Annotated in this window: 113 protein-coding genes and 1 pseudogene (1 of these 114 cut by a window edge); 66 read left to right on the top strand and 48 right to left on the bottom strand. The window is 67.9% G+C overall.

All coding sequences use genetic code 11. The features are described 5' to 3' along the window. Both BST38_RS16405 and BST38_RS16400 read right to left on the bottom strand, forming a co-directional pair. Positions 1-516 carry the 5' portion of an FUSC family protein gene (locus tag BST38_RS16405; RefSeq protein ID WP_083144398.1) on the bottom strand. It extends 1,635 nt beyond the left edge of the window, so 516 of the gene's 2,151 nt are visible here — the first part of the coding sequence; it begins with the start codon at positions 514-516; the stop codon falls past the left edge of the window. Positions 517-666: 150 nt separating this feature from the next. Further along, entirely contained in the window at positions 667-1,233 is a 567-nt protein-coding gene (locus BST38_RS16400) for a TetR/AcrR family transcriptional regulator (protein WP_083144397.1), read from the bottom strand. 154 nt (positions 1,234-1,387) lie between these two features. On the opposite strand from BST38_RS16400, the gene BST38_RS16395 reads away from it, so the two are divergent. The 7 genes from BST38_RS16395 (at position 1,388) to BST38_RS16365 (ending at position 7,913) form a co-directional block, all read left to right on the top strand. Next, positions 1,388-2,023 (top strand): TetR/AcrR family transcriptional regulator, encoded by a 636-nt coding sequence (locus BST38_RS16395; protein ID WP_181791979.1) that lies wholly within the window; start codon positions 1,388-1,390, stop codon positions 2,021-2,023. A 140-nt stretch (positions 2,024-2,163) separates the two neighbouring features. Further along, a complete protein-coding gene (locus BST38_RS16390) occupies positions 2,164-3,099 on the top strand; it encodes an SAM-dependent methyltransferase (RefSeq protein ID WP_083144395.1) in 936 nt (311 codons plus the stop codon). A gap of 74 nt (positions 3,100-3,173) precedes the next feature. Further along, positions 3,174-4,580: an aldehyde dehydrogenase family protein gene (locus tag BST38_RS16385; RefSeq protein ID WP_083144394.1), complete on the top strand. Its 1,407-nt coding sequence runs from the start codon at positions 3,174-3,176 to the stop codon at positions 4,578-4,580. Positions 4,581-4,612: 32 nt separating this feature from the next. After that, complete coding sequence (locus tag BST38_RS16380; protein ID WP_083144393.1) at positions 4,613-5,476, top strand: SDR family oxidoreductase; 864 nt, start codon at positions 4,613-4,615, stop codon at positions 5,474-5,476. Positions 5,477-5,482: 6 nt separating this feature from the next. Then, a complete protein-coding gene (locus BST38_RS16375) occupies positions 5,483-6,451 on the top strand; it encodes an NADPH:quinone oxidoreductase family protein (protein ID WP_083144392.1) in 969 nt (322 codons plus the stop codon). Positions 6,452-6,704: 253 nt separating this feature from the next. Continuing rightward, positions 6,705-7,403 carry a haloacid dehalogenase type II gene (locus BST38_RS16370; RefSeq protein WP_083144421.1) on the top strand — a complete coding sequence of 233 codons (699 nt, stop codon included), beginning with the start codon at positions 6,705-6,707 and terminating at the stop codon, positions 7,401-7,403. 27 nt (positions 7,404-7,430) lie between these two features. Next, positions 7,431-7,913, top strand: a complete 483-nt coding sequence (locus BST38_RS16365; protein ID WP_083144391.1) for a DUF456 domain-containing protein — start codon at positions 7,431-7,433, stop codon at positions 7,911-7,913. Between the two features lie 35 nt (positions 7,914-7,948). Here the strand turns inward: BST38_RS16365 and BST38_RS16360 are convergent, their stop codons facing one another. From BST38_RS16360 to BST38_RS16345, 4 genes are all read right to left on the bottom strand, one after another. Then, entirely contained in the window at positions 7,949-8,848 is a 900-nt protein-coding gene (locus tag BST38_RS16360) for an alpha/beta fold hydrolase (protein WP_083144390.1), read from the bottom strand. Between the two features lie 6 nt (positions 8,849-8,854). Then, on the bottom strand, positions 8,855-9,655 hold the full coding sequence (locus BST38_RS16355) for a tyrosine-protein phosphatase (RefSeq protein ID WP_083144389.1): 801 nt from the start codon (positions 9,653-9,655) through the stop codon (positions 8,855-8,857). After that, positions 9,655-10,935, bottom strand: coding sequence for an acyl-CoA dehydrogenase family protein (locus BST38_RS16350; protein ID WP_181791980.1), 1,281 nt, complete (start codon positions 10,933-10,935; stop codon positions 9,655-9,657). The genes BST38_RS16355 and BST38_RS16350 overlap by 1 nt, the downstream gene beginning before the upstream one ends. A gap of 62 nt (positions 10,936-10,997) precedes the next feature. Continuing rightward, complete coding sequence (locus BST38_RS16345; RefSeq protein ID WP_083144387.1) at positions 10,998-11,663, bottom strand: phosphodiesterase; 666 nt, start codon at positions 11,661-11,663, stop codon at positions 10,998-11,000. Between the two features lie 70 nt (positions 11,664-11,733). Between BST38_RS16345 and BST38_RS16340 the strand changes: the two genes are divergently transcribed. Then, entirely contained in the window at positions 11,734-13,257 is a 1,524-nt protein-coding gene (locus BST38_RS16340) for an FAD-dependent oxidoreductase (protein ID WP_083144386.1), read from the top strand. Position 13,258: 1 nt separating this feature from the next. Here BST38_RS16340 and BST38_RS16335 read toward each other — a convergent pair whose 3' ends face one another. Next, positions 13,259-14,236: a helix-turn-helix domain-containing protein gene (locus tag BST38_RS16335; protein ID WP_083144385.1), complete on the bottom strand. Its 978-nt coding sequence runs from the start codon at positions 14,234-14,236 to the stop codon at positions 13,259-13,261. Between the two features lie 267 nt (positions 14,237-14,503). Between BST38_RS16335 and BST38_RS16330 the strand changes: the two genes are divergently transcribed. After that, complete coding sequence (locus BST38_RS16330) at positions 14,504-15,148, top strand: response regulator transcription factor (protein ID WP_083144384.1); 645 nt, start codon at positions 14,504-14,506, stop codon at positions 15,146-15,148. 1 nt (position 15,149) lies between these two features. After that, entirely contained in the window at positions 15,150-16,346 is a 1,197-nt protein-coding gene (locus BST38_RS16325) for a sensor histidine kinase (RefSeq protein ID WP_083144383.1), read from the top strand. 13 nt (positions 16,347-16,359) lie between these two features. Here BST38_RS16325 and pntB read toward each other — a convergent pair whose 3' ends face one another. Then, a complete protein-coding gene (gene pntB, locus BST38_RS16320) occupies positions 16,360-17,802 on the bottom strand; it encodes a Re/Si-specific NAD(P)(+) transhydrogenase subunit beta (RefSeq protein WP_083144382.1) in 1,443 nt (480 codons plus the stop codon). A 12-nt stretch (positions 17,803-17,814) separates the two neighbouring features. After that, positions 17,815-19,371: a Re/Si-specific NAD(P)(+) transhydrogenase subunit alpha gene (locus BST38_RS16315; protein WP_083144381.1), complete on the bottom strand. Its 1,557-nt coding sequence runs from the start codon at positions 19,369-19,371 to the stop codon at positions 17,815-17,817. Positions 19,372-19,547: 176 nt separating this feature from the next. Between BST38_RS16315 and BST38_RS16310 the strand changes: the two genes are divergently transcribed. The 5 genes from BST38_RS16310 to BST38_RS16290 all read left to right on the top strand — a co-directional run bounded on the left by BST38_RS16310 (position 19,548) and on the right by BST38_RS16290 (position 23,947). Further along, complete coding sequence (locus tag BST38_RS16310) at positions 19,548-20,639, top strand: NAD(P)-dependent alcohol dehydrogenase (protein ID WP_083144380.1); 1,092 nt, start codon at positions 19,548-19,550, stop codon at positions 20,637-20,639. A gap of 64 nt (positions 20,640-20,703) precedes the next feature. Then, positions 20,704-21,570, top strand: a complete 867-nt coding sequence (locus tag BST38_RS16305) for an ABC transporter permease (protein ID WP_083144379.1) — start codon at positions 20,704-20,706, stop codon at positions 21,568-21,570. Further along, positions 21,567-22,595 (top strand): taurine ABC transporter substrate-binding protein, encoded by a 1,029-nt coding sequence (locus tag BST38_RS16300; RefSeq protein WP_083144378.1) that lies wholly within the window; start codon positions 21,567-21,569, stop codon positions 22,593-22,595. Before BST38_RS16305 ends, BST38_RS16300 begins: the two co-directional genes overlap by 4 nt. After that, on the top strand, positions 22,579-23,391 hold the full coding sequence (locus BST38_RS16295) for an ABC transporter ATP-binding protein (protein WP_083144377.1): 813 nt from the start codon (positions 22,579-22,581) through the stop codon (positions 23,389-23,391). The genes BST38_RS16300 and BST38_RS16295 overlap by 17 nt, the downstream gene beginning before the upstream one ends. A 139-nt stretch (positions 23,392-23,530) precedes the next feature. Beyond that, positions 23,531-23,947: a hypothetical protein gene (locus BST38_RS16290; protein WP_083144376.1), complete on the top strand. Its 417-nt coding sequence runs from the start codon at positions 23,531-23,533 to the stop codon at positions 23,945-23,947. On the opposite strand, the pseudogene BST38_RS29550 reads toward BST38_RS16290, so the two are convergent. Beyond that, a pseudogene (locus BST38_RS29550) lies at positions 23,917-24,027 on the bottom strand (CAP domain-containing protein); the annotation flags it as partial. The gene BST38_RS16290 and the pseudogene BST38_RS29550 sit on opposite strands and share 31 nt — an antisense overlap. Before the next feature lie 151 nt (positions 24,028-24,178). Here BST38_RS29550 and BST38_RS16285 point away from each other — a divergent pair. Genes BST38_RS16285 through BST38_RS16270 form a run of 4 tightly spaced genes read left to right on the top strand, consistent with a single transcriptional unit; the run spans position 24,179 to position 26,989 of the window. Beyond that, positions 24,179-24,880, top strand: a complete 702-nt coding sequence (locus BST38_RS16285; protein WP_083144375.1) for a TetR/AcrR family transcriptional regulator — start codon at positions 24,179-24,181, stop codon at positions 24,878-24,880. Between the two features lie 43 nt (positions 24,881-24,923). Further along, positions 24,924-25,652: a DUF72 domain-containing protein gene (locus BST38_RS16280; RefSeq protein WP_083144374.1), complete on the top strand. Its 729-nt coding sequence runs from the start codon at positions 24,924-24,926 to the stop codon at positions 25,650-25,652. 44 nt (positions 25,653-25,696) lie between these two features. Further along, entirely contained in the window at positions 25,697-26,521 is an 825-nt protein-coding gene (locus tag BST38_RS16275; RefSeq protein ID WP_083144373.1) for a mechanosensitive ion channel family protein, read from the top strand. 30 nt (positions 26,522-26,551) lie between these two features. Next, on the top strand, positions 26,552-26,989 hold the full coding sequence (locus BST38_RS16270) for an SRPBCC family protein (RefSeq protein ID WP_083144372.1): 438 nt from the start codon (positions 26,552-26,554) through the stop codon (positions 26,987-26,989). 28 nt (positions 26,990-27,017) lie between these two features. On the opposite strand, the gene BST38_RS16265 is transcribed toward BST38_RS16270, so the two are convergent. Then, positions 27,018-27,707, bottom strand: coding sequence for a GntR family transcriptional regulator (locus BST38_RS16265; RefSeq protein ID WP_083144371.1), 690 nt, complete (start codon positions 27,705-27,707; stop codon positions 27,018-27,020). A gap of 139 nt (positions 27,708-27,846) precedes the next feature. On the opposite strand from BST38_RS16265, the gene fadD5 reads away from it, so the two are divergent. The 14 genes from fadD5 (at position 27,847) to BST38_RS16195 (ending at position 43,371) form a co-directional block, all read left to right on the top strand. Continuing rightward, positions 27,847-29,529, top strand: coding sequence for a fatty-acid--CoA ligase FadD5 (gene fadD5 / locus BST38_RS16260; protein WP_083144370.1), 1,683 nt, complete (start codon positions 27,847-27,849; stop codon positions 29,527-29,529). Positions 29,530-29,742: 213 nt separating this feature from the next. Further along, a complete protein-coding gene (locus BST38_RS16255) occupies positions 29,743-30,540 on the top strand; it encodes an MlaE family ABC transporter permease (RefSeq protein WP_083144369.1) in 798 nt (265 codons plus the stop codon). A gap of 1 nt (position 30,541) precedes the next feature. Then, positions 30,542-31,414, top strand: coding sequence for an MlaE family ABC transporter permease (locus tag BST38_RS16250; protein WP_083144368.1), 873 nt, complete (start codon positions 30,542-30,544; stop codon positions 31,412-31,414). A 4-nt stretch (positions 31,415-31,418) separates the two neighbouring features. After that, positions 31,419-32,636 carry an MCE family protein gene (locus BST38_RS16245; protein WP_083144367.1) on the top strand — a complete coding sequence of 406 codons (1,218 nt, stop codon included), beginning with the start codon at positions 31,419-31,421 and terminating at the stop codon, positions 32,634-32,636. Next, on the top strand, positions 32,633-33,664 hold the full coding sequence (locus BST38_RS16240; RefSeq protein WP_083144366.1) for a virulence factor Mce family protein: 1,032 nt from the start codon (positions 32,633-32,635) through the stop codon (positions 33,662-33,664). Before BST38_RS16245 ends, BST38_RS16240 begins: the two co-directional genes overlap by 4 nt. Further along, positions 33,661-35,232, top strand: a complete 1,572-nt coding sequence (locus BST38_RS16235; protein WP_083144365.1) for a virulence factor Mce family protein — start codon at positions 33,661-33,663, stop codon at positions 35,230-35,232. Before BST38_RS16240 ends, BST38_RS16235 begins: the two co-directional genes overlap by 4 nt. A gap of 16 nt (positions 35,233-35,248) precedes the next feature. Continuing rightward, positions 35,249-36,880 carry a virulence factor Mce family protein gene (locus BST38_RS16230; RefSeq protein ID WP_083144364.1) on the top strand — a complete coding sequence of 544 codons (1,632 nt, stop codon included), beginning with the start codon at positions 35,249-35,251 and terminating at the stop codon, positions 36,878-36,880. Beyond that, the gene (locus BST38_RS16225) at positions 36,877-38,022 is read left to right on the top strand and encodes a virulence factor Mce family protein (protein WP_083144363.1); all 1,146 of its coding nucleotides are present in this window, start codon (positions 36,877-36,879) and stop codon (positions 38,020-38,022) included. The genes BST38_RS16230 and BST38_RS16225 overlap by 4 nt, the downstream gene beginning before the upstream one ends. Before the next feature lie 3 nt (positions 38,023-38,025). Continuing rightward, positions 38,026-39,588 (top strand): MCE family protein, encoded by a 1,563-nt coding sequence (locus tag BST38_RS16220; protein WP_083144362.1) that lies wholly within the window; start codon positions 38,026-38,028, stop codon positions 39,586-39,588. Further along, positions 39,558-40,133, top strand: coding sequence for an Rv1363c family protein (locus BST38_RS16215; protein ID WP_083144361.1), 576 nt, complete (start codon positions 39,558-39,560; stop codon positions 40,131-40,133). The genes BST38_RS16220 and BST38_RS16215 overlap by 31 nt, the downstream gene beginning before the upstream one ends. Continuing rightward, a complete protein-coding gene (locus BST38_RS16210) occupies positions 40,130-41,113 on the top strand; it encodes an RDD family protein (protein ID WP_083144360.1) in 984 nt (327 codons plus the stop codon). Before BST38_RS16215 ends, BST38_RS16210 begins: the two co-directional genes overlap by 4 nt. Further along, a complete protein-coding gene (locus BST38_RS16205; protein ID WP_083144359.1) occupies positions 41,110-41,661 on the top strand; it encodes an Rv1363c family protein in 552 nt (183 codons plus the stop codon). The genes BST38_RS16210 and BST38_RS16205 overlap by 4 nt, the downstream gene beginning before the upstream one ends. Further along, positions 41,628-42,671: a mammalian cell entry protein gene (locus tag BST38_RS16200; RefSeq protein WP_083144358.1), complete on the top strand. Its 1,044-nt coding sequence runs from the start codon at positions 41,628-41,630 to the stop codon at positions 42,669-42,671. The genes BST38_RS16205 and BST38_RS16200 overlap by 34 nt, the downstream gene beginning before the upstream one ends. A gap of 10 nt (positions 42,672-42,681) precedes the next feature. Further along, positions 42,682-43,371 carry a YoaK family protein gene (locus BST38_RS16195; RefSeq protein WP_083144357.1) on the top strand — a complete coding sequence of 230 codons (690 nt, stop codon included), beginning with the start codon at positions 42,682-42,684 and terminating at the stop codon, positions 43,369-43,371. Positions 43,372-43,735: 364 nt separating this feature from the next. On the opposite strand, the gene BST38_RS16190 is transcribed toward BST38_RS16195, so the two are convergent. The 3 genes from BST38_RS16190 to BST38_RS16180 all read right to left on the bottom strand — a co-directional run bounded on the left by BST38_RS16190 (position 43,736) and on the right by BST38_RS16180 (position 46,695). Continuing rightward, positions 43,736-44,059, bottom strand: coding sequence for a hypothetical protein (locus BST38_RS16190; protein ID WP_110781772.1), 324 nt, complete (start codon positions 44,057-44,059; stop codon positions 43,736-43,738). A gap of 69 nt (positions 44,060-44,128) precedes the next feature. Beyond that, entirely contained in the window at positions 44,129-44,821 is a 693-nt protein-coding gene (locus tag BST38_RS16185) for a DUF4352 domain-containing protein (RefSeq protein WP_083144355.1), read from the bottom strand. Between the two features lie 782 nt (positions 44,822-45,603). Further along, on the bottom strand, positions 45,604-46,695 hold the full coding sequence (locus tag BST38_RS16180) for a phosphodiester glycosidase family protein (protein ID WP_083144354.1): 1,092 nt from the start codon (positions 46,693-46,695) through the stop codon (positions 45,604-45,606). Positions 46,696-46,872: 177 nt separating this feature from the next. On the opposite strand from BST38_RS16180, the gene BST38_RS16175 reads away from it, so the two are divergent. Beyond that, on the top strand, positions 46,873-47,328 hold the full coding sequence (locus tag BST38_RS16175) for an SRPBCC family protein (RefSeq protein ID WP_083144353.1): 456 nt from the start codon (positions 46,873-46,875) through the stop codon (positions 47,326-47,328). A 74-nt stretch (positions 47,329-47,402) separates the two neighbouring features. Here BST38_RS16175 and BST38_RS16170 read toward each other — a convergent pair whose 3' ends face one another. Both BST38_RS16170 and BST38_RS16165 read right to left on the bottom strand, forming a co-directional pair. Beyond that, positions 47,403-48,722: a PQQ-dependent sugar dehydrogenase gene (locus BST38_RS16170; protein WP_083144352.1), complete on the bottom strand. Its 1,320-nt coding sequence runs from the start codon at positions 48,720-48,722 to the stop codon at positions 47,403-47,405. Then, positions 48,700-49,467, bottom strand: a complete 768-nt coding sequence (locus tag BST38_RS16165) for a pirin family protein (protein WP_083144351.1) — start codon at positions 49,465-49,467, stop codon at positions 48,700-48,702. Before BST38_RS16165 ends, BST38_RS16170 begins: the two co-directional genes overlap by 23 nt. Positions 49,468-49,563: 96 nt before the next feature. On the opposite strand from BST38_RS16165, the gene BST38_RS16160 reads away from it, so the two are divergent. Next, positions 49,564-50,019 (top strand): MarR family winged helix-turn-helix transcriptional regulator, encoded by a 456-nt coding sequence (locus tag BST38_RS16160; RefSeq protein WP_083144350.1) that lies wholly within the window; start codon positions 49,564-49,566, stop codon positions 50,017-50,019. 4 nt (positions 50,020-50,023) lie between these two features. Here BST38_RS16160 and BST38_RS16155 read toward each other — a convergent pair whose 3' ends face one another. Continuing rightward, positions 50,024-51,052, bottom strand: coding sequence for a sigma-70 family RNA polymerase sigma factor (locus BST38_RS16155; protein ID WP_420872516.1), 1,029 nt, complete (start codon positions 51,050-51,052; stop codon positions 50,024-50,026). 59 nt (positions 51,053-51,111) lie between these two features. Between BST38_RS16155 and BST38_RS16150 the strand changes: the two genes are divergently transcribed. The 6 genes from BST38_RS16150 (at position 51,112) to BST38_RS16125 (ending at position 55,223) form a co-directional block, all read left to right on the top strand. Then, positions 51,112-51,951, top strand: a complete 840-nt coding sequence (locus BST38_RS16150; RefSeq protein WP_083144349.1) for an alpha/beta hydrolase — start codon at positions 51,112-51,114, stop codon at positions 51,949-51,951. Beyond that, positions 51,930-52,943: an alpha/beta hydrolase gene (locus BST38_RS16145; RefSeq protein ID WP_181791981.1), complete on the top strand. Its 1,014-nt coding sequence runs from the start codon at positions 51,930-51,932 to the stop codon at positions 52,941-52,943. Before BST38_RS16150 ends, BST38_RS16145 begins: the two co-directional genes overlap by 22 nt. Before the next feature lie 82 nt (positions 52,944-53,025). Beyond that, positions 53,026-53,778 (top strand): DUF2786 domain-containing protein, encoded by a 753-nt coding sequence (locus BST38_RS16140; RefSeq protein ID WP_083144347.1) that lies wholly within the window; start codon positions 53,026-53,028, stop codon positions 53,776-53,778. Continuing rightward, positions 53,775-54,266, top strand: coding sequence for a TIGR04338 family metallohydrolase (locus BST38_RS16135; RefSeq protein WP_083144346.1), 492 nt, complete (start codon positions 53,775-53,777; stop codon positions 54,264-54,266). The genes BST38_RS16140 and BST38_RS16135 overlap by 4 nt, the downstream gene beginning before the upstream one ends. Further along, positions 54,266-54,508, top strand: coding sequence for a hypothetical protein (locus BST38_RS16130; protein ID WP_083144345.1), 243 nt, complete (start codon positions 54,266-54,268; stop codon positions 54,506-54,508). Before BST38_RS16135 ends, BST38_RS16130 begins: the two co-directional genes overlap by 1 nt. Positions 54,509-54,518: 10 nt before the next feature. Next, a complete protein-coding gene (locus tag BST38_RS16125; protein WP_083144344.1) occupies positions 54,519-55,223 on the top strand; it encodes an O-methyltransferase in 705 nt (234 codons plus the stop codon). Between the two features lie 25 nt (positions 55,224-55,248). Here the strand turns inward: BST38_RS16125 and BST38_RS16120 are convergent, their stop codons facing one another. Both BST38_RS16120 and BST38_RS16115 read right to left on the bottom strand, forming a co-directional pair. Further along, entirely contained in the window at positions 55,249-56,829 is a 1,581-nt protein-coding gene (locus BST38_RS16120) for an aspartate-alanine antiporter-like transporter (RefSeq protein WP_083144343.1), read from the bottom strand. Positions 56,830-56,907: 78 nt separating this feature from the next. After that, the gene (locus tag BST38_RS16115; protein ID WP_083144342.1) at positions 56,908-57,483 is read right to left on the bottom strand and encodes a TetR-like C-terminal domain-containing protein; all 576 of its coding nucleotides are present in this window, start codon (positions 57,481-57,483) and stop codon (positions 56,908-56,910) included. Between the two features lie 65 nt (positions 57,484-57,548). Between BST38_RS16115 and BST38_RS16110 the strand changes: the two genes are divergently transcribed. Both BST38_RS16110 and BST38_RS16105 read left to right on the top strand, forming a co-directional pair. Continuing rightward, positions 57,549-58,007: a nuclear transport factor 2 family protein gene (locus BST38_RS16110; protein WP_083144341.1), complete on the top strand. Its 459-nt coding sequence runs from the start codon at positions 57,549-57,551 to the stop codon at positions 58,005-58,007. Continuing rightward, the gene (locus BST38_RS16105; protein WP_083144340.1) at positions 58,000-58,866 is read left to right on the top strand and encodes an NAD(P)H-binding protein; all 867 of its coding nucleotides are present in this window, start codon (positions 58,000-58,002) and stop codon (positions 58,864-58,866) included. Before BST38_RS16110 ends, BST38_RS16105 begins: the two co-directional genes overlap by 8 nt. A gap of 12 nt (positions 58,867-58,878) precedes the next feature. Here BST38_RS16105 and BST38_RS16100 read toward each other — a convergent pair whose 3' ends face one another. Both BST38_RS16100 and BST38_RS16095 read right to left on the bottom strand, forming a co-directional pair. After that, on the bottom strand, positions 58,879-60,051 hold the full coding sequence (locus tag BST38_RS16100) for a Fic family protein (protein WP_083144339.1): 1,173 nt from the start codon (positions 60,049-60,051) through the stop codon (positions 58,879-58,881). A 56-nt stretch (positions 60,052-60,107) separates the two neighbouring features. Next, a complete protein-coding gene (locus BST38_RS16095) occupies positions 60,108-60,830 on the bottom strand; it encodes an IclR family transcriptional regulator (RefSeq protein ID WP_083144338.1) in 723 nt (240 codons plus the stop codon). A gap of 67 nt (positions 60,831-60,897) precedes the next feature. Here BST38_RS16095 and BST38_RS16090 point away from each other — a divergent pair, with 67 nt between their 5' ends. Genes BST38_RS16090 through BST38_RS16075 form a run of 4 tightly spaced genes read left to right on the top strand, consistent with a single transcriptional unit; the run spans position 60,898 to position 63,874 of the window. Next, positions 60,898-62,232 carry an FAD-binding oxidoreductase gene (locus BST38_RS16090; RefSeq protein WP_083144419.1) on the top strand — a complete coding sequence of 445 codons (1,335 nt, stop codon included), beginning with the start codon at positions 60,898-60,900 and terminating at the stop codon, positions 62,230-62,232. Then, the gene (locus BST38_RS16085) at positions 62,232-63,011 is read left to right on the top strand and encodes a DAPG hydrolase family protein (RefSeq protein WP_083144337.1); all 780 of its coding nucleotides are present in this window, start codon (positions 62,232-62,234) and stop codon (positions 63,009-63,011) included. The genes BST38_RS16090 and BST38_RS16085 overlap by 1 nt, the downstream gene beginning before the upstream one ends. 26 nt (positions 63,012-63,037) lie before the next feature. After that, positions 63,038-63,418 (top strand): SRPBCC family protein, encoded by a 381-nt coding sequence (locus BST38_RS16080; RefSeq protein WP_083144336.1) that lies wholly within the window; start codon positions 63,038-63,040, stop codon positions 63,416-63,418. Between the two features lie 18 nt (positions 63,419-63,436). Further along, the gene (locus BST38_RS16075; protein WP_083144335.1) at positions 63,437-63,874 is read left to right on the top strand and encodes an SRPBCC family protein; all 438 of its coding nucleotides are present in this window, start codon (positions 63,437-63,439) and stop codon (positions 63,872-63,874) included. Here BST38_RS16075 and BST38_RS16070 read toward each other — a convergent pair. Next, entirely contained in the window at positions 63,864-64,757 is an 894-nt protein-coding gene (locus BST38_RS16070; RefSeq protein ID WP_083144334.1) for an Lrp/AsnC family transcriptional regulator, read from the bottom strand. The genes BST38_RS16075 and BST38_RS16070 overlap by 11 nt on opposite strands. A gap of 217 nt (positions 64,758-64,974) precedes the next feature. Between BST38_RS16070 and BST38_RS16065 the strand changes: the two genes are divergently transcribed. The 4 genes from BST38_RS16065 to BST38_RS16050 are packed head-to-tail and all read left to right on the top strand — an operon-like array spanning position 64,975 to position 70,589. Beyond that, entirely contained in the window at positions 64,975-66,528 is a 1,554-nt protein-coding gene (locus BST38_RS16065; protein ID WP_083144333.1) for a purine-cytosine permease family protein, read from the top strand. Further along, a complete protein-coding gene (speB, locus tag BST38_RS16060; RefSeq protein ID WP_083144332.1) occupies positions 66,525-67,493 on the top strand; it encodes an agmatinase in 969 nt (322 codons plus the stop codon). The genes BST38_RS16065 and speB overlap by 4 nt, the downstream gene beginning before the upstream one ends. Then, on the top strand, positions 67,490-69,088 hold the full coding sequence (locus BST38_RS16055) for a thiamine pyrophosphate-binding protein (protein ID WP_083144331.1): 1,599 nt from the start codon (positions 67,490-67,492) through the stop codon (positions 69,086-69,088). The genes speB and BST38_RS16055 overlap by 4 nt, the downstream gene beginning before the upstream one ends. A 16-nt stretch (positions 69,089-69,104) precedes the next feature. Then, the gene (locus BST38_RS16050) at positions 69,105-70,589 is read left to right on the top strand and encodes a sodium:solute symporter family protein (protein ID WP_083144330.1); all 1,485 of its coding nucleotides are present in this window, start codon (positions 69,105-69,107) and stop codon (positions 70,587-70,589) included. A gap of 28 nt (positions 70,590-70,617) precedes the next feature. On the opposite strand, the gene BST38_RS16045 is transcribed toward BST38_RS16050, so the two are convergent. Together BST38_RS16045 and BST38_RS16040 are read right to left on the bottom strand one after the other, a co-directional pair. Then, positions 70,618-71,439, bottom strand: coding sequence for an endo alpha-1,4 polygalactosaminidase (locus BST38_RS16045; protein WP_237160818.1), 822 nt, complete (start codon positions 71,437-71,439; stop codon positions 70,618-70,620). Positions 71,440-71,473: 34 nt separating this feature from the next. Continuing rightward, positions 71,474-72,220: an SDR family NAD(P)-dependent oxidoreductase gene (locus BST38_RS16040; RefSeq protein ID WP_083144329.1), complete on the bottom strand. Its 747-nt coding sequence runs from the start codon at positions 72,218-72,220 to the stop codon at positions 71,474-71,476. A 114-nt stretch (positions 72,221-72,334) separates the two neighbouring features. On the opposite strand from BST38_RS16040, the gene BST38_RS16035 reads away from it, so the two are divergent. Continuing rightward, on the top strand, positions 72,335-72,889 hold the full coding sequence (locus BST38_RS16035; RefSeq protein WP_083144328.1) for a TetR/AcrR family transcriptional regulator: 555 nt from the start codon (positions 72,335-72,337) through the stop codon (positions 72,887-72,889). A 25-nt stretch (positions 72,890-72,914) separates the two neighbouring features. Here BST38_RS16035 and BST38_RS16030 read toward each other — a convergent pair whose 3' ends face one another. The 4 genes from BST38_RS16030 to BST38_RS16015 form a co-directional block, all read right to left on the bottom strand. Then, the gene (locus BST38_RS16030) at positions 72,915-74,078 is read right to left on the bottom strand and encodes an NDMA-dependent alcohol dehydrogenase (RefSeq protein WP_083144327.1); all 1,164 of its coding nucleotides are present in this window, start codon (positions 74,076-74,078) and stop codon (positions 72,915-72,917) included. Then, positions 74,079-75,533, bottom strand: a complete 1,455-nt coding sequence (locus BST38_RS16025; protein WP_083144417.1) for an aldehyde dehydrogenase family protein — start codon at positions 75,531-75,533, stop codon at positions 74,079-74,081. A 28-nt stretch (positions 75,534-75,561) separates the two neighbouring features. Further along, positions 75,562-76,350 carry an SDR family oxidoreductase gene (locus BST38_RS16020; protein WP_083144326.1) on the bottom strand — a complete coding sequence of 263 codons (789 nt, stop codon included), beginning with the start codon at positions 76,348-76,350 and terminating at the stop codon, positions 75,562-75,564. 118 nt (positions 76,351-76,468) lie between these two features. Then, positions 76,469-77,101, bottom strand: a complete 633-nt coding sequence (locus BST38_RS16015) for a TetR/AcrR family transcriptional regulator (RefSeq protein ID WP_083144325.1) — start codon at positions 77,099-77,101, stop codon at positions 76,469-76,471. Positions 77,102-77,141: 40 nt separating this feature from the next. Between BST38_RS16015 and BST38_RS16010 the strand changes: the two genes are divergently transcribed. Beyond that, a complete protein-coding gene (locus tag BST38_RS16010; RefSeq protein ID WP_083144324.1) occupies positions 77,142-78,281 on the top strand; it encodes an ABC transporter substrate-binding protein in 1,140 nt (379 codons plus the stop codon). On the opposite strand, the gene BST38_RS16005 is transcribed toward BST38_RS16010, so the two are convergent. Continuing rightward, complete coding sequence (locus BST38_RS16005) at positions 78,258-79,331, bottom strand: NAD(P)H-dependent amine dehydrogenase family protein (RefSeq protein ID WP_083144416.1); 1,074 nt, start codon at positions 79,329-79,331, stop codon at positions 78,258-78,260. The two genes, BST38_RS16010 and BST38_RS16005, sit on opposite strands and share 24 nt — an antisense overlap. A 140-nt stretch (positions 79,332-79,471) precedes the next feature. Here BST38_RS16005 and BST38_RS16000 point away from each other — a divergent pair, with 140 nt between their 5' ends. From BST38_RS16000 to BST38_RS15990, 3 genes are all read left to right on the top strand, one after another. Beyond that, entirely contained in the window at positions 79,472-80,710 is a 1,239-nt protein-coding gene (locus BST38_RS16000; protein WP_083144323.1) for a cytochrome P450, read from the top strand. An 11-nt stretch (positions 80,711-80,721) separates the two neighbouring features. Next, a complete protein-coding gene (locus BST38_RS15995) occupies positions 80,722-81,774 on the top strand; it encodes an NAD(P)H-dependent amine dehydrogenase family protein (RefSeq protein ID WP_083144415.1) in 1,053 nt (350 codons plus the stop codon). Positions 81,775-81,881: 107 nt separating this feature from the next. After that, positions 81,882-82,724, top strand: a complete 843-nt coding sequence (locus BST38_RS15990) for an SDR family oxidoreductase (protein ID WP_083144322.1) — start codon at positions 81,882-81,884, stop codon at positions 82,722-82,724. A 52-nt stretch (positions 82,725-82,776) separates the two neighbouring features. Here BST38_RS15990 and BST38_RS15985 read toward each other — a convergent pair whose 3' ends face one another. From BST38_RS15985 to BST38_RS15975, 3 genes are read right to left on the bottom strand one after another with little or no spacing between them, the layout of a single operon-like run. Continuing rightward, positions 82,777-83,535 (bottom strand): SDR family oxidoreductase, encoded by a 759-nt coding sequence (locus tag BST38_RS15985; protein WP_083144321.1) that lies wholly within the window; start codon positions 83,533-83,535, stop codon positions 82,777-82,779. Beyond that, positions 83,532-83,726 (bottom strand): (2Fe-2S)-binding protein, encoded by a 195-nt coding sequence (locus tag BST38_RS15980; RefSeq protein WP_083144320.1) that lies wholly within the window; start codon positions 83,724-83,726, stop codon positions 83,532-83,534. The genes BST38_RS15985 and BST38_RS15980 overlap by 4 nt, the downstream gene beginning before the upstream one ends. After that, positions 83,726-84,367, bottom strand: coding sequence for a hypothetical protein (locus tag BST38_RS15975; protein WP_083144319.1), 642 nt, complete (start codon positions 84,365-84,367; stop codon positions 83,726-83,728). The genes BST38_RS15980 and BST38_RS15975 overlap by 1 nt, the downstream gene beginning before the upstream one ends. A gap of 118 nt (positions 84,368-84,485) precedes the next feature. Between BST38_RS15975 and BST38_RS15970 the strand changes: the two genes are divergently transcribed. After that, a complete protein-coding gene (locus tag BST38_RS15970; protein ID WP_083144318.1) occupies positions 84,486-85,715 on the top strand; it encodes a cytochrome P450 in 1,230 nt (409 codons plus the stop codon). A gap of 45 nt (positions 85,716-85,760) precedes the next feature. Here BST38_RS15970 and BST38_RS15965 read toward each other — a convergent pair whose 3' ends face one another. Then, entirely contained in the window at positions 85,761-87,365 is a 1,605-nt protein-coding gene (locus tag BST38_RS15965) for a class I adenylate-forming enzyme family protein (RefSeq protein WP_083144414.1), read from the bottom strand. A 222-nt stretch (positions 87,366-87,587) separates the two neighbouring features. On the opposite strand from BST38_RS15965, the gene BST38_RS15960 reads away from it, so the two are divergent. Both BST38_RS15960 and BST38_RS15955 read left to right on the top strand, forming a co-directional pair. Continuing rightward, positions 87,588-88,808 carry a CaiB/BaiF CoA transferase family protein gene (locus BST38_RS15960; RefSeq protein ID WP_083144317.1) on the top strand — a complete coding sequence of 407 codons (1,221 nt, stop codon included), beginning with the start codon at positions 87,588-87,590 and terminating at the stop codon, positions 88,806-88,808. Then, positions 88,805-90,034 carry a cytochrome P450 gene (locus BST38_RS15955; protein WP_083144316.1) on the top strand — a complete coding sequence of 410 codons (1,230 nt, stop codon included), beginning with the start codon at positions 88,805-88,807 and terminating at the stop codon, positions 90,032-90,034. Before BST38_RS15960 ends, BST38_RS15955 begins: the two co-directional genes overlap by 4 nt. Here BST38_RS15955 and BST38_RS15950 read toward each other — a convergent pair. The 8 genes from BST38_RS15950 to BST38_RS15915 are packed head-to-tail and all read right to left on the bottom strand — an operon-like array spanning position 90,031 to position 96,735. Beyond that, positions 90,031-90,630: a TetR/AcrR family transcriptional regulator gene (locus BST38_RS15950; protein WP_083144315.1), complete on the bottom strand. Its 600-nt coding sequence runs from the start codon at positions 90,628-90,630 to the stop codon at positions 90,031-90,033. The genes BST38_RS15955 and BST38_RS15950 overlap by 4 nt on opposite strands. A 29-nt stretch (positions 90,631-90,659) precedes the next feature. Next, entirely contained in the window at positions 90,660-91,826 is a 1,167-nt protein-coding gene (locus tag BST38_RS15945) for a lipid-transfer protein (RefSeq protein WP_083144314.1), read from the bottom strand. Next, positions 91,823-92,275, bottom strand: a complete 453-nt coding sequence (locus tag BST38_RS15940) for a MaoC family dehydratase (RefSeq protein ID WP_083144313.1) — start codon at positions 92,273-92,275, stop codon at positions 91,823-91,825. Before BST38_RS15940 ends, BST38_RS15945 begins: the two co-directional genes overlap by 4 nt. Next, positions 92,272-93,381, bottom strand: coding sequence for an acyl-CoA dehydrogenase family protein (locus BST38_RS15935; protein ID WP_083144312.1), 1,110 nt, complete (start codon positions 93,379-93,381; stop codon positions 92,272-92,274). The genes BST38_RS15940 and BST38_RS15935 overlap by 4 nt, the downstream gene beginning before the upstream one ends. Positions 93,382-93,397: 16 nt before the next feature. Continuing rightward, positions 93,398-93,811: a Zn-ribbon domain-containing OB-fold protein gene (locus tag BST38_RS15930; RefSeq protein WP_083144311.1), complete on the bottom strand. Its 414-nt coding sequence runs from the start codon at positions 93,809-93,811 to the stop codon at positions 93,398-93,400. Continuing rightward, a complete protein-coding gene (locus BST38_RS15925) occupies positions 93,811-94,365 on the bottom strand; it encodes an FAS1-like dehydratase domain-containing protein (RefSeq protein WP_083144310.1) in 555 nt (184 codons plus the stop codon). Before BST38_RS15925 ends, BST38_RS15930 begins: the two co-directional genes overlap by 1 nt. A 16-nt stretch (positions 94,366-94,381) precedes the next feature. Then, positions 94,382-95,563, bottom strand: coding sequence for an acyl-CoA dehydrogenase family protein (locus BST38_RS15920; protein WP_083144309.1), 1,182 nt, complete (start codon positions 95,561-95,563; stop codon positions 94,382-94,384). Further along, positions 95,563-96,735: a cytochrome P450 gene (locus BST38_RS15915; RefSeq protein ID WP_083144413.1), complete on the bottom strand. Its 1,173-nt coding sequence runs from the start codon at positions 96,733-96,735 to the stop codon at positions 95,563-95,565. Before BST38_RS15915 ends, BST38_RS15920 begins: the two co-directional genes overlap by 1 nt. A gap of 287 nt (positions 96,736-97,022) precedes the next feature. On the opposite strand from BST38_RS15915, the gene BST38_RS15910 reads away from it, so the two are divergent. Both BST38_RS15910 and BST38_RS15905 read left to right on the top strand, forming a co-directional pair. Then, positions 97,023-98,483 carry an aldehyde dehydrogenase family protein gene (locus BST38_RS15910; RefSeq protein ID WP_110781773.1) on the top strand — a complete coding sequence of 487 codons (1,461 nt, stop codon included), beginning with the start codon at positions 97,023-97,025 and terminating at the stop codon, positions 98,481-98,483. Positions 98,484-98,488: 5 nt separating this feature from the next. Then, positions 98,489-100,888 (top strand): CaiB/BaiF CoA transferase family protein, encoded by a 2,400-nt coding sequence (locus BST38_RS15905; RefSeq protein ID WP_083144412.1) that lies wholly within the window; start codon positions 98,489-98,491, stop codon positions 100,886-100,888. An 8-nt stretch (positions 100,889-100,896) separates the two neighbouring features. Here the strand turns inward: BST38_RS15905 and BST38_RS15900 are convergent, their stop codons facing one another. From BST38_RS15900 to BST38_RS15890, 3 genes are all read right to left on the bottom strand, one after another. Next, positions 100,897-101,370: a MaoC family dehydratase gene (locus tag BST38_RS15900; RefSeq protein WP_083144307.1), complete on the bottom strand. Its 474-nt coding sequence runs from the start codon at positions 101,368-101,370 to the stop codon at positions 100,897-100,899. Then, entirely contained in the window at positions 101,367-102,560 is a 1,194-nt protein-coding gene (locus BST38_RS15895) for an amidohydrolase family protein (protein ID WP_110781771.1), read from the bottom strand. Before BST38_RS15895 ends, BST38_RS15900 begins: the two co-directional genes overlap by 4 nt. A gap of 88 nt (positions 102,561-102,648) precedes the next feature. Beyond that, positions 102,649-103,284, bottom strand: a complete 636-nt coding sequence (locus tag BST38_RS15890; protein WP_083144306.1) for a cysteine hydrolase family protein — start codon at positions 103,282-103,284, stop codon at positions 102,649-102,651. Between the two features lie 53 nt (positions 103,285-103,337). Here BST38_RS15890 and BST38_RS15885 point away from each other — a divergent pair, with 53 nt between their 5' ends. Further along, positions 103,338-103,775, top strand: coding sequence for a nuclear transport factor 2 family protein (locus BST38_RS15885; RefSeq protein WP_083144410.1), 438 nt, complete (start codon positions 103,338-103,340; stop codon positions 103,773-103,775). Here BST38_RS15885 and BST38_RS15880 read toward each other — a convergent pair. Both BST38_RS15880 and BST38_RS15875 read right to left on the bottom strand, forming a co-directional pair. Continuing rightward, positions 103,765-104,664, bottom strand: coding sequence for a TIGR03619 family F420-dependent LLM class oxidoreductase (locus BST38_RS15880; protein WP_083144305.1), 900 nt, complete (start codon positions 104,662-104,664; stop codon positions 103,765-103,767). The genes BST38_RS15885 and BST38_RS15880 overlap by 11 nt on opposite strands. A gap of 14 nt (positions 104,665-104,678) precedes the next feature. Further along, a complete protein-coding gene (locus BST38_RS15875) occupies positions 104,679-105,788 on the bottom strand; it encodes an acyl-CoA dehydrogenase family protein (RefSeq protein ID WP_083144304.1) in 1,110 nt (369 codons plus the stop codon). A 110-nt stretch (positions 105,789-105,898) separates the two neighbouring features. On the opposite strand from BST38_RS15875, the gene BST38_RS15870 reads away from it, so the two are divergent. The 4 genes from BST38_RS15870 to BST38_RS15855 are packed head-to-tail and all read left to right on the top strand — an operon-like array spanning position 105,899 to position 110,826. Beyond that, a complete protein-coding gene (locus tag BST38_RS15870) occupies positions 105,899-107,095 on the top strand; it encodes an amidohydrolase family protein (protein WP_083144303.1) in 1,197 nt (398 codons plus the stop codon). Positions 107,096-107,102: 7 nt separating this feature from the next. Then, the gene (locus tag BST38_RS15865) at positions 107,103-108,062 is read left to right on the top strand and encodes an acyl-CoA dehydrogenase family protein (protein ID WP_083144302.1); all 960 of its coding nucleotides are present in this window, start codon (positions 107,103-107,105) and stop codon (positions 108,060-108,062) included. Continuing rightward, positions 108,059-109,261, top strand: coding sequence for an acyl-CoA dehydrogenase family protein (locus BST38_RS15860; RefSeq protein WP_083144301.1), 1,203 nt, complete (start codon positions 108,059-108,061; stop codon positions 109,259-109,261). Before BST38_RS15865 ends, BST38_RS15860 begins: the two co-directional genes overlap by 4 nt. An 8-nt stretch (positions 109,262-109,269) precedes the next feature. Beyond that, positions 109,270-110,826 (top strand): class I adenylate-forming enzyme family protein, encoded by a 1,557-nt coding sequence (locus BST38_RS15855; RefSeq protein ID WP_083144409.1) that lies wholly within the window; start codon positions 109,270-109,272, stop codon positions 110,824-110,826. Here the strand turns inward: BST38_RS15855 and BST38_RS15850 are convergent. Both BST38_RS15850 and BST38_RS15845 read right to left on the bottom strand, forming a co-directional pair. Next, positions 110,823-112,007: an amidohydrolase family protein gene (locus BST38_RS15850; protein WP_083144300.1), complete on the bottom strand. Its 1,185-nt coding sequence runs from the start codon at positions 112,005-112,007 to the stop codon at positions 110,823-110,825. The genes BST38_RS15855 and BST38_RS15850 overlap by 4 nt on opposite strands. Positions 112,008-112,125: 118 nt before the next feature. Further along, on the bottom strand, positions 112,126-113,382 hold the full coding sequence (locus BST38_RS15845) for an acyl-CoA dehydrogenase family protein (protein WP_110781770.1): 1,257 nt from the start codon (positions 113,380-113,382) through the stop codon (positions 112,126-112,128). Positions 113,383-113,530 lie beyond the last annotated feature (148 nt).

The following is a 113,530-nucleotide window of genomic DNA, read 5'->3' as shown; positions in this document are numbered from 1 at the left end:
CGGCGGCAGCAGGAACAGCGCGGCGGGCACACAGACCGCCAGGGCGATCGCCCAGCCGAGCAGGCGTTCACTCACCGGACCCGGCGGCGTGCAGGCGGGTAGTACGAAGGTCAGCAGGGTGGCGCGCTGGCCGGCGGCCAGCGTTTCGCTGAGCACCCCGGAGAAGGTCACCGCGACACCGAGCACGAACATCGCGGCCACCGCGGGCCACGGATGCGGCGCGACCAACGTGCCGAGGGTGATGAGAACACAGCCGTTGAAGCCGAGTCCCAGATAGGCCACCGCCCGGTTCTGCCGGTTCCCCGGGAAATCGGAGAACACCAGCAGCGCCACCGATCCGAAAATGGTGAACATCAGTGTTTGTGAACTGCCGCCGGCGAGCGCGAAGCTCAGCCCGCCGGCCGCCGGCACCACCATGGCGGCGCGCAGTGCCCGGCGCAGGGCGTCCCGGTCGGGATCGCGCCGCGCAATCCGGTCCGCGATACGGGTGCGCGCCCCGTCCCCGGCCGTGCGCATCAGTCCCCGAGCCCGGCAGCGACGCCCCAACGCGTCGAAAATGGCGATAGTAAGCGAACCGTAACAATTTGCTGCGGCGTAGAAACGCGGACGCGGTGGACTGCTCCGGCGGCGATCAGGGCGGGCCGTGGCGCGACGGTGCGGACGCGCTTACTCACCGGGCGGCACCGACTCGAATCGGCCCGCGTCGAGAGCGTCGAGGAGCTGGTCGACCAGCCACCGCAATCCCCCGATGTCCCGGGGCAGCAGGGCCTGCTCATAGCCCACCAGCAGGTAGACCGCCCAGGCCGCGAACAGCTCCGCCTGGCGGGTGTTCTCGACGATCTGCAGCGCAGAGTCGTACAGCACCTGAAACCGCTGACGGTCCACGTCGGCCTGGACGGAACGCACCTCGGGATCGATGAAGCTCCACACCCTGATCGCGGACTCCGCACCGTGCGGAAGGGTCAGACCGAATTCGATGAGCCGGCCGATGCGTTCGCGCGGGTCGGGTTCGGACTGCACGGCCTCGACCACCCGCACCGTCAGGCCGTCGTGCCAGTACTTCACCAGCTGCCCCGTGTACGCGCCCCAGTTGGTGAAGTAGTGGTAGAACGAGCCGGTCGTGACCCCGAGACGCTGGCACACCTCGGCGAGCTTCAGCCCGCCGTAGCCCTGATCGGACAGGACTTCCAGGCCTGCGTCGAAGAACGCCTCCCGCGATGACACCGCCCCCATGTCAGAAACCCTAGTTCGATATCGCAGGTTGCCCAGTCAGCCTCGTGGATCGGCGCTCGGGCCGGCCGCGACGGGGTTTGCTGACCGGTCTCCGAGCGGTAACGACGGGAAGTTGCGTCACCGCCCGCCACGTGGCGTGTGGCACAATTTGACCGTGCCGTATACGGCTAGTCGAGGCCCAGGACGTCCTCCCGCAGCGAAGGCAGCTGAAACACGGGAGCGCATTTTGCGCGCCGCTCGCGAAGTGTTCAGCGAACTCGGGTACGACGCAGCGACGTTCCAGGCGATCGCCATACGCGCCGATCTCACCAGACCCGCAATCAATCACTACTTCGCGAGCAAACGCGTGTTGTGGTCCGAGGTGGTCGAGCAGGTGAACGCGACCGTCCTCACCGAGGGTGTCGCCAGGGCCCGCGAGCAGTCGACGCTCGTGGACCGGTTGACCGCCTTTTTGTCGGTTGCCACTCAGGCCGACTCCGAAGACCGCTCCGCGGCGGCGTTCCTGGTCACGTCGGTGCTGGAGTCCCAGCGCCATCCCGAGCTCGGCAATGACGAGCACGACTCGATGAAGAATTCGCGCGCGTTCGTGTCGTGGGCCGTCAACGACGCCATCGCTCGCGGCGAGCTGAGCAGTGACACCGACGTCGACCACCTCGTCGAGATGCTGGTCGCGGTGGTCTGGGGGATGGGCTTCTATGCCGGCTTCGTCGGTGACCGCTCCGACCTGAGCGCCGTCGTGCACAAACTCGAGCTGCTGCTCGCCAACAAGCTCTGGAACGTCGCCGACTAGTACCGGGTTGCGTAGGCGTGCTCACCTATTTGCCTGCTGATTTGCCGCTGTAATTTCGCCCACAGCAGAGTCTGACACCCCTATTTATTAGATAGACTTGCGAAGTATTCGTGTCTCTTTCGACCCCCCGGAGTTGAGTTATGAGTTCACTTCGCACCGACAACGACACCTGGGACATCGCGTCCAGCGTCGGGGCCACCGCAGTGATGGTCGCCGCGGCCCGAGCCGCCGAGACCGAACGCCCGAACCCCCTGATCAACGATCCGTACGCGAAGCTGCTGATCGCCGGTGCCGGCACCAGCGGAGCCTGGCAGTTCATCGCCGACCAGTCCGCGGTCGCGCGCATCGCCGAGACCGACCCCGAGATCGGCGCGATGTTCGAGCACATGAGCAGCTACCAGGCCGTGCGCACCCACTTCTTCGACGCGTTCTTCGCCGACGCGGCCGCTGCCGGCATCCGTCAGATCGTCATCCTGGCCTCCGGCCTGGACTCGCGGGCCTACCGGCTGACCTGGCCCGCCGGTACGACCGTGTTCGAGATCGACCAGCCGCTGGTGCTGGAGTACAAGACGTCACGGCTGGCCGAGCACGGTGTGCAGCCCACCGCGGACCGCCGCGAGGTGCCCATCGACCTGCGCCAGGACTGGCCGGCCGCGCTCAAGGCCGCCGGCTTCGACCCGGCCCAGCCGACGGCGTGGCTGGCCGAAGGCCTGCTGATGTACCTGCCCGCCGATGCCCAGGACCGGCTGTTCGAGCAGATCACCGCACTCAGCGCGGCCGGCAGCCGGGTCGCCGCCGAGTCGATCGGGAATCAGGCGCCGGACCGGCGCGAGAAGATGCGGGAGCGTTTCGCGTCCATCACCGCGCAGCTCGGCGTCGACGAGCCGATGGACATCGCCGAACTGACCTACGAAGACGCCAACCGCGCCAACGTCGCCGACTGGCTGAACACCCACGGCTGGCGGGCCGAGCCCACCGCGGCCCAGGACGAGATGCGCCGCCTCGGCCGCTTCGTCGAGATTCCCGACGCCGACGAGGAGTCCTTCTCGACGTTCACCACCGGGGTCAAGTCCTGAGGTCTTGACACCTGTTCACCAACCAGATGGTTGGTTAGGATTCGGGTTACTCCGAGGTCAGGAAGGGCCCCATCATGACCACCGAATCCGTAGCCCCAGTTCAGGCCGCCGAAGGCGCCGACATTCCCGCCATCGTGCAGCGGCTCCGCCGTACCTTCGCGACCGGTCGCACCCGCAGCGTGCAGTGGCGCAAGGAGCAGTTGCACGCGCTGGAACGGCTGATGAGCGAGAACGAAGGCGCGATCACCGAGGCGCTGGAGAAGGATCTGGGCCGCGCTCCGTTCGAGGCGTGGCTCGCCGACATCGCCAGCACCACCGGTGAGGCCGCCTACGCCGCCAAGAACGTCGGCAAGTGGATGAAGCGCCGCTACCGCCTGCTGGAGGCCTCCCAGCTGCCCGGCCGCGGCTGGATCGAGTACGAGCCCTACGGCACCGTGCTGATCATCGGTGCATGGAACTTCCCGTTCGCGCTGACGCTCGGACCCGCCGTCGGCGCGATCGCCGCCGGGAACACCGTCGTGCTCAAGCCCTCCGAGGTCGCCCCGGCGTCGTCGGCGCTGATGGCCGACCTGGTGCCGCGCTACCTGGACAACGACGCGGTCGCGGTCGTCGAGGGTGACGGCGCGGTCAGCCAGGAACTCATCGCGCAGGGCTTCGACCACCTGATCTTCACCGGCGGCACCGAGATCGGCCGCAAGGTCTACGAGAGTGCCGCCTCGCATCTGACCCCGGTCACGCTGGAACTGGGTGGCAAGAGCCCGGTGATCGTCGCCAAGGACGCCGACGTCGAGGTCGCCGCGAAGCGCATCGCGTGGACCAAGCTGATCAACTCCGGCCAGATCTGCATCGCCCCGGACTACGTGCTGGTCGAGGCGCCGGTCCGGGACAAGCTCGTCGACGAACTCCGCAAGACCATCGACGCGTTCGAAGCCGGTAACACCGCCGGCAAGCGGATCGTCAACGAACGGCACTTCAACCGGCTGTCCACCGCGCTGGCCGCGACGAAGGGCAAGGTGGCCATCGGCGGCAGCACCGACGCCGCCAACATCACGATCGCGCCCACCGTCGTCGTCGACCCGGACCCGGCCGAGCCGCTGATGACCGACGAGATCTTCGGGCCCATCCTGCCGGTCGTCACCGTGCAGAACCTCGACGAGGCGATCACGTTCGTCAACTCCCGGCCCAAGCCGCTGGCGGCCTACCTGTTCACCAAGGCCAAGGCGGTGCGCGAGCGCGTCATCAAGGAGGTCCCGGCGGGCGGCATGCTGGTCAACCACCTGCTGTTCCACTTCGCGACGCACAAGCTGCCGTTCGGCGGTGTCGGCCCGTCCGGTCTGGGCGCCTACCACGGCAAGTTCGGCTTCGAGGAGTTCAGCCACCGCAAGTCCGTGCTGACCAAGCCGACCCGACCCGACCTCACCGCGATGATCTACCCGCCGTATACAGAGAAGGCGTTCAAGCTGGCGCGCAAGCTGTTCTAGATTCGTTTCGACCCTTTGAGAGAGGAACATCAGTGCCTGGAGTGCAGGATCGTGTCATCGTCGTCACGGGTGCCGGAGGTGGACTGGGCCGCGAATACGCCCTGACGCTCGCCCGCGAGGGCGCCAGCGTCGTCGTCAACGACCTCGGTGGCGCGCGCGACGGCACCGGCGCCGGATCGGCGATGGCCGACGAGGTGGTCAAGGAGATCAAGGACGCCGGCGGCCGCGCCGTGGCGAACTACGACTCCGTCGCCGAGCCCGAGGGTGCCGAGAACATCATCAAGACCGCCGTCGACGAGTTCGGCAAGGTCGACGGCGTGGTGTCCAACGCGGGCATCCTGCGCGACGGCACCTTCCACAAGATGACGTTCGAGAACTGGGACGCCGTGTTGAAGGTGCACCTGTACGGCGGCTACAACGTGATCCGCGCGGCCTGGCCGCACTTCCGGGAGAACGGCTTCGGCCGCGTCGTCGTCGCGACCTCGACCAGTGGTCTGTTCGGCAACTTCGGTCAGGCCAACTACGGTGCCGCCAAGCTCGGCCTGGTCGGCCTGATCAACACGCTGGCCCAGGAAGGCGCCAAGTACAACATCAAGGCCAACGCCGTCGCACCGATCGCCGCGACCCGCATGACGCAGGACATCCTGCCGCCCGAGGTGTTCGAGAAGCTGACCCCCGAGTACGTCGCGCCGATCGTGTCGTACCTGTGCACCGAAGAGGTGCCCGACACCGCGTCGGTGTTCATCGTCGGCGGCGGCAAGGTGCAGCGGACCGCGCTGTTCCAGAACGAGGGCGTGACGTTCACCGAGGTGCCCTCTGTCGACGACGTCGCCGCCAAGTGGGGCGAGATCACCGATCTGTCGGCAGCCGAGCGGGCTACCTTCAGCCTCGGCTGATACTTGATGAAAGCACTTGTCGCACAAGAACTGACAGGTCCGGCAGGGCTGGCCTACACCGACGTCGATGAACCCGGCGGCACTGACGCCGTGGTCATCGACGTCGGTGCCGCCGGCGTCTGCTTCCCGGACCTGCTGATGCTGCGGGGCGAATACCAGATGAAGGTGCCCGCGCCGTTCGTTCCCGGTCTGGAGGTCGCGGGTACCGTGCGGTCTGCCCCAGAAGGCTCGGGTTTCGTTGCCGGACAACGGGTTTCAGGTTTCAGTCTGCTCGGCGCGTGGGCCGAACGGGTCGCGCTGCCGGTGGGCAGTGTGGTCCCGACCAACCCGGCGCTCGACGACGGGGCGGCGGTCTGCCTGCTGGGCAACTACTACACGATGTACTTCGCTCTGCACCGCCGCGGCGGGCTGCGGCCGGGCGAGACGGTGCTGGTACTCGGCTCCGGCGGCGGCATCGGTACGGCGTCGATCCAGATCGCGAAAGCCCTGGGTGCCAAGGTGATCGCGATGGTGCACCGTGAGTCGGCCACCGACTTCGTCAGGTCACTGGGTGCTGACGTGGTGCTGCCGCTGACCGACGGCTGGCTCGACGCGGTCAAGGCCGAGACCGGTGGCCGCGGCGTCGACCTGGTGGTCGACCCGATCGGCGGGGACACGTTCGACGATGCGGTCCGCGCACTGGCGACCGAGGGCCGGCTGCTGGTGATCGGTTTCGCCGCCGGCGGGATCCCGACGGTCAAGGTGAACCGATTGCTGCTGCGCAACGTGAGCGTCGTCGGCGTCGGGTGGGGCGAGTTCGTCAACCGCACACCGGGCGCGCAGGCCGAGGTCGGCGCGGCGCTGGCCGAACTCGTCGACGACGGCCTCAAACCGCCTGACCCGGTGCGGTATCCGCTGTCCGAAGGGGTCGCGGCGCTGCAGGCGTTCGCCGACGGTGCGGTGAACGGCAAGCTCGTCCTGGAGCCGGGCCGATGAGCGCTTGCGCGAAGAGCAGGTAGCCGTGATGAGCGCTTGCGCGAAGAGCAGGTAGCCGTGATGAGCGCTTGCGCGAAGAGCAGGTAGCCGTGATGAGCGCTTGCGCGAAGAGCAGGTAGCCGTGATGAGCGCTTGCGCGAAGAGCAGGTAGCCGTGATGAGCGCTTGCGCGAAGAGCAGGTAGCCGATGAGCGCTTGCGCGAAGAGCAGACAGCCGTGATGAGCGCTTGCGCGAAGAGCAGGTAGCCGAGCCGGTGATCAGAGCGCTCGCCTTCGACGTGTTCGGCACCGTCGTGGACTGGCGCTCCAGCATCATCGCCGAGCTCACCGCGTTCGGCCGCGAACACGGGGCCGACGCGGACTGGGCGCGGTTCGCCGACGACTGGCGCGCCGGGTACGCCCCGGCGATGGACCGGGTGCGCCGCGGTGAGCTGCCGTGGACGCCGATCGACGATCTGCACCGCGGCAGGCTCACCGAGCTGCTCGACGGGGCCGGGATCGCGGTCAACGACACCGCGATCGACCACCTGAACCGGGCATGGCACCGGCTGCAGCCGTGGCCGGACGCCATCGCAGGGCTGGAACGGCTGAAGCGGCGCTACACGATCGCGACGCTGTCGAACGGCAACGTGTCGCTGCTGACGAACATGGCCGCCCGTGCTGGCCTGCCGTGGGACAGCGTGCTGTCGGCGGAGATGTTCGGGCACTACAAGCCGGACCGCGAGGTGTACCTGGGTGCGGCGCGTGCCCTCGACGTCGCGCCTGCCGAACTGATGCTCGTCGCCGCCCACCCGTCCGATCTGCGGGCGGCCCGCGACGCCGGTCTGCACACGGCCTATGTGCACCGTCCGCTCGAGTACGGTGCCGGTCGCGACAGACCCCGTCCGGCGGCGGGGGAATTCGACGTCACGGCAGAGGATTTCGGTGACCTCGCCGATCAACTGGGCGCCTGAGCGGCCGGGCGACGTAGGCTCGCCGGCATGAGCATCGGCGGCCTCGTCCTCGTCGCGCTGGTGATCGCGATCGGCCTGGTCGGCATCGTGGTGCCGATCCTGCCGGGCGGGATCCTGGTGATCGGCGCCATCGCGGTGTGGGCGTTCGTCGTCAACACCACGGTGTCCTGGGTGGTGTTCGCGATCGCGGCCGCGCTGTACGTCGCGTCGCAGATCATCAAGTACACCTGGCCGGTGCAGCGGATGCGCGCGGCCGACGTGCGTACCTCGGTCCTGGTGGTCGGTGGCATCGCCGGCGTCGTCGGGTTCTTCGTCATCCCCGTCATCGGGCTGCTGATCGGCTTCGTGCTCGGGGTGTTCGTCGCCGAGCTCAGTATCCGGCGCGACGCGACCCGCGCGTGGGTGTCGACGTGGCACGCGCTCAAAGGAGTCGCACTGTCCGTCGGTGTCGAACTGGCCGGTGCGCTGCTGGCGACTGTGGCGTGGGTGGTCGGTGTCGTGCTGACGTGACCCTGTAGGGCAGATTTCGGCAGTGAGAACGTCGGTCAGGTGATCGACCAGAGCTCCAGCAGCGTGCGCAGGGTCGCCACCAGCGGCAGCGGCTGGTCCAGCATCGGATGGTGGCCGGCCTCGGCCAGTTCGATGAAGGGTCCGCGCAGCTGCAGGATGTCTTTGACGACATCGGCCATCTCGGGTGGAACCAGACCGTTCTCGCACCGCAGGTAGCCGATGCGACACGGCATCTGGTTCATCATCGCTTCCATGACCTCCTGCTCGGCAGGAGTCTGCTCGACGAGATGCCCGCCGAAGATCCCCGGGTCGAATTTCCAGACCCATCCCTTGAGCGTGCGCCGCACCGACTCGCTCGCGATGTGCGCCGAGACGTACGGCAGCACCCCGTCCTGTGCCGGGACCGGCCGGAACCGGCCGACGATCTCGTCCTTGGAGCGGTACGCCTTCGGGGACCTGCTGCTACGGCTGAGGTCCCGTTCTTCCGGTGCGCGGTCACGCAGCGGCGAGTCGACCACGACGATGCTGTTGATCCGGTCGCCGAACAGTGAGGCCGCCGTCGCGGTGACCCAGCCGCCGAGGCTGTGACCCACGATTGTCGGGTGCCCGTCGGACTCCGCAGCCGCGGCGGCCATGACCTCGCGCGCCCAGAGCCGAAGATCGTAGGAATCCCTGGTGCCGCTGTCGCCGTGTCCCGACAGGTCGGGGGCGACGACGCGGTGGGTGGCCGACAGCAGCGGCGCGATGTGGTCCCACCAGCCGGAGTGCGCGGCACCGCCGTGCACCAGCACCAGCGGCGGGTTCTCCCGCTCGCCCCACACCCGAACATGGATCTCGGCGCCTTCGACGTCGACGCGCGAGTGCTCCGGCTTGTCGGCCAGCGCGGTGGTGAACCACGCGGGTGTCTCGGCGACCGGCCGGGAGCGCGAGAACACGACGGGCTAACCGTGCAGCGCGGCGCGCAGCCGGGTGAGGTCTTCGTCGGTGACCCCGGCCGACTCCAGGTAGCCTCGCAGGGAACCGAATTCGGTGTCGATGGTGCGCCGGGCGATGTCGAGGTACTCCTCGCGGACCCCGAGTACCGCCTCGGTGAGATTGGCCTCGGCGAGCTCGATGATCTCGGGGGCCTCGGCCGCGCGTACCCGCACCGACTCCAGGATGCTCTCCCGAAGCTCCGGCACCGCCGCGTTGCTGCGAAGGTAGTCGGTCATGATCGCGTCGCGGTCGGCGCCGGCGGCTTCCAGCACGACGGCGATCGTGAACCCGGTGCGGTCCTTGCCGGCGAAGCAGTGCGCGAGCACCGCGCGGCCCGATCCCAGCAGCGTGATCACCCGGTGCACGGCGCGCTGGGCGAGCGGGGCCTGCGCGATCCGGCCGTACTCCTCGGACATGTAGCGCGCGGCCGCCGCGCCGGCGGGTTCGCCGTCGGGCTTGTCGCTCATCATCCGCTGGAACGCGTGCTCGTGCGGGGACTCCCCGTCGGCGGCGACCGTCTCGATGAAGGGCAGGTGGTGGATCTGCACCTGGGCGGGCACCAGGCCGGGGCCGTGCCGCTCCAGTTCACGGGCGGTGCGCAGGTCGGCGACGTCGGTGACGCCGTATCCGCCGAGCGCGATGCGGCCGGCGTCGTCGAGCCGGGACAGCTCACTGGCCCGGAACAGCCGGCCCGCGGCCACGCCGGTCTCCTCGGAGACGTCGCGGAAGTTCCACGCCCCCGAGAGTTCGTGCCCGGTCGAGGGCACTAGCGCGTCACCGCCGTACCGGACTGGCCGCCCGCGGCCGTGCTGGATTGGCCGCACGCGGCCGCTACCAGCGCGGACTTCTCTTTCCCCAGCTCCGCCCGCGCGATCGTGCGCATGTGCACCTCGTCGGGGCCGTCGAACAGCCGCATCGCGCGGTGCCAGCCGTACATCCGTGCCAGCGGGAGGTCGTCGCAGACTCCGGCCCCGCCGTGCACCTGGATCGCCCGGTCGATGACGTCGCACGCCATCTGCGGGGCGACGGCCTTGATCTGCGCGACGAGCAGTTGGGCGTCCTTGCTCTTGTTGCCGTGCTGGTCGATGGTCCAGGCGGCCTTGTGGCACAGCATCCGGGTCTGTTCGATCTCGTTGCGCGACTTGGCGATCGACTCGCGCACCACGCCCTGCTCGGCCAGCGGCTTGCCGAATGCGATGCGGTTCTGCACCCGGTCGACCATCAGCGCCAGCGCCCGCTCGGCCGCGCCGATCGCGCGCATGCAGTGGTGGATACGGCCCGGTCCGAGCCGGGCCTGGGCGATCGCGAAGCCGGAGCCCTCCTCGTCGAGCAGGTTCGACGCCGGCACCCGCACGTTGTCGAACACGATCTCGCAGTGCCCGTGCTGGTCCTGCCAGCCGAACACCGGAAGGGACCGCTCGATGGACACTCCGGGCGTATCGGTGGGCACCAGGATCATCGACTGCTGCCGGTGGCTGGGGCCGTCGGGGTTGGTGCGGCCCATCACGATCATGATCTTGCAGCGTGGATCGGCGGCGCCGGTGATCCACCATTTGCGGCCGTTGATGACGTAGTCGTCGCCGTCGCGCTCAATAGTCGTTTCGATGTTGCGGGCGTCGCTGGAGGCCACCGCGGGTTCGGTCATCGCGAACGCGCTACGGATCTCGCCGGCCAGCAGCGGCTTGAGCCACTGCTCGCTCTGCTGCTCGTTGGCGAACAGGTGCAGCGTCTCCATGTTCCCGGTGTCGGGGGCGGCGCAGTTGGTCGCCTCGGGGGCGATCTCGGGGCTCCAGCCGGTCAGCTCGGCCAGCGGCGCGTACTCCAGGTTCGACAGCCCGGAGATCGACGGGAGGAACAGGTTCCACAAGCCGCGCTCCTTGGCCTGCTTCTTGAGTTCCTCGACCACCGGCGGGACGGTGTGGTCCTTGGGCCCGGCTTCCTCGCGATACCGGTGGTACGACTCCTCGGCCGGGAAGACGAACTCGACCATGAAGTCGGTCAACCGCTTGTGATACTCGGCCGCCTTGGCTGACATCGCGAAGTCCATGAGGCCACGATATGACACGTGTAAACGTGCACTTCGCGCAGGTCGGCGGACCGAAAACCGGCCTACTCCGCGCCGCGGCCCTCCCGGCTGTTGCGGTACGCGGCGTGGCGCAGCGAGGTCAGCCATCCTGGCAGCAGCGTCACCGCGGTGCCGCTGCGCACGGTCGGGTCGAACGGCTGGTCGCAGCCCGGGTCGTCATCGCACAGCTCCCGGTCGAAGGTCAGTGTCGCGAGCGGAAGAAACGGTCCCACCCCGAACGCCTGCTCGACCTCGAACTCGATGGTGCCGCCGGTGAGCTGCTCGCGGACCGCGTCGAGCGAGAGCCCGCCGTCAAGCGGGGTGGTCATCGTCGCGCGCAGCCAGAAGATTCCGCCGGGGTAGCCGAGCGGCATCAATGTGGAGTACTGGGCCGCGTTCCAGGACGCGACGGGACGCAGCGCGACCCGCGCCGACGACGACACCGTCAGCACGTCCCAGGGCTCGGATCCGTCGGCGTCGCGTTCCATCCGCCACGCCAGGCCGGCGAAGTCGGGCAGCGAGCCCGGCGTTCCGACGCCCTTGGAGACCCGTCCGATGACATCGCCGGACACCAGCGGCAGGCCTTCCTTGGCGGGGGCGGTCCGGGTGACGGTGCCGCCGCACAGCACGCCGGTCGGATGGAAGAACCGCTTGTCGCGCAGCGCCGCTCCGGCCCGGACGGGAAGGGTGGTCAGTTCGGAGATGCTCATCTGCCCTGACTGCCCGGTTCTGAGCCGGTGAAACCGTTTGGGCCGGTGCCGACCGGGTAAACCGCGCGCCATGTCATCTCTGTGGACCGACGGCCGCGCCGAATCCGCGTCACGCCCAGATGAGGTGGACGGTGTCCGGACCGCCGATGTCGTCGTGGTCGGCGCCGGGATCACGGGTCTGACGACCGCACTGCTGCTGTCCCGCGCGGGCAAGAAGGTCGTGGTCGTCGAGGCCCGCCACATCGGTGCGTGCGCGACCGGCAACACCACCGGCAAGGTCAGCGTCCTGCAGGGAAGCAAGCTCGCCCACATCGCGTGCAAGCACGGTACCGAGACACTGCGTGCCTACGTCGACGGCAACACCGAGGGTCGCGACTGGTTGCTGCGCTACTGCGACGAGCACGGCATCAGCGTGCAACGCGAGGACGACCACGCGTACGCCCAGAACGGCAGGGGAATCAGCACCGCCAGAAGCATTCTCGACGCATGCCGGGAGGCGCAGCTGGACGCGCAGTGGGTCGACGAGGCCGACGTCCCGTTCCCGTTCGCCGGTGGGGTGCGGCTGCGCGACCAGGCGCAGCTCGATCCGATGCCGTATCTGAGCAGCGTGGTCACCGAACTGGAACGCCACGGCGGCACCGTGCTGCAGGGCGTGCGCGCGACATCGGTGTCCGGGGTGCGGTCGGTGATGGTGAAGCTGCGGATGACCACTCCGCGAGAGAGCACGGAACCCGACGACACCCGCGATCAGTACTTCGCCATCACGGCCGGAAAGGTGGTGCTGGCCACCGGGATTCCCGTGCTGGACCGCGGCTTCTTCTTCGCCAGGGCCGAACCGATGCGGTCCTACTGCATGGCTTTCGACGTCCCGGGCGACCTGACCCGGCCGATGTTCATCTCTGTCGACTCCCCGACCAGGTCGGTGCGGTACGCACCCACTCCGACGGGCGAGAAGCTGATCGTCGGTGGCGCAGGGCATCCCGTCGGACGGTCCGACGATCCGAAGAGCGCGGTCGACGAGCTGACCCGCTGGGCGACGCTGCACTACCCCGGCGCGGTCAAGACGCACTTCTGGTCGGCGCAGGACTACCATCCCGCCGACGAACTGCCCTACGTCGGCCCACTGCTCCCGAAGCTCGACAACATCCTGGTGGCAACGGGTTTCGACAAGTGGGGGATGACGAACGGCATCGCCGCGGCGCTCGCGTTGTCCTCGCGGATCCTGGGCGGCCGGATGGACTGGGCGCAGGCGTTCGCGAGCTGGAGCCCGCACGAGCTCAGCGGGATCCCGACCGCACTGCAGATGAACTTCGAGGTCGGGTTGCACCTGGCCAAGGGATGGGTGACGCCGATGGGCACCCCGGCGAAGCGGCCCGCCGAGGGGGAGGGCATCGTCTCGGGCCCGCCGTGGAACATGCGCGCGACCAGCGTCGTCGACGGGGTACAGCGCACGGTGTCGCCGGTGTGTCCGCATCTGGGCGGCATCGTCGAGTGGAACAACGTCGATTTCGCCTGGGAGTGCCCGCTGCACGGGTCGCGGTTCGCCCCCGACGGCTCGCTGCTGGAGGGCCCGGCGACCTGCGGCCTGAGTTAGGTCAGCTGCGCAGGGTCTCGGAGGGGTTGCGGCCGTAGGCATCCCGATACATCGATGCGAATCGGCCGGTGTGTCCGAAACCCCAACGCGCCGCGACCATCTGGATCGTGGTGGTGGCCGGGTCGGCCTTCAGCAGATCGTGGTGCGCGTGGTCGAGCCGGACCCGGCGCAGATACTCCATCGGTGTCATGTCCAGGTTGCGGCGGAACATGTACTGCAGCGCCCGGGGTGTGACGTGGATGCTCGCGGCGATGTCGCCGAGCGCAATGTCGTTGTCTGCGTTGCTCTCGATGTACGCGATGGCGCGCCGCAGCAGCGGTGGGTTCGCGTCGACCCGGTCGGCGGAGGTGGGGTCGAAGCTCGCGTTGGACGGCAAGGTCTGCAGCACCACCGCGGCCAGCATCGACGCGGTCGTCGACGCGACCAGCGGTGTCGGCTCGACACCGTCGGTCTGTAGCACCGTGCGCACGTAGTCGATCGCGTCGTCGAGTTGGCGCTGCGCCTGCGGGGACACCGCACGGTGTCCGAGCAGTCGCACCCGGGTGTCCCGACCGCCCACCGGAGCCGCGACACGGTCGAGCAGCGCGGTGTCGAACATGGTGAGGTCGAAGGTTGCCTCGCACACCCGCCCTGAGTACGGCAGATCCGGCGGCGACAACAGCGCCACATCCCCGGGGGCGAACACGTCGTCGTCCTCGCCGATGAAGTTCTCCTCGATGTGCCCGTCGTGTACCCGGCACAGGCAGATCCGGCCGAGCGCCGCGGCGTCATAGGACATGTGGAAGTCGAGGGCGATCTCGTCGAAGGTGAGCGATCCGAGCCAATGGCGGTCGATCCGCGCCGCGGCGCGCTCACCCTCACCCGCGCCGATCTTCATCTTCGTGTACGCGCGCACCAGAAAATCCTCGGTCGCGCCGAGGTCGTCGCTTTCGAAATGCAGGGCATCGCCGTTGGGCATGGGCGACGGTGGTGTGTGCATGGTGCTACTCCGCAATCCGCGGTGGAGCGGCGGGGCATAGGCTTTACCCCCGTTCTCGGCCCACTTTACAGGCAACGATCAAATGTCCGTCAAGCGAACTGAGACGAACCGTCGAAACCGGCGTTTGGCTGCGCAGAGTCCGTCGAGGTGCCGAATATGTACCGCGCCGGAGCAAACCGGCACCGCGAGGGTGAAAGACCCAGCGCGACATACGGGTTCCGGTCCGATTTGACGCTTGCGTCGGCATTGCTGTGGGAAGCTGACCGGATGACCGGATCCGAAAAGGTGCGCGTGGTGGTCGGGGACGATCACCCGATGTTCCGCGAGGGTGTGGTGCGCGCGTTGCAGTCGAGCGGGACGATCGACGTCGTCGCCGAAGCCGACGACGGCACCGCGGCGCTGGCCGCGATCCGCGAACAGCGGCCACAGGTGGCGCTGTTGGATTACCGGATGCCCGGGATGGACGGCGCCGAGGTGGCCGCGGCCGTGCACCGCGACGAGCTGCCGACCCGGGTGCTGCTGATCTCGGCGCACGACGAGTCGGCGATCGTCTACCGCGCGCTTCAGGACGGGGCGGCCGGCTTCCTGCCGAAGGAGTCGACGCGCGGCGAGTTGATCAGTGCGGTGCTCGACTGTGCCAACGGACACGACGTCGTCGCCCCGAGGCTCGCGGCCGGCTTGGCCGGGGAGATCCGCCGCCGCGCCGAGCCGGAAGGCCCGGTGCTGAGCCCGCGCGAGCGCGAGGTGCTGACGATGATCGCTGCGGGCAGCACCATTCCGGCGATGGCCAAGGAGCTGTATCTCGCCCCCTCGACCGTCAAGACCCACGTCCAGCGTCTGTACGAGAAGCTCGGCGTCAGCGACCGTGCCGCGGCAGTCGCCGAGGCGATGCGGCGCAAGCTCCTGGATTAGCGTGACCGAGACATTCCGGTACCTGCGGTGGTGGCGCGACTTCCTGGCCAGTGAGCCGGTGCGCGTCTCCGCCGTGCTGCGGTTGCCCCTGATCGCGTTGATCGGTGTGCTGGTGTGGATCTGGGAGGTCAACCACTGGCTGCCCGAGCTGTACGCGGTGATCCTCGTCTGCTACGCCGTGGCCGCCGTCGCGTGGCTGTGGGCGGTGCTGCGTGGGCCGGTGCCCGGGTGGGCCGACTACGCCTCGAGCGCGGTGGACCTGCTCGTGATCGTGTCGCTGTGCATGGTGTCGGGCGGTGCGACGGCGGCACTGCTGCCGGTGTTCTTCCTGTTGCCGATCTCTGTCGCGTTCCAGGACCGGCCCCGGCTCACCGCGATCATCGGAACCATCACGGCGGTCGCGTATCTGGCGGTGTGGATCTTCTATTCCAAGCGCGACGACACCGTCGGTCTGCCCAACATGGTGTTCACCGAGTTCGGTTTCCTGGTCTGGATGGCGGTCGCGACGACGGCGCTGAGTTTCGTGCTGGCCCGCCGGGCCGCGCGGCTGCGGACACTGCAGCAGGTGCGGGTCCAACTCGTCTCGGAGGCAATGCAATCCGAAGAGCGGCACAGCCGCGAGGTGGCCGAACACCTGCACGACGGGCCGCTGCAGACGCTGCTGGCGGCGCGGCTGGAGCTCGACGAGGCGCGCGAACGCAATCCGGATCCGGCACTGGACGCGGTGTACGCGGCGCTGCAGGAGACCGCGGCGGGCCTGCGCTCGACGGTCACCGAACTGCACCCTCAGGTGCTCGCCCAGTTGGGGTTGACCGCCGGGGTGCGGGAGCTGTTGCGGCAGTTCCAGTCCCGGTATCTGCTCGAGGTCGAGGCAGAGCTCGAGGAGGTCGGCGCGCCCCACTCGCAGCCGCTGCTGTACCGGGCGGCCCGTGAACTGCTGACCAACGTCGCCAAGCACGCCGACGCGACCACGGTGCGCGTCAGCCTGTCCCGGCGCGGGGACCGGGTCGTGCTGACGGTCGCCGACGACGGGACCGGGTTCGATCCCGGCATCGTCGGAACCTCGTTGCAGCAGGGCCACATCGGGCTGGGGTCGCTGCTGGCGCGGTTCGACGCGATGGGCGGATCGATGCGGATCACCTCGGCCCGCGGGCACGGCACCGAGGTCGTCGCGACGTCCCCGCCCGAACCGGACTAGAGCGCCGTGACTGTCAGACCCGTTCGCCGACCGCCAGCGCCGCGTTGATCGCGTCGACCCGGTCCTTGGCGTCGCCGAACAGCATCTGGGTGTTCTCCCGGAAGAACAGCGGGTTCTGCACACCGGCGTAGCCCGAGGCCATCGACCGCTTGAACACGATCACGTTCTCGGCGTTCCACACCGTCAGCACCGGCATGCCCGCGATCGGGCTGCCCGGATCCTCCGAGGCGGCCGGGTTGACGGTGTCGTTGGCGCCGATCACGAGCACGACATCGGTGCCGTCGAAGTCGTCGTTGATCTCGTCCATCTCCAGCACGATGTCGTAGGGCACCTTCGCCTCGGCCAGCAGCACGTTCATGTGGCCGGGCAGCCGGCCCGCGACCGGGTGGATGCCGAAGCGCACCTCGACGCCGCGCTCCCGCAGCTTGCGGGTCAACTCGGCGACGCCGTACTGGGCCTGCGCGACGGCCATCCCGTAGCCGGGGGTGATGATCACCGACCGCGCGTTGGCCAGCAGTTCGGCCGTGCCGTCGGCGGTGATCTCGCGGTGCTCGCCGTAGTCGACATCGGACCCGCCGCCGGAACTCTCCATGCCGAAGCCGCCCGCGATCACCGAGATGAACGAGCGGTTCATCGCCTTGCACATGATGTAGGACAGGTACGCACCGGAGGAGCCGACCAGCGCACCGGTGACGATCAGCAGGTCGTTGCCGAGCAGGAAGCCGGCCGCGGCGGCGGCCCACCCCGAGTAGCTGTTGAGCATCGACACCACGACCGGCATGTCGCCGCCGCCGATCGAGGCCACCAGATGCCACCCGAGCAGCAGGGCCAGCACGGTGACCACGACCAGCAGCCACAGCTGCGGATCGATCACGAACCACACGGTCAGCGCCGCGAAAACCACCAGCGCGCCGACGTTGAGGAAGTTCTTTCCGGGCAGCATCATCGGCGCGCTCTTCATCTTCGCCGACAGTTTCAGGTTCGCCACGATCGAACCGGTGAACGTCACCGCGCCGATGAACACGCCGATCACGACCTCGCCGGAATGAATGCCGAGCATTCCCTCGGTGGCGAGCTTGGCGGCTTCAGCGCCGCCCGGGTCACCTTCGACGTGCAGGTAGCCGTTCCAGCCGACCAGCACCGCGGCCAGACCGACGAAGCTGTGCAGCAGCGCGATCAGCTCGGGCATGCCCGTCATCTCGACGATCTTGGCGCGCCACAACCCGATTCCGGCACCGATGGCCATCGCGGCGATCAGCAGCGCGAGGCCCAGTGGCTCGATGTGGCGGGCGAGTGCCAGCGCGATCGTCGCGACCAGCGCGACCGCCATCCCGGCAATGCCGAAAGTATTTCCGGCCCTTGAGGTTTCGTGCTTGGACAGCCCGGCCAGCGCCAGGATGAACAGCAGGGCTGCGACGACGTACGCCGCGGTCGCGGCGGTTTCCAGAGTGAACATGTCAGCGCCGTCCTAGCTTCTCGAGAACATTGCGAGCATGCGGCGCGTGACCGCGAAGCCGCCGAAGATGTTGATACTGGCCAGCAGGATCGCGATGAACGCGAGCGCCGTCACCACCGTGCCGTTGGCATAGTCCCCATGCCCGATCTGCAGCAACGCGCCGACCACGATGATCCCGGAGATCGCGTTGGTCACCGACATCAGGGGCGTGTGCAGTGCGTGGTGCACGTTGCCGATCACGTAGTAGCCGATCACGATCGCCAGCGCGAACACCGTCAGGTGCACCTGCAGCGCCGCAGGCGACAGCGCGATCAGCGCGAACAGCGCCGCCGCGGCGGTGAACGTGATCCCGAGCCTGCGGCCCATCGTCATCGGCGCCTTGGGCTCGGCCTTCGCGACCGGCGCGGCGGCCGGGGTGCTCGCCGGGGCCGCGGACACCTGAACCGGCGGCGGTGGCCACGTGATCTCCCCGTCGCGGACCACGGTCACCGAGCGCTGCACCACGTCGTCCCAGTCGAGGGTGAGCTGCCCGTCCTTCTCCGGGGTGAGCAGCTTGAGCAGGTTCACCAGGTTGGTGCCGTACAGCTGGGAGGCCTGAGCGGGCAGCCGCCCGGCCAGATCGGTGTAGCCGATGATGGTCACGCCGTTGGCGGTGACGACCGCCTCGTCCTTGACGGTGCCCTCGACGTTGCCACCGTTGGCCGCGGCCATGTCGACGATCACGCTGCCGGGCTTCATCGAGGCCACCATCTCGGCGGTGATGATGCGCGGCGCGGGCCGGCCGGGGATCAGCGCCGTGGTGATGATGATGTCGACGTCCTTGGCCTGCTCGGCGTACAGCGCAGCCTCGCGGGCCTTGTAGTCGTCGCCCATCTCTTTGGCGTAGCCCGTTGTGGAGACTTCAGCGACACCTTCCGCCGGGTCCGTGACCGCCAGGTACTCCCCGCCCAGCGAGGCGACCTGATCGGCCACCTCCGGGCGCGGGTCGGTGGCGCGCACGATGGCGCCCAGGCTGCCGGCCGCGCCGATCGCCGCGAGCCCGGCGACACCGGCGCCGACCACCAGCACCTTGGCCGGCGGGACCTTGCCCGCTGCGGTGACCTGGCCGGTGAAGAACCGGCCGAAACGGTGGGCGGCCTCGACGACCGCGCGGTAGCCGGCGATGTTGGCCATCGACGACAGCACGTCCAGCGACTGCGCCCGCGAGATCCGCGGCACCGCGTCCATGGCCAGCACGGTCACCGGCCGGGTCGACAGGGCCTCGAGCAGCTCGGGCTTGAGCGCCGGGGAGATCAGGCTGATCAGCGTCGCGCCGTCACGCAGTCCGGCGATCTCGGCGTCGGTGGGGGCGTTGACCTTGAGCACCACGTCCGAGGACAGCACCTGGTAGGTGGACCCGATTTCGGCGCCGGCCTGGGCATACGCGTCGTCGGAGAAGCTCGAGGCCGCCCCGGCGCCGCTTTCGACGACCACCTGATAGCCGAGCTTGATGAGTTGCCCCACCGTCTGTGGGGTCGCGGCCACCCGCGTCTCTCCGGGGAGGGACTCTCTGGGTATCCCGATGATCATCGATACAGATCCGATCTAGGTCACGGCGCCCCGACGTGTCGCCGTCGGGGACGTTGGAAACTGACAGTGTAAGAGGTCCGTGCGGCCCGGCCCGCACTCCCTAGAGCCGCTAACCATCGCTGCGCGAACCCGTGTTTGCCGTTGACGGGTGTCAAGCAGGCGATACCGTGACCCGCATGCCCCAGGCCACGCCCGCGCTGCTGTCGTACGCGCCCTCGGACCCGTTCGCCGTCGCCGAGGTGCAGGTCGACGATCCGCGTGCGGATGAGATCCTGGTGCGGATCGAGGCGGCCGGGATCTGCCACACCGATCTGGTCAATCGCGTTGCGGGAAAGTCCGATCGGCCGGTGCTGCTCGGGCACGAAGGTGCCGGGGTCGTCGAAGAGGTCGGCAGCGCAGTGACTTCGGTGAAGCCCGGCGACCGCGTGGTGCTGTCGTTCCGGTCCTGCGGTCGCTGCGCTACCTGCGCCGCGCAGCGACCGGCCTACTGCCGCAACGCAGTTGCCCTCAACCAGTTCGGTCGACGCGCCGACGGGACCGCCCGGGTCACCGTCGACGGCCGGCCGGTGCGGGACGGATTCTTCGGTCAGTCCAGCTTTGCCGGGTACGCGCTGACCACCGAGGACAACACCGTGGTCGTCGGACCCGACGTCGATCCGGTGCTGGCCGCACCACTGGGTTGCGGATTCCAGACCGGCGCCGGTGCCGTGCTGAACCTGATGCGCCCGCGTCGGGGCAGTACGCTGGCCGTATTCGGCGCCGGCGCAGTGGGTTTGGCGGCAGTACTGGCCGCGCTGGCGGCCGGTGTCGAAGCCGTTTTGGTGGTCGAACCCTCGCCGCAGCGCCGCACGCTCGCCGAAAAATTGGGTGTGGCACAGGCTTTGGCGCCCGGAGATGATCCGGTGCCGGTGATCAGGGAGATGACCGGCGGGGGAGTGGACTACGCGTTCGACACCACCGGACGGCCGGAGGTGCTCGCCGACGCGGTCGCCGCGCTCGCGGTCGGTGGATCGGCCGTCGCGGTCGGGCTCGGCTCCGGCGTCCCGCAGATCGACGTGCGCGATCTGGTGCTGCGCGGCAAGAGCGTGCACGGTTGCCTCGAGGGCGATTCGGTTCCGTCGGTGTTCATCCCGCAGCTGCTGGAGTTGCATGCGGCCGGCCGCTTCCCGATCGAGACGCTGGTGACGCCGTTCGCGTACGGTGACATCGACGACGCGCTCGCCGCCCAGCACGCCGGCGACGTCGTCAAACCCGTCCTGACTTGGTGACCGGGTTTCGCTCGCGCTGATCCTAGCTATTCCGACACGGTGACGTTTCCGTCAATGTCTGCCGGTGTCCGTTTTCGTCGATATCGCACCGGACGCCGGGTCGCCGGCGGTCGGCGGTGACGCGCGCTCGGGCGGGGGCCGGTGGCGTGGCCGGCTGACCCGTGCGGTGCTGCCGCTGCTGTCGGTGCTGGTATTCGGCGTGGTGTGGCAGATCGCGGCGGCCAGCGGCGTCTGGAACCAGACGTTCGTCCCGTACCCCGCGACGGTGTGGAACGCGTTCATCGACGTCTCGACCACCCACGACGGGGTTCGCGGCTACGCCGGCTACCTGCTGTGGGAGCACCTCTACATGACGCTGCGCCGGGTGTTCGCCGGCGTGCTGATCGGGGTCGCACTCGGGGTCCTGCTCGGGCTGGTGATGGGTTCGGTGCCCTGGCTGCGCAGCGTGCTGGAACCCTGGCTGACCTTCCTGCGGGCGCTGCCGCCGCTGGCGTACTTCTTCCTGCTGGTCATCTGGCTGGGCATCGACGAGGCGCCGAAGATCACGCTGCTCGCCCTTGCCGCACTACCCGCGGCGGCGGTCGCGACCACCGCGGCCGTGGTCGCCGCACCGGTCGGGTTGACCGAGGCCGCGCGCGCCCTCGGAGCCTCCCGCAGCCAGGTGATCCGCGACGTCGTCATCCCTTCGGCACTGCCCGAGACGTTCACCGGGATCCGGCTGGCCGTCGGGATGGCGTACTCCGCGGTGGTCGCCGCCGAGCTGTTCAACGGCATCCCCGGCGTCGGCGGCCTGGTCAAAGACGCGAGCAACTACAACAACACCCCCGTCGTGCTGGTCGGCATCTTCGCCATCGGATTCTCCGGCCTGGTCATCGACGGTCTACTGCGCGCCGTAGAGAAGCGCAGCGTCCCCTGGAGAGGAAAGATATGAAACTGAAGGCCCTTCTCGTCGCGCTGGTCGCGGGCATGCTGGCGCTGACCGGGTGCTCGGTCGACACCGCCGGCAATGACCCCGAGAAGCCCACGATTCGTATCGGCTACCAGACGTTCCCGAGCGGCGATCTGATCGTCAAGAACAACAAGTGGCTCGAAGAGGCGCTGCCCGACTACAACATCAAGTGGGTCAAGTTCGATTCGGGCGCCGACGTGAACACCGCGTTCGTCGCCCGGGAACTCGACTTCGGCGCGCTGGGCTCCAGCCCGGTGGCGCGCGGATTGTCCGAGCCGCTGAACATCCCGTATCAGGTCGCGTTCATCCTGGACGTCGCCGGTGACAACGAGGCGCTGGTGGCGCGCAACGACTCCGGCGTCACCACCATCGCCGACCTGAAGGGCAAGCGTGTCGCGACCCCGTTCGCGTCGACCGCGCACTACAGCCTGCTGGCCGCGCTGAACCAGAACGGGCTGTCGCCCGCCGATGTTCAGCTGATCGATCTGCAGCCGCAGGCCATCCTGGCCGCGTGGGAGCGCGGGGACATCGACGCCGCCTACAGCTGGTTGCCGACGCTGAACGATCTGCGCAAGAGCGGCAAGGACCTGATCACCAGCCGTCAGCTCGCCGCCGAGGGCAAGCCCACGCTGGACCTGGCCGTCGTGTCCACCGAGTTCGCCGAGGCCAACCCGGATGTCGTCGACACGTGGCGCAAGCAGCAGGCTCGCGCGCTCGACGTGCTGAAGAACGACCCGTCCGCGGCCGCCAAGGCGATCGCCGCCGAGGTGGGCCTGACCCCGGAGGACATCGAGGGCCAGCTGACGCAGACGGTGTTCCTGACCCCGCAGGAAGTCGCGTCGGCCGAATGGCTCGGCACCGACGGCGCCCCCGGCAACCTGGCCGCGAACCTGCAGAGCGCCTCGGAGTTCCTGGCCGAGCAGAACCAGATCCCTTCCGCCGCAACGCTCAAGGCATTCCAGGATGGGCTCTACACCAAGGGACTGCCGGGTGTCCTCACCGAGTGAGACCGAAGCTGTCGCTTCACCCCGCCGTAGCGGTGCGATCCAGATCAAGTCGGTATCGCACCGCTACGGGCGGGGCCGCGACGAGGTCACCGCATTGGGTCCGGTCGACCTGACCGTCGATCCCGGGTCGTTCCTGGTTCTCGTCGGCGCCTCCGGCTGCGGGAAGAGCACTCTGCTGCGGCTGCTGGCCGGATTCGAGTCGCCCACACAGGGTTCGGTGCACATCGAGGGCCGGCCCCCGACACCGGGCGTGACCGCCGGTGTGGTCTTCCAGCAGCCGCGGCTGTTCCCGTGGCGCACTGTCGGCGGCAATGTCGACCTGGCGCTCAAGTACGCAAAAGTCCCGCGCGACAAGCGTGTTGAGCGCCGCGAGGAGCTGCTGGGCCGGGTCGGGCTGGCCGGAACCGCCGGCCGCAGGATCTGGGAGATCAGCGGCGGGCAGCAGCAGCGGGTCGCGATCGCACGGGCGCTGGCCGCCGAGACACCGCTGTTCCTGCTCGACGAACCGTTCGCCGCGCTGGACGCGCTGACCCGGGAACGGCTGCAGGAGGACGTCCGCCAGGTCAGCGCCGAGTCGGGTCGCACCACGGTGTTCGTCACCCACAGCGCCGACGAGGCGGCGTTCCTCGGTTCCCGGATCATCGTGCTGACCCGCAGGCCGGGGCAGGTGGCGCTGGACATCCCGGTCGAGTTGCCGCGCACCGGTGTCGACCCCGACGAGTTGCGCCGGTCGCCGGAGTACGGGGAGTTGCGGGCCGAGGTGGGTCGCGCGGTGAAGCGCGCCGCCGCGGCGTAGCCGCGAATCAGGCCGCCGCGGCGTAGCCGCGAATCAGGTCGGGGCGGCGTAGCGAGCCAGGTCTCGAAACGGCACCGATCAGGGCACGAGATGAAATTCCCCGTGCGTCGGACGTGACGCGCCCCGCACGATTATCGGCGTGAGCAAGGTTGTCGAACGCGGAGTTGCCCGATGCCCGCGCTGTGTCGCGGTTGCCGATTACGTCTTCGTGGAGATGTCAGACCACGGTCCGCGGGGACTGCGTTACGAGGTGCGCTGCCGCAAGTGCGGTGAGCGGTACAGCGAGGACAGCAGGGCGGTCGCGAATCTGCCTGCGGTCGTGGAGATGACGCTGCACTGGCCGCCGGACTGCGAGCCGGTGCCTGCCCGCGATTGGTCCAAAGAGGTCCGCGAGAAATGGTCGGTCGCGGCCGAACGGGGCAAGAGCGAAATCGATGCGCTGGGCAAGCAGGCACATGCGGCCATCGAACTCACCCGGGAACTCACCCGGGCGTGGCTCGACGAACGCCGAGCGGCGCGGCTGGATCAGACCGGCGGATACGCCGGCGGCGGATAGACGCCGCGCAGGATCCAGGCGAACCAGTTGATGCCGTACTCGAGCTCGTCGCTCGCGTCGTAATCCGGATTCGGATCCACCGCGCCACCTCTCCGTCACCTGTCGCCACCACGGCGGTCTGGCACGAGTCTAGACCTGCGTGCCCGGCGGCGACACCGCATCGGCCTAGACTGAACCAACCAGTTAGTAGACCGTCCTCGCACGGTCCGCCGATGCCTATAGTGAGTCGCCATGTCTGAACGTCCTGTGACATCCCCCGCGCCCTCCGGGTCGACCAACGGGATGTCCCGCCGCGAGGAATTGTTGGCTGTCGCGACCAAGCTGTTCGCCGCCCGCGGTTACCACGGCACCCGGATGGACGACGTCGCCGACGCCGTCGGCCTGAACAAGGCCACGGTCTACCACTATTACGCGAGCAAGTCGCTGATCCTCTACGACATCTACAAAGGTGCCGCCGACTTCACCGTCGACGCGCTGCACGACGATCCGAGCGCGTCGGCCCGCGAGACGATCTACCACTTCACCCGCCGCCTGCTGGTCGGCATCGCCAACGACATCGAACGCGCGGCGGTGTACTTCCAGGAGGGCCCGTACATCTCGGAGTGGTTCACCGAGGAGCAGGTCGAGTACATCCGGGCGAGGGAGACCCAGGTCTACGAACACGTTCGCGACGTGATCGACCGGGGCATCGCCAGCGGCGAGTTCTACGAGTGCGACTCGCATGTGCTGGCGCTCGGCTACATCGGTATGACGCTGGGGTCCTACCGCTGGCTGCGGCCGCACGGCCGGCGCAGCGCGCAGGAGATCGCGGTCGAGTTCAGCACCGCCCTGCTGCGCGGTCTGATCCGGGACGAGACGGTGCGGGTGGAGTCACCGCTGGGCGTCGGGATCGACGGCGCCTCCGAGCCGCGGGTCCTACAAGAAGAGGGTTAGTACCCCCGAGAGCAGGCGCCTCGAACCCGGGTACCTAACCCCGGTGAGCGTCAGAATCGGCACGTCGGGGTGGGCGTACAACCATTGGCGCAACGTGCTCTACGAGCCGGGGCTGCCGACCACACGGTGGCTGCAGCGCTATGCCAGCGAGTTCGACACGGTGGAACTCAACGGCAGCTTCTACCGGTGGCCGTCGGACGCGCAGTTCGAGAAGTGGCGAGACCAACTGCCGCCGGGTTTCGTGATGGCGGTCAAGGCCGCGCGCGGACTCACTCACGCCCGGCGGCTGCGCTCACCGGAGGTGTGGGCCGAACGCCTCGACCGGGGCTGGCGGGCGTTGGGGGAGCGCCGGGGCCCGCTGCTGGTCCAGCTGCATCCCGCCCTCGCACGTGACGACGAGCGCCTCTACCACTTCCTCGACGTGATGGCCGACGACATCCCCGTCGCCGTCGAATTCCGGCACCCGTCCTGGGACGACCCGGCCGTCTACGAGGTCCTCGAGAGCCACGATGCCGCCTACGTCGTGATGAGCGGTGCGAACCTGCCGTGCATCCTGAAGGCGACCGCGTCGTTCGTGTACGTCCGGCTCCACGGACCCGACCCGCAGGAGATGTACGGCGGCTCCTACAGCGCCGACGACCTGCGGTGGTGGGCCGACCGGATCTCCGAGTGGGTGGCTCAGGGCAGGGACGTCGCGGTGTACTTCAACAACGACCTCGGCGGCCACGCGGTGCGCAACGCCCGCGATCTGAAGGTCGCGCTCGGGCGGTAGCGGCCCGTTTGGACGGACTGGCCCAGGGGAAGTAGACGTCAGACATGGACGGCATCTGGCAATGGCTCGCGACCACGGGCCTGCGCATCACGCTCGTCGTGCTGTTCGCGGTGCTGGCCACGCGCTTGATCCGCTGGGTCGCCGACACGGTGAGCCGGCGGATCGCCCGAAGCGATGAGCAGAACTCCACCGTGCGCTCGGAGAGCGTCAAGCACCGCCAGGCTGTCGCGTCGGTGATCTCGTCGGTGTCGATCGCGATCCTCTACACCGCGGTCGGCCTCGACATCGCGAACGAACTCGGACTGCCCGTCGGCTCGCTGGTCGCTCCCGCCGCGGTGCTCGGCGCCGCGCTGGGGTTCGGTGCCCAGCGCATCGTGCAGGACCTGCTCAGCGGGTTCTTCGTGATCACCGAGCGCCAGTACGGATTCGGTGATCTGGTCGAGCTGACCGTCAGCGCAGGCGGCACGGCCACCGGCACCGTCGAGGCCGTGACCCTGCGCGTGACCAAGCTGCGCACCAGTGAAGGCGAGGTGTACACCGTCCCGAACGGCACCATCGTCAAGGCGCTGAACCTGTCCAAGGACTGGGCCGGCGCCGTCGTCGACGTGCCGGTGTCCAGCGCCGTCGACATCAACAGGGTCAACGACGTGCTGCGCGGGGTCGCGGCGGCCGCGATGGATGACGACGAAATGCCCGGCCTGCTGCTCGACGAGCCCCAGCTGATGGGGGTCGAGAGCATCGAGGTCGGCACCGTCAACGTGCGGATGGTGGCCAGAACCCTGCCCGGCAAGCAGTTCGAGGTCGGACGCCGACTGCGGGCTCTGGTGGTCTCGGCGCTGCGCCGCGAGGGCATCGCGACGGCGGCGTGAGGCCGCGCGGCGAGTCGTTATGCTCTGCCAATGCCTCTGGTGAGTAAGACCGTCGAGGTCTCCGCGCCCGCCGAGACGATCATGGCGATCGTCGCCGACTTCGAGAAGTACCCGGAGTGGAACGAGGAGATCAAAGGGTGCTGGATCCTGGCCCGCTACGACGACGGGCGGCCCAGCCAGCTGCGCCTCGACGTCGTCGTGCAGGGGCAGTCCGGCACGTTCATCACCGCGGTCTACTACCCGGGCGAGAACCAGATCTTCACGATGCTGCAGCAGGGCGACCACTTCACCAAGCAGGAGCAGCGGTTCGCGGTGGTTGCGATGGGCCCGACGTCGCTGCTGACCGTCGACCTCGACGTGGAGGTCAGCATGCCGGTGCCCGCGGCGATGGTGAAGAAGGTCATCGGGGACACCCTCGACTACCTCGCCGGCAACCTGAAGGCCCGCGCCGAACAGCTCGCGACTTAGCCTCTTCGCCGCCCTGTCGGCCGCCGCGTCAGCGCCAGAGCCCGACCTGCTCCAGCCACGCGGTGAGCCGGGCCAGCGCATCGGTGAACTGGCCTCTGGTCAGCTCCACGACCCGGTCGGTGTCGCGGGCCCGCAACGCGTCGATCAGTTCGGTGTGACTGGCCACCGCGAGCGCGCCCCAGTCGTCGTCGGCGGCGAACAGCTGCGGCGGCAGGTACCGCGCGGCGTGCAGCAGAAACCACGCCAGCTTGATCCGCCCGCCGGCCCGGTTGAACGTGCGGTGGAAATCGAACTCCGACTGGGTGATCCGCTCCAGGTCGCGCGCGTCGACGGCGGCGGCCAGCTGCGCGTTCAGCCGCGCCAGCTCCTCGATCTGGTCGTCGGTGATCCGCCGCGTGGTGGTCGCGGCGAGTTCCTGGGCGATCGTGGACTGCAGCCAGAAGATGTCCTCGATGTCGCTGCGCGACAACGGGATCACCCGGTGGCCGCGGTGCGGTTCCAGTTCGACCATGCCCTCGCCGCGCAGGGTGCGCAGCGCCTCGCGGACCGGGGTGATGCTCACCCCGAGGCGCGCCGCGGTCTCGTCGAGGCGGATGAACGTCTCGGGGCGCAGCGCCCCGGTCATGATCTCGGCCCGCAGCCGCGCCGCGACCTCGTCGGAAAGCTGCTCCCTGCGCACGACTGTCCCCGAGGTGCGGGTTCCGGTGGGGGCGTTCATCGGTGCCGCCTTTCCGGGAGGCCGGGGGTCTGCTTTCGGAGGACGCGAAAAGGCTTGTTCCGACGTGCACGGGATCATAGTGTGACCGGAACAACATCATGTTTGATCAAATGTCATACTTCCGCAAATCCCTTTCGGAATGGAGCGCAAGCCGTTGACCGACCCCACAGGCCTTTTCGGCTCACCGACCGAGCAGCCGAATCTCGCGCGCCGACGGAACTGGACCAATCAGCTCAGCCGCCACGCGTTGATGCAGCCCGGCGCCCCGGCGCTGAGGTTCCTCGGCCGGACCACCACGTGGGGTGAACTGGACCGGCGTGTGACGGCTCTGGCCGGCGCGCTGCACGAACGCGGAGTCGGCTTCGGCGACCGCGTGCTGATCCTGATGCTCAACCGCACCGAGTTCATGGAGGCGGTGCTCGCCACCAACAAGCTCGGGGCGATCGCGGTGCCGGTGAACTTCCGGATGACGCCACCCGAGATCGCGTTCCTGGTCTCCGACTGCGCGGCCACCGTCGTCATCACCGAGTCGGTGCTGGAGAACGTCGCGACCGCGGTCCGCGACATCGATCCGATGCTCGCGACGGTCATCGTGGCGGGCGGTGCGACCGGCGACGGCGTGCTCGACTACGACGAGGTGCTGGCGGCCTCGACGCAGGAACCGCCGCTGGTCGACATCCCCGACGATTCGCCCGCGCTGATCATGTACACCTCCGGCACCACCGGGCGGCCCAAAGGTGCGGTGCTGACCCATAGCAACCTGACCGGGCAGGCGATGACGCTGCTGTTCACCAACGGCGCGGACATCAACCACGACATCGGCTTCATCGGAGTGCCGTTCTTCCACATCGCCGGCGTCGGCAGCATCGTCTCCGGGCTGCTGCTGGGCCGGCCGACGGTGATCTACCCGCTGGGGGCGTTCGACCCGAACGAACTGCTCGACGTCCTGGAGGCGGAGAAGGTGACGGGGATCTTCCTCGTGCCCGCGCAGTGGCAGGCGGTGTGCGCGGCCCAGCAGGCCAAGCCGCGAGACCTGAAGCTGCGCTTCCTGTCCTGGGGTGCGGCGCCCGCGTCCGACACGCTGCTGCGGCAGATGTCGGAGACCTTCCCCGGTGCGCAGATCCTGGCCGCCTTCGGCCAGACCGAGATGTCGCCGGTCACCTGCATGCTGTTGGGCGACGACGCGCTGCGCAAACTCGGTTCGGTCGGCAAGGTCATCCCGACGGTGGAGGCGCGCATCGTCGACGAGGACATGAACGACGTGCCGATCGGTCAGGTCGGTGAAATCGTCTACCGCGCATCCACGCTGATGGCGGGCTACTGGAACAACCCGAAGGCCACCGCCGACGCGTTCGCCGGCGGCTGGTTCCACTCCGGTGACCTGGTACGGCAGGACGAGGAGGGCTACATCTGGGTCGTCGACCGCAAGAAGGACATGATCATCTCCGGCGGCGAGAACATCTACTGCGCCGAGGTCGAGAACGCGCTCGCGGCCCACCCCGAGATCGTCGAGGTCGCCGTGATCGGGCGTGCCCACGAGAAATGGGGGGAGGTCCCCGTTGCTGTGGCCGTGCTGCGGAGTTCGCCAGGATCGCCCCTCGGGTCGCAGCTGGTTCTGGACGATCTTGAACAGTTCCTCGCGGACCGCCTCGCGCGCTACAAGCACCCGAAGGTCCTCGAAATCGTCGACGCGCTACCGCGCAACCCGGCGGGCAAGGTCCTCAAGACCGAACTGCGGTCCCGGTTCGGCGCCACGGCCGGCGTTGACGCCGGCGAAAGCTCCACTGCAGCAACAGCTTCTGCCGGTAAACAGGGAAGCTGACGGATGCCCGCGAGGTCGGCTAACGGTTCGGGCTTCAATCACGTCGTTGCGGTACATAGGGGCTGTGCCATCGGGTACAGTCCTGTGGTCTGTATTACTACTGACCGGTAGGAAGACCGGGCTAACACGGATGGGGATCAGGCTGGAAGGGAGCGTGCGACACGTGCTGCCAGTGCGCTGCGCCAGTGGTGGGGTCGTCGCGGGAGCCCGCCGTTGACGACGACTTCGGGCCTGCCGGGGTACATCCGCGAGCAGGTCAAGCCCGGTTTGGTCGCTGTCGGCGGCTTCGTGCGCATGTGCGTGCTCACCGGCAAGGCATCGCTGCGTAGGCCGTTCCAGTGGCGCGAATTCATCCTGCAGAGCTGGTTTTTGCTGCGAGTCGCCTTCCTGCCCACGGTCGCGGTGTCGATCCCGCTGACCGTGCTGCTGATCTTCACGCTGAACATCCTGCTCACCGAGTTCGGCGCGGCCGACATCTCCGGCGCGGGTGCCGCGCTCGGCGCCGTCACGCAGCTCGGCCCGCTAGTAACCGTGCTCGTGGTGGCCGGTGCCGGTTCGACGGCCATCTGCGCCGACCTCGGCGCCCGGACCATCCGTGAGGAGATCGACGCGCTCGAGGTGCTGGGCATCGATCCGATCCACCGCCTCGTCGTCCCCCGCGTGATCGCCTCGACGTTCGTCGCGATGCTGCTCAACGGCGCCGTCATCACCATCGGTCTGGTCGGCGGCTTCATCTTCGGCGTGTACCTGCAGAACGTGTCCGCGGGCGCCTACGTGTCCACGCTGACGTTGGTGACAGGCCTTCCGGAAGTCCTGATCTCGCTGGTCAAGGCGCTCACCTTCGGTCTGATCGCAGGTCTGGTCGGCTGCTACCGCGGCCTGACCGTGGCGGGCGGGGCCAAGGGTGTCGGCACCGCGGTGAACGAGACGCTGGTGCTGTGCGTGATCGCGCTGTTCGCGGTCAACGTGGTGCTTACGACCATCGGTGTTCGATTCGGGACGGGGAGCTGACGTGTCCGATACCGCAGCAGTCATCCGGTCCAGGTTCCCCAGGGGCGTCGCCCGTGCCGAGCGGATCGTCGGCGCGCCGTCGCGCGGGCTCGACAGCATCGGCCACGTCGCGTGGTTCGTCGTCACCGCGGTCGGCTCGATCGGCCACGCAATTCGGTACTACCGCAAGGAAACTCTGCGCCTGATCGCCGAAATCGGTATGGGCACAGGCGCGATGGCCGTGGTCGGCGGCACCGTCGCGATCGTCGGCTTCGTCACGCTGTCGGGTTCGTCGCTGGTCGCGATCCAGGGCTTCGCGTCGCTGGGCAACATCGGTGTGGAGGCGTTCACCGGATTCTTCGCCGCGTTGATCAACGTGCGGATCGCCGCGCCCGTGGTCGCGGGTCAGGCATTGGCGGCCACGGTGGGCGCGGGCGCGACCGCCGAACTCGGCGCGATGCGGATCAGCGAGGAGATCGACGCGCTCGAAGTCATGGGCATCAAGTCGATCTCGTATCTGGTCTCGACGCGCATCATGGCCGGCTTCGTCGTGATCATCCCGCTCTACGCGATGGCGATCATCATGTCGTTCCTGTCGGCGCAGGCCACCACCACGATCTTCTACGGCCAGTCGTCCGGCACCTACGAGCACTACTTCCGCACGTTCCTGCGGCCCGACGACGTGTTCTGGTCGTTCGTGCAGGCGATCATCATCTCGGTCATCGTGATGCTGAACCACTGCTACTACGGCTTCTACGCCAGTGGCGGTCCGGTCGGTGTCGGCGAGGCCGTCGGCCGGTCCATGCGCGCGTCGCTGGTCGCGATCGTGTGTGTGGTGCTGTTCGCCTCGTTGGCGCTCTACGGCGTCGACCCGAACTTCAACCTGACGGTGTAGCGCCATGACCGCACCGATGAACTCGAGACGCGAACCGCCGTACAAGATCGCCGGCGTGGTGCTGGCGCTGGTCACCATCGCCGTGCTGGTGCTGGTGTACCTGCAGTTCCGTGGCGACTTCCTGCCGCGCACCCAGCTCACCATGATCTCGGCCCGGTCGGGTCTGGCCCTGGATTCGGGTTCGAAGGTCACCTACAACGGCGTCGAGATCGGCAAGGTCGGGCAGGTCGAGGAGACCAGTGTCGACGGCGAGCCGCGGGCGAAGATCATCCTCGAGGTCAACCCGAAGTACCTCGACCTGATCCCGCGCAACGTCAACGCCGACATCACCGCGACGACGGTCTTCGGCACCAAGTACGTCTCGTTCTCGACGCCGGACAACCCGGTGGCCCAGCGCATCACGCCGTCCGACGTGATCGACGTGACGTCGGTGACCACCGAGTTCAACACGCTGTTCGAGACGGTCGTCGACATCGCCGCGCAGGTCGACCCGATCAAGCTGAACCAGACGCTGACCGCGACCGCGCAGGCGTTGGACGGTCTCGGCGACCGCTTCGGCCAGTCGATCATCAACGGCAACGAGATCCTCGCCGAGATCAACCCGCAGATGCCGCAGATCCGCCGCGACAACCAGCTGCTGGCCGACCTCGGCGAGGTCTACGCCGACGCCGCCCCGGATCTGTTCGACGGCCTGCAGAACGCGGTCACCACCGCCCGCACGCTCAACGCGCAACGCGGCGACGTCGACCAGGCGCTGATGGCCGCGGTCGGGTTCGGCAACACCGGCGGTGACGTCTTCGAGCGCAGCGCACCGTATCTGGTGCGCGGCGCCAAGGACCTGATCCCGACCACGGCGCTGCTCGACAAGTACAGCCCGTCGATCTTCTGCATGATGCGCAACTACCACGACGTGGAGCCGAAGATCGCCGACGCCCTCGGTGGCAACGGCTACTCCCTGAAGACGCACTCGCAGGTGCTCGGCCTCGGCGCGGGCAACGCCTACGTCTACCCGGACAACCTCCCCCGCGTGAACGCCAAGGGCGGACCGGGCGGACGCCCGGGCTGCTGGCAGCCCATCACCCGCGACCTGTGGCCGGCGCCGTTCCTGGTGCTCGACACCGGTGCGTCCATCGCGCCGTACAACCACATGGAACTCGGCCAGCCGCTGTTCACCGAGTACGTCTGGGGACGCCAAGTCGGGGAGCACACGATCAACCCATGAAAATCACCGGTACCGCGATCAAGCTCGGCGCCTTCGCGCTGGTGCTGCTCATGTTCACCGCGCTCATCATCGTGGTGTTCGGTCAGGTGCGCTTCGACCGCACCACCGGTTACACGGCGATCTTCAGCAATGCCAGCGGTCTGAGGTCCGGTCAGTTCGTCCGCGCCTCCGGCGTGGAGGTCGGCAAGGTCGAAGGCGTCACGCTGATCGAGGGCGGGTCGAAGGTCAAAGTCGACTTCGCCGTGGACCGTTCGCTGGAACTGTTCGACGAGACCACCGCCTCGGTCCGGTACCTGAACCTGATCGGCGACCGCTACCTGGAACTGTCCCGCGGCGACAGCAACACGAGAATGCCTGCGGGCGGCACCATCCCGGTCGAGCGGACCCAGCCCGCACTGGACCTCGACGCGCTCATCGGTGGCTTCCGGCCGGTGTTCCAGTCGCTGGAGCCGGAGAAGGTCAACACCATCGCGCAGTCGATCATCACGGTCTTCCAGGGGCAGGGCGGCACCATCAACGACATTCTCGACCAGACCGCGTCGCTGACCGCGGCACTGGCCGACCGCGACCAGGCCATCGGCGAGGTGATCAACAACCTGAACACCGTGCTGGACACCACTGTTCGTCATCAGCAGCAGTTCGACGACACGGTCAAGAATTTCGAGGTGCTGATCACCGGGCTGAAGAACCGGGCCGATCCGCTCGCCACCTCGGTCGCCGAGATCAGCGATGCCGCGGGCACGATCGGTGATCTGCTCGCCGACAACCGGCCGCTGCTGCAGAGCACGGTCAGCAAGCTGGAGTTGTTCCAGCAGCCGCTGGTCGATCAGCGTGATGAGCTCAACCAGCTGCTGGAGAAGCTGCCCGACGCGCTGGCGATCATCGGTCGCTCCGGCGGTGTGTACGGCGACTTCTTCAACTTCTACGCCTGCGATGTGACCCTGAAGCTCAACGGTTTACAGCCGGGAGGACCCGTCCGCACGGTGAAGGTCTGGAGCCAGCCCTCGGGTAGGTGCACGCCGCAATGAGAGTCCTCGAAGGTTCCAACCGCCTCCGCAGCGGGTTGATGGGCATCATCATCCTGATCCTCGTGATCGGGGTGGGGCAGAGCTTCGCGAGCGTGCCGATCCTGTTCGCCAAGCCCACCTACTACGCGGAGTTCAGCGACACCGGCGGCGTCAACGCCGGCGACAAGGTCCGTATCGCCGGTGTGGACGTCGGAGATGTTCGGTCGCTGGAGATCGACGGCGACCGGGTCCTGATCGGCTACTCGCTGGGTGGCACCGAGATCGGCACCGACAGCCGGGTCGCGATCCGCACCGACACCATCCTGGGGCGGCGCAACCTGGAGATCGAGCCGCGCGGAACAGAGCCGTTGCGCGCCAACGGGGTCCTGCCGCTCGGGCAGACGACCACGCCGTACCAGCTCTACGACGCGGTCTTCGACGTCAGCAACAACGCCGCCGGCTGGGACACCGCGACGGTGCGCGACTCGCTGAACGTGCTCTCGGAGACCATCGACCAGACCTATCCGCACCTGAGCGCGGCACTCGACGGGGTCGCCAGGTTCTCCGACACCATCGGCAAGCGCGACGAGCAGATCAAGCAGCTGCTCGCCAACGCCAACAAGGTCGCCGGGGTGCTCGGCAACCGCAGCGAGCAGATCAACCAGCTGTTCGTCAACGCGCAGACGCTGCTGGCCGCGGTCAACGAACGCAACTACGCGGTGAGCCAGCTGCTCGAGCGCGTCAACCGGTTCTCGTCGCAGGTCCGCGGTTTCATCGACGACAACCCGAACCTCAACCGCGTCCTCGAGCAGCTGCGGGTGATCAGCGACATCCTCAACGAGCGCAAGCTCGACCTCACCGACACGCTGTCGTCGCTGTCGAAGTTCATGGTGTCCCTCGGTGAGGCGCTGGCTTCGGGCCCGTACTTCAAGGTCATGCTGGCCAACCTGGCCCCGTACTGGATCCTGCAGCCGTTCGTCGACGCCGCGTTCAAGAAGCGCGGGATCGACCCGGAGGAGTTCTGGCGCAACGCCGGCCTGCCCGCGGCCCAGTTCCCGGATCCCAACGGGGTGGGCTTCGAGAACGGCGCCCCGCCACCGGCCCCGGTCGCGATCGAGGGCACCCCCGAGAATCCGTTCCCGGCGGTGCCGCCAGGCTCGCCGTGCTCGTACACCCCGCCCGCAGACGGGCTGCCCCGTCCGGGCAACCCGCTGCCGTGCGCGGGCCTCACCCAGGGTCCGTACGGTGACGTGCCCGGTGGGTACCCGCCGCCGAACGTCGTCACCTCGGCGCCGAATCCGCATGGCCCGCAACCGTCTCCGGGCGTCCCCGCGGCGGCCATCCCGGGTCAGATGTCCCCGAACGTGCCCGGCGCGCGTCCGCCGCTGCCGGAGGCGCCGCCGGGTGCCCGCACCGTGCCGCTGGCCCCGCAGCCGTCGGCGCCGGACTTCACGCCGGGTATCGCACCGCTGCCGCCGGCGCTGACCGGTCCGCCACCGCCCGCGGGCCCCGGCCCGTCGCCCGGCCCCGCGGGGCAGCCGCTGCTTCCGGGCAATCCGCCGTTCCTCCCACCGGGATCGCAAGGGTAGGAGGGTCCGAGAAACGATGTCGACTGTTTTCAACGTCCGAAACCTCAAGGGAGCCGGCCTCGGTCGCGCTCTGGTCATCGCCGGCGTGGTCATCCTGCTGGTGATCGCCGCGGTGTTCATCGGGCAGAAGTTGTACAAGGCCGCGACCACGAAGACCGCGGTCGCCTACTTCACCCAGACGCTGGCGATCTATCCCGGCGACAAGGTCCAGATCATGGGTGTCCAGGTCGGTGCGATCGACAAGATCGAACCGGCCGGCGACAAGATGCGGGTGACCTTCCACTACGAGAGCAAGTACAAGGTCCCGGAGAACGCGACGGCGTCGATCCTGAACCCCAGCCTGGTCGCGTCGCGCACCATCCAGCTGTCCCCGCCCTACACCGGCGGGCCGGTGCTGGAGGACGGCGCCGTGCTCGACCTCGACCGCACCCAGGTGCCCGTCGAATACGACGATCTGCGCGATTCGGTCAGCAGGCTGCTGCGCGATCTCGGCCCGACCCCCGAACAGCCCAAGGGCCCGTTCGGCGACATCATCGAGTCGGCCGCCGACGGTTTCGCCGGTAAGGGCAAGCAGTTCAACGAAACCCTGAACAACCTGTCGGAGGCGCTGTTCGCGCTCAACGAGGGCCGCGGCGACTTCTTCAGCGTGATCAAGAGCCTCGCGCTGTTCGTCAACGCACTGCACGAGAGCGATCAGCAGTTCGTGTCGCTGAACAACAACCTCGCGCAGTTCACCAACTCGTTCACCAACACCGACCGCGAGGTCGCCAACGCGGTGCAGGACCTCAACGAGTTGCTCACCACGACACGGGGATTCATCGAGGAGAACGGTGAGGTGCTCGCACACGACGTGCAGAACCTGGCCGACGTCACCAACGCGCTGCTGCAGCCCGAACCGCTCGACGGTCTGGAGACGGCGCTGCACGCGTACCCGAACGTCGCGGCGAACCTGATGAACATCTCGTCGCCGAACGCCGGTGGCATCGTGTCGATGCCGGTGATCTCGAACTTCGCCAACCCGATGCAGTTCCTGTGCAGCGCGATCCAGGCGGGTAGCCGGCTCGGCTACCAGGAGTCCGCGGAGCTGTGCGCGCAGTACCTCGGGCCGATCCTCGACTCGATCAAGTTCAACTACCTGCCGTTCGGCGCCAACCAGCTGCAGACGGCGATGACGCTGCCCAAGCAGATCGCCTACTCCGAGGAGCGGCTGCGGCCGCCTCCGGGCTACAAGGACACCACCGTGCCCGGCATCTTCTCCCGCGACACGCTGTGGTCGCACGGCAACCACGAGCCCGGCTGGATCGTCGCGCCCGGTATGCAGGGTGTCGAGGTGCAGCCGTTCACCCGGAACATGCTCACCCCGGAGTCGCTGGCCGAACTGATGGGTGGACCCGACATCGTCCCGCCGCCCGCGCCGCCGGCGTTCGGCACCACGCGCAACGGCAACCTGCCCGGCCCGCCGAACGCGTTCGATCAGAACAACCCGCTGCCCCCGCCGTGGTACCCGCAGCCGGGACCGCCACCGGCGCCCGCCCCGGGCGTCATCCCCGGCAACCCGGCACCGGTCAGCGCACCGGCCGCGCAGGCTCCCGCTCCGGCGGCGCCGTCCGGCCCGCTGCTGCCCGCCGAGGCTGGAGGAACCCGATGAGCAGGCTCGGCACGCTCCTCAAACGCGCCGTCGCGCTCGGTGCCGCGGCGCTGGTGCTGACGTCGTGCGGCGGGTGGAAGGGCATCGCGAACGTGCCGCTGCCCGGCGGACCCGGCAGCGGTTCGGGGACCACCACGATCTACGTCCAGATGCCGGACACTCTCGCGCTGAACGTGAACAGCCGGGTCCGGGTCGCCGACGTCTACGTCGGCCGGGTGCGCGCCATCGAACTGCGCAACTGGGTCGCGACGCTGACCATCGACCTGGAGCCGAGTGTCCAGCTTCCGGTCAACACGCTGGCCAAGATCGGCCAGACCAGCCTTCTCGGCTCGCAGCACGTGCAGCTCGACCTGCCGCCGGACCCGTCGCCGGACAAGCTCAAGGACGGCGACCTGATCCCGCTGCAGAACGCGTCGGCGTTCCCGACCACCGAACGCGTGCTGGCGAGCATCGCCGGGATCCTGACCGGCGGCGGGGTGTCGAACCTCGAGACGATCCAGACCGAGATCTTCAACGTGCTCAACGGGCGCGCGGACCAGATCAGGGACTTCCTGGGCCAGCTCAACACGTTCACCGCGGAGCTGAACCAGCAGCGCGAGGACATCACCCGGGCAATCGACTCGACCAACCGGCTGCTGTCGGTCGTCGCGCAGCGCAACGAGACGCTGGACGCGGTGCTGACCGAGTTCCCGCCGCTGATCGAGCACTTCGCCGAGACGCGCGACCTGTTCGGCGACGCGATCGAGTCGCTGGGCCGGATCAGCGCCGCCGCGGAGGACGCCCTCGAACCGTCGTCCGACGACATCCGGACCAACCTGGCCAACCTGCAGCGTCCGCTGCGGGAGTTGGGCAAGTCGGGTCCGTACCTGCTCGGCGCGCTGAAGATCTTCCTGACCGCGCCGTACAGCATCGAGAACGTGCCGAAGGCGATCCGCGGCGACTACATCAACGCGTCGCTGACGGTGGACCTGACGCTGTCGGCCATCGACAACGGGTTCTTCTCCGGGACCGGTATCTCGGGCATGCTGCGCGCGCTCGAACAGGCGTGGGGCCGCGACCCGAACACGATGATCCCGGACGTGCGGTTCACGCCGAACCCGAACTCGGCGCCCAACGGTCCTCTCATCGAGAGGAGTGAGTGAGCGATGCTGACCCGCTTCGTCAAAGTCCAGCTGATCATCTTCACGATCCTGACCGTCGTCGCGCTGGGCGTGCTCGGCCTGTACTACCTGCGGCTGCCCACGCTCGCCGGGGTCGGGGAGTACAAGCTGTACGCCGAGCTGGAGCGCTCCGGCGGGCTGTATGCGACCGGCAACGTCACCTACCGAGGCATCCAGATCGGCAAGGTCACCGAGGTGGAGCCGACCGAGTCCGGTGCCCGGGTGACGATGAGCATCGGCAACGAGTACAAGATCCCGGTCGACGTGTCCGCGAACGTGCACTCGGTGTCGGCGATCGGTGAGCAGTATCTGGACCTGGTGTCCGACACCGGCACCGACCAGTACCTGAGCGCAGGCCAGACGATCACGAAGAGCACGGTGCCCGCCGAGGTCGGGCCGGTGATCGACGCGGCGAACGACGGGCTGGCGGTGCTGCCGAAGGAGAAGATCGACGCGCTGCTGACCGAGACGGCCACCGCGGTCGGCGGGCTCGGCCCGTCGCTTCAGCGGCTGGTCGACTCGACGACGAACTTGGCCGAGGGCTTCCGCGACAACCTGCCGCAGGTCAACGACATCATCGCCAACTCGGCGCCGATCCTGGAGAGCCAGGTGACGTCCGGAGACGCGATCGAGCAGTGGTCGCGCAACCTGAACGTCATCGCGTCGCAGACCGCTGAGCAGGATGCCGCGCTGCGCAGCGGCATCTCGCAGGCCGCGCCGACGCTGGACCAGGTCAACAACGTCTTCAGCGATGTGCAGGAGGCGCTGCCGCAGACGCTGGCGAACCTGGCCGTCGTCAACGACATGCTCAAGCGCTACAACAAGGGCATCGAGCAGACGCTGGTGATCTACCCGCAGGGTGCGTCGCTGCTGCAGATGGGCTCGATCTTCGAAGACGGCGGCCTGCTGCACTTCGGTCTGTCGATCAACCAGCCACCGCCGTGCATGACCGGCTTCCTGCCGGCCTCGGAATGGCGTTCGCCGGCCGACACCAGCACCGCGCCGCTGCCGTCGGGCATGTACTGCAAGATCCCGAAGGACTACCAGGGCAACTCCGTGCGCGGTGCGCGTAACTACCCGTGCGCGGACGTGCCCGGTAAGCGTGCGGCGTCGCCGAAGGAGTGCCGCAGCGACGAGCCCTACGTCCCGTTGGGCACCAACCCCTGGTACGGCGACCCGAACCAGATCGTGGCCTGCCCCGCTCCGGGTGCGCGCTGCGATCAGCGGGTGGCCCCGGGGCAGGTGGTCCCGGCGCCGTCGGTGAACAACGGCCGCAACCCGCTGCCCGCCGACGAGCTGCCGCCGCCGGCCTCGCTGGCGCCGGTCAGCGACCCGTTGAGCCCTCCGGGCTCGGGTACCGTCAGGTGCAGTGGGCAGCAGCCCAACCCGTGCACCTACACTCCGGCGCAAGGACCGCCCGGCACCACCGCGGGGTACAGCCCCTCCAGCGGTGAGGTGGTGGGACCTGACGGCGTCAGGTACAACGTGACCAACTCGACCAACCCAGGAGACGACGGATGGAAGGAGATGCTGGCACCGGCCAGCTGATCCCCGACCCCGAAACTGGCACGGTCACACCGGACACCCGCAGGCCGTCCCGGCTGGGCACCGGCTGGGTCGCGACGATCTGCGCCGTACTGCTGCTTCTCTCCGGTGGGGCCATCGCCGCCGGTGTGCTGTCGCTGCGCGCCAACGAGCGTGCCGCCGACATCGCCCGCTCCGACGAGGCGGCGCTGCAGGCCGCCAAGGAATGCGTCGCGGCCACCCAGGCGCCGGACACCGCGGCGATGACCGCCGCGCAGACCAAGATCCTGGAATGTTCCACGGGTGAGTTCGGGGTGCAGGCGGGGCTGTACAGCAGCGTGATCGCCGAGGCGTACCAGGTGGCGAACGCCTCGGTCGCGGTGGACGACCTGCGCGCGGCCGTCGAGCGGCACAACGAGGACGGCACGGTGAACGTGCTCGTCGCGGTGCGGGTCAGGATCACCAACGCCGAGGCCGCCGATCAGCAGGTCGGGTACCGGCTGCGCGCGACGATGGCCTTCGACGAAGGTCAGTACCGCATCTCCCGACTCGACCAGGTCAACTCGTGACGGCGGTGTTGAACACGTCTGAGGTATTGCCCGATCAGTCCGCGGAGGTGCCGTTGGCCTCGTGGCCGGCGCGGGCCGGTGCGCTGGCCGTCGACATATTGCCGGGGCTCGGAGTGCTGTCCGTCAATGTGCTGTTGGCGCTGACTGCCCCGTTCGGCAGCGCGGCTCGGTGGGTGTTCACCGCGGTGGCCGCGGTGGTGTTCGTGTTGATGGTGGCGAACCGTGTGGTGATGCCGGCGTCGACGGTGCGGGGATGGACGCTGGGCCGGGCGCTGTTCGGGATCGAGGTCCGGTGCGCCGACGGCAGCCGGCCCGGGCTCGGGCGGCTGGCGCTGCGCGAGCTCGCGCACCTGCTGGACACTTTCGGGCTGTTCATCGGGTGGTTGTGGCCGCTGTGGGACCGGCGCCGGCGCACGTTCGCCGACATGCTGGCGAGTACGCAGGTGTATCGGGTATCGCGCCCGTCGCCCGAGATGCGCAGGATCGTCGGGGCGGCGCTGGCGGGGACGGCCGCTGCGGCGGTGCTCGTCGTGGCGGTGGGCTACGCGTGGGTGTACTGGCCGGCCCAGGCGTTGGACAGCGCGCGCCAGCAGGTCGCCGCGCAGGGACCGCGCATGGTCGAGCAGATGCTGAGCTTCCGCGCCGACAGCATGGACGAGGACTTCGCGAGGGCCCGGGAGCTGACCACCGAGGGATATCGGGACCAGCTGGTGAAGCAGCAGGAGTCGGTGCGTGAGGCGGGCCCGACCAACAACGAGTACTGGGCCGTCAACAGCGCGGTGCTCACAGATCCGCCCGTGACGGAGAACCGGGTGTCGATGCTGTTGGCGATGCAGGGCCAGCGCGGCACCAACGCCGAGGACATGAAGTTCATCACCGCGACCGTGCAGGTGGAGTTCGAGAAATCCGAAGACGGGCAGTGGCGTGTGGGCAATCTGACCGTGCTGAAGAAGCCGATGATGAACACGGCGGGCCAATGAGCCCGGTACGCAAGTTCTCCGAGTCTGGGGCCGGCTACTTCGAGGCGCCCCCGAAAAAGGCTGTCCGCTGGGGACTTCCGCTGGTGTCGGCGCTGACGGCGCTGGTGATCGTCGCCGCGATCACCGCGGCGACGTTCATGTTGGTGCGCCAGCTCGACGACCGTCGGCAGGCGGTCAACGAAGCCGCGGCGCTGGGGTACACGCGCGAGTTCATGGTGATGTACACCAGTTTGGATCCGTATAACGCCAACGCCTATACCGATCGCGTCAAAGCGGAAGCCACAGGGGAGTTCGAGAAGAACTTCGGCGAGCGGCTCAACGAGATCCTGGTCCAGGTCGCGCGGGCGGAGCCGAGCACCGGTGAGGTGCTGGCCGCGGGCGTGCAGCGCTGGAACGACGACGGCAGCGCCGAGGTATTGATCGCGACGAAGGTGACGTCCAAGACCCCGGACGGGAAGGCGACGATCGAGAGCGGAAGCCGTTGGGTCGCAACGACGATCAAGGAAGGACAGCAGTGGAAGATCAGCAACCTGGTTCAGGTGATCTGACCTCCGACGCTCCTGCCGCGCGAGCTCGCCGAGGGTTGTTCCGGAGACGTCCGAAGGGCGAAGTCTCGACGCCCGCGGTGTCCGAGGACGCGGCGCCTTCCGAGCCGGCGGAGTCGACGATGACTTCGGAGGCGCCTTCCGAGGCGCCGAAGGCGCCGATGGGTAAGGCGGCGCGCAAGGTGCGGTCTGCGGGGGCTTCGGAGTCTTCGGAGGACGTCGTCGCTGAGACGGATGCGCCTGCGCCCGCGGATGAACCGCCCGCCGAACCGGAGAATCACGCCGAGAGTGGCGAGGAAGCCGACCCGGCAATCGAGACGCAGTCCGCTCCCGTCGCCGAAGCGGACGAAACCGCCGAGTCCGAGCCGGACCCGGAGACCACGCCCGTCGCCGAAACTGAGGACGCATCCGTCGCCGAGACGGACAGCGCAGCCGAGCCCGCGGTGGGGACGGAGGCGGAGCCTGTTGTGCTGGTGCCGCACCGCCCGGCGGGCCGCCGTGCACTGGTCGCGACGGCCGTCGCATCAGTCGTGTTCGTCGGCGCCGCGGGTTTCGCCGCGGCGATGGCTCAGCCGTATCTGTCCGATCGCGCCCTCGTACAAACGAAACTGAACATCGCGCGGACCGCGACCGACGCGATCACCACGCTGTGGACGTACACGCCCGACGACATGGTGACGCTGGCCGACCGCGCGTCGGTGTTCCTCTACGGCGACTTCGCGGACGAGTACCGTCGCTACATCGACGCGATCGTCGAACCGAACAAGCAGGCGCAGGTCACCAACACCACGCAGGTGATGGGGGCGGCGGTGGAATCGGTGTCGCCGCCGGGGATTCCGAACGAGGCCACCGCGATCGTCTACACCAACTCGGTGGCGACCAGCCCGGTGACCAAGAACATCCCGTCGCTGCGATACCTGTCGTACCGGCTGACGATGAAACGCGATGGGAGCGACTGGCGCATCACGCGGATGTCGACCATCACGTCGTTCGACCTGACTCCGCAGTTGTAGGGCTTCGGCCGTGGCGTTCCCCTCGCCGGTCTCGCGCCGACAGACGGTCACCGCCCTGCTGTTGCTGACGTTCACGACGGGGTTGATCGACGCCGTCAGTGTGTTGGTCCTCGGCCACGTGTTCGTCGCGAACATGACGGGAAACGTTGTGTTCCTGGGCTTCTGGTTCGTGCCGCATTCCGGGGTGGATCTGACGGCGGCGGTCGTCGCGTTCGCGGGGTTCGTGATCGGGACGATCGTCGGCGGGCGGCTGGCGAGGCACCTCGATCACAACGTGAGGTTGTGGCTGACGACGGCGCTCGGTCTTGAAGTCGTTGCGCTCCTGGCGCTCGCCGTGCTGGCGGGTTTGGGTGTGGTGCACTACCACGACGATTCGAAATTGGTGTTGATCGCCGGTCTCGCAGTCACTTTCGGCAGCCAGAACGCGACGGCGCGCCAGTTCGGAATCCAGGAGCTGTCGACGACGGTGCTGACGTCGACGATCGTCGGGCTGGGTTTCGACAGCAGATTGGCCGGCGGAACCGGGGAAGGGGAGAAGCTGCGCTACGGCGTGGTGGCGACAATGCTGGCCGGTGCCGCAGTGGGCGCGACGCTGACTTTGTTCACGGTCGCGCCGATCATCGCGCTGGCGGCGGCGATCGTCGCGGTCAGCACCGCGATCTTCGCGTTCGGTCCGAGCGTGGGGGAGACGGCGGGGTAGGCCCGCCGAGCGCGCGGGTCTGCACGGCGACACTCCGTGTCGGGGCGTGCGAGACCGCACGCTCGCGGCGCTAGAACGAAGCCGGTCATTAGAGAGCAGTTCCCGATATTCGGAGTCGATCCATCGTGCTCCAAAGCTTCTTAGAGACGGGATGCCGCTGACTAGCTAGAAGCTAAGGCGTGTCCACTGATTGGGGTTAGTCCTAGACCTGGGGGGTCGGGCATGAATGCACCTCGCACTCACTTTGCCTGCGATGCAGGAGAATTCAAATGGGACTGTGGCAGCGTGTGCCGTTGCCAGGTCCACGACTACCTCACTGCGTACGTCGCCAGTCGCGAGGAACGGAGTCGCGGTAAGCACGTGGTCAAGGACAGGATTCGACGTCCTTCTTGACAACGCCAAACTCGATCTTGGTCTGCGTCGAGAACGAAGAACCAGGCGGCGGACTCGACGTACACACTACCCATGCACGGTCGAGGATCTGGGCGCGGTCTTGCCCCGTCAGGTCGGTCGAGCCGCTATACCAAACTGCTCCGCCAGATACGGATTGGACCGCGTCCTGAGCCCCCTGGAGATCCACCCCGATCAAGTTCGGCATTGTCCAGGCTTGTGCGATCGCCGGCGCCGCAAACGCAACGCTCGTAAACAAGAGGCTCGAAACGCCGATTAATAGGGGTTTTTTCTTCATCGAGAGACTCCTCTGGGATGCGTCTTAGGAGACGGGTGGTAACAGAATCGCGGCATCGCCGCTGGGGCATCAGAGCCCGAGTAACGCTCCTCCGGAGAACATCGAATCGTGGCACTCGATGGCTGAAGGCACTGCGCCAGGTGGGATATCGAATGTGGCCGACGCATTGATCGAAAGACCCGGATTGATGTCCTCCATCCAACCGTCATCCATAATGCTGGTCGCCTCGTACTCGTTTCCGTCGATGATCAGCTTCTGATTGGTGGCCGAGAAACTGCGAGCATCATCGCCGATGTTTGTCACCCTGAGTTTCACGGTGAAGAACTCACCCTTCGCGATCTCAGGGCCGAACACATCATCAATCGATGTTGCCCCTCGCTCGACGCCCAGCACTTGAAACTCGAACTTTCCGTCGCGGACCGACGACCCTACTGGTGCAGGCACGTCACGGTCGGCGGCTGGCTCAATTACGGAGATAGAGGGTTCGGACGCTGCGGCGTTTCGACTCGACGGGGTGGATTTGGTTTCGGAACCCTTGTCATTGCCGCCGATACTGCCGATGGCGATGAACGCCAGTACCACCGCACCCAATCCGAGGCCGATCTTCAATCCCGGAGACATACCCGACTTCACAGGCTGGCTAATACCTGCTGGTGGCGGTGGGAAGGGTGCGTAGTTCTCCGTCCACGTCCTGCCATCGAAATAGCGTTGTCGGCTCGGATCCGACGGATCGGGATACCAACCTGCTGTCGGCTGTGCCATAAAACTCCCCCTCGAAACTACCTGCTCCCCTACAGGTGGGTGACAGCTTACTCACAGCGGCAGTTGAAAGGTGGCGATTCGCAATAGCCAGCTTTTGCCGAAGCGGCTTCTCGTTGTCAGTGAGGCCGCACGTCCCCCGTTGCGGTGACGGCATCGAGAGGCGGAGCATTTCCTGGTCCTTTAGGGCAGGCAAGTAGCGGGTAGTTGACTCGTGGGTCCCCCTTTGCCCGGAGGAGCAGCATTTCAGAGACCTTTTTGATCTCCCACCCCACCAACCAGCGGTTGCAGACGCCAGTGTGCCACCGGCAGATAGCCGGCCGATCTCTCCGAAGGCGACACCGTTATGGCAAGAGGGTGGAATCGAACACGCACACCGCCCCGAGTCGAGCCAGATGTTGCTGGCTGAGTTGGCCTTCGCTCGATTCAGGCTGCGGAGCCGATGCATGAGGTGCTTAGATGGCGCCAACACGTGACGTCGTGACGGGGGCATGTCCTGACCCGAACTTTATATCCCTCCGTGTACCTGGGTGAAACGTGCCGCGATGGCCGACGGTTTGACCCGCGCCCGTCCGGACGGTGGAAGCGAATGCCAGCAAATGAACGAGCGACGAATGCCCGGCGAGAAGGATGAGGCGAAATCACTGCACGATGCTTGAGTGTGCAATGGGCACTCTGAAGCAGCGCAGTCACGCGCCCCTCACCCCCCACGACCGCGCGCCAATGCACGAAAAGCCCGGCGCGCCAACGTACAGACACGCGCGCTCGCGGTGCCGACGTGACCCCTAGTTGAACGCGAGCCAGGCGGGCTGCGCGCGCTCGCGTGAATCGCACAGCACGGCCATCGTGTCGCAGGAGCCGCGCGGAGAGCCCGCGCCGGCCCACATGCCGCCGGTATCGCGGCGCAGCACGATCGCCGACGAGCCGCCGCCGTCGAGCAGCACCGCGGTGTCACTTCCCAAGCCGCGGAACAGATCCTGGATCTGATCAGGCGTGTAGCTGCCGCCCTGGAACACGTACATTTCGTCGCGGTCCTTGGCGTACGCGAGCGCCGTGCGCGCGGCGCTGGGACCGGGATCGTTGAGCTGGCCGGTGTCCCCGGGCGCGAGCAACCCGATGCCCGCCACCGCGACGAACCGCGTGCCCGCCTCGATCAGCCGGGCCACCACCGGGGTGGCCGCGTCGAAGTCGTCGTCATTGCGCGGCGGCACCACGAACGGCGTCCCCTGCACCGGCAGGATCATCGTCGACAACGCCATCCAGTTCTCGTTGCCGCCGGAGAGCCCCTGCTTACCCGCGTAGGCCAGCGTGCCCGTCACCTTCGTGTTGGTGCGGCCCAGGTTTCGCGTGTTGTCGACATACGCCCCGAGCGGTGAGCTGCAGCCCGTCGTCTTCCACGACCCGCCCTTCTGGCCGCGCACATCGAAGAAGTTGGCGTTGATCGCGATCGTCGGCTGCCCGAGCGCCTGCCACGCCTCGATCGGGGAGTAGATCTCCGACGCCTGCCACAACCCTTCTCCGGTGCGGGCCCGCGGATCCCGTTCGCAGCGCGCCTGATAGCCGGTATGCGAATCGGCGAGCAGGCGCGGCGCGAGCCGCTGTGAGGCCGACTTGATGATCATCAGCCGGCCGCCGTTGCTCATCTCGTACCAGTTGCCCGCGGCGTTGAGCATCGGCGCGGGGAACCCGCCGCCGAAGTTGTAGACCAGATACGAGCCCCGGGTGTTCGCGATCGCAGCGGCCAGCAGTTCCCGCGCACTGGCCGCGTGCGCCTGCGGGGCACCGGCCGTGGCGAGCACGGCGGCACACATCGTCGCGGCGGCGAGCACCCGGGCGTTGGCCAGGAGGCGCCGGATGTTTGCGGTCGGAGTCGTCACCGGCGGCTCCTATCGGGACTACGGATCAGGCGTAATAACAATAATCCCAGCAGAACCACTGTCAACTTTCGTCACAGAGGCATCACAGGTTGATTCCGAGCAGGTCGCCGACGCCTTTGCTGTCAGGCGCAATGCCTGATCCGGGTCGGCGATCGGCGCAACGGGTATCCGGAATCCATGTCCACCGTGTCCCGAACCTTCACCGTCGATTCACCGCCTGCCCTGACGCTGGAGTACCTGAAGGACTTCCGGCACGCCGAGGAGTGGGATCCCGGCACCCGCAGTTGTGCGCGCATCGACACCGGTCCCATCACCGAAGGCGCCTACTGGCACCACGTGTCCAAGCTGCTCGGCCTGACTGTCGAGCTGACCTACCGGCTCGACGACGTCACCGAGCGCCGGCTGGTGTTCGTCGGGGAGAACCAGTCCGCGCGGACCACCGACACGATCACGGTCGAACCCAAAGGCGCGGGGTCGACGATCACCTACCGATCTGACGTCGAAACCTACGGCACCGCATGGATTTTCAGGCCACTGATCAGGCTGGTGCTGCGGCAGCGCGCCGCCGACACCGAGCGGCAGATGTCGTCAGTCCTCGTTAATCTCGCGACTGTCCCCGGTGAGCGTGCGTAAAAGCAGGCAATCGCCCGGCGTGTCGGCCGCAGACACGCACGCTCGCGGTAAGCGGTGAGGAGACGGTGTGGGGGCTAAGGCGGCGTCACTCGGTAGATCGCGTCGGCGGCGTCGTCGGTGATGTAGACCGCACCGTCGGGCCCGACCACCGCGGCCACCGGTCGGCCCCAGCGGGAGCCGTCCTCGGCCTGGAAGCCACCGACGAGGGTCTGCTGATCGCCGAGCCCGCCGTCCCGCCACGGGTAGAACGACACCTCGGGGGCGCGCGGCGGCTGCCGGTTCCACGACCCGTGCACGCCGACGAGCGCACCCAGCGCGAACGGCTCGGGCAACCGTCCGTCGGTGAAGCTCAGCCCCAGCGGCGCCGAATGCGCCCCCATGCTCTGCTCGACCGGGGGTAGCGCATCGCAGTCCAACTGCGCGCCGTCGGGGTTGGTCTGGACGTCCCGGACGAACGGCAGGTCGGCGGGTCCGCCGACGTTGTTGCAGTACGGCCAGCCGAGTTCGCGGCCCGCGGTGAGCTTGGCGACCTGCTCGGGCGGGTTGTCGCCGACGTAGTCGGGCAGCACCTTGCCGTAGGACGGCCCGGGTTCGGGGAACGCGACGTTGTCGCGGCCGTTGTTGGCGACCCAGACCGCGCCGTCGGGGGCGACGGCCAGACCGGTGCCGTTACGGACGCCGGTCGCGAAGGGCTCGGCGGGCCCGCCGTCGGGCGGCACCCGCATGATGGTCGCCCGCGGCGGCGTCGCGGTCCGGTCGCCTGCGGAAATGTTTCCCGTGGAACCAATCGAGAAGTACACCGCGCCGTCGGGGCCGACGGCGACGCTCTTGAGCACGTGCGAGTACGCGCCGCGCAGATCCGGGCTGCGGTCATCGGGCAGACCGCCGGCGACCACGCGCGCGTTGCTCGCCGCACCGTCGGCATAGTCGTAGGCGTTGACCTGGTCGCTTTCGGCGATATACAGCGTGGTGCCGTCGAAGGCCAGCCCGTGCGGTTCGTCGAGGTCGTCGAGCAGCACGGACTCCTCGGGCGCGTCGGCGCCGCGCGGCACGTACCGCACTACCTGGCCGGTGCTGGGCACCGATACCAGCAGTGTGCCGTCGGGTGCCCAGGCCATCAGGCGCGGCCGCGACGTGCGCGCCCACACCGACATCGTCCAACCGTCGGGGACCACGGCTTCGCGGGGTTCGTCGAACGGCGCCTGGGTCAGGTCGTCGCGGACCTCGACGGCGACGGGGCCGAACCCGGCGGCCGGGGCCGCGGCGGTCGTCTCCGTGGTGGCCGGTCGCGGTGTCGTGGTCTCGGGTGTCTGCGGGGACTCCGCGCATCCGGCCAGCACCGCCGACGCCGCGAGCAGGGCGCCGATTCGTTTATGCGGCACCGAGTCTCGCATGCATCTCCCAGACCAGGATCTCGGCGGGTTCGGTGGCGGTGACGCGCTGGCCGCCGGATGCGGTGAACCGCACCGCGTCGCCCTCGAGTAGCGCACCGGCGCCTTCGAGGACGACGGCGCCGCGCGGCACGAACAGGTGCAGGTACGGGGCGTCGGGAAGCTCGACACTCTGGCCGGGTTCGAGCCGGGCGCCGTGCAGCGCGGCGTACCGGTTGCGGATCGAGATCGCCGCCGCGTCGCTGTGCTGGGGCATCCCCGAGGCGATGGTCACCAGGTCACCACGCAACAGTTCGTCGTCGATCTCCAACTGCTGATAGCCCGGCGTGATGCCGGATTCGTCGGGGACCACCCACATCTGAACGAAATGTACTGGCTCGCTGTGGGATTGTTCGCCGGTCAGGGTCCAGGAGTCGTTCTTCTCGGAGTGCTGGATCCCGCGGCCGGCCGACATCCGCTGGGCCAGGCCCGGGTAGATGACCCCCGAATGTCCCGTCGAGTCCTGGTGTACCAGGGAACCGCGCAGCACCCAGGTCACGATCTCCATGTCGCGGTGCGGGTGGGTATCGAATCCAGCGGCCGGTGCCACCCGGTCGTCGTTGTTGACCAGCAGCAGCCCATGGTGGGTGTTGCCGGGGTCGTAGTGGTCGCCGAACGAGAACGAGTGCTTGGAGTCCAGCCAATCGATCCGGGTGCTGGCACGGTCGCCGGCGCGCCGGATGTCGACAGTGCTGCGGGTGCTGGTCATGACGAATCCCTTCGGAGTCCCTGACAGCCTAGGTGGCTGCCCTGCGCCCGACAACATCCATGACGTGTCATATATTCCGGGGTTACGCTGGGTGGAATGGAGTGGCTCACTGACGAGCAGCAGCAGATCTGGCGTGACTACCTGGCGTTGACCAGCAGGCTGCACACCGCGATGCATCGTCAGCTGCAACAGGACTGCGAACTGTCGCTGTCCGACTACGACGTGCTGGTGGCGCTGTCCGAACACGGCCCGATGCGCATCAACGAACTCGGTGAGCTGATCGGGTGGGAGCAGAGCCGGCTGTCGCATCAGCTGCGCCGGATGCGTGGGCGCGGCCTGGTCGAGCGCGAGAGCGACGGCGACGACCGGCGCGGCGCGAGCGTCACGCTCACCGACGCCGGGCTGGCGGCGCTGCACACCGCCGCGCCCGGGCACGTGGACCTGGTCCGCTCGGTGGTGTTCGACGGGCTCACCCCGGCCGAGCAGCGCGAGTTCGGTGCCGCGCTCGCCACGGTGCTCTCCAGGCTGCGCGCCCCCCGCCCCGCTACCTGAGAGCTCAGAGTGCTTCGGGTAGGCCGAACTTCGCGAACAGTGAGACGTCCATGAAGGCGACCACGTGCGCGACGCCCGCAGTGGTCATATCGAGCACGTGCAGCTGAAAGGCCTCGTGCGCATCGGTCTGCGGGTTGCGCATGTACATCGCCGCGACCGGCTGCCGATTCGCCGTGGTGGTCAGGAAGCGCATGTCGCCGGGCTTCTCGGCGGGGCAGTGGTTCTTCGACAGCGCGATGATGTCGGCGGGGCCGGAGTACCAGCTGTCGAACGGCGGCATCTCCCACACCGCGTCGGCGGTGAACAATTCGACGAGCCGGTCCATGTCATAGGACTCGAACGCCGCCATGTACTGCGCGAGGGTGTCGGCGGCCTCCGGTGACTCCGGGGCGACGGGCTGATCGTCGCGCGACGGGGACACCTCGTCGATCTGTGCGCGGGCCCGCTGCAGCAGGCTGTTGACCGCCGCCGTCGACACGCCGATGGCCTCGCCGACCTCGGCCGCCTTCCACTGCAGGACCTCGCGCAACACCAGCACCGCACGCTGGCGCGGCGGCAGGTGCTGCAGCGCGGCGATGAACGCCAGCCGCACCGACTCGCGGGACTCCGCGATCACCGACGGGTCGGCGGGGTCCTCGTGCGGGGCATCGGGGATCGGCTCGAGCCAGGCGATCTCATGGCGCTCGGTCAGGTCCGCGTACGGATCGGCGGCCGGCCCGCCGAGACCCGACGGGAGCGGTCTGCGCTTGCGGCCGTCGAGCGCCGTCAAGCACGTGTTCGTCGCGATCCGGTACAGCCACGTCCGGACCGAGGATTTGCCTTCGAAGTTGTCGTACGACTTCCAGGCCCGTAGATAGGTTTCCTGGACGAGATCTTCCGCATCGTGCAGCGAGCCGGTCATCCGGTAGCAGTGCGCCAGCAGCTCCCGCCGGTACTTCTGTGCATCGGCGAGAAATGCGTCGCGGGCACCGCCCTCGTCGAGAGCCAAGACGGTCACGAAAAGCAGCCTACGCACCGGGTGTGACAAGTTCATCGGTCTGCGCAAGGTCCGCGTAAAGCGGGTCGGCAGCCCGGCCCGATAGTCTCCCTGGCATGGCCGTCACCCACACCGAACGCAGTTTCGACGGCATCGGCGGTGTCCGGATCGTGTACGACGTCTGGACCCCCGACACCGCGCCCACCGGCGTCGTCGTGCTGGCCCACGGATACGCCGAACACGCCCGCCGCTACGACCACGTGGCCGCGCGGTTCGCCGAGGCCGGCCTGGTCACCTACGCGCTCGACCACCGCGGGCACGGGCGCTCGGGCGGCAAGCGGGTCTACGTCCGCGACATCAGCGAGTACGCCGAGGACTTCCACACCCTGGTCGGCATCGCCCGCTCCGAGCACCCCGGCCTGAAAATCGTCGTGGTGGGCCACAGCATGGGCGGCGGCATCGTGTTCACCTACGGCGTCGAACATCCCGACGACTACGACGCGATGGTGCTGTCGGGGCCCGCGGTCGCCGCCCACGCGTCGGTGCCACCGGCCAAGCGCGCACTGGCCAAGGTCTTCGGCCGGATCGCCCCGGGCCTGCCTGCGGAGAACCTGCCCGCCGACGCGGTGTCGCGCGACCCGCAGGTGGTGACCGCCTACGAGAACGATCCGCTGGTCCACCACGGGAAGCTGCCCGCCGGGGTGGGTCGCGCGCTGATCACCGTCGGCGAGACGATGCCCCAGCGCGCCGCCGCGATCACCGCGCCGCTGCTGGTGGTGCACGGCGACAAGGACCGGCTGATCCCGGTCGAGGGCAGCCGACAGCTGGTCGAGTGCGTCGGGTCCCCCGACGTGCACCTGAAGGAGTATCCCGGCCTCTTCCACGAGGTGTTCAACGAACCGGAGAAGGATCTGGTGCTCGACGACGTGACCGCATGGATCGAGTCGAAACTGTGAGAAGAGTTGCCGCTGTAGCGCTTTCGCTGACGTTGTTGGTGGTCGGGTGCTCGAAGGGGGACGACGCCGCCGGGCAGGGCTGGGTCGACGAGGAGGTGACGTTCGAGGCCGACGGCCTGACGCTGCACGGCACCTACCACTTCCGCGACGACGGCCAGACCGCGCCCGCGGCGCTGCTGATCTCCGAGAGCGGCGGCACCGACCGCAACGGGGACAACGTCGTCGCGGGACCGATCGGCAACATGCGCCAGATCGCCGACCTGCTCTCCGAGCGTGGTGTCGCCACCCTGCGCTACGACAAGGTGGGTACCGGCCGCACCGGGCTCGGCCCGTTCAAGGACACCCCGAACGACGTCGTCAGCGCGGTCTACACCTCCGGAGCCAGGTCCGCGGTGCGCTTCCTGGCCGAACAGCCCGCCACCGACGCCGAGCGGATCTCGGTCTACGCCCTCGGTGAGGGCGCCGTGCACGCGATGGCGCTGGCCGGTGACACCGGCGACGGGGCGCCGAAGGTGCACTCGCTCGGGCTGTTCCAGCCGCTGCCCGGCCGCTACCTCGACATCATCACCAACCGGGTGACGGCTGACGGCTCACCGGAGACGATCGCGAAGTGGCGGACCGCGGTCGAGGAGATCCGTACCAAGGGAACCGTTCCCGCCGACCTGCCCGACGGGCTGAGCGCGATCGTCAACCCCGGCAACGTCACCGCCGTGGTCGAGGCCGACAAGGTCGACCCGGTCGAACTGGCCGCGGCGATCCCCGCCGGCACCCCGGTGTTGCTGACCTGTTCGGACGCCGACAGCCAGGCGCGCTGCGACACGATGAAGCCGCTCGTCGACGCGTTGGAGCACACCGAACTGACGGTCGTGGAACTCACCGGCGTCAACCATGTGCTGCGCGACGACCCGACCGACAACATCGCCAACTACGCCAAGCAGGAGCCGCTGTCCGATCAGCTGGTGACGGCGGTGGACGGGTTCGCCGGCAAGTGAGCCTGGGGATGAATTCGGCTGTGGGGATGACGGATACGTGCGCGGCGGTGCGGCGTCACACCCTGGGCCTAGCGTCGCCGTCATGAGCACAGACGAGAAGATGCTGGGCCGGATCGCGGCACTGCTGCGCCAGGCCGAGGGCACCGACAACCCGCACGAGGCCGAGGCCTTCATGGCCGCGGCGCAGCGGCTGGCCACCGCGACGTCGATCGACCTGGCCGTGGCCCGCGACCACAGCGACAAACGGACCAAGGCCCAGGACCCGGTGCAGCGCACCGTCACCATCGGTGAGCCCGGCGCCCGTGGGCTGCGCACCTATGTGCAGCTGTTCGTGGTGATCGCCGCCGCCAACGACGTCAAATGCGATGTGGCGTCGAACTCGACGTTCGTATACGCCTACGGTTTTCCCGAGGACATTGATGCCACCCACGCGCTGTACACCAGCCTGGTGATGCAGATGGTGCGGGCCTCGCAGGACTACATCGCCTCGGGCGCACATCGGCCGACCCCGACGATCACCGCGCGCATCAACTTCCAGCTGGCGTTCGGCGCGCGGATCGGCAAGCGGCTCGCCGAGGCGCGCGAGCAGGCCCAGCGTGAGGCCAGCAGCGGGCCGGATGCGATTCCGGGCACCGCGATCGCGTTGCGCAACAAGGATCTTGAGCTCAAGGACTACTACCGGCAGACGTCGAAGGCGCGGGGAACCTGGCGGGCCTCCAGCGCCACCGCCGGGTACTCGTCGGACGCGCGCCGTGCCGGCGACCGGGCGGGGCGGCGGGCCCGGCTGGGTGGGGAGACCGAGCTCACCGGCGCGAGGTCAGCCCTGGAGCGATGACCCGCGACGCGCAGCGCGCAAAGGTGTATGCCGCAGAGGGATTCGTGCGCACCATGTTCGACCGGGCCGCCGAACGCGGCAACCCGGTGGTGGACTTCTTCGGCACCTCCCTGACGTTGCCGCCGGAGGCGCGGTTCGCCTCGGCGCACTCCGTGCAGGCCTACGTCGACGAGGTGCTGGCGCATCCGGCGGTACGGCAACGCTGGCCGGACGCGGGTCCGGTGCGGGTGCGGTCGCGCCGCGGCGCGGCGGCCGCGCACTACGAATGGACCGACGACGGCGCGACGATCGCGGTGCCGCAGGGCCGGTCGAGCTGGGCGCTGCGGGAACTGGTGGTGCTGCACGAACTCGCCCACCACGTGTGCCGCAGCGACCCGCCGCACGGCCCGGAGTTCGTTGCCGCGCACTGTGAGCTCGCCAGTGCTGTGATGGGTCCGGAGGTGGCCCACGTGTTGAGGGTGGTCTACGCGAAGGAGGGGGTGCGCTGATGCCGGACCAGACGACCTACGTGGCGGTCGAGGACCTCGTCCCCGGGGACGTGCTGGCGATGACGAGCGACGACGATCCGAACCCGCAGCGGTTCCGGGTCGCGCACGTCGAGCACGTGAACACCGTGGCCTACGGCGACGAGCCCCGGGTGGTGCTGACCTCCGAACCGCGCAGCCCGGGAGCCGCCCCGATGGTGCTGGCCTATCCCCGAGGGACGAAGATCCGCAAGGTGATCGGTTAACGTCGCTGGGGTGACTTCGTCTGATAGGGCAGCAGCGTCTGATAGAGCGGCAGCGTCTGACTGGGCCGCGCTCGACAACCTGTTCACCGACGTCCTGCACAGCGAGGACGACGCGCTGCGCGCCGCGCGCGCATCCGCCGACGCCGCGGGCCTGCCGCGCATCGAGGTGTCGGCCCAGCACGCGAAGCTGCTGTCACTGCTGGTGCGGATCTCCGGGGCGCGCCGGGTGCTGGAGATCGGCACGCTCGGCGGCTACAGCACCATCGCGCTGGCCCGCGCGGTCGGCGCGGACGGCTCGGTGGTGACACTGGAGTACGCGCAGGCGCACGCCGACGTCGCCCGCGGCAATCTGGAACGCGCCGGGGTCGCCGATCGGGTGGAGATCGTCGTCGGGGCGGCGCTGGACTCACTGCCCACACTGCAGCAGCGCGGGGACACCTTCGACCTGGTGTTCATCGACGCCGACAAGGAGAACAACGTCTCCTACGTCGAGTGGGCGATCACCCTGGGGCACCCGGGGACGGTGATCGTGGTGGACAACATCGCCCGTGGTGGCCGCGTCCTCGACCCCGCGCCCGACGACGAACAGGCGAAGGCGGTCCGCGCCATGTTCGACATGATGGGATCCGACCCGCGGCTGGACACCGCGGCGATCCAGACCGTCGGCACCAAGGGCTGGGACGGTTTCGCGGTGGCGCTGGTCGATCAGAAGTGAGGCACGGCGCGGGCCGTCCGGTGGGTCAGAAGTAGACGACCATCAACTGCGCGACGAACACCTTGATGATCATCGACACCGGGAACAGCACCGCATACCCCACCGACAGCCGTTGGTCGGCGACCTTGCCCATGGCATAGGCGTACGGGGCGGGATTGAGCTGGGAGCCAGTGAGCCCGCCCAGCGCGCGGGCGGTGCCGAACCGCAGGATGGTGCGCAGACCCACCACACAGATCAGCGCGTGGACCGCCGAGACGACGACGGCCAGGACGATCAGTTGGAGCCCCTCGTCGGCCAGCGCCGCCACCAGCCCGCCGCCTGCGCCGGTGCCGACGGCGACGAGAAAGATCAGCAGCGAGAACTGATTCAAGGTGTTGGACACGTTTCCCGGCAGCGTCCAGATGACCGGGCCGGTGCGCCCCAACGCCCCCAGAACGACTCCCACGACCAGCGGCGCGGTCGCGGTGCCCAGCACCAGCGAGCCGCCGCCGGGCAACGGGATCTGGACCAGCGCCAGCAGCAGGCCGATCGCGAGGCCGAGTCCGAGGCCGATCGGGTTGATGTCGCCGGCGGCGCGTTCGGAGTCGCCCAGGTCGCGGGTGATCTCGCCCAACCGCTTCCGCGGCGCGGTCACCCGCAGTCGATCGCCGTTCTGCAGCACGAGATCCGGCGTCGCGACGATATCGGTGTCGCCGCGGCGCACCCGGCTGACCACGGCATCGAACCGCTGGTCCAGCTTCACATCGCGCAGCTCCCGCCCGACGTACTGCGGGTTCGACAACACGATGCGACGGAAATCGATCTCACTGCGATCAAGCCACGGTTCCCGTTCGGCGGGCCGGCCCAGATCTGCGATGAGACGCTCGAGCTGGTCTTCGCGGGCGGTGGCGGTGAGCAGGTCACCGTCGGCCAGCCGCTCTGATTCCCGCGCCACCACCGTGTGACCGCCGCGGGTCAGCCGCGAGATCACCGCGTGGTACCTGTGCTCGAGTTCGTGCACCGTCAGATCGGGGTCGCCGAGCAGCTCGACGGTGCGGATTCCGATCGGCGGCACCTTCTCGCGGTCTTCGGCCGTCGGTTTGCGGCGTCCCGCCGAGATCAGGTACGAGCAGGCCAGGATGGTCAGGCACACGGTGATCGGATAGGCCACGGCGTACCCGATGGCCGGCTCGGCCGGGATCACGTCGCCGGTGGCCAGCTGCTGTTGGGCGGCGCCGAGTGCGGGGGTCGCGGTCCCGGCGCCGGCGAACGCACCGGCGACCGTCCCGATGTCCAGATCGAATACGGCGCCCAGTCCCAGCGCGGCCGCGGCCATGGCGACGATCGCCACCGCGGACACCACGATCGGTTGCCATGTGGTGCGCAGCGCGCTGACGAACGAGGGGCCCGCGGCCAGCCCCACCATGTAGCAGAACACGCACAGCGACAGGCTGGTGACGATCGGTGGCAGCGCGACGTCGGGCTCGACGGCGGCCAGCGCCAGCGCCACGAACAACGCCCCGGCCGGGCCGAACGCGACCGGGCCGAATCGCACCCGGCCCACCAGGCTGCCCACACCGAGGCAGAAGAACAGCGTCAGCAGGGCATTGTCGACGAACCACTGCATCCTCGGCAGCCTAACCAGCGCCGGGTCCGCGCACGCCCGTTCGGCGAAGCCGTCAGATCCTCCGGCGAATTGGGCCGGTCACGGCCTGGGCAGGGCGTCCAGGACCGTGCCGACCACGCGGTCGAGGAATTCGGGCGTGGTGGGCAGCCGCCGCCCGCAGATCCGCCAGAAGACCGGCGCCGCGATCAGATCCAGGACGTATTCGATGTCCACGTCCGGGCGCACCTCGCCGCGCTCGATCGCGGTCACGATGACCACGCGGCCCGATTCGCGGCGGGTCACGCCGATACGCGCGGTGAGGGCGTCGGCCAGATCCGTATTGCGGACGGCCTCGGCGAGGAGGTCGGGGAGCACGCGCATCATGCGGGGATCGCTGATCCACTCGTCGACACCGCGCACCAGTGCCGCCACGTCGGTCCGTAGGTCACCGCTGGTCTCGGGCAGCGCAGGCACGCTGATGGTGGTCACCGCGTCGAGAACCATCTCCTGCTTCGACTGCCACCGCCGGTAGAGGGCGGCCTTGCCGGCCTTGGCGCGGCGGGCGACACCATCCATCGACAACCGGCCGTATCCGACGTCGGCGAGTTCGTCGAGGACGGCTTCGATGATTCCGTCGGTCACGTCAGACCGCAGCGCCCGGTGTCCGGATGGCATGACGGAATAATACAACGAGACGGAACGGTTCCGTATCGTGTCAGTCAACGAACGAAGGAGAACCGATGCCCACCGACCACGAACGTCGCGCCCATACCGACCGCATCGTCGATGAACTGCTGAACAGCCTGCGGCGCCACGACATGCGGGCCTTCGCCGACCAGTGGGCGCCCGACGGCGTGATGGAGTTCCCGTTCGCGCCGCCTGGATACCGCGTGTTGCGCAGCCGGGCCGAGGTCTGGGATTACGTCAAGGACTACGGCAGCGTCATCCGGCTCGACTCGATCACCGAGGGTGCGCGCCACCACACACTCGACCCCGCGACCGTCGTGCTGGAGTTCTCCGCCGAGGGCGTCGCCCTGCAGACCGGCAGCGAATACCGGATGGGCTACATCTCGGTGATCACCACCGGACCCGAAGGCATCGTGCATTACAAGGACTACTGGAACTCGCTGGCCGCCGCGGTCGCGCTGGGTGGCGTCGACGCGGTGATGACCGCGTTCGGTCAGGATCGAAATGTCTGACACGGGAACGGTTCTCGTCACGGGAGCGTCCGGCAACACAGGGTCGTGGGTGGTCAGCGGCCTGCGTCGGCTGCGCTGGCGGGCACGTGCGGCGAGCCGGCGTCCTGCGCCGGCCGACGCCGACGCGGTGAGATTCGACTGGGCCGATACCCGCACCTTCGCTTCGGCGGTGGCGGGTGTCGACGCCGTCTACCTCGTCGCCCCGGTCGGTGTCGCGGAGCCGATGCCGTTGGTGCAGCCCTTTTTCGAGGCCGCCTCGGCCGCGGGGGTGCGCCGCATCGTGCAGCTGAGCTCGTCGGCGGTCGGGCGGGGCGACCCGGGGCTCGGCGAGATCCACGATCTCGGCGCCCGGACCTTCGAGGAGTACACGGCACTGCGGCCGTCGTGGTTCATGCAGAACTTCGTCGGGGACCATCCGCTGGCGGACGGGATCCGCCGGAGCCGAGAGATCGCCACGGCGACCGGGAACGGACGGCTGGGCTTCATCGACGCGGCCGACATCGGCGCCGTCGCGGTCCAGGCCCTGATCCGCCCCGAGCACCTGGGTGGCGAGCTGGTTCTGACCGGGCCCGAAGCGCTGTCCTATCCGCAGGCCGCCGAGATGGTCACCGACGTGCTCGCAGAACGTGTGCGGCACATCGACCTGGAGACCGACGAACTGGCAGCGCGCCTCGCCGCGGCAGGCTACCCCGCCGACTTCTCGGCGGCACTGGCCGCACTCGACGCGCGGATCCGCGCGGGGGAGCAGGACTTCGTCACCACGACGGTGGCCGACGTCACCGGGCGGCCACCGACCAGCCTGCGCGAGTTCCTGTCCCGGGAACGACGGCGCCTCGGCTGGTCCCCGGGGGTCGGTTAGTCCGTCTGCACGTCAGCGTCGCCGGCCGGCGCGCGCGGCGAATGCGTCCAGGGCGGCAAGCACTTCGGGGGAACGCCACACTCGGTTGCGGGGCCCGTTGGTGGTCTCGATAAGGATTCCGGCCTCGGTGAGCGGGTTGAGGTAGCGGTGGGCGTTGGTGGACTCGATGCCCAACTCCTGTGCCAGTAGCGCGGCGTTCACGACCGGACGACGGGTCAACAAATCGGCGACCTTCCAGACCGCGGAGTCGGACCGTGCAGTGATCGCACCGTTCCAGGCCTCTCGGATATCGCGGAGCTCGGCGACCAGTTCTCGTCCGTTGGCGATAGCCAGAACGGTGGCCTCGGAGAAGCGTTCGACAATCGGTGCGGCATCGCCGTCGCGGTAGCTCGTCAACGCGGCGAAGTAGGCATCGGTGTCAGCCAGCAGGCCGGCGGAGACCGGCACCGTGAACTGTCGTGTGAGCCCTTTGTTGCGCAGCAGCGCTTGCACCAGAGCCCGGCCCGTGCGCCCGTTGCCGTCGGTAAAGGGGTGGATGGTCTCGAACTGGGCGTGCCCCACCGCAATCTGCGGCAGCGTGGGAACGTCGGTACGCCGCACGAACGCGAGCAGGTCGGCGATCGCGTCGGGGATGAGCTCATGGCGTGGGCCGACAAATGTCGCGCCGACCGGGGTGGAACCGCCGCCGATCCACACAGGCTCGATGCGGAACTCTCCTGGGGTGCGGCGTGGATCGTTGATCATCAACGCGCGGTGCATCGCCAGGATGGCATCAGCATCGACGACGTCAGACAGAGCGACAGCTGCCTGCATGGCAGCGGTATTGGCGACGATCGTCTCTGCGTTGCGCTTGGCCTTGACCCCGGGCAACTCGGCCTCGCCGATCGCTCGTGCTGATGCGGTCAGATTTTCGATCTGCGAACTGGCGGCGGATTCCGACCGCAGCAGTACGGCGGCAAACGGTGCGATCTCACCGCCGAGTTCGGCGTCGAACCGAGCGATCTCGCGGCTGGCCGCCTCCGCATCTGCCAACACTGACGACGGCAGGTCGAGAACCACGTCGGCGATGCCGGCAGGAACGGCCGGGTGATAGATGCCGTACCTGGGGTGTGCCCCGCCCGAGTGCCGTCCACCGTCCGGCTCCCATCGAACGTCCTCGTAGGCGATGGGCCGAAGTGAAGTCACCAGCCCAGGATAACTTCACTTAAATGGCTAAGTGAAGTTATGCGGCCGGGTTGACTTCAGATGGCGTCGTGCAGCCCGGCCGCCGCCGCCCGCAGCGCGTCGACGATGACGGCCTCGTTGGCCCGGAAGCGTTCGGTCGGCGCGGGCACCGAGACCGCGACGATGTGTCCTGTGGTCAGCCGCGCGGCGACGCTCGCCGCCGAGATGCCGACGGTGTGCTCGTCGCGGTCGTAGCCGATCCCGGTCCGGCGCACCTCCTGAATCTCGGCCAGCAGCTCTCCGGGCACCTCGTTGTCGTCGAGCAGTGCCAGCGCAGCCTTGCCGTTGGCGGTGTCGTGCAGCGGGAACCGGCCCCCGACCGCTGAGACCGCGCGCAGCCGGTGCGCCGATTCGACCTGGTCGATGAACCACATCTGCCTGCCGCGCAGCACCGACAGGTCGACCGTCTCCCCGGTCGCGCGGGCCACCTGCTCGATCACCGGGCGGAACCGCACTGCGAGGTTCGACCCGTCCGCGCTGGCGAGCCCCAGCAGCCGGTCCCCGGGCCGGTAACGGCCGGTGTCGTCCACCGCGGCGAACCCGATGTCGACCAGCGCCACCATCAACCGCCGGGCCGTCGATTTGGCCAGGCCGAGGTTGGCGCCGATGTCGACCAGCCGCAGTCGCCCCGGCGCGGTCGCGATCTCGTCGAGCGCTGCCGCGGCCCGGCGCAGAACCTGCAGGCCGTCTTCGCGATTTCCGCCGACGTCAACTTGTGCGTTCCGCTCCGTCGCAGCCACCCCGTCACTATATTGATCCGAAGTACGGACCGACAAGATCCGCTATCCGAATCTCATGGAGGGTGAGATGGATCTACCGCACCGGCATTTCTTCCGTGACGACCCCGGCTACGAACAGGCGCGTTCCCGCACCGTCTGGAACGCCCGTACCCCCGAGCGCTACCCCGATCTGGTCATTCAGGCCGCCGACGCCGACGACGTCGTCGCCACCGTGCAGTATGCGACCGCGCGCGACCTCAAGATCGGCATCCGCTCCGGCGGGCACAGCTGGGCGGGTAACCACATCCGCGACGGCGGCGTGCTCCTCGACGTCCATGATCTCAACCGGTGCGAGGTCGACGTCGAGGCCGGGACCGCCGTCGTCGGGCCCGGGATGGGCGGCAGCGTGCTGGCCGGGCTGCTGTGGGAGCAGGGGCTGTTCTTCCCGGCCGGGCACTGCAAGGGCGTGTGCATCGGCGGCTACCTGCTGCAGGGCGGCTACGGCTGGAACAGCCGGGTGCTGGGCCCTGCCTGTGAGAGCGTCCTCGGCCTCGACGTGGTCACCGCCGACGGCGAGCAACTCCACATCGACGCCGACAACCACGCCGACCTCTATTGGGCCGCAAGAGGTTCCGGCCCGGGATTCTTCGCCGCGGTGACGGCGTTCCACCTCAAGCTCTACAGGCGCCCACAGATCTGCGGCAGCAGCCTCTACGTCTATCCGATGGAAATCGCCGACGAGATCTACCCCTGGGCCCGGTCGATCAGCGCCGAGGTGGACCGCAAGGTGGAGCTGCAAATCGCGGCGTCGCGGTCGGTGCCCGGCATGGGCCTGCAGACCCCCGGAATCGTCTTCGCCTCACCGGTTTTCGCCGACACCGAACAGGACGCGATCAATGCACTCGCGCTGCTGGAGACCTGCCCGGTGCGGGACAAGGCGATCGCCGCGGTGCCGTACGCGCCGGCCGACTTGGAGACCTGGTACGCGGGCATCATGAGCAACTACCCCGACGGGCACCGCTACACCGCCGACAACATTTGGACCTCCGCGTCGGCCGACGAGCTGATGCCCGGTATCACCAAGACGCTGGAATCCATGCCGCCGCACCCGTCGCACTTCCTGTGGCTGAACTGGGGTCCGTCGCCGCAACGCCAGGACATGGCCTACAGCCTCGAAGACGAGATCTACCTCGCGTGCTACGGGGTGTGGGATGACCCGGCCGACGACGAAATCTACGGGGACTGGGCACGATCCAGCATGGCGGCGATGGAGCACCTGCAGAGCGGGATCCAGCTCGCCGACGAGAACCTCGGTCGTCGCCCCGCCCCGTTCGCCAGCGCCGAGGCGATGGCCAAGCTCGACCGTGTCCGCGCCGCATACGACCCGAATGGCCGCTTCCACAGCTGGATGGGACGGGTGTGATGGCCGCGCGTACCTACCTCGGATACCGCGGCGACGACGCGAGAACCCCGTGGGGTGAGTTCTTCGAACCACAGATGGCGACGCTGCCGGGGCACGTCGTCGACGCGCTGCACCACGGCCCGCAGGCCGACCAGGTGCTACTCGGATTCGACAGTGCCGCTGAGCTTCTCGACGACGGCTACCAGCAGACCGAGACCGGGTACGGGCGGCTGCCCAACGGCGCATTCCAGGTGTCGGTGCGCACCGATATGCCGGGCGTGACCCCGCACATGTGGGACTGGTGGTTCGGTTGGCACGGCAGCGACACCCGCCGCTACAAGCTGTGGCACCCCCGCGCACACGCGTCGGCGCGCTGGTCCGACGGCGGCGGCGACGGGCACTACGCCGGCCGGACCTCACTGATCGAGGAGTACCTCGGCTCGGCGTACGTGAAGGCGGCGATCCGGTTCGTCAGGCCCGACACGCTGGGGCTGCCGAGCGACCGGCTCGGTGAGTCGGTGGCGGTGTGCGCGCGGATCGGCTCCTCGGAGACACCGGTGGACATCGGCTGGTTCGTCCACCAGATCCGCCCGACGCCCGACGGGGCCGAGATGCGGTCGCGCTTCTGGATCGGGGGTCCGTATGTCGGGGTGCGACACGGAAACCTGTTCGCCAACAGCATGGTTCGACCCGTCGCAGCGCGGCAGCTGCCCGACCCGCGGGATCTACTGGTGCACTGCGCGCAGGAGATGAACCACCTGGCGGCGTTCCTGCCCGACCTGCACGCGCGTTTCGGGTAGCTCACCTGCGGGGTATATGCACCGCCATGTGGACGGTGGACAGGACCCTGCAAGCCCCCGCGGACACCGTGTGGCAGATCCTGACGGATCTGGAGGCGTGGCCACGCTGGGGACTGACCGTCAACAAGGCCGAACTCGACGGTGCCGCTTTCGAGTTGGGTGCCACCGGCCGGGTCTGGACGCCGCTGGGGGTCCCGCTGCCGTTCATGATCTCCGAGCTCGACCAGGGCCGGACGTGGGCGTGGAACGTCGCCGGGGTGCCCGCGACCCGGCACGGGGTGGAGCCACTCGACGACGGTTCCCGGGTCTGGATGAGCGCCCCGGTATGGGCGCCGGCCTACCTGCCGGTGCTGTCGCTCGCACTGCACCGCATCGACGAGATGTCGGTCCAGTTTCGAACGGGCTGAACGCGGCAACTACACGGCATGGCCATCACCGAAAACCGCGAGATCGTGATCGAGGCGACGCCCGACGAGATCCTCGCCGTGCTCTACGATCTGGAATCCCTGACCGAATGGTCGTCGGCGCATCAAGAGGTCGAGATCCTGGAGCGTGACGACGAGGGCCGGCCGAAAAGGTCACGGCAGGTCGTCAAGATCGTCGGCGTCAGCGACGACCAGATCCTCGACTACCACGTGTACGACGACGGGGTGGGGTGGACGCTGGTGAGCTCCGACCAGCAGCGCGCGCAGGAGGCGAGGTACACGCTGACGCCCGAGGGCGACCACACCCGGGTGTCGCTCGAGCTGATGGTCGACCTGAAGGCCCCGCTACCCGGCTTTCTGATCAAGAAGGGCGCCAAGGGTCTGATGGACACCGCGACCAAGGGTCTGCGCAAGCGGGTGCTGGAGGTCAAGGGCTGACCGCAAGCCCGGACGCGTAGCTCTCCTTGACTACGTCGAGGTGGCTCCAACTGTCGAGCGTGCGCACCCCGGGCAGCGCCCGCACCGTGTCGAGGACTTCGACCAGCTGCGCCGACGAGAACGCCCGCACCGTCGCCAGCACGTCGAAACGGCCGAGGGTGCGCGCGACGAAGATGACGGCAGGCATCGCCGTCAGCGCCGCGACCACGTCGTCGTGAGCACCCGCCAGCCGCAACCCGAACCCCATCGCGCTCTGCCGGTCCTGACCCGAATGCCGCACCACCGCGCCGATGCGCACCACATGCTCCTCGAGGAGCCGCACCACCCTCCGGCGGGCACCGGCGGCGGACAGCCCGACGCGTTCGGCGAGTTCCACATAGGAGGCCCGGCCGTCCTGCTGGAGGGCGGCGAGCAGCGCGCGGTCGGTGTCGTCGATGTCGGTGCGGACGTCACCGACGGGCCCGATCACGTCGCGCATGACCTCCACATAGGTCAGGGTGTCGATTCCGGAGACCCCGGGCAGCGCCCGCACTTCGGACACCGCGCGATCGACATCGCGGGCGGTCGTCGAACGCAGCTCCGCGACCAGCCCCTGCGGTCCGCTGGTCAGGGACAGGAAAGGCACGTCATCGCGGCGTGCGAGCTCGGTCGCGACGGGCCGGGCGGGCCCGTCCACGGCGACGCTGACATGGGCGGCGACCGGACGACCCAGGACTGCCGGGTGTACGGCGCCGCGGATGACCACCTGGCCGCTGGCGATCAGTCGTTGAATCCGGGCCGCCGCGGCCGATCGGGAGAGCCCGACGCGATCGGCGATCTCGCGGTGGGTGAGCCTGCCGTCGACCTCGAGCAGCTCCACGATGGCCTCATCGAGCTCGTCCACACAGTCTCCTGGGAAATCGGGCCTAGATTTTTCAGCCGGAGCGACTCGTCGAATCGACAGTCTCAACGCGGCTATTTATCACATTATGAACAGTATGTCCATCGGAATGGGACATATCGTGATTGGAAACATCGCAGTAACGAACGAATCGATTGCGTAGCCCCGCACTGCGGTCTTACGGTGATGCGCACCACACCTTGAGCCGCTGGAGGACGCCATGGGCGCCGCGACCCCACCGAAGGTCACCCAGATCGAGACGCACGGAGTCGAGCCGATCCGGGACGCCGAACGCACCGCCGGGCCGCTCGATCTCTTCCGGCTGACGTTCGGCGGCGCCAACACGATCGCGACGGTGGTGCTGGGCAGCTTCCCGATCATCTTCGGGCTGTCGTTCCGTGACGCGCTGATCGCCACTTTGCTCGGTGTCGTCCTCGGCGCGGCGATCCTGGCGCCGATGGCACTGTTCGGCCCGCGCAACGGCACCAACAACGCGGTGTCCTCGTCAGCGCACCTCGGGGTGCACGGCCGCGTCGTCGGGTCCTTCCTGTCGCTGCTGACCGCCGTCGCATTCTTCTCGATCTCGGTGTGGACGTCCGGCGATGTGCTTGTCGGCGGAGCCAACCGCGCGGTCGGGCTCCCCGCCGGGGATGTCGCGGTGGGCATCGCATACGGGATCTTCGCCCTGCTGGTCCTGGTGGTCTGCATCTACGGCTTCCGATTCATGTTGCTGGTCGACAAGATTGCCGTCGTCGCGGCTACCGTGCTGTTCCTGCTCGGCATCTTCGCGTTCGGAGGTACCTTCGATCCCGGGTACGCCGGCATCTTCGGCCCGGGCGCCGACGCCGAGACCAACGCGCTGTACTGGCCGTCGTTCGTCGGGGCGATGCTGATCGTGATGTCCAATCCGGTGAGTTTCGGTGCCTTCCTGGGGGATTGGGCGCGCTACATTCCGCGCGAGACAGCACCGTGGAAGCCGATGGCTGCGGCGTTCTGTGCGCAACTCGCGACTCTGGTGCCGTTCCTGTTCGGTTTGGTGACCGCCGCCGTGGTGGCGACCAACGCGCCGCAGTTCGTCGACGAGGGCAACTACATCGGCGGCCTGCTCGCGGTCTCGCCGGGGTGGTACTTCGTGCCGGTGTGCCTGATCGGGTTGATCGGCGGTATGTCGACCGGCACCACCGCGCTGTACGGGACGGGACTCGACTTCTCCAGTGTGTTCCCGCGATTCAGCCGCGTGCAGGCAACCGTCTTCATCGGTGCGCTGGCGATCGTGTTCATCTTCATCGGGCGCTTCGCGTTCAACGTGGTGCAGAGCATCTCGACGTTCGCCGTGCTGATCGTCACGTGTACGGCCCCGTGGATGGTGGTGATGATGGTCGGCTGGCTGGTGCGCCGCGGCTGGTACGACTCGGACTCGTTGCAGGTCTTCAACCGCAGGCAGCGCGGTGGACGGTACTGGTTCGCCCACGGCTGGAACTTCCGCGGTTTGGCCGCCTGGCTGGTGGCGGCGGCGTTGTCGTTGTGCTTCGTCAACTTGCCCGGCCAATTCGTCGGCCCCCTGGGCAATCTCGCCGACGGCATCGATCTGTCGATCCCGGTCGGCCTCGGCGTGGCGGCGGTGTTGTACCCGGTGCTGCTGTTCGCCTTCCCCGAGGCGCGGGACGCGTACGGACCCGACGGCTCTCGTGTCGTTCCGACCGGACCTGCCGCGGGTATCCCGATCACGTCGGTCGACGGCGATCTGACGAGAACAGAGGAAGTGAGTGCATGAGCCAGCCCATCGGACCGGTGGATGCGTCGAAGACGCCGCGATTCGCGGGACCGGCCACGTTCGCCCGGCTGCCGCGTCTCGATCAGGTGCCGCGCGCCGACGTCGCGGTGGTCGGCGTGCCGTTCGACTCCGGGGTGTCCTACCGGCCCGGGGCACGCTTCGGGCCGACCCACGTGCGGGAGTCCTCCCGCCTGCTGCGACCGTACAACCCGGCACTCGACGTGTCGCCATTCGAGATCGCGCAGGTCGTCGACGCCGGCGATATCGCGGTGAACCCGTTCAACATCCACGAGGCCATCGAAACCCTTGAGGCCGCGGCGATCGACCTGACCCGCGACGGCACGTCGCTGGTCACCATCGGCGGCGACCACACCATCGCGCTTCCGCTGCTGCGTGCCGCGCACGCCAAGCACGGGCCCGTCGCACTGGTGCACTTCGATGCGCACCTGGACACCTGGGACACCTACTTCGGTGCCGAGTACACCCACGGCACCCCGTTTCGCCGCGCCGTCGAGGAGGGCCTCCTCGACACCGAGGCGCTGTCGCACGTCGGCACGCGGGGACCGCTGTACGGCAAGAAGGACCTCGAAGACGATCGCCGTTTCGGTTTCGGCATCGTCACCTCCTCGGATGTCTACTACCAGGGCGTGCGGGAGATCGTCGACAAGCTGCGGGACCGGCTCGGCGACCGCCCGGTGTACGTGTCGATCGACATCGACGTGCTCGACCCGGCGCACGCGCCCGGCACCGGCACCCCCGAGGCCGGCGGCATGACCAGCCGCGAACTACTGGAGATCGTGCGCGGCTTCCGCGGGTTGAACCTGATCGGCGCCGACGTCGTCGAGGTGTCACCGGCCTATGACCACGCCGAGATCACCGGTGTTGCGGCCTCGCACGTCGCGTACGACCTGGTGTCGCTGCTGGCGCTGAAGCACGAGGATGCGCGCGGGGAAGCCACGGTATGACCCGCAATGGGGGCGACGTCGTCGTCGAAATGCTTGGGCTGCTGAGCGTTTCGCATGTCTTCGGCATCCCCGGGCAGAACGCGCTGGCGCTGTTCGACGCGATCCGGCGCAGCGAGCTGACGTTCGTCAGCTCGCGGGTGGAGAACAACTCGGCGTTCGGCGCCGACGGGTACGCCCGGGCCACCGGTGAGGTCGGGGTGCTGTTCCTGTCGACCGGGCCCGGCGCGCTGACTGCGCTGGGGGCGCTGCAGGAGGCGTACGCGACCGGGGTGCCGCTGCTGGTGATCGCCAGTCAGGTGCCCCGCGCCGGCATGGGCTTGCGCCGCGGCATGCTGCACCAACTCGACGATCAGCCGCGCAGCGCCCGTAATGTCACGAAAAGTACTGCGGTGGCACGGAACTCCGGTGAGATTCCGTCACTGCTGGCCGACGCGTGGTCGCTGGCGCAGTCCGCACCGGCGGGACCGGTGTGGGTGGAGATCCCGCAGGACGTGCTGGAGGAGCCGACCTCGGTGCCGCCGGTGACCTCGGTGGTCACCTCGGTGGCACAGCGCGCGCCGCGGACCGAGTTGATCGACGCGGCGGCCGCGCTTCTCGACGGTGCGCGACGGCCGGTGATCCTGGCCGGCGGGGGAGTGCGGCGGTCCGCAGGTGGGCGCGAGGCGTTGATGCGGCTGGCGGAACTGCTGGATGCGCCGGTGGTTTCGACGGTCGGGGGCAAGGGGGGCCTCGCGTTCTCCCATCCGCTGTCGGCGGCGTCGTGGATCGAGGACCGCCACACCACCGACCTGCTCTCCGACGCCGATGTGCTGCTGGCCGTCGGTACCGCGATGGGTGAGGTCACGTCGAACTACTTCACGTTCGCGCCGAAGGGCCGGGTGATCCACGTCGACGCCGAACATCGGGTGCTGGAGGCCAACCATCCGGCGCTGGCGATCCACGCCGACGCCGCACTCGCTCTGACCGCGTTGGCGGACAAGGTCACCGGGCGGCCCGGCGACGGAGCCCAGACGGCGACCGGGCTGCGCCGGGCGGTCGAGACACGGCTCGCCGGACAAGACCTCGGGGCCGAACTGGCGTTGATGGCCGATCTGCGCGCCGCGGTTCCCGCTGCGGCACAGACCTTCTGGGATATGACGATCGCCGGGTACTGGGCCTGGTCGGCGTGGGACCCGCAGGACGGGCAGTTCCACTCGGCCCAAGGCGCGGGCGGACTCGGTTTCGCGTTCCCGGCGGCGCTGGCCGCGGCCATCGGCGCCGGTGAGCGGACCCTGGCGGTGACCGGGGACGGCGGCGCGATGTACTCGATCGCCGAGTTGGCCACCGCCCGCCAGCACGATGCGGACGTCACGTGGTTGATCGTCGACGACGGCGGCTACGGAATCCTGCGCGAGTACATGACCGCGACGTTCGGCGAGGCCACTGCCACCGAACTGACCAGGCCCGATTTTGCCGCTCTGGCAGCGAGTTTCGGCGTCCCCGCGCAGCGGGTGACGCTTGAGGGAGTCGGTGAAGCAATCGCCGGCACGTTCACGACCCGCGGCCCTGCCGTGGTCGTCCTGCCCGCAGTGCTGCGGATGTTTGCACCCACCTGAGACAGGAGGCCCAGCCATGGGCAAGCCGCTCGACATCGTCATCATCGTCGTCTATCTGGCCGCCATGCTGGCGTTCGGATTCTGGGGCAAGACCAGAACCAAGGACTCCGCCGACTTCCTGGTCGCCGGGCGGCGGCTCGGACCGACGCTCTACACCGGCACCATGGCGGCCGTCGTCCTCGGCGGCGCGTCCACCGTCGGCGGCGTCGGCCTCGGTTACCAGTACGGCCTGTCCGGGATGTGGCTGGTGGTCGCGATCGCGGTCGGGCTGCTCGCGCTGAGCCTGTTCTTCGCCGGCCGGATTCAGCGGCTGCGGGTGTACACGGTCGCGCAGATGCTGCGGCTGCGTTACGGCGTCGATGCGACATCGGCGTCCGGGCTCGTGATGGTCGCCTACACCTTGATGTTGTCGGTGACCTCGACGATCGCGTACGCCACGGTGTTCAACGTGCTGTTCGGCACCAACCGGACGGTGTCGGTGATCATCGGCGGCGTGATCGTGATGCTGTACTCGTCGATCGGGGGCATGTGGTCGATCACGCTGACCGACATGGTGCAGTTCCTGCTCAAGACGATCGGCATCTTCGCCCTGATGCTGCCGTTCACGCTGTCGAAAGCCGGTGGCTTCGAGGGAATCCGGGAACGCGCCGGCGACGCCGTATTCGACCTCGGCGCGATCGGGATGCCGACGATCATCACGTTCTTCGTCGTGTACAGCTTCGGCATGTTGATCGGCCAGGACATCTGGCAGCGGGTGTTCACCGCGCGCTCGCCGGGGGTGGCGAAATGGGGTGGCACCGCCGCGGCGGTGTACTGCCTCTTCTACGGAGTGGCCGGTGCGGTGATCGGGATGGCGGCGTCGACGTTCCTGCCCGACGTCGAGGCGAAAGATGATGTGTACGCCCAGATCGCGGAAAGCATCCTGCCGGTCGGCGTCAGCGGCCTGGTTCTCGCGGCGGCGGTCGCGGCGATGATGTCCACCGCCTCCGGTGCGTTGATCGCGACCGCTACGGTCGCGCGCACCGATGTGAAACCGTTGCTGCTCAGGCTGATCGGCCGTCCGGCCGTAGATGAGGACGCCGAACGGGACGTGCATTCGGACCGGATGTACGTCGTGGTGCTGGGCATCGCCGTGATCGTGATCGCGGCGCTGCTGAACGACGTGGTGGCGGCGCTGACCATCGCCTACGACATCCTTGTCGGCGGGTTGCTGGTCGCGATCCTCGGCGGGTTCGTGTGGAAGCGGGCCACCGGCATCGCCGCGCTGTGGTCGATGGGCGTCGGCACCGTGGTCACCCTCGGCACGATGTTCGTCGTCGGCGACGTTCTCGCCAACGAGCCGATCTATTACGGGCTGGCCGCCAGCCTGATCGTGTACGTGGTGGTCAGCCTGGTGACGCCGCGGACCGCGCCGGAGGTGCTTCAGGTGTGGGACGACCGGCTCGCCGGCCGCGACGACCGAGTGGAAGATGTCCTCGACGTGAAGGGTTCAGCGGTGTGAGCTGCGCCGGCTGTCTCGCCGGTCCGGTTCAGGGGCACAGCTCGAAGTGGTACCCCGGCTCAGATGGTGCGACGAGGTCGCGGTCGCGCAGAACTGTCGAGCGCACGTGGTCGGGGCCCGCGCACATCCGGATGAATGGCTGGGGGAGGTTGTCGGTGTACTCGATCGCCACCACGTGATTGCCGTAGACACCGGTATAGCTGGAGCATTCGTCGTAGGCGGCGCACTCTTCGGCGACGGCGAAGTCGAATCCGGCCGCACGCAGTGCAGGCGCGTCCTCGGCGGCGTTCTTCTGCGCCGTGGCGAGGCCGACACTGTGGGCGAACGACGTCAGGTCGCGCGCCAGCGCCACCGCATCCGCGCGCCGCAGGACGTCCACCCGCGTGTAGCTGTCGATGTTGTCGAATTCGACGGCGTTGTAGCCCTTTTCGGCGCAGCCGCGGATCCATCCGTTGACCACGCCGCGGATCGCGTCGCGCTGTTCAGGCGTGCGCGTGTCCAGGAGCACCTCCTCGGGCCAGTCCGGGTCGCGTGTAAGTGACCCGTCGGCGTTCCGCAGCAGGACTTCCGGCGGCCAGAACCCGATCTCCCCGGGCTGGGTCTGGAAGGCGTTGACGTAGCAGATCGCGTAGGTGCCCTCGGGTGGTGCCGCTGTGCGGTCCCGCGCCACGATCGTGACCTGCGGACTCGGCGGATACGCGGCGCCCAGTTGATAGTCCGGTGCGCCACCGACCGGAGGCAGAGCGATTGGCGAGGCAACGGCCGGGGCGCATGCGGCGGCCATGGCGGCTGAGAGCACAACCACGATCGCCATCACGAAACGGTGAGCGGTGGGCATCATCTCGACCATGAGGACTCCTCGGCGACCCGGGTTCCGGGGATCGTCAGACCGTGAATCCGCCGTCGATGTTGAGGTGGGCCCCGGTGATGTAGCCGGACTCCGGCCCGGCCAGGAAGGCGACCAGCGCCGCGACATCACCGGTGCTGCCGTAGCGGCCCTGGGCGGTGACCTGCTTGAGGCTCTCGGCGAAGTCACCCTGAGCGGGATTCGCATCGGTGTCGATGGGGCCGGGCTGGACGTTGTTCACGGTGATGCCGCGCGGGCCGAGATCACGTGCCAGGCCCCGGGTGAACGAAGCCACCGCGCCCTTGGTCATGCCGTATACCGCCAGACCGGGGCCGGGGATCCGGTCGGCGTTGATGCTGCCGATGTTGATGATCCGCGCGTCCTTGCCCAGGTGTTTGATCGCCCCGCGGGTGGTCCAGTACATACCGCCGATGTTGATCGCGACCAGGCGTTCGAACTCCTCGTCGGGGAACTCGTCGAACGGCGCGAAGTAGCCGACGCCGGCGTTGTTGACCACCACGTCGAGGCCCCCGAGTTCGGCGACCGCCTGCTCGACGGCGGCGAGGTTCTGCTCGCGATCGGCCGCGTCCGCCTGGATGGCGACCACCTTGGCGCCGGTCGCGGTCAGTTCCTCGACCAGCGCGTCGGCGGCCGTCGGCGATGCCGAGTACGTGAACGCCACGGCGGCACCGTCGGCGGCCAGCCGCCGCACGATCCCCGCGCCGATCCCTCGCGAACCTCCGGTGACCAGTGCCCGCCGTCCCGCCAGTGGTGTCGTGCTCATGTGCCGCTCCTCCAGTAATTACGAACCGTGTTGTTACTAAGTACGCTGGGGTCAAGCACCCGGAGCCGGTCAGACATTCCTGATATGACCGGCATCACAGAAGGGCGGTTGGGTATGACGGTAGGCCGTCCCCGGGAGTTCGACCCCGAAACCGTCGAGGACGCGGCAATGAAGTTGTTCTGGCAACGCGGGTTCGACGGGGTCTCGATCTCCGATGTGAGCGCCGCGACCGGGGTGAACCGCCGCGGCATCTACGCCGAGTTCGGGTCGAAGAACGAACTGTTCCGCCGCAGCCTGCGGCGCTACCTCGCCGGCCCGAGCGCCTACACGGTCGAGGCGATGACCCGCTCGACCGCTCGCGAGGTCGCCGAGGCGATGGTGCACGGGGCGGCCGACACCGTCAGCGGCGACATCCACGGCTGCCTGACCGTCGGCGACGGACCGGGCCTCGCCGAGTTCCGCGACGAGACGGTGCACCGGCTCGCGGAGCGCTTCGACAGGGCGGTTGCCGCCGGCGAGCTCCCTGATGTCGACACCTCGGTGCTGGCGCGCTGGATCGCCGCCGTATGTCAGGGGATCGCGATCCAGGCCCGAAGCGGGGCGGACCGCGCCGCGCTGCACGCCGTCGCCGATACGGCACTGAGGGGCTGGCCGCGAACGACCGGCTGATGCCGCGCCCAGCACGGCCCGGCGGTCAGCCGAAGGCGATCACACCGCGGATGTTGTTGCCGGCACGCAGATCTCGCATCGCCTCGTTGATATCGTCCAGTTTGTACTTCTGGGTGACGAGCTCGTCGAGTTTGATGGTGCCCGCCTCGTACATCGAGAGCAGTTTCGGCATCGCGTCGCGGGGATTCATCTCGCCGTAGAGCACCCCTTTGAGGGTCTTGCAGGAGCTGACCATGTCGGGCAGGCTCAGCGGGACCGTGAGATCGCTGATCTTCGCCATTCCGGTCAGCACGCAGGTCCCGCCCTTGCGTAACAGCAGCATCGCCATCAGGATCAGATCGGCAGGAACCACGCCCGGTGTGAGCACCACCCGGTCGGCCATCACGCCCCAGGTGATCTCCTTGACCAACTCCAGTGCCGCTCCGGCATCGGCGGCGGTGTGGGTCGCCCCGAAGTTCGGCGCGATCTGGCGCTTGAACTCGTTGGGATCGACGGCCACGATGTGCTTGGCGCCGGCGGCCTTCGCGCCCTGGACGGCGTTCATGCCGATTCCGCCGACACCGATGACGACCACGGTGTCACCGGCCTCGGTGCCCGCGGCCACCGAGCCCGAGCCGAAACCCGTTGTGACGCCGCAGGAGACCAGCGACGCCGCCTCCAGCGGGATCCACTCATTGATCTTGACCAGCGACCGTTCCGATGCGACGACGTACTCGCTGAAGGTGCCGACCTGCATCATCGCCATCAGGTCCTCGCCGTCCACGTGACGGCGGCAGGTGTGGTCGGTGGTCATGGACTTGCTGTAGAGGTCGGCGCCCACATCGCAGAGGTAGGTGTGTCCGGTCGCGCACCAGCGGCAGCTACCGCAGGCCGGGAGAAACGAAATGGCTACGTGGTCACCGGGTTTGAGGGTGTGAACCTCCGGGCCGACCTCCTCGACGATGCCCGCACCCTCGTGGCCACCGAGCATCGGGAACCATTCGGGTACCGGCACGCCGGCTGCCCGCATCATCTCTTCCATCTCCGCGCTGGGGACGCTGTCACCGGTGTAGAAGTGCTCGTCTGAGTGGCAGATCCCGGCGTAGGCCATCTTGACGAGCACCTCACCCGCATGGGGCGGATCGAGCTCGACGTCGGTGACCTCCCAGTCGACCCCGACTCCGCGCAGTACGGCAGCTCTGGTCTTCATCTACGACTCCTTCGGCCAGCCGACAGTCTTTGTCTCGGTGAAGATCTCGAGACCCTCGATGCCACACTGCCGGCCGATTCCGGACTGCTTGTAACCGCCGAACGGAGCGTCGGCGCCGTACCAGATGCCACCGTTGATACCGAGGGTCCCGGTGCGGATCCGGCTTGCGACGGACTTGGCCCGGTCGAGGTCGTTGGCGAACACCACGCCGGACAGCCCGTAGATGGAGTCGTTGGCGATGCGCACCGCGTCGTCGTCGTCATCGAAACCGATGACGGACAACACCGGACCGAAGATCTCCTCCTGGGCGATGGTCATGCGGTTGTCCACGTCGGCGAAGATCGTCGGCTCGACAAAGAAGCCCTTCGGCAGGTGACTGGGGATGTTGCCGCCGAGGACCAGTCGAGCGCCTTCCTGCTTGCCCTTCTCGATGTAGCCCATCACGCGGTCCTGCTGGCGTCTGGACACCTGTGGACCCTGCAGCACCGACGGGTCGGTGGGATCGCCGTACTTGTTCTTCTCCATCGCGACCTTGACGATCTCGACGGCTTCGTCGTAGCGGGAGTTCGGCACCAGCAGGCGGGTCGGCATCGCGCATCCCTGCCCGGCGTGCATCGAGATGAACGCGCTCCCGCCGATCGACGCGCTGAGGTCTCCGTCGTCGTCGAGCACCAGGTACACCGACTTGCCGCCGAGTTCCAGGAACGTCGGCTTCACCGTGTCGGCGGCGGCTTTCATGATGCGCCTGCCGGTCGCGGTCGAACCGGTGAACGCGACCATGTCGACCAGTGGTGAGGTCGACAGCACCTCGCCGACGAGATGGTCGGAGGAGGTGACGATGTTGATCACCCCCGGGGGGATGTCGGTCTGCTCGGCGATGATCCGGCCGATGCGGGTGGCGTTCCAGGGCGTATCGGGTGCGGGCTTGAGCACCATCGTGTTGCCCATGGCCAGGATCGGCCCGATCTTGTTCAGGATGATCTCGAACGGGAAGTTCCACGGGGTGACGACACCGACCACCCCGATGGGTTCCTTCCACACCTCGCGGGCGGCGAGAGTGCCCATGCCGAACGCGTCTTTGTCGGGAAGGGGCCGGCTCCAGGAGAATTCGCTGATCATGTCGGCCGGCCAGGTGAGCGCTTCCTTGAGCGGCACGTCGAGCTGAGGTCCGAAGGTGCTCAGCAGCGGGCAGCCGGCTTCGGCGATCAGCTCGCTGCGGATCTCCTCCCGCTCGGCCTCCAGCGCGGCCTGCAGTTGGCGCAGGCCGGCGGCCCTGGCCTCGCCGTCGCGCGACCAGTCGGTGTTATCGAACGCATGCCGGGCGGCGGCCACGGCACGTTCCATGTCGGCGCGGGTGCCGTCGGCGGTGCCGCCGAGCACCTCTTCGGTCGCCGGGTTGATGTTGTCGAACTGGCGGCCTGTCTCGGCGTCGACGAGCTTGCCGTCGATGAGCATGCGCGGTTCGCGTGTCACCGGGATTCCTTCACCACTGTCGAAGTTCGGCCACCGCGCCCGACGGTCGGGGGGCGAGGGTCAGGTACGGGATGAAACTGCTGTTGCCACAGACCAGTACGGAGCGCACCACGTCGACGAGGTGGTCGGCGTCGACCAGGCCGCCCTGCATGTACCCGTTGTCCATCCAGAACCGGATGGCGTTCTCCAAGGCCCGGGGATCCCACGACTTGTTGAACTCCGTCTGGGAGTCGCCCGGCCCGCCGAAGCAGTCGCCGACCGCCAGCCGGGTGAAGCCGATGTTGGGATGTTCGACGCGCCATGCCTCGACGAGCTTGTCCAGGGCGGCCTTGGACACCGCGTACGCCCCGAGAAAGGGCCATGGCGGGGTGTAGGAGGCGCTCAATGACGAGAGGTAGACAGCCGACCCGGCAGACGCGGCGAGATGGGGCGCGGCCGCCGCGGTGATGAGCGAGGCGCCGGTGACGTTGGTGGCGAACAGGTTTCCCCACTGCTCGGCCGTCATCTCGGTGAGCGGCGCGAGCGCACCCATCCCGGTGGCGTAGACGATCGCGTCGAGGCCGCCGAAGTCCTCGACGATCTCGGCCACGGCGCGTTTGCAGGCGTCGGCGTCGGTGACGTCGCATGCGACGGCCTTCGCTCCGTTGCCGGCCTCGGCCGCGGCGTCGGCGAGGCGGTCACGCCGTCGCGCGAGGAAAGCCACCCGGAAGCCGGTTTTCGCCAGCCCCATCCCGATGCACCGGCCCAGGCCCGCGGACGCTCCGACCACGGCGACTCGCTGGGCGGGTGCATCCGGCATCAGGTACTCCTCGGGAAGACGGCGAAGTTACATTATCAGTTCAGTAGAAGAACAATAGTCAGAAAACGTAAATCGACGTTTACGCCCGGGTAGGCGTATCCGGTCGAACCGGAAACCTTCACCGCCTTAGTGCCTTTCGCGGTTCGGTGGCGACGCTGAGCAGCATCCGGTCGAGCACGCGTGCGGCCCGGGCCCGGGCCCGGACGGGGCTCTTGGCATGGGCGACCAGAATCGCGCCCTCTTCGAGAGATGCGACGAGCATGTGGGTCAGTTCCGTCACGGGGAGGTCGTCGATGATGCCTTCGGCGATCGCACTGCGGACCATCTCGTTGATCAGCGCGATGCTGTTGCCCTCCTGGATCGCACGCAACGTCTGCCAGCCCAGCACGACCGGACCGTCCACCAGCATGATGCGCTGAACCTCGGGCTCGGTTGCCGACTCGAGGAAGCCGTGCAGTCCGGCGGAGAGCCGTTCCCACGGGTCGGCACCCGGCGGCGGTGAGGCCAGGGAGCGCAGGGTGAGGTCGCGTTCGACCTCCTCGAACACCGCGCGGAAGAGCTCCGATTTGTCTTTGAAGTGGTGATAGAACGCGCCCCGGGTACCGACACCCGACGCGGTGACCAGGTCGCCGATGCTGGTGTTGAAGTAGCCCTTTCGCACGAACAGGTCACGACCTGCGGCGACGAGGTCGCGGCGGGTCTGTTCACCCTGTGCCCGCCGTTCGGAGTCGGTGCCGCCGCGCTTGGCCATAGCCGTCATCCTAACAACATTCATGTTGTAGGTTGCGGCTATGGCGGACAACGGCGAGCGCGCATACGGGTCGGTGGCACCATTGAAAGTCGGTCTGCTCAACGACTATCCGACCAGGGCGGACGCCGATGACGACACGCTCGACACACTTCGGCTGGTGTTCGACGAAGCGGTCGCCGCAGGCGTGGTGGACCGGCCGATCGAACTGGTCGAGCGTCACGTGATCGGCCTCCCCAACGGCACGTACCACGCCGTCGAAAAGGGCTTCGACGAGTTGGTCGCCCACGGTTGCCTGGTGATCTTCGGCCCGTACGTGTCGGACAACGCGGTGCCGCTCGCCGCGCACGCCGCCAGGGTGGCCAAGGTTCCGAACATCATCCTGTCCGGGTCGGAGGGCGCGCTCACCGAGTGGACGTTCGCCCTCAACAACGGCTCGATGCCCGAGGAGCCGGTGATGCTCGCCGCGGTGCTGCTCGGCGACAGGAGATCGCGGATCGCCATCGCCTACGAGGCGTCGCTGATCGGACGGGAATACCTCGCCTACGCCGAGAAGGCCTACTCGGCAGCGGGTTTGAAGGTCGTTGCCACGGTGCCGATTCCCCAGGTCGAAGCCGACAAGGCCGGGGCGGTGGCGGAGCTCGCAGCCGCCGAACCCGACGCGCTGGTGCATGTCGGCTTCGGCCACGGCCTGTGGGGCTTCTCCGACGCGCTGCTGGCCGCCGGGTGGGACCCGCCGCGATACACCACCACCGCCTTCGAGATGGCCCACATCAGCGCGGAGTGGATGCGGCAGCTGCGCGGCTGGATCGGCCTGGACAGTTACGACGAACGCAACCAGGTCGGGCAGGCGTTCCTGGACCGGTTCGAGGAACGTTACGGCCGCAGACCGGCGCACTCGATGCCCGGCCTCTGTCGCGACGTGGCCACCGTGATCGTACGGGCGCTCGGGGCGGCGCGACCGCTGACCGGCGAGGGTGTCAGGGACGGCATCGAGCAGGTGAAGCTGGTCCCGGCCGCGAGCGGAGCCCCGGGCACGTTCCTGCGGTTCGGGCGCCACATCCGCCAGGGCTGGTTGAGCTCGGACTATCTGGTCGCGCGGCGGGTGCTGCCCGACGGCAGCGGGCACGTCTTCCATGCGGCGCCGAGCGAGAACATCTCACTGGCGGTCGGCGCCGGCTAGCCGGATCGCCCCGAACACGGGCGCGGTGACGATTCCGGGCGGCTGAGCCCGCACGTACGGGATGGCGCGCACGGCTCCCATCGCGATCATCAGGTGGCCCGGCTGGGCGTGCGCTCCGGTGGGCGCCTGACCGTCCCATCCGACGTCGAGAGCGAGTTCGAAGCTCGGCATACCCTTGATCACGGCGCGGATCAGCGGAGCCTTCTGCCCGGGCGCCAGCGGCACCAGGCCCCATTGGGGTAGATCGCGGGTCAGTACCCACTCCTCGTGGATCGCGAGCAGTTCCCGACCCGACCAGTGCCCGACCCACGAGAACCGTTGTCCGACGACGGTTCCCGCCTCGATCGTGCCTGCGAGCACTTCGAGGTCGTACGGCAGCGTGGTCGCGTCGACCGATATCTCGATGTGCGAGAGTGTGATGCCGAGGACATCGGCAGTGGCGTTGAGCGCCTGGCGGTACGCCATGTCGAGCTTCTGGATGATCGGGGAGTCGACACTGACGTCCTCGGGTGGACGCCCCATCCCCATCAGGTCGACCAGCATCGGACGGCTGTCGACCGCCGACACATCGGTGGCCTCGTAGAGGTCGATCCGGTCGATGGTCTTGCTCAACCCGGTCACTGTCGCGACCAGGCGCTCGAACATGAATCCGGGATTCTCTCCGGCGGCGTGGAAACGGGACCCCCCGGTGCGGCAGGCCTGCTCGAAGGCCTGCGCGGTCTCGGCGCCGTAGGTGGGCAGGTGGTTGTACGAGGTGGTGGTGATGACGTCGGTCCCCGAGGCCAGCAGCCGGCAGATGTCGTCGGCGTTGGTGTCGACGGCGTGGGCCTTGCTGGCGGCATGGATGACGACGTCGGCACCGAGCGCGAAGATCTCCTCCTTGTCCGCTGTCGCGGTCACACCGGTGTCTGGGGACAGCCCGCACAGTTCGCCGGCGTCGCGGCCCGCTTTGGCGGGGTCGTACACCAGCACTCCGGACAACTGGAAACCCGGATTCTCGATGAGTTCGGCGAGTGCGGCCCGCCCGACCGCCCCCGTCGCCCATTGCACCACGCGCGTTGTCAATCGGATTCTCCCGGTTGCAGTTTCACCAAACTCCACGCCAGATACCGCGTCAACCTACAGTATGGAGGTCGCAACCACCAGGATGTATGTGCCAGACGCGGTGGACATCAGCGAGGAGTCGTCACATGTTCGAGCCGGCGAGCGTCGAAGAACTCGAGCAGAGCATTCGCGACGCGCAGGACAAGTTCAACCGGGGGATGGGTGCCGACGGTGACGCGTCGCCGTATCCGATGCTGAAGCAGCTGCGCGCGCAAGCGCCGGTACATGCCGGCTGGCCTGAGATGGGCATGATCGGCAACTCCGGAGACGGACCGCCGACGTTCACGGCGTACACCTTCGACACCGTGAAGGCGATCTTCACCGACAACGTCACCTTCAGCACCCGCTGCTACGAAGACGTGGTGCGACCGCTGCAGGGCCCCACCATCCTCGAGATGCAGGACCCCGAACACGCGATCTACCGCAAACTGCACGAGTTCGCGTTCGCCCGGTCGTCGATGAAACGCTGGGACGCCGAACTCGTCGGTCCTTTGGTCGAGCGCACCATCGCGACGATCAAGGACGCCAAGCGAGCCGACCTGGTCGACGCGGTGTTCATGCCGATCCCGGTGCGGGTGATCGCGGCTCTGCTCGGACTTCCCGATTCCGACGTCCTGCACTTTCACCGACTCGCGATCGACCTGCTCGGCTTTCGCGGCGACATGGACTGCGCGATGCGGGCATCGGCAAGGATGAAGGAGTATTTCGTCGGGATCCTGGCCGACCGGCGTAGGCAGCCCAAGGACGACATGGTGTCCATCCTCGCGGCCGCAGAGGTCAACGGCGTGAAGATGTCCGACGAGCAGATCTACGGTTTCATGCGCAACCTGCTTCCCGCAGGCGCCGAGACGACGTCGCGTTCGACGGCCAGCCTGGCCTACGCGTTGCTCACCCACCCCGATCAGCTCGACGCGGTACGCGCCGATCGCAGTCTGCTGCCGCAGGCCATCGAGGAGGGAATCCGCTGGGAGACCCCGCTGCTCAACTTCATGCGCGAGGTCACGCGTGACACCGAGATCGGCGGAGTGCGAGTCCCCGAAGGCGCGACGATGATGCTCAGCCTCGGCAGCGCGAACCACGACGAATCCCGGTGGGACCATCCGGACGATTTCGACATCTTCCGGGAACGCAAGCCGCACATCGGTTTCGCGCACGGCGCCCACGTCTGCCTCGGCATGCATCTGGCGCGACTGGAGACCACCAAGATCTTCAACGCGTTGTTCGACGAGTTGCCGGGCCTGCGGCTCGACCCGGACGCACTGCGTCCCTTCATCACCGGCACCATGTTCCGGTCTCCGGCACGTCTCGACGTGGTGTGGGACTGAAGGAGGATCTGATGACCCGAGTGATTCAATGGGCAACCGGGGTGACCGGTTCGATGGCGTTGCGCCACATCCTCGCCCGGCCGGATCTCACGGTGGCCGCCGTGCGTGTCTACGATCCGGCGAAAGCCGGTCTCGACGCCGGCACGCTGTGCGGTAGCGCTGAGGCGGGTGTGATCACCACCGATGACCGCGACACCGTCCTCAACACCGATGCAGACGTGGTGCTCTACATGGGCAAGGTGGAGACGGACATACCGGGCTGCTTTGCCGATGTCTGTGACCTGCTCGCGTCGGGCAAGGATGTCATCGCGACCGGCAGCAGGTTCATTCACCCGCGCTCGCTGCACGAATCGCTGGCCGACGGTATCGAGAGCGCCTGCGAACGAGGGCATTCTTCGTTCCTCGGGGTGGGGCTGTACCCCGGCTTCTTCGGCGAGTCGTTCGCGCCCCTGTTGTCACGCCTCACGCAGCAGACGAACCGGATCAACGTCCGCGAAGTGCTCAACTACTCCACCTACGCCAGTCACGACCTGGTTTTCAACGCCATGGGTTTCGGCCATACGCCCGACGACCCCGCCCCGCTGCTCGCCAACCCCGAGTACGCGGCGAGTGCGTGGATCGGTAGCGCGACGGTGCTCGCGCAGGCGCTCGGACTGAGCATTCGCGGGGTGGAGGGATTCCGGGAGGTGGTGACGACGCCGCGCGCGCTGACCGTCGCGGCAGGCGAAATTCCGCCGGACACTGTCGGTGCGATGCGCTTCGGGGTGATCGTCGATTGCGGGGAGACGACGATATCGGTCGAGCATCTCACCCGCATGGCCGACGATCTGGCCCCGCACTGGCCGACCGAGATCGGGTATGAGATCGCGTTCGAAGGCGAGCCGAATATGCGCATGCACCTCGAAATCGGTTCTGCCGGTGAGGACCATTCCGAACAGGGCTGCCTGGCCACCGCCATGCATGCGATCAATGCGATACCGGCCGTCGTCGCGGCGGAACCGGGGCTCTACGACCTGTCGACCATCGCGCCGTTCGTCGCGCACTGGACGAACCGCGGCGATTAGACCCGTACCGCCGGCGGCCGCCCTGGAAACCGTCCCATGGTGACGGAACCACCGGTGATAACGTGGGTTCTCATATTCGGTGAACGAAGTTCTCTGAGGAGCGTGGCATGGACGATGTGCTGGGGTACCGAGGTAAGTCGGTCGTCGTGACCGGCGCAGCGTCGGGGATGGGGCAGGCGACCGCTCGGATCCTGGTGGATCTCGGTGCGACCGTCACCGCCCTCGACATCAACCCGACGACCGTCCCCGCCGCCCGGACGCTGCAGATCGACCTGCGCGACCCGACGAGCATCGACGCCGTCGCGGAATCCATCGACGGCCCGGTCGACGGGCTGTTCAGCTGTGCGGGGCTACCCGGCCCGCCGTTCAGTGAATGGGACACGATCCTGGTCAACTTCGTCGGTGCGCGTCATCTGGCCGAGCGGCTGGTGCCGACGATGCCCCAGGGTTCGGCCATCAGCGTCATCTCGTCGTCCGCCGCCATCGGCTGGCAGGGCCACATCAAGACCATCACCGGCCTGCTCGAGACCGACGGCTTCGAGGCCGCCGTCGAATGGCTGGCCGCCAACGAGAAGCTGTGGTCCTGGAGTGGCTACGCCTACTCGAAGTACATCATCGACGCCTGGGTGGGCTGGTGGTATCCCGAACTCGGCCGCCGCGGCATCCGCATCAACTGCATCAATCCCGGACCCACCGAGACCGCGATGATGCCGGCGTTCCAGGACCTGATGGGCAAGGACACGGTCGATCAGGCGGTCGGACCGGTGGGCCGGTACTCGACTCCCGAGGAACAAGCCTGGCCGCTGGTATGTCTCGGTAGCCCGCGGTTCAGCTATGTCGGCGGTGAGGTGCTGTGGACCGATGGCGGCTGGAACGGCGCCATGACAATGGGCCGGCACCAGGCGCGGTGGGCCGACACGGCGGCCGCGGAGATGTCGAAGAACGGCTGATCGGTCGCATAGTCGTTGCGCCCTCGAAGCCGAGATCCATTGCGCCGCCGTCCTATCGGCTGGTGCCCGTGCGGGGTGCCAGGTGCACGATGTCGCTGACCACAGACGGGTTCGCGCGGGAGACGGCGATCAAGGACAGCATCGCGTCGGCCACGTCGTTGACGGCGGACATCTTCGACGGGATCTGGCCTTCCTGTGCCCAGGACCGGTAAAGATCGGCGAGCAGATCGCGGTCGGCGCCACGGAGGATCTCCGTGCCGTCGGTGGGGCCGACACTGACGCGGATGACGGCGAGTTCAGGATGCTCGGCACGCCAGGACCGAAGGATCTCGTCCAACGCGGCTTTGCTCGCGTGATACGCCGCGACCCCGGCGCGTGGCCTGCCGACGTCATGGCTCGACGCGACGAGCGTCACCGCGTCGTCTGCGAGGTGGGGCAGCGCGGCGCGCAGGACGTGCGATGCGCCTACCGCGTTGACGGCATACGCGTGCAACCACGTCGTCACGTCAGTTTCCTCGATGAGTGCGAACGGCACGACGGCACTGGTGAATACGACCGCGTCGAGCTGCCCGAACTCGGCTGCCACCGCATCGACGACCTGCTCGATCGCGCGAGGATCGGAGACGTCGAGTTCGTAGGCGGCGCCGTCGAGCTGCTCGGCCAGCTCGGACAGAAGGTGAATCCGTCTGGCGGCGAGAGCGACGCGGGCGCCGCGTGCGTGGGCCGCCTTCGCGAGAGCGTGACCTATGCCCGACGATGCGCCGATCACCAGCACCCGTGCTCCAGCAATGTTGGAGTGTCGATCGCTCATACCGTCCGTCTCCTGCCTGAATCTGATTCCGCCGCCGCGGATCTGATGATCGAGATGATGGTGCGCCGGCACCTGCCGCAGTCCGAGCCGGCGCCGCACGCATCGGATACCTGCCGGGTCGTCGTGGCGCCGCCGGCGACGGCATCGGAGACCTTCTCGATCGTGATGCCAAGGCACAGACAGACATACATCAGTGCAGATCCGTCCCGGCCGTCTCAGCCAGTCGCATCGCGTGGACAAACCGACCGACGAAGACGGGCGGATAGGCGCCGACGCCGGCCGATGTCAACCACTCGGCGGCGACGTCGGAGTGGTTGACCCACTGCAACGCGGTGCGCGCGGTCGCGAGCTGGTGGAGGAAGAGCACCTCGCGAGGGGTGTCGAAGGCCCGGTAGACGAGCGTCCGGCGAATACCGGAGTGGGCGAACCCGGACAGCGATTCGCGTACCCGGGTCATGAAGACCTCGACATTCTGGACTCGGGTGACGGCGGCGACCACCACGCCGGTACTCGGTGCGGGCGGTTCGCCGAGGTCGAAGCGCTCGACGAGCTCACCGGCGAAGACGGCGGGCAGGTCTTCGACACCGACTGCGTCGAACCAGTCGAAGAAGTCCGGCGAGCGCAGAAGGTCCAGCAGCGGCTGCGCGGTGCGGATCCCGATGACCACCAGGACTTTCCCTGGGTCCACCACCGATTCGTACACGAACGCATATCGGGCACCGAGATCGCGAAGACTCTCCTCGTGCCGGGTGAGTACCGGTCCCACGCGCTCGGACTCGCCGATCCTGAACTCGACGGCGAAGATGACGTTGCGAACGGCGGCTGAGCCCATCGACGCCCCCTTCGGTGCCGGTTCCGCAATATGAGAATACATATTCTCATGCCGGGGATTGTGGTGGCCGCGCGCCTGTCCCGGCTGTATCGGTGTGCCGGAGCTGAAGAAACCCCCCATGGCACCCTCTGAGAGGGCCTATTCTCGCGATGTGACAAACAGGGTGGAGGTTGGTCCGTACTACGACCCGTTCGACTTCGACATCGACGACGATCCTTACCCCGTGTGGAAACGACTGCGTGACGACGCGCCCCTCTATCGCAACGACAAGTACGGTTTCTACGCGCTGAGCCGGTATTCGGACGTCAACCGTGAGCTGGCGAATTGGGAGGTCTACCGCTCCGGCAAGGGCACCACCACCGAGATCATCCTCAGCGGTGTCGAGGTCCCGCCGGGCATCATCCTGTTCGAGGACCCCCCGATCCACGACTTCCACCGACGGCTGCTGTCAGGTGTGTTCACTCCACGACGTATGGCCGCCATCGAACCGCTGGCAAGGGAGTTCTGCCGGCGGGCGTTGGAGCCCCTGGAGAGCGCAGAGACGTTCGACTTCATCGCCGACCTCGGTGCGTGGATGCCGATGCGCACCATCGGATACCTGCTGGGCATCCCTGAGGAAAGCCAGGTCGCCATTCGCCGGAACACCGACCGGCTGCTCGAGCTTCGCGACGGTGAGCTCGCCGACGTGGCCGACGACATCCTGACGCGGCAAGGCTCGATGCTGGAGGAGTTCATCGACTGGCGCTACGACCACCCGTCTGACGACCTGATGACGGACCTGGTGAACGCCGAGCTCGAGGAGCCCGACGGTAGCCGCAGGCGATTGACCCGCGGCGAGGTGTTGACCTACACCGGCACCGTCGTGGGCGCCGGAAACGAGACGACGACGAGGCTGATCGGCTTTGCCGGACAGCTGTTGTCGGACCATCCGGACCAACGCCGGGAACTGGCAACAGATTTCAGCCTGATCCCAGCGGCGATCGAGGAGGTGCTGCGTTACGAGGCACCGTCACCTGTCCAGGCGCGGTACGTCGCTCGTGATGTCGAACTCTACGGCCGGACAGTCGCCGAGGGCTCGGTGATGCTGCTGATCAACGGATCGGCGAATCGCGACGAGCGACAGTTCCCGGACGCGGACCGGTTCGACATCCATCGTCAGGGCGCCCACCTGTCCTTCGGCCGCGGCATCCACTTCTGCCTTGGCGCCGCGCTCGCGCGAATGCAGGCGCGGGTCGCGCTGGAGGAGGTGCTGAGCCGTTGGCCGGACTGGGAAGTGGACTACGGCGCGGCCAGGCGCGCCCACACCAGCAGCGTCAGAGGGTGGGCCACACTTCCGGTGTCGGTATGACATGACCGATACCGCGGGCCGTGCCCCCCGGGGATACGGTGGCGCTCAGCTGCGTGACACGAGTTCGCCGAGCCGCGTTGCGAGGGCGGACTTCTTGACCTTGCCCGAGGCGGTGAACGGCAACGCCTCCTTGTCGGTGACCCAGATGAACTTCGGGACCTTGTAGGCCGATAGTCGGCTGCGGAGGTCCGCCCGCAGTGCCGCGGCATCCAGCTGCGCACCGCCGCGCGGAACCACCGCGGCGGCCACGATGGTTCCGTTGCGACCATCCTCGGCGCCGACGACGTACGCCTCCAGAACGCCCTCGCATGCGGTCAGCGCCAGCTCCACCTCGCCCGGCGTGACATTCGTCCCGCCACCGGTTTTGATCAGATCGCCCAATCGTCCGGTGAACGTGATCCAGCCGTCGTCGTACCGGATTCCGCGGTCACCCGTGCGGTAGTAGCCGTCCGGGGTGAACACGTCCTCGCGTTCGCGCTTGTACAAGCGCTGCATCAGCGAGTAACCACGCACCCAGATCTCGCCGTCGGTGCCGGCGGGGACCGGGTCGCCGGTCGCGGGATCGACCAGCAGGTGCGACAACCCCTCGATCGAGTAGCCGCCGGTCTCGCGGCGATCGGCAGGCTGTGCCGGATAGGGATCCACCCCGATGTGGTTACCGCACAACTCGGTCATGCCCAGGGCGTTGGGGCCCTGCGGCCGACGTTCGGCTGGAACCATCGCCGGCATGCTGGTGCGCTGAACCGAACCGAGGTCGCGCCGGGTGAAGTCCGGGTGTTCGGCCAGCGACTTGCCCTGCTGCGGCCAGCCCAGCGTGATCGTCGCGCGGTGCGTCTCGATCAGCTCCAGCGCCTCTGCCGCGTCGAACGCCGGCTGGGTGACCAGGGTGGCGCCGTGATGGACCACCGCATGGATGCCGGTGATCAATCCACCCACCCAGAAGAACGGCATCGACGTGAACATCACCGTGTCGCCGGTGACGCCGTAGTGGAACGTCAGGTTGTAGGTGTGGCGCACGAGTGTGCCGTGGGTGTGCACGGGGGCTTTCGGCTCGCCGGTACTGCCCGAGGTGTAGATGATCGCCGCGTCGTCGGCGGGTGTCACGCAGGACTCGACCTCGGTGAGGAACTGCGCGTCGTGATCCGGATGGTCCGGAAGGACTGTCGCCCAAGGCCGGTCACACTGCCCCCACACCGCGATCATCCGCAGGTACGGCACCTGACGGACGACGAGCCCGCCGGGTGTGTGCTGCCCGGCCAGCCCCGGCAGCGCCTCTTCCAGCCGGGTGAGGTAGTCGTGGCCGCGAAAATCGGACTGGGCGAGGATCGCGCGGAGATCGGCATGGCGCGCGGTCCAGGCAAGCTCCGAGGGTTTGTAGAAGGTGTTCAGGGGCACCGCCACCGCACCGATACGGGTCGTCGCGAACCACGCGACCGCCCATTCGACGCTGTTGGGCATCAGGATTCCGACATGGTCGCCCTTGCCGATACCTGCTGCCAGCAGCGCGCCCGCCAACCGTGCCGATCGCTGATCGAGGTCGATGTAAGTGAGCGTCTGGCCGTCCGCGACCAGGAAAGCCTGCTCCCCGAAGCGCGCCGCGCATGACCTGAGCAGGGTAGGGAGCGTCGGCGTGATGGAAGGGAAGGGCACGGCGGGGTAATCCTCTCGCACAGGTGTCCCCACAGGATAGCGATCCTGGCGAAAAACGAGAATAGTGGTTCTCGCATCCGGCTACACTGCAGCCATGTCGCCGCCGGACCGGCTCGATCTCGTGGAGTCCAGACTCGGGATCGCCGAGTTGCCCGGCCGCCCGACCCGACCGTCCCGGCAGCCGTCGCGCGTGGGCCAACCGATCTACCCGTAGGAGGAGTCATTTCCGGCGACAAGGTGCTCAACGGTGTTCGGGTGCTCGAAGTTGCGGCGTGGACGTTCGTGCCGTCGGCGGGTGCGGTCCTCGCCGAGTGGGGTGCGGAGGTCATCAAGGTCGAACCACGCGACGGAGGCGATCCACAGCGCGGCCTCGTCACGATGGGCATCGTCGACGAGGGAGGCGGGTCGGTCAACTACATGATCGAGATCCCCAACCGCGGTAAGAAGTCCATCGGTGTGGACCTGAGCACCCCCGGCGGCCGGGATGTGGTGCGCGAGCTGGCCAAGACCAGCGACGTGTTCCTGACCAGCTATCTGCCGGAGCGGCGCCGGAAGTTCGGCATCGACGTCGACGACATCAGGGAGGTCAATCCGAGCATCGTGTACGTGCGCGGATCGGGCCACGGCCCCAAGGGGCCGGATGCGGATAAGCCCGGCTACGACGGAGTGTCCTACTGGGCGCGGGGTGGCATCGCCACCGTCCTGACGGAGGGGGCCGACGAGCTGGTCCGCTCGCGTCCGGCGTTCGGAGACCTGCTCGGTGGTATGACCCTCGCCGGCGGCATCGCCGCGGCGTTGTACAAGAAGGCGACGACAGGAATCGGATCGGTGGTCGACGTATCGCTGCTCGGCCTCGCCGCGTGGAACCTCAGCCCCGATGTCGCGGTCAGCCAAATCCACGGCGGCAGCGCGATTCCGAAGTTCGGCCATGCCGATTCGCCGAACCCGCTGGTGGGTACCTACCGTACGAAGGACGGTCGCTATGTGCAGCTGATGATGCTGCAGCTCGACAAGTTCTACGCCGAGGCGATGCGGGTGATCGGTCTGCCCGAGCTGATCGACGATCCGAGATACGCCGACCCCGTCTCGCGGTACGCGAACCGCGTCAGCCTGATCGCGTCGCTCGATGACGCGTTCGCCCAACGCACACTGGCCGAATGGCGCGAAACGTTGGCGCCGCTGTCGGGGGCGTGGGGCATCGTGCAGACGCCGGGCGAACTATGTCAAGACCCCGCCGTCACCGCGAACGGCTATGTCGCGCAAACCTCTACCGTCAACGGTGTCCCGTTCTCGCTACCCACCAACCCCGTTCAGTTCGACGAGCAGCCGGTCGTTCCGCCCGGCGCGCCGGAGCACGGCCAGCACACCGAGGAAGTCTTGATGGACGCCGGGATCGATTGGGAGACCATCGAGAAGCTCAAAGAAGCCGGGGCGATCCTGTGAGTGCGGCGCCACCGGAAGTGGACAGCAGCCCCGTCGAGTTCGACCCGTTCTCCCAGGACTTCTTCGACGGGGCATATGCCACCTACCGGCGGCTGCGCGACGAATCGCCCGCCTACTACAACGCGAAGTGGGACTTCTGGGCGTTGACCCGCTACGACGACGTGGCGCCCGCCACCAAGGACCACGAGACCTTCTCGTCGGCCAAGGGCGCCACACTGGACATGGTCAAGGCCCACGACGACGCGATCCCGGTGCCGAAGGTGATCATCTCGATGGATCCGCCCCAGCACCAGAAGATGCGGCGCCTGGTGAGCAACGTGTTCACCCCGCGCGCGATCGCCGCACTCGAGGAGATGGTGCACGAGAAGGTCTACGAACGCGTCGACGCACTGGACCCGGCGGGCTTCGACGTTGTCGCCGATTTCTCCGCGCTGTTCCCGAACGAAGTCATCACGGCGATGCTCGGTGTGCCCAAGGAGGATCGGGACCAGATCCGGCACTGGCTGGACCTTCTGCTCGAACGCCGGCCAGGTGAGATGGCCGTGCCCAAAACGGGATACGAGGCCTCGGTCAACACCGGCCTGTACTACTACGACCTTGTGCAACAGCGGCGGGCTGCGCCGAAGGACGACATGATCAGCCGGCTGATCGAAACCGAGATCGAGCGCGACGGCGTGGTGGACAAACTCACCGACGTCGACATCACCGGGTTCGCGACGATGCTCGGCGGCGCGGGCGCCGAGACGGTCACGAAACTGGTCGGCAACGCGATGGTCGCGTTCGCCGACTTCCCCGACCAGTGGCGCAAGCTCCGCGAGGACCGCAGCAAGATCCCGGCCGCGATCGAGGAACTGCTGCGGTACGAGGCGCCGTCGCAATATCAGGTCCGTACCGCCACAAGGGATGTGACCTACTACGGCACCTCGATCCCCGAAGGCGCCGCGGTGCTGCTCGTCACCGCGGCCGCCACCCGCGACGAGCGGATGTTCGACGCACCCGATCAGCTCGACATCGACCGGGAACGCAAGATGGGCTTCAATCTCGCGTTCGGCTACGGCATCCACAGCTGTCTTGGCGCGGCGCTGGCGCGGATGGAGAGCCGGATCGCGCTCAACGCGCTGCTCGACATCATCCCCGAGTACGAGGTGGACCGGGACGGTCTGCGGCGCGTCGCGATGTCGAACGTCTGTGGGTACTCGAACGTGCCGGTGCGCAGAACAGCCTAGCGCCGCCGTGGGCCCTCGACGAATCCGCGGACCACGTAGGACCGCACGAAATCCGCGACGGCACCGTCGTCACGCATGTCGATGGTCGGGGACGGAGTCGTGAACAGCGAGAAGAGCATTCGCGCGAACCATTCGGTGGCCGACGGGACGTCCAGGTCGGTGCGGACCTCGCCGGTCAGCCGCGCCGCGGTGACGTAGGGGGCCAGGAAGTCGGCGCATTCCTTCAGCAGGGTGGCCGCGTTCTTGGTCATCATGAGGCTGACCTCGGCCGCATCGAAGTACACCTCCGGCTCGACGACCTGGCGCGCCTGGGTGACGAAAACCGCGGCGCGGACCAACCGGCCTTCCAGAGTGCTACCGCCGTGCCGGTCGATGGCTTTGGCCATGTTGCGGTAGAACCGCTGCGACGCGGCTTCCGCGCACGCCTCGACCACGGTCTCCTTGTCCCGGAAGTATTCGTAGACCGTGCTGCGCGACACGCCCGCCACACGGGCGATGTCCACGATGGTCGTCTTGGCCAGGCCGCGGGTCCGGAAGCAGCCGAATGCCGCCGAGATGATGGCATCCCGGGTGTCGACCGCCACCGATTGAGTCACGTCAGACGCCACTTCAGCACATTAACGTCTCAGCGGTCTGGAGCGAGGATGAGGCCGCTGGTCGGAACGCCGGTGCCCGACGTGACCAGGACGTGCTCGACGTCGTCCACCTGGTTGTAGGACGTGCCGCGGACTTGGCGCACGCCTTCGGTGATCCCGTTCATCCCGTGGATGTAGGCCTCGCCGAGCAGGCCACCATTGGTGTTGATCGGCATCCGTCCGCCGAGCGACATCTCCTCGACCGAGACGAAGTCCTTGGCCTCGCCCCTGCCACAGAAGCCCAGCTCCTCCAGTTGGGTGAACACGAACGGGGTGAAATGGTCGTAGAGGAACGCCGTCGAGATGTCCTGCGGCTTCAAACCCGAGTCGCGCCAGAGCTTGTCGCCGACCACGCCCATCTCCGGCAACCCGGTGATGTCGTCGCGGTAGTAACTGGTCATCACCTCACCGTCGTAGGCCGCGCCCTGGGCCGCCGCGGTGATCACCGCGGGCGGCTTGGCCAGGTCACGGGCCCGCTCGACGCTGGTGACGACCATCGCGACGCCGCCGTCGCTCTCCTGGCAGCAGTCGAGCAACCGTAGGACCGGCTCGATGATCCAGCGGGACTGTTGATGCTGGTCCAGCGTGATCGGCTTCCCGTAGAACCACGCGTCGGGGTTGTTGGCCGCATGTTTACGATCGATCACCGAGATCTTGCCGAAGTCGGCGTTGGTGACCCCGTAGGTGCTCATATAACGCTGTGCGTGCAGGGCCACCCAGGCGGCCGGTGTCATGAAGCCGAACGGTGCATATGGCGCCATCCACAGCGGGGTGACGCCGGGTTGGCGGCCGACGCCGCCGAACCGGAACCCGGAGCGCTCGTTGAACGCGCGGTAGCAGACCACGGCCTCGGCCACGCCCGTCGCGACCGCCATCGCGGCCTGCATCACGGTGCCCGCAGCCGCCCCACCGCCGTGGGGGACCCGCGTGAAGAAGTTGAGGTTCTCGATGCCGACGTTGCGGGCGACTTCGATCTCTTCGTTCTCGTCGACGGTGAAGGTCACCATCCCGTCGATGTCCTTGGGACTCAGGCCGGCATCCGCGATGGCGGCCTTGACCGCCTCACAGGCGAGTTGCATCTCGGTGCGGCCGGATTCCTTGGAGAACTCGGTCTGGCCGATGCCGACCAGCGCGGCCTTGCCGCCGATACCCGTCACGCGTCGACACCGTCGAGCAGGCTCAGCACGGCCGTGCCCTTGACGTGATCGCCGAGGCTGTTGGTGCCCTTGAAGGTGACCTCGACCAATCCCTCGCCGGCCTCGGCGGATTTGCCGGTGACGCTGCCCTCGAACCGCAGCGCGTCGTTGGGGTAGGCCGGCACGCCGAGCCGGATGGACAGCTTCTTGACCACCGCTTCGGGACCTGCCCAGTCGTGCAAGAACTTCACGCACAGCCCGTTGGTGGTCAGGATGTTGAGGAAGATGTCCTTGGAGCCTTGCGAATTGGCGAAGTCACGGTCGTGGTGAACCGGCATGTAGTCGCGGGACGCGATGGCGCCTGCCACGATCAGCGTCGTGGTGACCGGAACGTCCATCGGTGTCACCTCGTCGCCGATGTTGATGGTGTTCCACGCCAGGGTCGTGGTGCGGTTCAGGGTGGAGGTCATGGGGTCAGTCCTTCCGCGTATGCGTTGCCGAGCCGGGCCAGCTGCGCCGACGCCGAGCCCAGCGCGAGTTCGATCTGCTTGGCCCACAGGAAATACCGGGACAGGGGGTAGGTCACGTCGATGCCCATACCGCCGTGCACCTGTTGGGCCGAGGCGGTGACGCGGGCGCCGGCCTCGGCCGCCCAGAACTTCGCGATCGCCGCGGCGCGGTCGGCCGGTCTGCCCTCGGCGATCAGCCAGGCCGCGTGCCAGGCGGTCCAGCGGATCGCCTGGGTGTCGATGAACGCGTCGGCCAGACGCTGCTGCACGGCCTGGAACGACCCGATGGGACGGCCGAACTGCTCGCGTTCGCTGGTGTAGGACGCGGCCAGTTTCAGGGCCCGCTCCGCGACGCCGAGCTGCATCGCACACAGGCCGACCAGCGCCCTGGTCTGCAGCGCGCTGACGATGCCGCCGTCGGCGTGCTCGGTGAGCCGCCACGCGACCGCATCGGTGAGCTCGACGTCGGCGAACGGCTCGCCGTTGGTCGTCGCAGCCGGGGTCACCTCGACTCCGGCGCCCGCCGCGACGACGAACAGACCCGGCCCGTCGTCGGTCCTGGCCGAGACGACGATGGCGTCGGCGAGCTGAGCGGCCGGAACCAGTTCTTTGGCGCCGGTGAGCCGCCACCGGTCACCGTTGGCTCGTGCGGTGGTTCGCGGTGCCGCCGGATCGGAGTTGCCCGGTTCGGCCAGCGCGGCCGTCAACAGGACGCTGCCGTCGACGACGCCGGGTAGGAACCGTTGCTGCAGCGCCGAATCACCGTGCCGGGCAATGGTATCGGCGCCCAGGACGAGAGTGGCGTACACCGGTACCGGGGCGACGCTGTAGCCGACCTCGGACAGCAGTACGCCGAGTTCGAGGAATCCGCCGCCGGTACCGCCGACCGACTCGGGCAGCGCGATCCCGAGCAGGTCGGATGACGCCAACTCGGCCCACAGCGCCGGATCGTAGCGGTTCTCGCCCGCCTCGAGCTCGGTCAAATGCTCCGGGGTGGCCCGGTGTTCGAAGAGCTGGCGGGCGACCTTGGCGACGGTCTCCTGCTCCTCGGTGAACGTGAAGTCCATATGTCGTTCCCCCTCCTCAGCGCGCCGGCCGGAACTGGTGCAGCACCAGCTCTTCCCCGCTGGGAAGGGCCTCGAAGTTCTCGTAGAAGACTTCGACCGGCATGCCGACCTCGATCGCATCCGGTGCGATGTCACACAGGTTCGACACGATGCGGACCCCCTCGTCGAGTTCGATCAACGCGACGACGTACGGATACTCGAGGAACGGCAGCGGCGGGTACTGCGGCATCACGAAGCTGTAGACGGTGCCCCGTCCCGTGGACGCAACGTAGTCCCAGTTCAGCGACTGGCAGCTGCCGCACATCGGCCGCGGCGGAACGCGCAGCGTCGTGCAGTCGGTGCAGCGCTGGATCCGGAGTTCGTGCTCCTTGAGGCCGGACCAGAAGAACTCGGTGTCCGGGCTGATCGACGGGGCGAGTCTGCTGGCCATCATCCACCCGTCTTGAAGCGCAGGGTCCGGAACCACTGGCGGCCGATGACGTCGCCGTTCTGGTCGCGGTACGTGGTGACCCATGTGACGAAGTAGCCGTTTCCCATGGCCGTCTTCTTCTCGTCGGAGATCGACTCGAACACCGTCTCGGACGTGATCTCGTCTCCGACACGGGGATAGCGCTCGATCTCGAACTCCGAGTTGGTCGCGATGATGCCGGTATAGCCGGCGTCGGAAAGGAACTGCAGGGGGTTCTCACCCTTGATCTCGATCGGCACCCCGCCGCGTTCGTGGATGCCCTCCAACTTCGGCGGCGGCATCGTCCACGTCTGCAACATCACCGGCGGCGACACGATCGCGCCGTGCCGGGAGTTCTGCGCGAACTCCGGATCGAGGTACGCGGGATTCATGTCGTTCAGCGCGTACGCCCAGTGCCGGATCATCGCGGCGTTCACCGGGTCTGGCGCGTGCACCGGCTTGCCGACCCCGTCGGTCGGTGTGCCGATGAGCGCGTCGAGGCGTTCGCGCAGTTCGTCTTTGGCTGTATCGGTCACTGCAGGATTCCCTTTCTCAGGACGCTCGCATGTCGCGGGGTGCGCGTGGCATCCCGAGACCGGCCATGGCGATGATGTCGCGTTGAAGTTCGTTCGCACCGCCGCCGAAGGTGTTGATGACGGCGAGCCGGTAGGCGCTTTCGAGCTCCCCCTTCAGCGGGGCATCGGCGCCCTTGCGGGTGCCGGCCTGGCCGACCACGTCGAGCAGTTCGCGGGCCACCTGCTGGGTGAGTTCAGTCCCGAAAACCTTTGCCGCCGAGGCCTCGCCCATGCCGAGGGCGCCGGCTCCCATGTTGGTGTTGACGCGCAGGTTGAGCAGGCGGTAGGCGGCGACCTGCGCCTCGACCCGGGCCAGGGCCTGCTGGACCCACGGCTGGTCGATGACGCGCCCGTCGTCGAGCGGTGTCGTCCTGGCCCACTCCAGGGTCTTGGCGAACAGCGGCTCGAGCGCACCGAGGTTCCCCAGTGCGGCGCGCTCCAGGTTCAGCTGGTTGGTCACCAGCTTCCAACCCTGGTTCTCCCCGAGCACGATCGCGCTCTCGGGGACCCGCACGTCGTCGTAGAACGTGTAGTAGGTCGACACACCGGGCATCGTGTGCAGCGGCTTCCACGAGAACCCGGGGGAGTCGGTCGGCACGATGAACACGGTGATGCCCTTGTGCTTCTTGGCTTCCGGGTCGGTCCGCGCCGCAAGCCAGACGTAGTCGGCGAACTCCGCCCCACTGGTGAACATCTTGGATCCGTTGATGACGAACTCGTTCCCGTCGCGCACCGCTGTCGTCCGCAACGACGCGAGGTCGCTTCCCGCGCCGGGTTCGGAGTAGCCGATCGCGAAGTCCACGCGACCCTTCAGGATCGCGGGAAGGAATTTCTGTTTCTGCTCCTCGGTGCCGTACTCGATGAGCGTCGGCCCGACGGTGTTGAGCGTGATCATCGGCAGTGGCGCGTTCACGCGGCGCGCCTCCTCGTTGAAGATGTACTGCTCCAACGCGGTCAGCCCGCGTCCGCCGAACTCGACGGGCCACGCCACACCGAGCAGACCCGCTTCGCCGAGCGCCTTCCTGCACTCGGTCATCGCGGCGCCGCCCTCCATCAGACCCGCGACGGCCGCCCGGCGCTCCGGGGTCATCACGGCCTCCAGTCGCTCCCGGAACTCCTTGCGGAGTTGTTCCTGTTCCGGGGTGTAATCGAAGTCCATCAGACACTCGCTTTCAGGCGCACCGGCATACGTTTGACGCCCGGCACCATCGTCGCCCGCAGCCGCGTCACGTCACCGGTCAGTTCGATGCTGGGGTACGCGCCGAGCAGTACCTCGAACATCACCCTCGCCTCCAGTCGTGCCAGCTGCGCTCCCAGGCAAGCGTGTTCACCCGCACCGAAGGCGATGTGCGGGTTCGGGTTCCGGGTGATGTCGAACTGCTCGCTGGTCGGTCCGAAGATCTCCTCGTCCCGATTCGCGGCGCCGTAGAGCATCACCACGGTGTCGCCGGCCTTGATCTGCTGTCCCCGGATGTCGACATCGGCGGTGGCCCTGCGCGCCATGTGGGTGACCGGGCTGGTGTACCGCAGCATCTCCTCGACCGCGCAGGTCAGCAGCGACGGATCGGAGCGAAGCATCGCCAACTGGTCCGGATGCTCGAGCAGCGCCGCGGTGCCGAGCGCGATGAGGTTGCGCGTGGTCTCGTTGCCCGCGACCAGAAGCAGAAACGAGAAATTGAGCAGGTCGGCGTCCGTGAGACGCTCACCGTCGACCTCCGCGGCGGCGAGGATGCTCAACAAATCGTCTTGCCCGGTCACCCGGCCGGACCGGCGGTCCTCGATCAGCGCGGTGAAGTACTCGTAGAGCTCACCCAGGGCGACCAGCGAATCCATCTCGATGTCCGGGTCCGCCGTCCCGACGGCCGCATCGGACCAGGTGCGGAATCTCTCCCAATCCTCCGGCGGCGCGCCGAGCATCTCGGCGATCATCCGGGTCGGCAGCGGTGCCGCGATCTCCTCGGCGAACTCGTACTCGCGGGACGGGTCGATGCCCTCGACGATGTCCGCGACGATGCGCCGGACCGTGGGCTCCAGCAATGTCACCTGACGACGGGTGAAGCCCGCGTTGATCAGCTTGCGCAACTGACGGTGCCGAGGCGGATCGGTGAAGATCAGGTTGCCTTCCTGGACCGGCTCGGGCTGCTCGGGATCGGGGATGGTGATGCCCTTGGTCGACGAGAACAGCCCCGGATGCCCGGACACGAAGCGGACGTCCTCGTATTTGGTCAGGGCCCAGAAGTTCGTGGTGTCGTTCCACACCACCGGGGTGGTCTTCCGCAGTTCCCGGTAGGCCGGGTACGGGTCGCCGGCGTAGAAGTCCGGCGAATGCAGCGGATGCGTGGAGGTCGGTCTTGGCTTCACATCGGGCCGGGATTCAGTGGGCACGCAGGATTCTCCTCAAACGTCATCTGTCGGACAGATACCGACAGATTGTCCGGCTGCTCTGTGTCTACCGCACCGGCAGCGGAGGTGTCAATCGTTGTTTGCCCAGCGTAAACGGTATTAGCCATTGACGTACTGACTTCGGTCGGTGTACACACAAGTCGCAGATGTCGGATATCTCGGTGCACATGCACGGCCGGCCACCATCTGTAGGGCAACCAGGAAGGTCCAGTGATCTGATGGCCTCGTCCAGCCTCGTCGACGACTACGACCTGTTCATCAACGGCAACTGGGTGCCCGCGGACGGCGCCCGCTATGAGGTCACCAACCCGTCCACCGGCGAGGTGCTCGCGACGGCGCCCGATGCCGGGGTGGCGCAGGTCGAACAGGCCATCGCCGCGGCGCGGACGGCGTTCGACTCCGGCCCCTGGGCCACGGCCGCGCCGGAGGAGCGGGCCAGATGTCTGCAGCAGTTCAGTGATGCGCTGCTCGCCCACGGCGACGACATCTACGCCCTCGCGCAAGCGGAGTGGGGCTGTACGGCGAACGAGCGACTGATCCATGTGGACGGCCCGGCGTTCATGGCCGGTCACTCCGCCGAACTCGCCCTCGAGCCGGCCGAGGCGCCGATGGACGCGTGGGGAGCGGCGGGCACGACGCTGCTGCGGTACGAACCTCTCGGCGTGGTCGCGGTCATGACACCGTGGAACTTTCCGCACACGCTCAACGTGATGAAGGTCGGGGCCGCGCTGGCCGCGGGCAACACGCTCGTGCTGAAGCCCTCGCCGCTGACCCCCCTGGCGGGTCTGGCGCTCGCGCGAATCATCAAGGAGGAAACTGACATTCCGCCCGGGGTCGTCAACGTCGTGACCCCGGCCGGAGTGGAGGCGAGCAGGGTTCTGACCCTGGATCCCCGGGTGGACATGGTCAGCTTCACCGGTAGTTCGGCGGTGGGCAGGGATGTGATGGCCGGTGCGGCGGGGACGATGAAACGGATCCTGCTGGAATGCGGCGGAAAGTCGGCCAGCGTGCTCCTCGACGATGTCGAGTTGAGCGACGAGCTGCTCGAGCGTCTGCTCTTCGAAGGGTGCACCCTGCACGCCGGGCAGGCGTGCATCCTCAACAGCCGGCTGGTGGTGCCCGCCGAACGCCACGACGAGGTCGTGGCCCGGCTGGTGGACCTCGCGCGCGCCGTGACGGTCGGTAACCCCGCCGACGACGGTGTCGACATGGGGCCGCTGATCAGCAGGGAGCATCTGGAGCGGGTGCGCGGCTTCGTCCGGCGCGCCGAAGCCGACGGAGCCAAGGTGGTGACCGGTGGCGGTACTCCCGGAAACCGTTCGGCCGGAAACTTTTTCGAACCGACGATCCTGACTGATGCCGGCCCCGACTCGTTCATCGCGCAGGAGGAGGTGTTCGGACCGGTGCTGACGGTACTGCGGCATCGCGGTGACGACGACGCCGCGGCCATCGCCAACAACTCCCCGTACGGGCTGGGCGGTGCGGTCTGGGGTGGGGATGTCGAGCGCGCCCTCGCGGTCGCCCGCCGCATCAGGACCGGTCAGGTCTCCATCAACGGCACGATCCCCGGCGACGCCCCGTTCGGCGGCTTCAAGCAGAGCGGCATCGGTCGCGAGGGGGGAGTGATGGGGCTGCGGGCCTATATGGAGCCGAAGGCGATCGGGGTGCCCGCGTGAGCGACGTGAGTCCGGCACTGGCCGGTCTGCGCGTCGTCGAACTGGGCAGCCAGATCGCGGCGCCCTACTGCACCAAACTTCTCGTCGACCTCGGCGCCGAGGTCTGCAAGATCGAGTCCCCTTCGGGCGATCCGCTGCGCCGCTGGGGTCCGTTCCGCGACGAGACCGCCGAACGCGGCGGACTGTTCGAGTACCTGAACGCCGGAAAGCACGGTCTGACAGTAGATCTGACGACGCCCGCAGGTCTGGCGCAGGTCCACGAGCTGCTCGCGCGGGCCGATCTTCTGGTCGAAGACCTCCCACCCGGGTCGGCCGACCGGTTCGAGTGGGGGCTCGACCGTGACGCGCTGCAGCGGATCAACAGCGATCTGGTCGTCGTACGGGTGTCCGACTACGGCCAGGACGGCCCTCGGCGGGATCAGCCGTCGACATCGCTGACGCTGCAGGCGGCGTCGGGATGGGTCAACACCCGCGAGTTCGGCCGCCCGCCGGTTCAGGCCGGCGCGCGCATCCCCGAGTACATCGCCGGGGGTTATGCGGCGCTGGCGGCGCTGACCGCGCTGCGGGTCGCCGACGGGGAGCGGGGCCGCGTCGTCGAGGCCGACGTGTCGACGTTCGAGTCGCTGTTGAGCACGTTGCCGTATCCGATGTTGATGGCGGACCGTTTGAAGAGCCTCGGTCTGCCGACCAACTCGAAGGCGGCACCGATGCTCGGCATCGTCCGCGCCGCCGACGGCTGGATCGGCATCAACTGTCTGACCGGGCAGCACTGGCTGGACGTCTGCGCGATGGTCGGCCTGCCGGAGTTCGGCGAACATCAACTCGCCATCATGCTCGGCGGCCCGGAACGCGACGAGTTCTTCGCCAAGGCGCAGCCCTGGCTGGATTCGATGCCGGTCGCCGACCTCGTCGAGCTAAGCCAGGCCATGCGCATCCCCGCCGCGCCGATCAACGACGGCGCGACCATCCTGGACTGTCCCCAGTACCGCGACCGCGGGTTCTTCGTCGAGGGTGGATCCGATGCCGGCGCGCGGGCGGAGCCGTTCCGCAGGCCCGGTGCCCCGTTCCGGCTGTCCAAGACGCCGGTGCCCCCACCACGGCCCGCGCCGGTGCTCGGCGCGAGTGCCCCTACGCCGTGGGACGACCGCGGGGAGCGCGGCGCGGCCTCCATCGCGGACGGCGCGAGTCCGTTCGCGGGCCTGAAGGCCTTCGACCTCAGTACGTTCTGGGCCGGTGCGTATCTGACCTGCTACCTCGGCGCGTTCGGCGCCGACGTCGTCAAGGTCGAGTCGGTCCAGCGTCCGGACGGGCACCGGTACTCGGGTTCGCTCCTGCGAAGCAGTGACCGGTGGTACGACATCGGGCCGCTGTGGCAGGGCACCAACCTCAACAAGCGGGACATCACCCTCGACCTCGGCACCGACGTGGGCCGGGACCTGGCCATGCGGCTCGCCGCGGACGCCGATGTGGTGATTGAGAACTTTTCCCCGCGGGTCGTCGAGCAGTTCGGGCTGGACTACGACTCCCTGGCGAAGATCAATCCTGGGGTGGTCATGGTCCGGATGCCCGGATTCGGGCTGGACGGACCGTGGCGCGACTACGTCGGCTGGGCACTCAACATCGAACAGCTGGCCGGGATGTCGGCGGTGACCGGATACGCCGACGGGCCGCCGTGCAACCTGCAGGGGCCCGCCGACCCGATCGCCGGGGTGCATGCGACGGTGGCGCTGCTCGCCGCGCTCGACCACCGGCGCCGCACCGGTGAGGGACAACTGATCGAGGTGGCGCAGATCGAGGTCGGTGCCGCCGTGACCGCCGAACCCGTCATCGAGTACTCGATGACCGGACGGGTGCGCGAACGGGAGGGCAACCGGCACCGCGCCTACGCGCAGGGCGTCTACCCCACACAGGGGGAGGACGACTGGATCGCGGTCTCGGTGCGCGACGACACCGACTGGGCCTGCGTGACCGAGGTCATCGGCCGGCCCGAGCTGCAGGAGGATCCGCGATTCGGTTCGGCGGCCGCCCGATTGCGCCACCATGACGAATTCGACGCGGTGATCGCCGAATACGCCGCGGCCATCCGTGCCGAGGATTTCGCCGAGGCGCTGTCGGCACGTGGGGTGCCCGCCGCGCGACTGATGACGGCCGATCGCATGTACGAGGTCGACCAACTCGACGCGCGCGGGTTCTATGTTGACCTCGACCACGAGATCGCGGGACGACAACGGTTCCCCGGCTGGCCGTTTCGGATCACGCCGGGTCCGGCGCGACACCATCGCATGCCGTCTCCCACTCTCGGTCGGCACAACGACGAGGTGCTCGGTGAGATGGGGCTGACGCCCGAGGAAATCACGGAGCTGCGCGAGCAGGGCGTCATCGGCGAGCGTCTGCTCAACGCTTGACGTGCGGCTCAGCCCACCATCGCGGCGATGGTGTCGACCACGCAGGCCGGCCGGTCGGATCCGTCGACCTCGACGGTGACACGCACGGTGGCTCTGGCCCCCTTGTCGGTGCGCTCCACCTTGAGCAACTCGGCGCCGGCGCGGATGCGGGAGTCGACCGGTACCGGTGCTGGGAACCGTAGTTTGTCGACGCCGTAGTTCACCTGCATCGACAGGCCCGTGACCCGGTAGATCTGTTGGACGAGAATCGGCACCAGCGACAGCGTGAGATAGCCGTGGGCGATCGTCTTGCCGTAGGGGCCCTGTGCGGCCTTCTCGGGGTCGACGTGGATCCACTGGTGGTCGCCCGTCGCCTCGGCGAACAGGTCGATCTCGCGCTGGGTAACCTGATGCCATCCGCTGTAGCCCAGGTGCTCACCGACGTGTGCCTCGAACGCGTCGACTCCGTCGTACAGCGTGGGCGTGGCCGCCGTCCGGGTCATACCGAAACCTTCAGGCCCAGTGCCTCGATCGCGTTGCCGCCCATGATCTTCGCCGTGGCCGACTCGGAGACTCCGGCGAGCCGGTCCACGAAGCTCAGCGGATCGCCGATGCCCTCCGGATGCGGGAAGTCGGATCCGAACATCACATGGTCCTCGCCCATGATCTCGATGATTCCCTTGATGTCGTCTTCGAGGAACGGGTGGATGTAGACGTTGCGCTTGAACACCTCGACCGGGTGCTCGTCGAACTCCTTGGGCATCGTCCGGTAGGCCTTGTCCAAGAGGCGCAACAGGTTTCGTACCCATCCGCTGCCGTTCTCGACAACCAGGACCTTCAGGTCGGGGAAGCGTGAGAGCGCCCCGTGGCAGATCAACGCGGCGAGCGTGTCCTCCATGGCGCGGAAGCCCATCACGACCTCTCGCAGCGCGCTCGGTTTGAAGGACAGGTACTCGTCGCCGCCCTCCCACTCCATCAGGTGCTTCTGATACCCGCTGTCGGAGGCGTGGAACGTCACCGGGATGCCGGCGTTGACGACCTCCTGCCAGAACGGGTCGTACTCCGGAAGGCCCATCGAGCGTGACCCGCCGAAACGGCTCGGCACCGGGGCCGGACGGACCAGGAAGGTCTTCATCCCGCGCTCGAGGCACCAATGGAACTCCTTGATCGCCTCGTCGACCAGAGGCAGGCAGATCACCGGGGTGGCGAAGATCCGGTTCTCGTAGTTGAACGTCCAATGCTCGTACATCCACTCGTTGAGCGCGTGAATGATCGCATGGGTCAGGACGACATCGTCGGTGGTCCGTTCCTCGATCAGGCTCGCCAGCGTCGGGTACATCACGCACTGGTCGATCCCGAGTTCGTCCATCAGCTCCAGGCGCGGCGCGGGGTGCTGAAAGGCCGGGATGACATCCATTGGCTCCCCGATGAACTCACGGAAGTTCAGCCCTTCGGGATTGTTGCCGAGGAAGTAGTCCTCGGCACTGCCCGGCCGGGCCACCCGCTCGAACGTCGGGTTCGGGATCATGTGGCTGATGTGATCCTTGACCACGAGCTTGGGCCGGCCGTTGACCTCGACGTAGCCGACCTTGCCTCGATGCTGTTTCGGCAGGTACTTCGTGAGGGCGTCCGTCGTCTCGTACATGTGGTTGTCGATGTCGAAGACCGGGTACGGCAGGGACCGGGTAGGCACGTGTCCAACCTCCTCAGAGCTGCGAATATGAGCATTTACACTTAGTGAAAATGACGTTATCACCAAGCGGAGGCAACATCCATACCGGCTAACCGGCTGCCGATTCCTTCCATGCGGCCACCACCGCGTCGGTGGTGGTCACCGTCGCGAGCAGGGCCAGGGTGTTGTCGATGACCGACTCCGCGTACTCGCGGGGGTACCCGCTCACCGCGTCGCGGGGGAGGACGAACTGGTAGCTGCGATTGACCGCATCCATGACGAAGTTGGTGATGGCCACGTTCACTGAAACGCCAACGCCCACAATGGTTCTGATGTTCAGGTTGCGCAACACGGAGTCGAGGTCGGTTCCGGTCATCGGCCCGACGCCGTGCAGACGGGTGAGTACGATGTCGCTGGGCTGCTGGCCGAGCTCGGGGAGCAGCGAGGCGCCGGGACTGCCGGGCGTCAGATCGGACGGAAACGACTTGCCCGCCATGAACAGTCTGGCGTTGGTGTTCGCGCCGCGGCCGTCGGGCCGCCTCTCGATCAGGCAGTGCACCACCGTGACCCCGGCCGCGTGGGCCGCCTCCAGCAGGGTGGCGATGTTGGGCACCGCCTCGCGGCGGGCCTCGTCGGCGAGCATCGGCAGCCCCGCTTGCGCGCCGATCACGCCGCCCTGGCATTCCTGGGTGACCAGCGCGGTGGTGGCGGGGTTGAGGAGCTCCTGCAGACGTGGTTGCGGCATGAGAACTCACGTTATCGTGGGATGCCAACTTATGTTCACATCGGAGGAAAATGATGGAGCTCTGGGAGCTCGATGCCCGAGAGTCCGTCCGGCAGACGCTTTCCGACTACACCGCGGCGACCGACTCGTTCGATCTGGCGGCACTGGCGCAGTGTTTCGGGCCGGACGGCGTCCTCGAGTTCACCGGCGGCGCGCAACCACTGATCGGACCGGCCGCGATCCGAACGGGCTTGGCGGCCGCGATGGCGAACGAGCCGGAGTCGGCACGGCGGAGCCCGTCGTACGTGCGCCATCACGTCGCCAGCATCCGGTTCGGGTCGGTGACACCGGAGCGGACCGAGGTGAGCAGCTACTTCGCGGTGTACACAGACGTCGGACTCGACCACTGGGGCCGCTACCGCGACGTGCTGGCCCCGATCGACGGCCGCTGGCTGTTCGCCCATCGGCGCGTCCGTGTCGACGGGTTCGCAGCGGTCAGCCTCATGCGATGAACTCCTGCGCGAACGACGTCGCGGTGTCGACGACCTCGGCCCGGTCCGCGCCCTGGCCGGCGATGGTCAGCCAGGTCACCCCCATCGCTTCCAGCTTCGCGATCGTCGCGTGCCGTTCGTCGGCAGATCGGCCGTCGTCGAGCAGGTTGCCCACCGAGAAACAGATGTCCAGCGGCTCGGTGCGGCCGATCTCGGCCGCGTACTTCTTGGCCCACCCGATCGCGGCCTCGAGCTCGTCGAGCGTGGAGATCTCGGCGGTGCGCGACGCCGCCGCGTAGCCGAAGGTGTTGAACGGGGCCCATCCCTGGGCGCGGGATACCGCGAGGCGCACGGCGGGCTTGCTGTTGCCTCCGATCCACACGGGCGGCGGGGTCGCGGGCAACGGCCGCAGCCGGACACCCCGCGCGGAGAATGTCGTTCCGTCGTAGGCGGTGTCGCCGCCGGTCATCACCTTGTCCAAGACGTCGAGAGCCTCGTCGAGCTGTGCGCCGCGGGTCTCGAAATCGACTCCCAGCGCCCTGAATTCGGGCTTGAGGTAGCCGGCGGCAGCACCCAGGATGAGCCGCCCGCCGGACAGCACCGACAGGCTCTGAATCGACTTGGCGCCCAGGAACGGGTTTCGGTACGCGGCGATGTAGACGTTGGTCAGCAGCTTGACCTCGCTGGTCGCCGCGGCGGCGAAAGACAGCGCCACGAACGGATCGAGCGCGTGGTGTCCGCCGTGGTCGAGCCACTTGGCGTCGGGGGCGGGGTGGTCGGTGACGTGCACCGCGGCGAACCCGGCTGCTTCGGCGGCACGGGACATCTCCGATATCGCCTCGGCGGAGACGAATTCATCCACCGCCTCCACCCGCTGTGTGGGGAGTTCGAGGGAGTACGAAATGGTCACGGTGGTCCTTCCGGCTAGGGGCTCGAGGAGGTGACGAGGGTGGCCAGGCGCTGGGCATGGTGGTCGGGGGTGCCGAAGATCAACTGGGTGGTTTTGGCGCGGCGCATGTAGAGGTGGGCATCGTGCTCCCAGGTGAACCCGATACCTCCGTGGATCCGCATATTGTCCAGCGCCACTTCGAGAAACGCCTCCGAGCACACCATCTTGGCTACCGAGGCCGCCACCGCCTGCTCGTCGCCGTCGGGGAGTCCGGCCGCGTATTCCGCGGCGGACCGGGCGCCCTCCACCAGTACCAGCATGTCCGCGCAGCGGTGCTTGACGGCCTGGAAGCTGCCGATGGAACGACCGAACTGGATACGTTCCCTGGCATAGGTCACGGCCATGTCGAGGCATCGCTGTGCGGCGCCGACCTGTTCGGCGGCGATGGCGATCACGGCGACCCGGTAGGCCTGCTCCAGGCCGGCGGCGGCGCCCCCGTCGGCGCCGATCAATGTTGCCGGTACGCCGTCGAAGCTCAGTGCGGCGACCTTGCGGGTGCGGTCGAGCGTCGCCATCGGCTGCCGACCGAGTCCTTCGGCAGGTGTCCTGACGGCGAACAGCGATGTGCCGTTTTCTGTGTTCGCCACGGCCAGAATCACATTCGCGGTGTGACCGTCCAGAACCCGATCAGCCCGGCCGGTCAGCCGATAATCGGTTCCGTCGCGGCGGGCCGTCAGTGACACCGCGGCGGGATCCCACGCATCCAACGTTCCGTTGAGCACCACGGTCGCGGTCTCGGAGCCGTCGACCAGCGCGGGCAGGTATCGCCGCATCGCGGTGTCGTCGCCGCTGGCGAGCAGTGTCGGCACTGCCAGTGCGACAGTGGAGAAGAACGGTGCGCACACCAGTGCTGCGCCCATCTCCTCGAAGACGACCGCGAGTTCCGGCAGACCGGCGCCCGCGCCGCCGTACTGCTCGGGGACGGCGATGCCGTGCAGGCCCAGTTCGTTGGCCATCTGTTCCCATACCGCTCGGTCGCAGCCCGCGTCGGTGGCCATCAGCTCACGGATTCTGGTCGACGGCGACACGGCGTCGAAGAACTCGCGTGCTGCCTGGCGGAGTGCGTCGGCCTCGCTGGCGGTCATGGGGTCCTTGGGGGGGCGATGTGTCCAACCGGGATATGCATTCTCGGCCGAGGATAGTATGTTTTCTGAATTGAGAGAATATTGATTCTCATCTGGGTGAAGGAGCGGTCGTGACGACGAAACTCGGCTACGGGATCTTTGACTGCGATACCCACTGCTACGAGACACGCGATGCGTTCACCCGGTATCTGCCCAGCCAGTTCCACGACCGCGCCATCGCTCCGGTGCGGGCGGCCGACGGAAACGAGGTCATCCTCGCCGGTCATCGGATCGCGACCTTCAACAGTGAGGCCGGGCTCGGCTTCGACCTCGCGTATCGGCCCGGATCGCTGAAGGAGATGCTCAAGCAGATGGGCTCGGGCAATCCCGACGAGACCTACGAGCCACAGCCGATGCAGCCGGAGTGGCTGGAGCGCGACGCCCGCCTGCAGGTGATGGAGCGCCAGAACGTCGAACGCGCGGTCATCTTCCCGGCGGGGATGGCGTTGGCCGCCGAGCACTACGTCGACGACACCGAGGCGTTGTATGCGAATCTGCGCTCGTTCAATCGCTGGTTCGACGAGACGTGGGGCTTCAACTACCGGGACAAGATCTACGCGACGGCGTTGTTGTCGCTGCGCGATCTGCCGTCGGCGATCGCCGAGACCGAGGCGATCATCGAGCAGGGGGTACGGATGGTGCTGCTGCCCACCGGGCCGGCCTACGGCCGTTCACCGGGCGATCCCTATTTCGACCCGATCTACGCCCGGCTGCAGGAGGCCGGTTGCACGCTGGTCTTCCACATCCAGCCGTACTGGTACTTCGACAACATCTCGCCGGCCTGGGGGCACAATCCCGACCCGGCGGCGTGGCACATGTCGGCCTGGCAGTGGATGAACGTCTACGGTCAACGGCCGATCGAGGACACGCTGTCGGCACTGATCTTCGACAATCTGTTCGGCCGTTTCCCCGGATTGAACGTTCTGGTCGCCGAGCACGGTGCGGAGTGGGTGCCGCAGTTCGTCGTCCACATGGACAAGAGCCGCGGGATGGGCCGGAACGGGCCGTGGATCGGCGGCAAGCTGACCGAACGCCCGTCGGAGATCTTCAGCAGGCACGTCGGTGTGGTGCCCTACCCCGAGGACGACATCCCCGCGATCGTGGCCCGGCTGGGCTACGACGAATGCCTGCTGATGGGATCGGACTACCCGCACGCCGAAGGCCTCGCCGAGCCCGCCGATTTCGTCAAGTTGCTCGACCCGCTGGACGACGCGGCCAAGAAGCGGATCATGCGGGACAACGCTGACCAACTGCTCGCCCGGAGTTGACCATCTGATGCCGGATGAGGACGTCGACCTCGATCTGCTGAGAGCGTCTGCGCGGGATTTCCTGGCCGACCGTGGAGAGAAGGAATCCGTCGAGGATCTCGCGGCGATGGACTGGACCGGGCTGCTCGTCGACGAGGAGCTCGGTGGGGCCGGGTGGCGCCCGGTCGAGAGCTGTGTCGTCGCCGAGGAACTCGGGCGCGCACAGGACCGGTCCGCGTGGTTCGGTACGACGCTGGCCGCCGCGGCGCTCGCCTCGGCGCCCGGCGAGGTCCGGGGTGCTTGGCTGCCGAAACTGCTGAACGGCACGGCGTCGGCGGCCGTGACCATCGCCGCCGACTCTGCGCGGGTGATCCGCGGCGACGACGTCGATGTGGTGGTCACTCTGGGCGCCAACGGAATTCACATGTTCGACGATCTCGATGCGCGACGCCGCCGGCTGGACGACGACCTCCTCGATGTGACCAGGCCGGTGTGGCGCGTCGACCTCAGCGGGTCGGCGGGCGCGCCGATCGGGTCCGCCGAGCGAGGCGACCGGTTGCTCGCGATGGCGAGGCTGCTCGTCACCGCCGACTCCGTCGGCGCGGTGTCGATGACCCGCGACCGGCTGACGGCCTATCTGAAGGACCGCGTCGCGTTCGGCAGGCCGATCGCCAGCTTCCAGGCGATCCAGCACCGGCTGGTGGAGGTGCTGGTGTTCGAGGTCAAGGCCCGCGCCGCGGTGATGAAGGCGACGCGCGCGATCGCCGCCGACGACGACTGCGCCACCGCGATGACGGCGGCCGCGCACGCGTTCGTCGCCGCGAACGCCACTGCGGCAGTGGACGAATGTATGCAACTGTCCGGCGGCATCGGATTCACCTGGGAGTATCCGCTGCACTACGAGCTGCGGAGGGTCTTCACCAACGCCCACCTGATCGGCACCGTCCGGTCGAGTCGTGCGCTGTACGCGGAGGTGTCCGGCTGGTGAGCGGTTACCGGAACCGGCCCAGCGCTGCGGCGCTGGAGGAGTTCAGAAGCCTCGTCCGGCGCCACATCGCCGACCATGCGCCGCCCATCGAGGCGCGCGAAGGGCATCGCGCTCCCGAGGACGCCGAGCAGGAAGCCCAGCTGCGCACTTGGTTCGCCGGCTTGTTCGACGCCGGGTTCGTCGGTGCGGATTGGCCGGTCGAATACGGCGGGCGCGCCGACCACCACCCGTTGCACGACCGCATCGTCAGCGAGGAGATCCTGCGGGCGCGCGCACCGCGGCCGGTCGATCAGGTGAACCTTGCCGCGCATGTGTTGCTGCACTTCGGCTCCGGGGAACAGAAGCGCAGACTGCTGCCGCCGATCCGGCGCAGTGAGCACGTCTGGTGTCAGTTGCTCAGCGAACCGGACGCCGGCAGTGACATCGCCGGCGTGCGCAGCCGCGGGGTTCGCCGGGACGACGGCACCTGGATCATCGACGGACAGAAGACCTGGATCACCGACGGGCACTGGGCCGATATGGGGTTGGCGCTGATCCGCACCGATCCGGCGTCCTCCCGCCACCACGGCCTGTCGGTGTTCGCCGTGCCGTTGTCGGCACCCGGAGTCGAGATCCGGCCGATCCGGACCGTCGGCGACGCGATCGAGGTCAACGAGGTGTTCATGACCGGCGTGGAGGTCGACGGCGACAACCTGATCGGTGACGCGGGCCAGGGCTGGTCGATCATCATGGCCGGACTCGATTTCGAACGCTTCGGCATCGGCGGCAACGTCGTCCTGCTGGAACTTCTGATCGACGACCTCGTGCTGGTCGCCCGGAACGGGTTGTTGGACGGCAGATCCGCGCTGGGACACACCGACATCCGGCAGACGATCGCGGAACTCGCCGTCGAGGTCGAGGCGGCGAAGGCATTCATCGACGACCATGTCGAGCGGCTCATCGCCGGTACGCAGGAACCGGCCGACGGTGCGATCGCCAAGTTGAGTTTCGCCGAGACCTACCACCGGGTTTCGGCCTACGGTGCGCAGCTCGCGGCTATCGTGTGCACCGACGGGTCGACGGACCCGGCGGTGTCGCAGGCCGAGGAGCGGTTGCGTGAATGCTGGCTGTGGTCACGCGCGTACACCGTCTCCGGGGGGAGCTCTGAGATGATGCGCAACATCCTCGCCAAGCGGCGGATGCTGCTGCCGAATTCGTGAGGTACGCGGTGTCCGGGGCGCAGACCTACTGGGACCTGGTGGAGTCGGCGGGCCGCGAGCATCCCGACCGGGTCGTGCTCGCCGACGACTTCGGACGTGACCTGACGTGTGCGCAACTGCGCGACGCGGCCGAGTGCACCGCCGCCGCCCTGGCCGAACACGGCGTCGCGGAAGGGACGGTCGTGTCCTGGCAGTTGCCGACCACGTTGGAGACGATGGTCGTGATGGTCGCGCTGACTCGACTCGGCGCCGTCCAAAATCCGATCCTGCCGATCTGGCGCGAGAGTGAAGTCGGTTTCGCCACAACCCAACTCGGCGCAGACGTGATCATCGTGCCGGGGACGTGGCACGGCTTCGACCATGTCGCCCTCGCGAACGACCTGGCGGACAGCCGGCCGATGAGCGTCGTGGTCGTCGATCACGGCGCACCCGTGGCCGCCGGGTTACGCGTTCCCTGTGGAGATCCGGCGGGACTCCCGGCGCCGCCGACGTCGGGAACCCTGCCCCGATGGGTCTACTACTCCTCCGGTACCACCGCGGCCCCGAAAGGTGTGCGGCACTGCGACCGATCGGTGATGGCCGGCTCGGCCGGTGTGGTCGGAATGGTCGGAGCCACCAGCCGCGACGTGAACCCGATCCCGTTCCCGATCTCGCATATCGGCGGTGCCGCGATGCTGGCCGCCGGCCTGCTGACCGGCATGCGGCTGGTGTTGTTCGACACGTTCGACCCGGTGTCGGGCCCGCACGCGATCGCGGCCCACCGGCCGACGCTGCTGGGTACGGCGACGCCGTTCTTCGTCGCCTACATGGCCGCACAGCGTGCACAGGGCAGTGAGCCGCTGTTTCCCGACCTCCGGGCGTGCCTGGGCGGCGGTGCACCGATCACCGCCGAACTGGGACGCCAGGTGCGCGAGACACTTTCGGTCGCCGGGGTCGCCAACGCGTGGGGGCTGACCGAGTTCCCGGTGGCCACGTCGCCGCCGCCGGACGGTGCGCCGGAGGTGCTCGATCACACGGTCGGGCGGCCGGTGCCCGGGGTGTCGGTGCGGGTGGTCGACGACTCCGGTCGGGAGGCGGCCGCGGGCGAAGAGGGGGAACTGCGGTTGAAAGGACCGCAGTGCTTCCTCGGCTACGTCGACGAGACGCTGAACGCCGACGCGTTCGACGCCGACGGCTGGCTCCGCAGCGGGGACTGGGGCCGCGTCGACTCCGCGGGCAATGTCGTGGTGACGGGCCGGATCAAGGACGCGATCATCCGCAACGCGGAGAACATCTCGGCGCTGGAGATCGAGGGTGTGCTGGCCACCCATCCGGCGGTGGCCGACATCGCGGTCATCGGCGTGCCGGACCCGCGCACCGGTGAGCGGGTGTGCGCTGTCGTCGTCGCGCAGCCCGGCGCCGAGGTCACGCTGGCGGCGCTGGCCGAGCACTGCCAGGCCCAGGGCCTGAGCAAGCACAAGTCACCCGAGAGCCTGCAGGTGGTGGACGCGTTGCCGCGCAACCTCACCGGCAAGGTGTTGAAGAACGAACTCCGGGCGCGGTTCGGCGCAATCCGCGCCGGTTAGATCCCGATCAGCTCCTTGAGGTTGCCGCCCATGACGCGTGCGGTGGTGTCGGCCGGCAAGTCCGCCAGTTCTTTGACGAACTCCGCGGGTTCGGCCAGCCCTTCCGGATGCGGGTAGTCCGACCCGAACATCACCCGGTCCGCACCCAATACGTCGATCAGATGCGATATGTCCTCCTCGTGGAACGGGTTGACCCAGATGTGCCGGCGGAAGACGTCGCCGGGGTGCTCGCTGAAGTCCTTGGGCTTTTTGCGATAGACCCGGTCGAACACCTCCATCAGGCGCTGCGCCCAGGAGCCGCCGTTCTCCACCACACCGATACGGACACCGGGGAAACGTTCGAACACCCCGTGGGCGATGAACGCCGCGAGGGTGTCGAAGATGTGGCGGCTCTCCTCGTAGATGAACCCGCGCAGCTTCGTCAGCTGGAAGCCCTGGAACTCTGCGCCGCTCTCCCAGTCGTCGACATAGCGGTCGTATCCGGAGTCCGCGTTGTGCATCTGGACCGATATGCCCGAGGACTCCACCAGCCGCCAGAAGTCGTCGAACTCCGGCAGTGCCGCCGAGCGGGAGCTGCCGTCTTCGCGGGGTACCGGCGCAGGCCTGATCAGCACCGTCCTGGCGCCGTTGTCCAGGCACCAGTGCAGTTCCTGCACGCCTTTGGCCGGGTCGTTCAGCGATATCGCCGGGACGGGGAAGATCCGGTCCTGATAGTTGAACGTCCAGTCCTCGAGCAGCCAGCGGTTGAACGCGTGGGTGATGGCGTGGGTCAACTCGGTGTCGGACTTGGTGCGCTCCTCGAGCATGCCCGCGGTGGTCGGGAACATCACGGCGCCGTCGACACCCTGACGGTCCATCAGGGCCAGGCGCAGATCCGGCCGCCGGAACTCGTCGGGGCAGCGGATCGGTTCGGCGAGCTCGCGCAGCGACTTGCCGTCCGGGTTGATGCCGCGGTAGTAGTCGGCCCACGCGCCCGGCGTCGGGATCACCTCGTAGGTCGGATTCGGGATCGTCTCGGTGATGACGCCGAGGATCTGCAGCTTCTTCCGTCCGTTGACATCGACGAATTTCAGTGCTTCCGAATACTTCTCGGGAAGGTAGCGGGTGTAGGCATCGATGGTCTCGTACATGTGGTTGTCGGCGTCCCATACTTCGAACGTCTTCGGATCGCTCACAGTAATTCCTCTCGATCGCCGTCCCTGCCGGTACGCGACGCTTCACCGGTATCGCCATTATCCCAAAATGAGAGCATATATTCTCGCGACGAAACGTCCATGCTCGGCTGCGGCATTCACGCGGTCAGGAGCGTGGAATCTCCTTCCAAGGCTTGCCCTTCCACGGGTCGGGTTCTTTGGGCAGTCCTAGCACGCGTTCCCCGAGGATGTTCTTGTTGATGTCGGTCGTGCCGCCCTCGGTGCCGTTGGCGAGACTGCGCAGCATGCCGTGTACCTCGCGTGGCAGCGCATCCGCATCGTCGCTCGCGGGCCAGGCCACCGCGGCGGTGCCGAGTAGATCCACCATCAAGTCCTGGATCTGCTGGTTGAGCCAGGCCTGATGGACCTTGCCGATCGACGACGCGGCGCCGGGGGACTGGCCGGCTGACAGCGCGGCACGCACCCGGGCATTGGTCCAGCCCCTGATCTGCTCCTGAGCCCACAGGCGCATGATCTTGCCGCGCACCAGCGGGTCCTCCCACCGGCCGGTTTCCCTGGCCAGTGAGATCAGACGGTCGGCCCCGGCACCGCCGAGGCGGCCCATGCCGCCGGATCCCGATCCGGACACCATCTGACGCTCGCTGGACAGCGTCGACGCACTCACTCGCCATCCGTTGTCGACGTCCCCGATCCGGTACGCGTCGGGGACCCGGGCGCCGTCGAGGAATACCTCGTTGAACTCCGCCTCGCCGGTGATCTGGCGCAGCGGCCGCACCTCCACACCGGGTTGGTTCATGTCGAGCAGAAAGTAGGTGATGCCTTGGTGTTTCGGCCGGTCGGGGTCGGTGCGGGCCAGCAACATCGCGAAATCCGCCTCGTCGGCCCAGGTGGTCCACACCTTCTGTCCGGATATCACCCAGTCGTCGCCGTCAGGAACAGCCCGGGTGGCCAGTGAGGCGAGGTCGGAGCCGGCGCCGGGTTCGCTGAAGAGCTGACACCACTTCTCCTCGTTGCGGACGATGGGCGGCAGGAAGCGCTGCCGTTGTTCTTCGGTGCCGTGACTGAACAGCGCCGCGGCGGCGTTGTTGAGCCCCAGTGGGTTGAGCCGGGTCAACCGCAGCGGCGCCAGCACCTGCTCGATGGCGCGTGCGACGTCGTTGCCGACGCCGAGGCCGCCGTGTTCGGGAAGCCAGGTCGGTGCCACCAGACCCGAACGTGCGAACGCCGGATACCACCGCCGGTAGTCGGCCGCGCTGCGGGCGGAGCGCAGTGCGGTCGGGCCCTCGGCGGCTGCTGCCCGCCAGTCGGCGGGTACCTCGGCTTCGACCCAGTCCCGGACCGCGCTGACGGCCTCGTCGGCGGAGGTCTGTGAGGTGATCGGCAGCGCTGCCTTGTCCGTCATCGACCGACGAGTTACTTGCCTTGTGTCCCAGTGGTGTTCACGGTGACCTTCGCCATCTGGGCCTGCCAGTCCGATCCACCCCCGTGATCGTGCTTGGACAGGGCTTTGATGGAGACGTCGTGGCCTTCGGCGGCTTTGCGTAGCGCGC

The sequence above is a fragment of the Mycolicibacterium parafortuitum genome (assembly GCF_002086815.1).
Classification (GTDB): Bacteria; Actinomycetota; Actinomycetes; order Mycobacteriales; family Mycobacteriaceae; genus Mycobacterium; species Mycobacterium parafortuitum.
This window is presented reverse-complemented; position numbering and strand designations above follow the sequence as displayed.

Bases quoted from the DNA above. Each gene is read 5' to 3' on its own strand.
- BST38_RS16220 (WP_083144362.1), top strand. From the start codon at position 38,026: ATGCTGACCCGCTTCGTCAAAGTCCAGCTGATCATCTTCACGATCCTG.
- BST38_RS16055 (WP_083144331.1), top strand. From the start codon at position 67,490: ATGACCCGCAATGGGGGCGACGTCGTCGTCGAAATGCTTGGGCTGCTG.
- BST38_RS16080 (WP_083144336.1), top strand. From the start codon at position 63,038: ATGTGGACGGTGGACAGGACCCTGCAAGCCCCCGCGGACACCGTGTGG.
- BST38_RS16375 (WP_083144392.1), top strand. From the start codon at position 5,483: ATGAAAGCACTTGTCGCACAAGAACTGACAGGTCCGGCAGGGCTGGCC.
- BST38_RS16085 (WP_083144337.1), top strand. From the start codon at position 62,232: ATGGCCGCGCGTACCTACCTCGGATACCGCGGCGACGACGCGAGAACC.
- BST38_RS16400 (WP_083144397.1), bottom strand. From the start codon at position 1,233: ATGGGGGCGGTGTCATCGCGGGAGGCGTTCTTCGACGCAGGCCTGGAA.
- BST38_RS16240 (WP_083144366.1), top strand. From the start codon at position 32,633: ATGAAAATCACCGGTACCGCGATCAAGCTCGGCGCCTTCGCGCTGGTG.
- pntB (WP_083144382.1), bottom strand. From the start codon at position 17,802: ATGTTCACTCTGGAAACCGCCGCGACCGCGGCGTACGTCGTCGCAGCC.
- BST38_RS16000 (WP_083144323.1), top strand. From the start codon at position 79,472: ATGTTCGAGCCGGCGAGCGTCGAAGAACTCGAGCAGAGCATTCGCGAC.
- BST38_RS15930 (WP_083144311.1), bottom strand. From the start codon at position 93,811: ATGGCCAGCAGACTCGCCCCGTCGATCAGCCCGGACACCGAGTTCTTC.
- BST38_RS16110 (WP_083144341.1), top strand. From the start codon at position 57,549: ATGCCCACCGACCACGAACGTCGCGCCCATACCGACCGCATCGTCGAT.
- BST38_RS15885 (WP_083144410.1), top strand. From the start codon at position 103,338: ATGGAGCTCTGGGAGCTCGATGCCCGAGAGTCCGTCCGGCAGACGCTT.
- BST38_RS16130 (WP_083144345.1), top strand. From the start codon at position 54,266: ATGCCGGACCAGACGACCTACGTGGCGGTCGAGGACCTCGTCCCCGGG.
- BST38_RS16300 (WP_083144378.1), top strand. From the start codon at position 21,567: ATGAAACTGAAGGCCCTTCTCGTCGCGCTGGTCGCGGGCATGCTGGCG.
- BST38_RS16385 (WP_083144394.1), top strand. From the start codon at position 3,174: ATGACCACCGAATCCGTAGCCCCAGTTCAGGCCGCCGAAGGCGCCGAC.
- BST38_RS16175 (WP_083144353.1), top strand. From the start codon at position 46,873: ATGTCCACCGTGTCCCGAACCTTCACCGTCGATTCACCGCCTGCCCTG.
- BST38_RS15990 (WP_083144322.1), top strand. From the start codon at position 81,882: ATGGACGATGTGCTGGGGTACCGAGGTAAGTCGGTCGTCGTGACCGGC.
- BST38_RS16340 (WP_083144386.1), top strand. From the start codon at position 11,734: ATGTCATCTCTGTGGACCGACGGCCGCGCCGAATCCGCGTCACGCCCA.
- BST38_RS16170 (WP_083144352.1), bottom strand. From the start codon at position 48,722: ATGCGAGACTCGGTGCCGCATAAACGAATCGGCGCCCTGCTCGCGGCG.
- BST38_RS16155 (WP_420872516.1), bottom strand. From the start codon at position 51,052: ATGAACTTGTCACACCCGGTGCGTAGGCTGCTTTTCGTGACCGTCTTG.
- BST38_RS15920 (WP_083144309.1), bottom strand. From the start codon at position 95,563: ATGGACTTCGATTACACCCCGGAACAGGAACAACTCCGCAAGGAGTTC.
- BST38_RS16270 (WP_083144372.1), top strand. From the start codon at position 26,552: ATGCCTCTGGTGAGTAAGACCGTCGAGGTCTCCGCGCCCGCCGAGACG.
- BST38_RS16315 (WP_083144381.1), bottom strand. From the start codon at position 19,371: ATGATCATCGGGATACCCAGAGAGTCCCTCCCCGGAGAGACGCGGGTG.
- fadD5 (WP_083144370.1), top strand. From the start codon at position 27,847: ATGGAGCGCAAGCCGTTGACCGACCCCACAGGCCTTTTCGGCTCACCG.
- BST38_RS16335 (WP_083144385.1), bottom strand. From the start codon at position 14,236: ATGCACACACCACCGTCGCCCATGCCCAACGGCGATGCCCTGCATTTC.
- BST38_RS16140 (WP_083144347.1), top strand. From the start codon at position 53,026: ATGAGCACAGACGAGAAGATGCTGGGCCGGATCGCGGCACTGCTGCGC.
- BST38_RS16230 (WP_083144364.1), top strand. From the start codon at position 35,249: ATGTCGACTGTTTTCAACGTCCGAAACCTCAAGGGAGCCGGCCTCGGT.
- BST38_RS16265 (WP_083144371.1), bottom strand. From the start codon at position 27,707: ATGAACGCCCCCACCGGAACCCGCACCTCGGGGACAGTCGTGCGCAGG.
- BST38_RS15980 (WP_083144320.1), bottom strand. From the start codon at position 83,726: ATGTATGTCTGTCTGTGCCTTGGCATCACGATCGAGAAGGTCTCCGAT.
- BST38_RS16010 (WP_083144324.1), top strand. From the start codon at position 77,142: ATGGCGGACAACGGCGAGCGCGCATACGGGTCGGTGGCACCATTGAAA.
- BST38_RS15845 (WP_110781770.1), bottom strand. From the start codon at position 113,382: ATGACGGACAAGGCAGCGCTGCCGATCACCTCACAGACCTCCGCCGAC.
- BST38_RS16105 (WP_083144340.1), top strand. From the start codon at position 58,000: ATGTCTGACACGGGAACGGTTCTCGTCACGGGAGCGTCCGGCAACACA.
- BST38_RS15940 (WP_083144313.1), bottom strand. From the start codon at position 92,275: ATGACCTCCACCCTGAACCGCACCACGACCCTGGCGTGGAACACCATC.
- BST38_RS16190 (WP_110781772.1), bottom strand. From the start codon at position 44,059: ATGAAGAAAAAACCCCTATTAATCGGCGTTTCGAGCCTCTTGTTTACG.
- BST38_RS16090 (WP_083144419.1), top strand. From the start codon at position 60,898: ATGGATCTACCGCACCGGCATTTCTTCCGTGACGACCCCGGCTACGAA.
- BST38_RS16015 (WP_083144325.1), bottom strand. From the start codon at position 77,101: ATGGCCAAGCGCGGCGGCACCGACTCCGAACGGCGGGCACAGGGTGAA.
- BST38_RS16205 (WP_083144359.1), top strand. From the start codon at position 41,110: ATGAGCCCGGTACGCAAGTTCTCCGAGTCTGGGGCCGGCTACTTCGAG.
- BST38_RS16150 (WP_083144349.1), top strand. From the start codon at position 51,112: ATGGCCGTCACCCACACCGAACGCAGTTTCGACGGCATCGGCGGTGTC.
- BST38_RS16235 (WP_083144365.1), top strand. From the start codon at position 33,661: ATGAGAGTCCTCGAAGGTTCCAACCGCCTCCGCAGCGGGTTGATGGGC.
- BST38_RS16225 (WP_083144363.1), top strand. From the start codon at position 36,877: ATGAGCAGGCTCGGCACGCTCCTCAAACGCGCCGTCGCGCTCGGTGCC.
- BST38_RS16215 (WP_083144361.1), top strand. From the start codon at position 39,558: ATGGAAGGAGATGCTGGCACCGGCCAGCTGATCCCCGACCCCGAAACT.
- BST38_RS16040 (WP_083144329.1), bottom strand. From the start codon at position 72,220: ATGAGCACGACACCACTGGCGGGACGGCGGGCACTGGTCACCGGAGGT.
- BST38_RS16245 (WP_083144367.1), top strand. From the start codon at position 31,419: ATGACCGCACCGATGAACTCGAGACGCGAACCGCCGTACAAGATCGCC.
- BST38_RS16330 (WP_083144384.1), top strand. From the start codon at position 14,504: ATGACCGGATCCGAAAAGGTGCGCGTGGTGGTCGGGGACGATCACCCG.
- BST38_RS16030 (WP_083144327.1), bottom strand. From the start codon at position 74,078: ATGAAGACCAGAGCTGCCGTACTGCGCGGAGTCGGGGTCGACTGGGAG.
- BST38_RS16390 (WP_083144395.1), top strand. From the start codon at position 2,164: ATGAGTTCACTTCGCACCGACAACGACACCTGGGACATCGCGTCCAGC.
- BST38_RS16025 (WP_083144417.1), bottom strand. From the start codon at position 75,533: ATGCTCATCGACGGCAAGCTCGTCGACGCCGAGACAGGCCGCCAGTTC.
- BST38_RS16135 (WP_083144346.1), top strand. From the start codon at position 53,775: ATGACCCGCGACGCGCAGCGCGCAAAGGTGTATGCCGCAGAGGGATTC.
- BST38_RS16065 (WP_083144333.1), top strand. From the start codon at position 64,975: ATGGGCGCCGCGACCCCACCGAAGGTCACCCAGATCGAGACGCACGGA.
- BST38_RS15935 (WP_083144312.1), bottom strand. From the start codon at position 93,381: ATGGACTTCACGTTCACCGAGGAGCAGGAGACCGTCGCCAAGGTCGCC.
- BST38_RS15890 (WP_083144306.1), bottom strand. From the start codon at position 103,284: ATGCCGCAACCACGTCTGCAGGAGCTCCTCAACCCCGCCACCACCGCG.
- BST38_RS16050 (WP_083144330.1), top strand. From the start codon at position 69,105: ATGGGCAAGCCGCTCGACATCGTCATCATCGTCGTCTATCTGGCCGCC.
- BST38_RS16035 (WP_083144328.1), top strand. From the start codon at position 72,335: ATGACGGTAGGCCGTCCCCGGGAGTTCGACCCCGAAACCGTCGAGGAC.
- BST38_RS16185 (WP_083144355.1), bottom strand. From the start codon at position 44,821: ATGGCACAGCCGACAGCAGGTTGGTATCCCGATCCGTCGGATCCGAGC.
- BST38_RS15985 (WP_083144321.1), bottom strand. From the start codon at position 83,535: ATGAGCGATCGACACTCCAACATTGCTGGAGCACGGGTGCTGGTGATC.
- BST38_RS16275 (WP_083144373.1), top strand. From the start codon at position 25,697: ATGGACGGCATCTGGCAATGGCTCGCGACCACGGGCCTGCGCATCACG.
- BST38_RS16285 (WP_083144375.1), top strand. From the start codon at position 24,179: ATGTCTGAACGTCCTGTGACATCCCCCGCGCCCTCCGGGTCGACCAAC.
- BST38_RS16365 (WP_083144391.1), top strand. From the start codon at position 7,431: ATGAGCATCGGCGGCCTCGTCCTCGTCGCGCTGGTGATCGCGATCGGC.
- speB (WP_083144332.1), top strand. From the start codon at position 66,525: ATGAGCCAGCCCATCGGACCGGTGGATGCGTCGAAGACGCCGCGATTC.
- BST38_RS16310 (WP_083144380.1), top strand. From the start codon at position 19,548: ATGCCCCAGGCCACGCCCGCGCTGCTGTCGTACGCGCCCTCGGACCCG.
- BST38_RS15875 (WP_083144304.1), bottom strand. From the start codon at position 105,788: ATGACCGCCAGCGAGGCCGACGCACTCCGCCAGGCAGCACGCGAGTTC.
- BST38_RS15995 (WP_083144415.1), top strand. From the start codon at position 80,722: ATGACCCGAGTGATTCAATGGGCAACCGGGGTGACCGGTTCGATGGCG.
- BST38_RS16020 (WP_083144326.1), bottom strand. From the start codon at position 76,350: ATGCCGGATGCACCCGCCCAGCGAGTCGCCGTGGTCGGAGCGTCCGCG.
- BST38_RS16115 (WP_083144342.1), bottom strand. From the start codon at position 57,483: ATGCCATCCGGACACCGGGCGCTGCGGTCTGACGTGACCGACGGAATC.
- BST38_RS16165 (WP_083144351.1), bottom strand. From the start codon at position 49,467: ATGACCAGCACCCGCAGCACTGTCGACATCCGGCGCGCCGGCGACCGT.
- BST38_RS16345 (WP_083144387.1), bottom strand. From the start codon at position 11,663: ATGAGCATCTCCGAACTGACCACCCTTCCCGTCCGGGCCGGAGCGGCG.
- BST38_RS15865 (WP_083144302.1), top strand. From the start codon at position 107,103: ATGCCGGATGAGGACGTCGACCTCGATCTGCTGAGAGCGTCTGCGCGG.
- BST38_RS15975 (WP_083144319.1), bottom strand. From the start codon at position 84,367: ATGGGCTCAGCCGCCGTTCGCAACGTCATCTTCGCCGTCGAGTTCAGG.
- BST38_RS15970 (WP_083144318.1), top strand. From the start codon at position 84,486: ATGGCACCCTCTGAGAGGGCCTATTCTCGCGATGTGACAAACAGGGTG.
- BST38_RS16145 (WP_181791981.1), top strand. From the start codon at position 51,930: ATGGATCGAGTCGAAACTGTGAGAAGAGTTGCCGCTGTAGCGCTTTCG.
- BST38_RS16120 (WP_083144343.1), bottom strand. From the start codon at position 56,829: ATGCAGTGGTTCGTCGACAATGCCCTGCTGACGCTGTTCTTCTGCCTC.
- BST38_RS16045 (WP_237160818.1), bottom strand. From the start codon at position 71,439: ATGGTCGAGATGATGCCCACCGCTCACCGTTTCGTGATGGCGATCGTG.
- BST38_RS16350 (WP_181791980.1), bottom strand. From the start codon at position 10,935: ATGGACTTCGCGATGTCAGCCAAGGCGGCCGAGTATCACAAGCGGTTG.
- BST38_RS15900 (WP_083144307.1), bottom strand. From the start codon at position 101,370: ATGACCCGGACGGCGGCCACGCCCACGCTGTACGACGGAGTCGACGCG.
- BST38_RS16075 (WP_083144335.1), top strand. From the start codon at position 63,437: ATGGCCATCACCGAAAACCGCGAGATCGTGATCGAGGCGACGCCCGAC.
- BST38_RS16160 (WP_083144350.1), top strand. From the start codon at position 49,564: ATGGAGTGGCTCACTGACGAGCAGCAGCAGATCTGGCGTGACTACCTG.